Genomic DNA, 115,343 nt, shown 5'->3' on the forward strand with positions numbered 1-115,343 from the left:
AGTGCAGTAGATGGATTGACACATAATAATTCAAATGAATATTGCAATCATATTTTTTATTGCGGAGTATGTAACGTGGAAACAGAGGTTGTAGTAAAACTCGTGTAAATAGAAAACTTCCACCTTATGAATGAGGTGGAAGTTTTTGTTTTTGTATTTGTGAGTGAATCATAGGAGACGGAATATGCTCGTTGTTTGAGGAAGTCTCTGATTTTATTTGAGACATTTTTTCTTTTGTATCGCGCAAAGAATGTTCAGTTAAGTAGATGGCATATTCGTAAAATAATTGGCGCGTTAGTTCACTTTGTTCTTTTAACTTGGCATCTTGGAACACAGTTCGCCCTGGTTTAGAGTTTGCTTCAAAGAGCCATGGGTTTTCCTGCGTGTCTAAACCGATATCAAAACCGATTTCTCCAATATTTCCGGTTACTTGTTCATCGAGCGCGTAACTAATTTGTAAGGCTGTATGTTTTAATTTATTTTCAATTTGAATTTGTTTCGTTGAATCAGGAAAAAGTTCTTGTAGCAATTTTGTATCGCCACCGCTATTTACATGCGTTGTTAAGCTACCTTTGCCAGCAATTTTTGCCACGATTGCACTGACCATCCATTGGCCGAAATGATTTTTATTTGTATGAATGCGAAAATCAACAGGTTGCCCATCGAAGCGAAGTAAGGAAATACCTTGTTGGACGATAAATTTTTTTAAATCATGTCCTTTTAACACATGGTTCAGAAGCGTTTCTAATGATTGGTACTTTCTTAGTTTATTTTCTTCATTTTCGCGATAACGACAGTAGTAGCAATTCTCTGTTTGAGAATAAAATAGTTGATGAATATTTCTACCGAAGCTACCATGAATCGGTTTCATGTAAATTGATTTATACGTTCCGAGAAATCGTTCCACTTGTTCGAAGTGCTGAAATGTTTCTGTGCTTGGTAATAACGGCATAATGGATTCATCTTTCATAAGAAGTTGATGTACTTCCCATTTATTAAAAAACCCTGGGTTAAACCATGGAATAGCATAGTCATGCTCTAGCTTTCTTTTTGCTCTTACAATCGGTTTATAATTTTCGGCTTTCCGATTTGGTAATCGATCGTAAATGACATTCGGTAAAGGAACCTTTTTCTTTATCCACTTTTCCTCTTGAAAGAAATACCCTTCAATTGTTTCATCCTCCCAGTCTATATGTTGCACACCAAAAACGAATACAAATGGTCGTAAGGTGAATGGTGGCGTTAGTAATTCGCCAAGAGAAGTGGAGCGTTTCCCTAAAGGATTAGAAGTGTCATCGTTAAAACCAGTTGTGAAAATCCCGATTAATGGTCCGAAAATAATCGTTTCATTTTGTGTGAATGCATGGATAGTAGTGGAATGAGGCAGTAAAAGTTTTTCAGCAATTTGTTTTCCAATTATGATTTCGCGAGTAAAGGAATAATGAATTTTTACCTCTTCACTTGCAACATGGCGTAGACCAAAGGAAAGGGATGTAATTGGTGGTGTAATAGAAAAAATATAAGGTAAAGTAATACTATTTGGATGTTCATCTGAAATGTTTAATGTATATATATGTTCTTTCAAAATAGATTTCCCCCCTTTCATTATGGTGTAAAGCGACTGAATTTTAATGGTCCGTGATATATTTTTTCGGCTAATGAATCACTATGACGAATGTAATGTTCGTAAGGGGGAATCGTGTTGACATACATAAGCCAAATTGCCCCTTTTTGATCCATAATAGTGGAAAGCTCTAGCTCGAATAATGAAGAATAAGATGCATCTAGCGTTTGAAACACTTCAGTTATAATGTCTTGTAAAGCGTCTTGTAATAATTGTACACCAGTACTAGAAAGTACGTATTTAATTTTTGAAAATGCATGTAGCGAGGAATCTTCCGGTGCCGATAGTAAAAGTTGATTCGGAAATGAACTTTTTTGTATAAACTGACCGATAACGTCCCATTTCTGTTCTTTATTTTTTTGTAAAATGGTTCGAATATGGAGTGGGTATGTTAATTGATTTGGAGGTTGCAGCATCGTATGCGTCATGTAACGTGCTGATCGTATATTAGATTTGTACCAAAATATAAATTCATCTGTCCGTTTAATTGGAGTAGAAATATGATAGGCATCATTTATTGTATCAACATGAAACGTTTTATTTTTATAAACGACCCGGTACAAACTTTCACTGGAATGTGCGTTAGTAGGACGTATAATAATATCTTTTGTTTTTAATAACAGTTTGAAAATATTTTGTATCGTTGCTATTTCAAATTTCGGTATATAAGGAGATAATTTTTTATTCGTGAGAAATACATCATGTAGTTTGCTTAAGTCAATGAGTGTGTTATTTAAAAAGGTAGTGGAAGGACGATTGTGTAATGAGCAAATAATTGACTTTGCTTTTTCGACGTCTGTTTCCTCGTTAAAAGAAGAACGATCGTATATATAAGAAGGAATAGGGAATGTTTGCTCTTTCCATTTTCCTGTATCTGTATCATAAATCAGACCAGAAATAAGAGCTGTTTTAGGATCAATACCAAACGGCGTAAACTGGGCAACGACATTATGATAAAGCCGAGCGCGTTTAGCGATTTCGGTGTAATACGTTTGCTCATAATGAGGGTGAGAAGTTAAAATACCGAGAACCAACGAAATCACTCCTTTACTAACAAAATGTTGGCACAATAGGCGAAGCTATATATTGCAAATACGTTTTTATACCATTATACTTTTGTCCGTATGATGATATGCTATAGTTTTGGAGAAGCGAAAGGTTGATTGTAATGAATATATGGTTAAGTATGTTAACGACGACAGGGCTCGGAGCAATTATTGGAGGATTTACAAATCATTTAGCAATAAAAATGTTATTTCGTCCTCATCGCCCTATATATATTGGGAAGTTTCAAGTGCCATTTACACCAGGATTAATTCCGAAGCGCCGCGATGAGCTTGCTGTTCAATTAGGGAAAATGGTTGTAGAACATTTGTTAACGCCAGAAGGAATCGGCAAGAAGTTAACAAATGAAGAGTTTCAAAAAGGTTTAATCCACTGGGCACAAGTAGAAGTAGATAAAGTAATGGCGAATGAACAGTCACTGCGACACATGTTAGAAAAATGGGACGTAGCGCATGTAGAAAAAGAAGCAACTGAGAAAATCGAACAGGTGATTACAGAAAAGATTCAGGCATTTTTAGAAGAGTACTATACATATACATGGGAACAAGCTTTACCTCATTCTGTTCATGAAAAAATAGAGAATGCAATTCCAAATGTCTCGGCGTTTATTTTAAAGCGAGCAATTCATTTTTTTGAAAGTGAAGAAGGGAAATCTCGTCTTTCAAAAATGATTGATGATTTCTTTGCTTCTAGAGGAGCATTGCTTAACTTAGTCGGAATGTTTTTAGGGAATGTAAGTGTAGTGGATCGTGTGCAGCCAGAAGTTATTAAGTTTTTAGGGCAGGATGGCACAAAGCAGCTTTTAACTGATGTACTGCAAAAAGAGTGGGAGAAGTTAAAAGGAAGAGATGTAAAAGAAGTAGAAACGTTTGTAGAAAAAGAAATGATTGCAAGCTCCATATTGTCTGCAGTTAAAGTTGAGGAAACAGTGGGTAAATTTTTAAATCAATCTGTGCAGCAAGTATGTGAGCCGGTTCGGGAAACAATTATTGAAAAGGTAGTTCCAGGCGCAGTAACGAAAGGCTTGGAGTGGGGGGCAGAAAACGTAGAAAGTATACTAAATAATCTCCACTTAGCGGAAATTGTCCAACAAGAAGTATCTACATTTTCAACGGAGAGACTAGAAGAGTTAGTTCTGTCCATTACAAAAAATGAACTAAAAATGATTACGTATTTAGGTGCCTTATTAGGCGGTATGATTGGAATCGTGCAAGGGTTATTACTGTTGTTTCTGAAATAATAAAATACGTACATACAAATAAAAGTGAAATTTCTTCACATCTCTTGCATAGTTTGATATGGTAAGAAGAGGTGCGTATGTAAATGCACGTAAAAGGCAGTGCGTATGAAAAGCGCTAGCCTTCTAAAGGAGGAAAATAAAATGACAAAAAACATTCATGATGTAGCATATGAATTACAAAAAGCAATCGCTGAAAACGATGACTTCAAAACGTTAAAAGAGAGCTACGCAGCAGTTCAAGCTGATGCAGCTTCAAAGAACTTATTTGATGAGTTCCGCACAATGCAACTTAGCCTACAACAAAAAATGATGCAAGGCCAAGAAATCACTGAAGAAGACAACCAACAAGCACAAGAAGTTGTAGTTCGCATTCAACAAGATGCTAAAATTACAAAGTTAATGGAAACTGAGCAACGCCTAAACGTTGTAATCGGCGACGTTAACAAAATTATCATGAAGCCACTTGAAGAATTATATAGCGCGCAACAACAAGCGTAATGAGAGAAGACGCCCTAGTATAGGGGCGTCTTTTTTGTTTGTTATTTTTTGAAATACTCCGTTTCAATATTCTTCTCCTTCAAAAACTTTTCAATCTCTTTTTGCTTCCTACCATTCACTTTCTCAAAGCGTTTTGTAAAAGAAAAATCAGTCTTGAACAAGTTACCATCTTCAGCGAGTTTGTCTAATTCTTGCTCTAGTTCTACTGAAAGTGCCGTAGACGATGAAATGTAATCATGAATTTCCTTCGAAGGTTGTTTATAATCATGAGGAATCGTATTGTTACTAATAAAATGATGGAAGTTCGCATCGTTTTGTTGAGCTAAATCTATTAGTTTTTGTAATTTCTCTCGGTCGGATTCAGTAACCTTCTCGTCAGACATGGCTGATGAAAGTGGAACGATGTTTTCGTATAACTCTTCGCTATAATCTAAATAAGTTTTTATATTTTGTTTCATTTCATCTTCATTAATCGTTTCATTCTTTTTTGAGGAAGTGAATATCGTTTCTGGAATTTTAACCGTAACACCTTTAATAGATTGTACATCGTTTTCTTCCTTAGGTTGTGCATTGTTTGAACAAGCTGATAGAAATAAAAGAGTAAGTAGCATGAGTGAATATAAAGTATATTTCTTCATTTTAATCTCCTTTTACATTCATTAGTGTCTTTGTAAAATAGCTATATTCCATTTCAAATACTTTACTAAAAGTGCGTATATATGTTTGACCATTTGGTAAGATATGACGGATATGAGTAAACCGACGCAAAAAGCGATGAACACATTATAAACATCGGAATAACTAATTTGATGAAACCCTTTAAAAATTCCTAAACCTATTAATAAAATAGGTGAAATAATTAATACTGGAGTGGCAATGATCAGTGCTAGAAGAAAAGGTAATAAAAAGAGTAGTACGAAAAAGGCGACAAAGATAAAGGCAAAGTTTAAAACACTTAAGCTCATAACAGAAAATAGTGCGATTATCATATTTTTAAAGCTTCGTTTATTGTCAGCATTGCTTATTGCATAGGAAACATTAAGTTCTTTAGCGATTGTTTTAGGGTTTCCTAATTTTTTAGAAATTTCTTCTTCACATATTCCATCTTGTTTACCACTGATAAAATGAGTCTCGTACTCTGAAATAATATCTTTCTTTTCTGCATTAGGCATATTCCGCAGGGAAGAACTAAGTTGGTCTAAAAATTCACTTTTGTTCATAACAATCACTTTCCTTTATAGAATGATGAATGAAAGCTGAGAATCTTATCTTTTGAAAAGGGGATACGAATTACAAAAAGTATTCCAATTAATGGGTGTTCCAATATTTACAAATATATCATTTAGTAGTGTTCTTTGCAAGGTACTATTATTTTTTTAATACTGTGATGAGATGGAAGTTTTTTGAGCTTTTTTCGAGGAGATATAAAAATATTATTTTAGGATAAACAAAGGGTTGTAAGCGCATTCCCTAGTGTTTGTCAAAATAATGTCATATTCATATTCTTGGAAAAATAATGCATTTGTAATATAATGATGAATAATACTTCACCACATTAATTAACAAGGTGAAATTAAAAATCTTTATTACACACATTATGAAATAAAGGAATGATTAGTTTGAGTACAGATGTAAAAGCAAACGACGTGAAGACAAAAACAAAAGGAGCAGATCTTGTTGTTGATTGTTTAATTAAACAAGGTGTTACACATGTTTTCGGTATTCCAGGAGCGAAGATTGACTCTGTATTTGATGTACTGCAGGAAAGAGGACCAGAGTTAATTGTTTGTCGTCATGAACAAAATGCAGCATTTATGGCAGCTGCGATTGGTAGATTAACAGGAAAACCGGGCGTATGTCTTGTAACTTCAGGACCAGGGACATCAAATTTAGCGACAGGTCTTGTTACTGCGAATGCGGAGAGTGATCCCGTTGTTGCTTTAGCTGGTGCAGTTCCGCGTACAGATCGATTAAAACGTACGCACCAATCTATGGATAATGCTGCACTATTCGAACCAATCACAAAATATAGCGTAGAAGTAGAGCATCCTGATAATGTGCCAGAAGCATTATCAAATGCATTTCGAAGTGCGACTTCCACAAATCCAGGCGCTACTTTAGTAAGTCTTCCGCAAGACGTTATGACTGCGGAAACGAATGTAGAGTCTATCGGTGCGCTTTCTAAGCCACAACTTGGAATCGCTCCCACACATGATATTACATACGTAGTAGAAAAAATAAAAGCAGCGAAATTGCCGGTTATTTTACTTGGTATGAGAGCAAGCACAAATGAAGTGACGAAAGCTGTTCGTGAATTAATTGCGGATACAGAACTTCCTGTCGTTGAAACATATCAAGCAGCTGGTGCGATTTCACGTGAATTAGAAGATCATTTCTTCGGCCGCGTTGGATTATTCCGTAACCAACCAGGTGATATTTTACTAGAAGAAGCGGACCTTGTTATTTCTATCGGTTATGACCCAATTGAGTATGATCCAAAGTTCTGGAATAAACTTGGGGACAGAACAATTATTCATCTTGATGACCATCAAGCAGATATCGACCACGATTACCAACCAGAGCGTGAATTAATTGGTGATATCGCTCTAACTGTAAATAGCATCGCGGAGAAATTACCGAAACTTGTATTAAGTACGAAATCAGAAGCAGTGTTAGAACGATTACGCGCGAAATTATCAGAACAAGCAGAAGTTCCAAATCGTGCTTCAGAAGGTGTTACACATCCGCTTCAAGTGATTCGTACACTTCGTTCTTTAATTAGTGACGATACAACAGTTACATGTGACATCGGTTCCCATTCTATTTGGATGGCGAGATGTTTCCGTTCTTATGAACCACGTAGATTATTATTTAGTAACGGTATGCAAACGTTAGGTGTTGCACTTCCTTGGGCAATCGCTGCTACTTTAGTAGAACCAGGTAAGAAAGTAGTTTCTGTATCAGGTGACGGTGGTTTCTTATTCTCAGCGATGGAGTTAGAAACGGCGGTACGCTTAAATTCTCCAATCGTCCATCTTGTTTGGAGAGACGGCACATATGATATGGTAGCATTCCAACAAATGATGAAATACGGCAGAACATCAGCTACAGAGTTTGGTGATGTTGATCTTGTGAAATATGCGGAAAGCTTCGGGGCGTTAGGTCTTCGTGTTAACACGCCTGATGAATTAGAAGGTGTATTAAAATCCGCACTAGCAGCAGACGGCCCTGTCATTATTGATATTCCAATCGATTACCGTGATAACATTAAATTAAGTGAAAAATTATTACCAAACCAATTAAACTAATGGAGGCAGATTTGAGATGACTGTTGCGCAATTAATTGATATTGATGCAAAAAAAACGAAAACGAGTAATGAAGTATATCAAACATCTACAATGCTTGCGCTATTAGATGGTATATATGATGGTGTGATTAGCTTTGAGGAACTAAAAGAACGTGGTGATTTCGGCATCGGCACATTTGATCAATTAGATGGTGAAATGATCGCGTTTGATAACGAATTTTATCATTTACGTTCAGATGGTTCAGCAGAAAAAGTAGAGCCGGAGGAAACAACACCATTTGCGACTGTAACGTTTTTTGAAAAAGAAATGAGTTATACAGTGGAGCATCCGATGAATCGTGAAGAAGTGCAAGCTTTATTACATGAATTAATGCCGAGTAAAAACCTATTTTATGCGATTCGAATGGATGGTACGTTCCGCGAAGTAAGAACGAGAACTGTTCCAAGACAAGAAAAACCGTATACACCACTCGTTGAAGTGACGAAATCACAACCAATCTTCTCATTTGAAAATACAGAAGGTACGCTAGCTGGATTTTGGACGCCAGATTATGCGCAAGGTATTGGAGTAGCTGGTTTCCACTTACATTATATTGATGATGAAAGAAGCGGGGGCGGACATGTTTTCGACTATGTTCTTGAAAACTGTACAATCCAAATTTGCCAAAAAGCTCATATGCATTTAGCACTTCCAGAAACAGCTGACTTTATGGCGGCTGAATTATCTAGAGAAAACTTAGAGGACAATATTGCGACTGCGGAAGGTGCGGAGTAAAAAGAGAAGCCGATTCGGCTTCTCTTTTATTTTGGGTTACTCCCGATATGCGGAACAATGCTCATCAGAAATAGAATAGTTCTCTTTACCAGTTAAGGCTGATACTTCTACTAATTGATGCCCAAGCCCATCCCATACTGTAACAGTATATAAGGATGACCATTTAATATTCCCACGAGCGAGTCGGAAAGAATAATAGTCGTTATCTGTTGTTACTAAAACTTTGTTATAAGTAATATTTTTCGTTTTTATATTTTGTAAAATAAGGACAAAGTCTAGTTTATCTTCTTCTTTTGGAATTTGTAGTATTCTTGCTACAAACATTCCATTTGGATTTTTCTTCGTTTTATATACTTTTTCTGATTCTATTTTTAGTTCAGCTTTAACCCTCATAGTCTCTCCCTTTACATATGTTTATTTCTTTGAAACAAACGGATGCCCCTCATAATAAAAACGCCACGGATAATGTACAGCTTCTTCTGCATAGTCGATGTTAATACGAGGTCCTGCTGTTATTTTATATTGTGATGATATGTGTTCTTCTTTTGGAACGAGTTCAATATGCAATGTGGCACTTTGTAATGATACGCCTCGTTCTTCTAAAGTGATTTCAAGGGCACGACATAATTTTCCAGGTCCGTTCGTTAAGTTTTTATACTGCGCTTTTGTAATGTCTGTTTTGTTGTAGCGCGCTAGTTTTATTTCTTCTATTCCATCTACCGGCTCAAGGGCTCGAATGAGAACACCTTGCGGGGTGCCCACTGGTGCTGTAATGACGTTAAAACAATGGTACATACCGTAAATTAAATATACGTAAGCATGTCCTGGCGCACCAAACATGACTTCTGTACGATCAGTCCGTCTGCCGCCGTAACTATGTGCGGCCTTATCATCGGGACCTTTGTATGCTTCTACTTCAACAATGATTCCACTTCGCTTTATTCCATCTACAATATGAACAAGTTTCTGTCCGAGTAATTTTTTTGCGACTTCTAACGTATCGCCTTCATAAAAGGAAGGAGGTGCCTGCATTGTACTATCTCCTTTACTAAGTGTATATGTATATAGTAAACCAAATTTTCAGTAGAAATTCTAACTCGTTCTATTTGCTACATTTATTTCATAAATTATGGATAGAGTACAACAGCGAAGAGGGGGAGTGCGACATGATTTATCGCTTACTAGCTCTTAACATAGATGGGACACTACTATACAACAACGGAAAAATTGCAAAAGGACTAAGAGAAACAATTGAATTTGTAAAAAGAAAAGACGTATACGTTACATTATTTACGAGCCGTAATTTTCAGTCTGCTCATAAAGTAGCAAAGGCGTTAAAATTAGATTCTATATTAGTGACACACGGTGGTGCTTTCATTTCAGCAACGTTAGATAAGCCGTACGTTCAAAGAAGATTATCGGAAGAGAAGACATTTAACATTGTGCAAGTGTTAGAGCATTTTGACTGTAACGTCCGCATTTCTCATGAACGGTTTTCAATCGGAAATCGCGAGAGAAATACACCAAACTTAATTGCGCGTACTGTGTTATCGAGTGCAGATCCGTTATTTTATCCAGTTCAATTTGTAGATTCGTTAGGTGATGCGCTTCGTGATCATCCAGTAGCAGCGCCAAAAATTGATGTTCTTTTCCAAACGAAAGGTGAAAAAGAAAGAGGGCTAAATACATTAAAAAAAGCATTTCAAGATATAGAGTATGTTGAGTGTGATTCAAAACGAATAGAAATTTTGCCACAAAATGTATCAAAATTACGCGGATTACAATTACTTGGAGAGCATTTGAATATTTCGCTAAATGAAATGGTTGCGATTGGTGATAGCATGGAAGATTTAGAGGTCATTGAAAATGTAGGTCTCGGGGTAGCGATGGGGAACGCACCTGTAGAGGTAAAACAAGCGGCCGACTGGATTACACGTTCAAATAGTGAGAACGGCGTAGAGTATATGATTAAAGAACATTTCCGCAAGCAATTCCCGCTTCCGTTTTTGAAGAATCATAAAAATACACCGAAACGATAAAGGAAAAAACGTAGCTTTTTAGCTACGTTTTTTTGTTTAAGCTTCAATAACTTTAAGCATTCGATTTAAAAATGCAGCAGCTTCAGCACGTGTTGCTGTGCCTTTTGGTACGAATTCATTACGTTCGTTCCCTTTTACAATTCCGTATGCGTAAACGTTTTGCAATGCTTTTTTGTTGTAAGCTAAGTGTTGGTCAGTGAATGGTAATTTCACTTCTTTTCTATAAATCCATTTATATTCTAGTGCACGGTCAATCATAATAACAGCTTCATCACGTGTTATTGTAGCATTGGGATCAAATTTATTATTCCCACGGCCATTAATGATACCTGCGCTAGCGGCGCGGTTAATTCCATCTACTAAAGATGGATGTGCTTCGTTTAAGTCTGTAAATTTAGCGTTTCCAGCAGGTAGTTTTAAAGCTCTCGACATTAAATTTGCAAACTCAGCTCGTGTGACAAGACGGTTTGGCCAGTAAGAACCATTGCCGTCACCGAACATGATTTTTCTAGCAGCCAATTGACGAATGTCTTGTTCATACCATCCACCTGTAATGTCGTCTTTTTCATGAGGGACTTCTGGCGGCGGAATAACATCTTTATGATGTTCATTATAGTAAGCGTTCGTACCTTTTAAGAAAGCATCCCATTGTCCGCGTTGAATCATAAATGCAGGGCAGTTTTTTCCGCTCCAAAATTGATGCTTTTGCACGTGATCTAGAGATATGTTTAATTCATTCATTAAATAAGCAGCTAACTTTTTTGCGTTTTCTACCGCTTTCGTATAATTTCCATCACTATTTACAGCGATTTCAATTCCGATAGATTCATAGTTTCCAGTTTTATTTCCAGCATGCCATCCAACTTCATTTAGTGGAAGATGTTGATAAATTTCTTTGTCATCTACTGTAAAATGCCAAGATGCTGAACGATCAGTATTTCCGCGGGCTTGATTATCTAAGTACTTCGCATGATTTAAGGCGTTCGCACCTTTACTTGTATTAGCAGTTTCATGAATCGTAATGTATTTCGGTTCCATTGCGTAGCCAGGACGAATATTTTCATTCCCTTTTGGAACAATCATTTCTTTAAATGTAACACCATAAACGTTATTTGTAGGTAAATGAGATGGTGTTTTGAAAAATGCGGCGCTTCTATTTTCCATAGAAACTTTTTTTTCGAATAGTGTTGCTTTCGTACCTTCGAATGTAGCTGAAGGAGCATAAATCCATTTCTCAGTTCCGTTCATTTGAATTTTAAACCAATTCCCAGCTTGTTCAGTAGGAGCTACTGTTTGTGGCTGTAATTTCGTTTCTTCTTTAAATGATTGGAAAGGGAATGAATATACTGAAGTTTCTTCTGTTACAATTAATTTTTGATTCGAGAGTTTATAAATCTCTTGTACTTCTAAACTATTATTTTCCTTATTAACCCAGCCAGCACCAGATATAGTTTGTATATAATAGGCATTATTTTTTTTCTTTGTTGCCTTTACTACTGGTTCAGCAATTTCAATATTTGTTTTCGTTTTTAAGTCGTTTGAATCGTATAGTGGAAGTTTTGTTGATAAGTGGAGAAGATATTCACCCGAGATTTCAAGGTCGTTTTCTTCGTCATGTCTATGTTGTTTTGCATGTTCTTCAATGCTTTTTAAAGCTTGCTCATCTATAGACAATTCCGCAGTTTTTTCTATACTTTCTGCGAATGAATGGGTAGGCGCTACAAATGTTTGTAATGCCAAAGATAATGCTAAAATGTTGTAAAACTTTTTTTTCATAGTTGTTTTAACACGTGATAGTCTTTCGTGCGTGTTAAGAGTCCTCCTTTATATGTATTTAAATTAGTAGCAAGTACTAATACGTTCTAGATTGTAACAAGAGTATATTCTAATGTCTATACAACTAGGGAAAGTTCATGAAAAATCAATATTCAGTTTGTTTTAAATAGGATATTAAAATAAGGTAAAACCTTCTGTATTGACCTGCCAACGCCCTTCAAGTAAACTAAAGAGAGTTTGCAAATGAAAAGGTGATAATGTTGTTAATTTCAATTAAAACGTTACAAGATGATCGTTTTTTACGTCCGCTGCAAAATATTAGCGGCTTATTTTTTGAAGATAGTACGATTGGATTTGAACAAGAGGAAGCAAATCTTATCGTTGATATACACATTGAAGAGAATGTGAAAGCATCAGCTCGTTTAACAGATGTTGCGACTGGAAATGTGTATGAAGAAACATTCGCAAAAGATTTATCTGCTTTTACAGATGAAAAAGAGCGTATGAAGCAAGTGAAGCATGTTGTTTCTTATGTATATCTTTCTGTTCTTCAGCAGTTAACTGGTATTGAGCAAAGCTGGGGTATTTTAACGGGAGTTCGTCCGACAAAACTTCTTCATAAAATGCTTCAAAATGGTATGTCAAAAGAAGAGGCGCACCAAGAACTTCGTGAAAGTTATTTAATTCATGAAGAGAAAATTGAACTTCTTCAGCGTATTGTTGATTGCCAATTAGCGGTAGTTCCAGATTTATACCGTTTGAAAGAGGAAGTAAGTATTTATATCGGTATTCCATTCTGCCCAACAAAATGTGCATATTGTACATTCCCAGCGTATGCAATTAACGGACGCCAAGGCTCTGTTGATTCATTCTTAGGTGGTTTACATTATGAAGTTCGTGAAATTGGTAAGTTTTTAAAAGAAAAAGGTGTAACAGTTACGACGATTTATTACGGCGGCGGTACACCGACAAGTATTACAGCAGAAGAGATGGATATGCTGTATGAAGAAATGTATGAAGCGTTCCCAGATGTGAAAAATGTGCGTGAAGTAACAGTTGAGGCAGGTCGTCCAGATACAATTACGCCAGCGAAGCTAGAAGTGTTAAATAAATGGAATATTGACCGTATTAGTATTAATCCGCAGTCATACCATCAAGAAACATTAAAAGCAATTGGGCGTCACCATACTGTAGAAGAAACAATTGAGAAGTACCACTTAGCTCGTGAAATGGGAATGAACAATATTAATATGGACTTAATTATTGGTCTTCCTGGTGAAGGGTTAGATATCTTCAAGCACACATTAGATGAAACAGAAAAGTTAATGCCAGAATCGTTAACAGTTCATACGTTATCATTTAAACGCGCTTCTGAAATGACGCAAAACAAACGTAAATATAAAGTAGCAGGTCGCGAAGAAATTACAGCGATGATGCACGAAGCAGAAGAGTGGACGCAAAAGCATAATTACGTACCATATTACCTATACCGTCAAAAGAATATTTTAGGTAACTTAGAGAACGTTGGTTACGCAATGCCGACGCAAGAAAGTATTTACAACATTGTCATTATGGAAGAAGTACAATCGATTATCGGACTTGGTTGCGGTGCATCAAGTAAATTTGTTCATCCGAAGACAGGTGCAATTACGCACTTTGCCAACCCGAAAGATCCAAAATCGTATAACGATGGCTTCGTAAAATATACAGAGGACAAACTGAAAATTTTAGAAGAGCTATTTGCATAAGAAGAAGGGGGTTGTTCCGAGTCGGGGCAGCTTCTTTTTTATCTTGTCAGTTTTTGTCGGTAAGTCGATATATTCGAAAAATCGCTGATATAATTCAAGTTGCGCTGATATATTTTGAAAATCGCTGATATAATTCAAGTTGCGCCGATATATCCGGAAAATCACCGATATAATTTCACTTACCGCCAAAAGCGGAACTGTTTGTAAAACTATGTCGATAATAATCAGAAAAATTAGTCAAATCATTAAAGGACAATGTCTACTTATGGACGAAATGATAGATTTATGAAAGAGAAAAGGGGGAAATTGTTAGCATGTACATGACGGTAGGGAGAATTTTTGATTTATCTGTTGGTAAGTATCCGAATAAAGAGGCGTTAGTGGAACCAGAAAAAAATATTCGCTGGACGTATAAACAGTGGGATGAGCAAATAAATAAAACGGCGCACGCTCTATTAGAAGAAGGAGTAAGAAAGGGCGATACTGTATCTGTTTACTTATATAACTGTCGTGAATTTGTAAACGTTTACTTAGCCTGTGCGAAAATTGGAGCAATCTTTAACCCAATTAATTTCCGCTTAAAAGCAAAAGAAGTATCTTATATTCTTCAGGATGCATCCTCGAAAGTCGTTGTTTTTGAAAAAGCAGTTGAATCAACTGTCGCTATCATTGAACGAGATTTCCCAAATGCGTCTTTTTGGTATGTAGAAGATGATACACCTTCTTATGCAAGTTCTTACCATGAAAAAGTGAATGCAGCATCTTCTAAGAAAATAGATATCGAAATTAATGAAATGGATTATTGTTCGATGCTGTATACGAGCGGTACGACTGGTCATCCGAAAGGTGTATTACATCGCCATCGTGAAATGGCTGAGCATAGTATGATTTGTACGTATTTCCTAAAATATAATCGAGATAGTGTCGGACTTGTCGTTGCACCTTTATATCACTGCGGTGAGCTGAATGCTGGAATTATCCCGCGCATTCAAGTTGGCGGAAAGAATGTTATTTTACATCATTTTGATACGGAAACAGTATTACATACAATTCAAGAAGAGAAGATTACGACGTTCTTTGCAGCACCGACGATGTGGAATATGCTGTTGCAAAAAGATTTAACGCAGTATGATTTAACGTCAATGAAGATCGGTATATACGGCGGAGCTGCGATGGCGCCAGCCTTAGTAAAGGAATGTAAAGAACGTCTTTATATTGATCTTGTTCAAATATACGGAATGACAGAAATGGGACCAGTTGTTGCGTTTCTCGTAGAAGAAGATCAAATTACGAAAGCTGGTTCAGCGGGAACACCATGCTTTAGTCATGAAATTCGAATTGTAAAACCAAGCGAAGATGCACCGGCAGAACCGGATGATGTATTGCCTCCTTATGAAGTAGGAGAGATTATTTTGCGCGGCCCAACTATGATGGCTGGTTATCATAACCGAGAAGAAGCAAATGTAAAATCGATGTATAAAGGATGGTATCATTCAGGTGATTTAGGCTACTTTGATAAAGACGGTTATTTATTCGTCGCAGATCGCGTGGATGATATGGTGATTAGTGGCGGCGTTAATATTTATCCACGTGAAATTGAAGATTTCCTTCATAGTCATCCTGGTATATTAGATGTTGCTGTGCTTGGTGAGCCAGATGAATTATGGGGAGAGCGTGTTGTGGCAGTCGTTGTAAAGAAAGATAAAAATATTTCAGAGGCAGATTTAGAAACGTATTGTAAAGAAAGTGACGAATTAGCAGATTATAAACGTCCACGTCACTATTTATTTGTGGATGAATTGCCTCGTAATGCGAGTGGGAAATTACAGAAGTTTGTGCTTAGAGAGTCTTTAAAAGGGGCAAAAAAATAGAAAGTGGGGGATGCCCACTTTCTATTTTTATTTACGTGAAAACCCTTCTTCATCAAGGTATTCCGCAGCTTCTGGATAAGAGTTAAATGTACCGTCTAAGTTTACACCAGCGTACACGTTCCACATATCGTCCTCTGAGATAAGGGTAAGGATATGACCGTCTTCGTTATGCCATTCTTCTTCTTTCGCAGGTTCTGCAGGGATTACTACTTCTTCTTGTGAAAGTAATTCAATTGATTGCTCGATTACTGAGCGTAATTCATCTGCTGAAAATTCGCGGATGTTAACCATACCTTTATCATCCGTTTTGTAACCTTTAATACCACTTGCATAGACAAAGCCGTTTCCATTTGGATGTAAGTGGTAAACAACGTTCTTTTTATCTAAACGACTTTCTTCAAAGTGAAAGTTCACGCGTTTTAATGATACGTTTTTTCTTTCTAATTCTGGGAAAGATTCAATGATCGATAATTTTTCTTCAAAAGTTAGCATAGTGCCTCCAAATATATAATAAAAGATTTAATTTATCCATTATAGCATAGTTATAATGGTTTCCAAAGATGCGATAGGTACTTGTAATTGAATGCGTTTACGTCACGATACTGTAAAAAGTGGACTAACGAATGTATCTTTTTAGGTGTACAATGGAACGTGGACTTAATGTGAAGGTGGTTATTTATATGTTTCAAAAAATAGCAAAGGAATGTTTAGCTGGTTTTACTGTTGCAATTGTTGCGTTGCCACTTGCCATTGCATTTGGTATTGCTGCAACGGGAACATCTGAGGGAGCACTAGTCGGATTGTATGGTGCAATTTTTGCAGGTTTATTTGCGGCGTTATTTGGTGGTACACCTGGGCAGGTTACAGGGCCAACTGGGCCAATTACGGTTATCGCAACAGGGGTTATTGCGACGCACGGATTAGAGGCGAGTTTTATAGCATTTATGATGGCGGGACTGTTTCAAATTTTATTCGGTGTATGTAAGCTTGGCTCGTACGTTCGTTACATTCCGTATCCTGTCGTTTCAGGATTTATGAACGGTATTGCATTAATCATTATTTTAGGTGAAATGAAGCATGTGCAAAATAGTTTTCTACTCGTCGTATTAACGATTATTGTCATGATTGTTTCTGGAAAATGGATTAAAGCAATTCCATCTAGTTTAGTTGCATTAGTCGGTGTGACTGCTTTGCTTCCTTTATTTTCTTCTGCGTTAGAAGGGCTTACAGTGAAGTTACCGGTTATCGGAAATCTGACATTAAATAAAGTAATTGAAAAGATTGGGACGATTCCAGAAGCGATGCCGACGCTTCATATTCCATCTTTAGGTGGAACAGGTATAGCAGAACTTGTTTTACCAGCACTTAGTATTGCTTTATTAGGATCGATTGACTCGTTGTTAACATCGGTCGTAATGGATAATGTGACGGGTACGCGTCATAAAAGTAATAAAGAACTGGTTGGACAAGGTATCGGTAATATGGTGAGCGGATTGTTTGGCGGATTAGCAGGGGCAGGTGCGACTGTACGGTCTATCGTGAATATAAGAAGTGGCGGTAAAACGGCGCTTTCAGCATGTATGCATAGTGTTATATTATTTATTTTCATTATGGGACTTGGATCAGTCGTGCAATACATTCCGCTTGCTGTATTATCAGGTATTTTAATTTTAACCGGTATTGGCATGTTTGATTGGGAAAGCATGAAGAAAATGCATGTAGCGCCAAAAGGTGATGTCATTGTTATGCTCGTCACGATGATTGTCACAGTGAAGTTTGATTTAATGATCGCTGTTGCGTTCGGAATTCTTCTTTCGTTCCTTATATACATGGTGAAATGTAAAGAACGTAAAGCTTCTATTGTAAAAGAAAAAGAAGCGACATATAAAATTAAAGGCCCACTTTCGTTTTTAACAGTGGATCGTGTTTTTTATGCTTTACAAGACGTAAAATCTCCGGTTGTTTTGCGCATGAAAGATGCACGCTATATGGATGTATCAGGAGCTATGGCGTTATTGAATTTCATTGAGCAGTCGGATAAATCAGGATTGAGTGTGACGCTAGAGCAAGTGCCTGTTCATATTAAAAAGACGTTAGTAACGATGGCGAGTAATGAGCAGAAAGATAAATTACAGTTTGTAAAAGCTGAAGCTATATAAGGAGATGCCCTCTTATGAGGGTGTTTTCTTATATATTTAATATCACTATATAGTGATACTTTGGTATTATTGACATTTATTAATCTTAGCAGTATAGTAACATTCTAGATTAGGTATGTGATATTATAGTAATGTATATGAATTTTGAGATTCCTTTTTTTTCAGAAGGAAGAGCTTTAAGCTGGAGGGAATAATTGATGTACAAACAGTTACCACACGGAGTGAAAATTGGGATTACACGCTCAATTGTTGTTTCTTTTGAGAAGTATATGAAAGAAATTGAATGGAACGAAGAAAAGTTTGATATGCAACAATTTGTTGAACAGTGGAAACAGTATTTATACACAAAATCAACTTGGATCAATAAAGTAGATGATAAGTTGAAAGGACATCCAGATTTCCATCAAGCGTTAGCAATGAAAGTAAATGAAAAAATTAACGAGCTTATTAATGAAAAACCGAGCGAAGAGCAAGTGGAGCAATTAAAGAGAAATAAAGTGAAGCATGTAGATGAAATGTGCAAATTAGAAGCTGAATATCATATTGAACGTTTATTAGTAACGAAATAAATTTTACATAAAGAAAAAGCCTGTCCAAAGAGGTGTGATGACCATCTTTTTGAACAGGCTTTTTGTATGAAAAAAAGTAAGAGAGGCGAGCCTCTCTTTATTATTAGTCTTGTGGTACAAGTGCTTTCCAAGAAGATAGGTCCATATCTTCTTTTAATATAGATGAAGCAGGGAAGACAAATGACCAAGGTTTTGTAGTGTTCGCTTTAATTTCAAGGTTCGGTAATGTGAAAGCGCCTTTAACAACAACCGCACCCGTGGCATCTTCAATGTGAAGAGGAAGTTGCTCTAGTTGAATGTTGTCTTTACAACCGTTACGAATAAGAAGCGTTGTATGTAAATCACCATTTTCTTTTCGTGCAGCTTGTAGACCTAGGAAGTTAATTTCACCATCATTTGGAGGTGTTAAATTGTCTACGAAATTACGTAAAGCTTCTTTACTTGCTTCAGGTAATTGAGCTTCCCAAGATGGATCTAAATCTAGTGTATGCTTGCTTTCAAGTTCAAATGCTAATTCCCAATCCGTTTGCGATAATGCAGCATCCGTAATTGTTTCTTGTTCAAATGTAAAAATAAATGGCATATTTACATTTGAAGGAATATCTCCTAATGCAGAAAGGTTAAATGTTTTTCTTGCGCATAGTTTCTTCTCTTTATTTAGAAGAATTAATGTAACTTCTTCGAAAGAAATTGGTTTCGGAACAGTGCTGCGAATAAATACAGCTACGTCATAACCGTTATCACGTTTTTCAATCTCAATTCCAGATAAAGAAATTTGATATTCTTCTAAACGTGGTAGTTCTTTATGTAAAAATTGATAAATGTATTTTTGTTCTTGTGCTACTGCACCCCAGCTAGGGTGGAAGTAAAGTGTTGGTTTTACAGTTTTATTTTCAGTACTTGTTTCTTCTTGTCCGAATAATTGATTACTAGAGACAGTCGTATCTTTTCCGTTTTTCTTAGCTTTTTTTAGGAATGATAACATAATCTTTCACCTCGTTATTGTACGTTTTCAGGAACACCTAAATGTCTTGCAACATAGCGGCACATTTCTTTTTCGAAATTACCATATGTGTATAAAAAGATATCTAAAGCTTCTTTTTGATAAAGACGAGTAGGGTCTTCTTGTTGATATTGTCTTAGCCCGATGCCTTCTTTTAAGTGGGTCATTGCATCTAAGTGATTGACCCAGTTCTGATCTAGGAAATGAAGGGCAACATATCGTAGCGACTGTTGTAAATCAGTATTGCTATCTAGCTCATTTACGCGCTCTTTATAAAGAGATAATGTTTCTTTCAAAACGGATTGTAAATCTTCCGGTGAATGTACATTATTCGCTGATAGTGATGGCATGTTTTCTACTGATAAAATTTCGTTTAGACTTGCTGTTAAACTAGCAAAATCCCATTCTTCCGGAAGCATACCTTCTACAAGATATTGCTTAGAAATGGCTTCTACAGCATGATCAATCATTGGAATAATAATTTCAATCATATTTGTATCTTCTTGTAATAAGTTATTACGTAATTTATAAATAACGTTACGTTGGTCATTTATTACATCGTCTAACTTTAAATTGTACTCACGCATGGAAAAATGGCTACCTTCACAAATTAATTGTGTACGGTTTACAAAATCATGGACTTTAGAAGTTAGAATAAGTCCTGTTTCATCTGTTTTCAGTGATTTCGTTAATTTCTCGACTTCTTCTTGTGCGAAACGTTTTAGCATTTCATCTTCTAAAGAAAGGAAGAATTGAGAGCTACCTGGGTCACCTTGGCGACCAGCACGACCTTTTAGCTGATTGTCAACGCGTCGTGATTCATGGCGTTCTGTCCCAATTACATGTAATCCACCAAGTTCGTGAACACCCTCACCTAGTAAAATATCAGTACCTCGTCCGGCCATATTCGTCGCAATTGTAATTTGTCCTTTTTGTCCAGCAGTTGCGATTAAATCAGCTTCTTGCTCCGCGCTTTTTGCATTTAATAATTGATATGTAATATTTGCTTCATCTAAGTAACGAGCAACGGTTTCTGATTGTAAAATAGACATCGTTCCAATTAAAATCGGGCGTCCTTGTTTATTGTGTTTTAGAACATCTTCACGTACAGCTTTATATTTAGCGTCGGCTGTTACGTATACGACGTCCTTTTTGTCTTCACGAATGATCGGACGGTTTGTCGGAATCGGCATAACTTCCATGTTATATACACGGTTAAATTCTTTTTCTTCCGTCTTTGCTGTACCTGTCATACCGGATAATGCTGGATACATACGGAAGAAGTTTTGAATTGTAATGGACGCTTGTGTTTGGTTTTCTTCTGTGATTTCTAAGCCTTCTTTTGCTTCAAGCGCTTGGTGTAAACCGTCACTTAAAGAGCGACCATCCATAACACGGCCTGTGAAAATATCTACAAGTAGAATTTTTTCATCGTGCACAATATAGTCAACATCACATTGGAAAGCGACATGAGCTCGTAATGCTTGAATCATATAATGATATAAAGTTTGATGTTCTAAATCATATAGGTTGTCGATATCAAACAAAGCTTCTATTTTTGTAATACCGTCTTCTGTAAAACTAGCAGATTTCGATTCTGCATCGTACGTGTAATGAAGAGTATCCTGGAATGATTTAATAACTTTTGCACATAAATAGTGTAAATCAGAGCTGCTTGATTTCTTACCAGCGATAATAAGAGGCGTCTTTGCTTCATCAATTAAAACGCTATCAATCTCATCGATAATAGCAAAATGATAGGGGCGTTGTACCTGTTCATTTTTTGAAGCGGCCATATTATCACGTAAATAGTCAAAGCCAAATTCTGTTCCAATACCATATGTAATATCAGCTTCGTAAGCAAGTTTCTTTTCGGAAGGATCAATTTGAGGAATATTCAATCCAACCTTTAAACCTAGAAATTCATGAACTTGGCCAATCAATTCTTTATCTCGTTTTGCTAAATAGTCGTTTACAGTAATAACGTGAACACCTTTTCCTTCAAGAGCACGTACGTACGTTGGAAGTGAAGAAACTAATGTTTTTCCTTCGCCGGTTGGCATCTCTGCAATATTACCTTCTAATAGTACAAGGCCACCAATTAACTGCACATCGTAATGACGTAATCCAAGTACACGCTTTGCAGCTTCACGTACAACAGCGAACGCTTCAACTTTTATATCATCCACTGTTTTTCCGTCACGAAGCATGTCTTTAAATGTGATTGTTTTATGACGTAATTCTTCATCAGATAAATCAGATAGTTTTTCTTCTAAATTATTAATTTCTTGAACAAGTTGTTCATATTTTTTAAGTTTTCTCTTTTGAGAATCTCCTAACAGCTTTTTTACCGAATTCAGCATGTTGTAAACACTCCTCTTACTGACAATAGCTACATTATAGCACATGTTTATCCCGAATAAGTAGAAGTAGTAAATTGAAGAAATAACTGGATATAAATAAGGTGTTATTGTACATACTATATTTAAAACCTAGCAAGAAAGAGAGTATTCAATGTATAAGAAATTTGGTATGATAGCTAAATGAGATAAAGTGAAATTTTTCAAAAAAGAGAAGAATATAGCTATCTCGTTTTATGATGTAATATGTATAGAAATTATATATTGAAAGAAAAGAGCTAGAAGATGAATAATAAGTTTGTGAAAGGCGCTGCGATTTTAACGATTACAACATTTCTATCGAAAGTGTTGGGAAGTTTTTTTCAAATCCCATTACAAAATATAGCAGGAGATGAAGTGCTTGGGATTTTCCGCCTCGTTTTTCCTGTGTATATGATAGCTTTAACATTATCAGTAGCGGGAGTACCGCTAGCTATATCAAAGTTAATCGCTGAACTTCATGAAAAGAATGACCAGGACGGAATTGCCAAACTATTTACTTCAGCATCTATTATTGGAGTAATATTTGGAGTGCTTGGATTTTCAGTTATTATGATTGGATCGAGTATGTTTGCAAATATGCTTGGTGGACAAGATACAAGACTCCCATTAATTGTCACTTCGTTTGCGTTATTAATCGCACCATATATGGCGGTATATCGAGGGTATTTCCAAGGTTTTGGAGATATGATTCCTACCGGGGTGTCACAAGTAATTGAGCAGATCATTCGTGTTTTCTTTATGTTAGCAATTGCATTCTTATTTGTATATTGGAATAAAGAGAGTGATGTTGTAACAGGCGGCGCAATGATTGGCTCTTGCCTTGGGGTAATTACGTCACTGATCTATTTGAGATTGAAGTATGTAAAAAGTATATATCGTTATAAAAGTAATACATATTCACTACAAGATTTTAAAGATAATGCAAAAAAGATACTTCAGGTTTCGATTCCAATTGCAATTGGGGCATTATCGATGCCGGTGTTAAATTTAGTTGATTCTGTAACGATTCCACATATGTTGCATGAATCCATTACAACGATTCAAGAACAATTTGGTATATATAGTCGTGGCTTTGCGTTTACACAATTAATTGTCGTGTTTGCAAGTGCGATGGTATTTCCATTAATTCCGTTGTTAACAGCTGCATTAACAAAGAAAGATATAGCGTTAGCCAAACAAACAATTGAACAAACAAATGAGCTTGCTCATGTTTTAACAACGCCGATAACAATCTGGCTCATGGCACTTACAATCCCGTTAAATGTTGGATTGTTTACAGATGCTAAAGGGAGTGGAATGTTAGCTATTTTAATTGGTAGTTCGTATTTTACGTCACTTATGGTATTATCAATAGGGATTTTGCAAGGAATTAACCGTTCTAAGCAAGCGGCGTGGATAGTTGTTGGAGCGAGTTTTGTAAAAGTCATATTAAATATAGTACTTGTAAGTCAATTTGGCATAACTGGTGCGGCTTATAGTACACTCATCATATATATCATGATTTGTATCGTAAATTATATATACATTCGAAAAGAATTGGCTTATTCGATTCACATCGGGAGATTTTTTGCTGTAATTGGGGTATCTAGTATAGTAGGTATAGGATTATATTTCACATCTACTTTCATAAATGTGGTAGATTCTAGAATTATTACAATAATATATAGTGGTTTAGCGTTTTGTGTAGCCTTGTTCATATATGGCATATGCGCATTAAAGTTGAACTGGATATCCAAAAAGCAAATCCCATTTTTACGTAAGTAAATGAGTCCATAAATGAGTATGGCTATTTATATGTTTGTGAAAGAAATCAATTTGAAGTTATCCAACTTTTCTTATTAAAGAGTTGATAGCAATTTGTTGCATGACAAAAAGTTGATTGCGAAATGTTGGAGGAGATTAAGAGTGCGGTTAGTTTTATCAGGATATTATGGTTTTTATAATGTTGGGGACGAAGCAATTTTGCAATCAATTATTAAAGCGCTACATGAAGAGGATCCTACTCTTGAGCTTGTTGTACTTTCGAATGACCCTGACTATACAAGAAAAATGTACGGTGTAGAGGCAGTAAATCGCTGGGATATAAGAGCAATTTATAAAGAAATAAAGAGAAGTAATGGCTTAATTAGCGGAGGGGGAAGCCTCCTTCAAGATAAAACGAGTATTAAAAGTATTTTGTACTATACAGGTATTATGCGAATTGCTCGTTTTTTGAAGAAACCGTATTATATTTATGCGCAAGGAATTGGTCCAATTACGAAAAGACAAAATCGTTTATTAGTGAAATGGCAAGTATCAAAAGCAGAATATATATCAGTTCGTGATGAAGATTCATTTTTGTATTTAAAAGAAATTGGTATTAAGAAGGATATTGAATTAGTTCCAGATCCAGTATTGGCATGTCAACCAGAAGGAATGAAGTCGGAGTGGTTGCAAAAACATTCGATTCAAGGGAAAGTAATTGCAGTTAGTGTGAGGTATTGGGACGCAAAAGAAGATTATATGAAGAAGCTAGCAGATACGCTGAAACAATTAAAGCGTGATGGATACCATATTTTATTCGTACCAATGCATGGACCATTTGATCAAAATGCATCACGGGATATTATTAATTTAATGGGAGAAGAAGCTCATATGCTTCCGTATAAGCTTGATATTCATGAGAAAATTTCAATTTTGTCGGAATGTTCGCTTCTAATCGGTATGAGACTTCATGCGCTCATACTATCTGCCGTTGCTAATATCCCTATGGTCGGTATTTCATATGATCCAAAGATCGATTCATTTTTACAACAAGTAAATCAGCCGATTATCGGAAACGTAGATGGTGATTGGACGGCTGAAACTTTGTATAATGTCGCAACGAAGCAACTAGAACAAAAAGAATATGTACAAGAAACATTGGAACAAAGAGTAGAAGAATTACGAGAACAAATTTCAACAGCGTCTCGATATATCATAAGTGACTTGAATTCAAAAGAGTTCAAAAAAAGAGGAATGGGATCTTAATTTAAGAGGACATCCTCTTTTTTATTTTTTGAAAAAAAGAAAATGTCGAAAGAAAAAATATATTTGTAGAAAAATGTCGAATCTCGTAATACTTGTAAACTTATTCTCATAAAAAAGAAGTTTGATAGATAAGATGTATGTTTAAAAATCCTAACATTAATATATAAGGAATGTTAGTATTTAAGGTTTTATTTAGTAAATGATAAGAAAATAGGTATGGTAATTTTGAAAAATATAACGCTAAGAAAAATGTCGAATTGCAGAAAAATAAGTTGTCGATTAATGTCGTAATATCTATATAGTTAGATGTTGTAATTGGAAACCTTTTTCTGTTATAGTTGTAAATGGTTATAAGAAGCTTGTTAAAAATATAATTCTGACGCCTTTTTCTATTCATTTAAAATATTCTGATTTTACAATCTGAGTCTTTTAAATAAAAGTCGAAAAAACTATCGTTTAGAATTGTGAAAATTCACTTTTTTGTCGAATTTAAGGTTTTAAATTGGATAAAAAGGGTGTATGATTTCTTTATGATTCTATAATACGGGATATTCTATTATTCTGTATGTGGAATACTTTAACCACATTTATATCTACTAGTTTCCAAAAAAAATAGAACATCTATTTAAAATATTATGGAACTAGTATTACATTCCTAAGGAGGAAATATATAAAATGGCAAAGACTAACTCTTACAAAAAAGTAATCGCTGGTACAATGACAGCAGCAATGGTAGCAGGTGTTGTATCTCCAGTAGCAGCAGCAGGTAAAACATTCCCAGACGTTCCAGCTGATCACTGGGGAATTGATTCTATTAACTACTTAGTAGAAAAAGGCGCAGTTACAGGTAACGACAAAGGAATGTTCGAGCCTGGAAAAGAATTAACTCGTGCAGAAGCAGCTACAATGATGGCTCAAATCTTAAACTTACCAATCGATAAAGATGCTAAACCATCTTTCGCTGACTCTCAAGGCCAATGGTACACTCCATTCATCGCAGCTGTAGAAAAAGCTGGCGTTATTAAAGGTACAGGCAACGGCTTTGAGCCAAACGGAAAAATCGACCGCGTTTCTATGGCATCTCTTCTTGTAGAAGCTTACAAATTAGATACTAAAGTAAACGGTACTCCAGCAACTAAATTCAAAGATTTAGAAACATTAAACTGGGGTAAAGAAAAAGCTAACATCCTAGTTGAATTAGGAATCTCTGTTGGTACTGGTGATCAATGGGAGCCTAAGAAATCTGTAACTAAAGCAGAAGCTGCTCAATTTATTGCTAAGACTGACAAGCAGTTCGGTACAACAGCAACAACAGTTGAATCTGCAAAAGCAGTTACAACTCAAAAAGTAGAAGTTAAATTCAGCAAAGCTGTTGAAAAATTAACTAAAGAAGATATCAAAGTAACTAACAAAGCTAACAACGATAAAGTACTAGTTAAAGAAGTAACTTTATCAGAAGATAAAAAATCTGCTACAGTTGAATTATATAGTAACTTAGCAGCTAAACAAACTTACACTGTAGATGTAAACAAAGTTGGTAAAACAGAAATAACTGTAGGTTCTTTAGAAGCAAAAACAATCGAAATGGCTGACCAAACAGTTGTAGCTGATGTGGCAACTAAATTACAATTCAAAGTTACAGATGAAAATGGTACTGAAGTTGTTTCACCAACAGGTATTGAGTTCGTAACTCCAGCTGCTGAAAAAATTAATGCACAAGGTGAAATCACTTTAGCAAAAGGTACTTCAACTACTGTAAAAGCTGTTTACAAAAAAGACGGTAAAGTAGTAGCTGAAAGTAAAGAAGTAAAAGTTTCTGCTGAAGGTGCTGCAGTAGCTTCAATCTCTAACTGGACAGTTGCAGAACAAAATAAAGCTGACTTTACTTCTAAAGATTTCAAACAAAACAATAAAGTTTACGAAGGCGACAACGCTTACGTTCAAGTAGAATTGAAAGATCAATTTAATGCAGTAACAACTGGAAAAGTTGAATATGAGTCATTAAACACAGAAGTTGCTGTAGTAGATAAAGCTACTGGTAAAGTAACTGTATTATCTGCAGGAAAAGCACCAGTAAAAGTAACTGTAAAAGATTCAAAAGGTAAAGAACTTGTTTCAAAAACAGTTGAAATTGAAGCTTTCGCTCAAAAAGCAATGAAAGAAATTAAATTAGAAAAAACTAACGTAGCGCTTTCTACAAAAGATGTAACAGATTTAAAAGTAAAAGCTCCAGTATTAGATCAATACGGTAAAGAGTTTACAGCTCCTGTAACAGTGAAAGTACTTGATAAAGATGGTAAAGAATTAAAAGAGAAAAAATTAGAAGCTAAATATGTGAACAAAGAATTAGTTCTGAATGCAGCAGGTCAAGAAGCTGGTAACTATACAGTTGTATTAACTGCAAAATCTGGTGAAAAAGAAGCAAAAGCTACATTAGCTCTAGAATTAAAAGCTCCAGGTGCATTTTCTAAATTTGAAGTTCGTGGTTTAGAAAAAGAATTAGATAAATATGTTACTGAGGAAAACAAAAAGGATGCAATGACTGTTTCAGTTCTTCCTGTAGATGCAAATGGATTAGTATTAAAAGGTGCAGAAGCAGCTGAACTAAAAGTAACAACAACAAACAAAGATGGTAAAGAAGTAGACGCAACTGATGCACAAGTTACTGTACAAAATAACAGTGTAATTACTGTTGGTCAAGGTGCAAAAGCTGGTGAAACTTATAAAGTAACAGTTGTACTAGATGGTAAATTAATCACAACTCACTCATTCAAAGTTGTTGATACAGCACCAACTGCTAAAGGATTAGCAGTAGAATTTACAAGCACATCTCTTAAAGAAGTAGCTCCAAATGCTGATTTAAAAGCTGCACTTTTAAATATCTTATCTGTTGATGGTGTACCTGCAACTACAGCAAAAGCAACAGTTTCTAATGTAGAATTTGTTTCTGCTGACACAAATGTTGTAGCTGAAAATGGTACAGTTGGTGCAAAAGGTGCAACATCTATCTATGTGAAAAACCTGACAGTTGTAAAAGATGGAAAAGAGCAAAAAGTAGAATTTGATAAAGCTGTACAAGTTGCAGTTTCTATTAAAGAAGCAAAACCTGCAACAAAATAATTAAAAATCATTTAATAAATGATTAATATAAGCCTATGAGAAAATAGACAAAAGTCTATGAGTATCATAGGCTTTTTATTTTGCTCTTATTTCATATACATTTGAGATTGAAAGGAGTAGCCTTATTGAGAAACAAATAAAAAGCGCTTTCAAAAATAGAAGAATACCTCATTAATATGTAAATTATTTGTAAATTCACACCTTTTTTTGTTAAAAAAACATTCGAAAAGAAGAATAAAATGTCGAAATATAATAATTTAAGTCGAATGTAGTCTGAAAATTGTATTTATTGTAAAAAATATTTAGGTGAAGAAGTGGAAATATGTGCTATAATTCCAATTGTGTATTCGATATGAAAAATATACGAAGCGCAGTGAGAGTGGTTTATAGGAAAACGGTTTGTTCATTTCTATATTTGAGTATTATTAATATACTAATAATACGATTAATAGACTGAATTATCAGAATATGTCGAATCTTCTTTTGATAAAGTTCTTGATAACGAATGGTTTTGTATAGTATGATGAACTTGTTTCAGAAAATGGTATTTAAACCTTATATTTACATCTAACGGTTTGTATCATTTTTTTATATGAACTACTTTTCATTATAGTATTTTTGTTTATGTTTTTATTGTTTTATGGCTTTTCTAACTAGCTAGTTTTCAAATTTAATATGATGTGAAACTAGTAGCATATTCCTGAAGGAGGAAATTTATAAAATGGCAAAGACTAACTCTTACAAAAAAGTAATCGCAGGTACAATGACAGCAGCAATGGTAGCAGGTGTTGTATCTCCAGTAGCAGCAGCAGGTAAATCATTCCCAGACGTTCCAGCAGGACATTGGGCAGAAGGTTCTATTAACTACTTAGTAGATAAAGGTGCAATTACAGGTAAACCAGATGGTACATATGGTCCAACTGAAACAATTGATCGTTCTTCGGCAGCTGTTATTTTCACTAAAATTTTAAATTTACCAGTTGATGACAATGCTCAACCTTCTTTCAAAGATGCTAAAAATACATGGGCTGCTAAATATATCGCAGCAGTAGAAAAAGCTGGAATCGTTAAAGGTGACGGCAAAGAAAACTTCTATCCAGAAGGAAAGATTGACCGTGCTTCATTTGCTTCTATGTTAGTAAGTGCTTATAACTTAAAAGATAAAGTTAACGGCGAGTTAGTTACGACATTTGAAGATTTATTAGATCATTGGGGTGAAGAGAAAGCAAACATCCTAATTAACCTTGGAATCTCTGTAGGTACTGGTGGTAAATGGGAGCCAAATAAAACTGTAACTCGTGCAGAAGCAGCTCAATTTATCGCATTAACAGATAAAAAATATGGCAAAAAAGATAATGAACAAGCGTATGTAACTGATGTGAAAGTTTCTGAACCAACGAAATTAACATTAACAGGTACTGGCTTAGACAAACTTTCTGCTGATGATGTAACTCTTGAAGGAGACAAAGCAGTTGCAATCGAAGCAAGTGCTGATGGTACTTCTGCAACTGTAACACTTGGTGGTAAAGTTGCTCCAAATAAAAATCTTACTGTAAAAGTGAAAAACCAATCATTCGTAACGAAATTCGTATACGAAGTGAAAAAATTAGCAGTAGAAAAACTTACATTTGACGATGATCGTGCTGGTCAAGCAATTGCTTTCAAATTAAATGACGAAAAAGGTAATGCTGATGTTGAATACTTAAACTTAGCAAACCATGACGTCAAATTTGTGGCAAATAACTTAGACGGCTCATCAGCAAACATCTTTGAAGGTGGAGAAGCTACTTCTACTACAGGTAAATTAGCTGTTGGCATTAAGCCAGGTGACTACAAAGTAGAAGTACAAGTTACAAAACGCGGTGGTTTAACAGTTTCTAACACTGGTATTATTACAGTGAAAAACCTTGATACACCAGCTTCTGCAATTAAAAATGTTGTATTTGCATTAGATGCTGATAATGATGGTGTTGTAAACTATGGCAGCAAGCTTTCTGGTAAAGACTTTGCTTTAAATAGCCAAAACTTAGTTGTTGGTGAAAAAGCATCTCTTAATAAATTAGTTGCTACAATTGCTGGAGAAGATAAAGTAGTTGATCCAGGATCAATTAGCATTAAATCTTCAAACCACGGTATTATTTCTGTAGTAAATAACTACATTACTGCTGAGGCTGCTGGTGAAGCTACACTTACTATTAAAGTAGGTGACGTAACGAAAGATGTTAAATTTAAAGTAACGACTGATTCTCGTAAATTAGCATCAGTAAAAGCTAACCCAGACAAATTACAAGTTGTTCAAAATAAAGCATTACCTGTTACTTTCGTAACAACTGACCAATATGGCGATCCATTTGGTGCTAACTCAGTTGCAATTAAAGAAGTTCTTCCAAAGACAGGTGTAGTTGCTGAAGGTGGATTAGATGTAGTAACAACGGATGCTGGTTCAATTGGTACAAAAACTGTTGGTATTACAGGTAACGAAGTAGGCGAAGGTACAGTTCACTTCCAAAATGGTAATGGTGCTACTTTAGGTTCATTATATGTGAACGTAACAGAGGGTAACGTTGCATTTAAAAACTTTGAACTTGTATCTAAAGTAGGTCAATATGGCCAATCACCTGATACAAAACTTGACTTAAATGTTTCAACTACTGTTGAATATCAATTATCTAAGTACACTTCAGATCGCGTATACTCTGATCCTGAAAACTTAGAAGGTTATGAAGTTGAATCTAAAAATCTAGCTGTAGCTGACGCTAAAATTGTTGGAAATAAAGTTGTTGTTACAGGTAAAACTCCAGGTAAAGTTGATATCCACTTAACGAAAAATGGTGCAACTGCTGGTAAAGCGACAATCGAAATCGTTCAAGAGACAATTGCTATTAAATCTGTAAACTTCAAACCAGTTCAAACAGAAAACTTTGTTGAGAAGAAAATCAACATCGGTACTGTATTAGAGCTTGAGAAGAGTAACCTTGATGATATTGTAAAAGGTATTAACTTAACGAAAGAAACACAACATAAAGTACGTGTTGTGAAATCTGGTGCAGAGCAAGGTAAACTTTACTTAGATAGAAACGGCGATGCTGTATTTAACGCTGGCGATGTAAAACTTGGTGATGTAACAGTATCTCAAACAAGTGATTCTGCACTTCCAAACTTCAAGGCAGATCTTTATGATACTTTAACTACTAAGTACACTGACAAAGGTACATTAGTATTCAAAGTATTAAAAGATAAAGATGTTATTACAAGCGAAATCGGTTCACAAGCTGTACACGTGAACGTTCTTAATAACCCAAATCTATAAGTCGATTATAGATAAAGTGAAAAATCAGTGGGGATTCATCCCCGCTGATTTTTTAATAGAAAGAAGGCTCTTGTACATGTACAAGAGCCTTCTTTTTAGTTCTTAAACTTAAACATATCCCCACTCAAATTCGAATCACTATACACGAACAATACCATGTTAATGTTATTGTCTTTCATGTATTGATATACATCTTTTTCGTGATAGTGACGCAGGTCGAGGATGGATGTGTGTTTGAAACTTTGTGCTAAGTGCGGCACGATTGCGTTTGCGAATGAGTCTTTTAGGACTAAGGCGCGTACTTCATTTTGTGCGTTGTTATTTTCGATGACGATTTCTGGATAGTCATCTGTGTAATAACCTGCGTATGATGTTGTATCTTTTTGTTTTTCTACGCCATATATTTCATCTAAGTTTTGATGAATAGTGCCTTTCACATCTTTTGCGGTTACGCTTGTGAAGTTAAAACCGTCTTTCGGTGTGTAGTAGCACAATTTTTCACCAGTTGCATCGATGAGTTGGTATAGTTGGTTGTTGAAGCTTCCGACTAAATGTTTATTTTGCGCGCATGTACGAGTGTAATCTTCTTTTTTTATTTCTTTTCCTTTATATATAGAAGATTGTTGCCCGATTGTGTTCATTATATATTGGTAACCTAAGAAGGCACCGTCCATATTCCAATGATGATCTGTTTTGAAATACATGTCTTGTATTTCTTCATTCGTATAGTTCTTTTTCAAGTGTTCCATAAGTTTTATTGGCTTTACGTCAGCTGGTAGTTTCGTTAGAAAGTAATTTAAATTTTCCTGTGCATATGTGTGAACATGAGAAGGTAATTTAAATGATAATGCATTCGTTTTTGACGGTGGTAAAGTAAAGTAAAACTCAACGTTTTGTTCTTTTGAAAACTGAGATAAGTCGTTTATAGCAGGCATGGATTGATCAATTTCATTATATTTTGTTGTCCACGCCGGGTTTTTCAGGAGCCATTTATCATCAGTTAAAATAATGTCGTTAATGAGAGATTTACCCATATTAATTTGAGCAATCGTATAGTTTTTAATAAGCTCATCTCGTCCGATTAGTTGATCATTTGTGTATGTTTCAAAATCTTTAAAGAAGCTACCAGTTAGGAGAGCTTCTTTCGTAAGTGCTGGTTTTTGAGCGAGCGGCCGATTTTCAACTGGTGAAATGTCTCGGTCTGTTTTGAGTAACGATAATATGCCAAATGAAAAGATAATGGTGAGAAAACCGATAAACAGGATGAGGTTCCCCAATTTTTTCATAATAACTTTTCCTTCCTACATGTGTTAAAACCTGAAATAAATAAATGGATTATATGTTGAGTTAATCAAGTACATAACCGAAATCATAAATAATGTTAGTAATAATATAGGACGTACAAATTGTGTTGTGAACATATACGTTTTTGGCGCAAGTTCTAGTATGTTTTTCATTCGTTTTAAAATTGGTGTCGCTGCGATAAAGGCAATGAGAAATACGATAATGTATTCATGTACGTATAACATTGTATTGTCATCGATGAAAGATTGACCATCTATGCCGAACATCGCTTTTAAATATTGGAACGAGTAAGCGAAGTTGTCAGCTCGGAAGAAGACCCAACCGATCATAACGATTAGTAATACGTATGCATGTTGCAGCGGTTTCCATAGTTTGTTTAATATTTTTTCGAATCCAGCTTTTTCAATTGAAATAATAAAGCCGTAATATAAGCCCCAGGCGATAAATGTCCAGCTCGCCCCGTGCCATAAACCAGTTAACCCCCATACGATGAAGAGGTTACGATAATTCGCTAGTTTTGAAACGCGGTTTCCGCCGAGCGGGATATATATGTAATCGCGGAACCAAGAGCCGAGTGTAATATGCCATCTTCTCCAAAACTCTGAAATAGATTTAGAGATGTATGGGTAGTTGAAGTTTTTCGGGAAATCAAAGCCGAACATTTTTCCAATTCCAATTGCCATATCAGAGTACCCTGAGAAATCGAAATAAATTTGCAGGGTGTAGGCGATAATACCGATCCATGCCGTTCCAACACTCATTTCAGATGGTGGTAAGGCAAAGATTTTATCAGCGACAAACCCAACTTGGTTAGCAATTAATATCTTTTTTGCTAGTCCGAGAACGAAAATTTGAATACCTTCTGTGAATCGTTCAAAAGAGTGGATGCGCGTTTTAATTTGCTCAGCGACGATATTGTAACGAACAATTGGCCCGGCAATAAGCTGAGGGAAAATAGATATATATAGCGCTAAGTTAAGTGGATTTTTTTGAACATCCCCATCTTTACGGTATATATCGATGACATAGGACATCGCTTGGAATGTATAAAATGAAATTCCAATTGGTAGTGGAATAGGTTCCACATGAATAGATAAGTGCAATACGTTGTTTAAAATGTCTGTGAAAAATGAAATATACTTAAAATAAGAAAGCAATAGTATATTCCCGACCACAGCCATAATTAAAAATGTGACTTTCATATTTTTTCGTTTATCATAATGATGCACGAGTAGGCCGAAGCAGTAGTTTAATAAGATGGAAAAGAGCATTAAAAGAACGAAACGCGGTTCGCCCCATGCATAGAAAATTAAACTAAATGCAAGTAATACGAAATTACGTAGCTCGGCACGCACTATAAAATAGAAAAATAATACGAGAGGTAAAAAGATAAATAAGAAAATCGAACTACTAAATACCAAAGGACTCTCCTCACTTTTTCAAAATACATTTCGTGCAAAAAAAACGACATATCTATTATATATTCTTTTATATAATAGTGCCTTTAATATTTTAGCATGTTAATAATTCGATTAAAATAATTATTCTATATAATAGAAGGAAAGCGGTATGGAATCCTTTTGACACCCACTATCTGGATAAGATAAGATGAATAAGGTGTGATTTGTTTAGAAGGGAAGAGATGGTGTGTTATTTAACTCGTTTGAGTTTATTTTTTTATTTTTACCGATAGCATTTCTTTTATATTTTCTATTAAATAAATTTGGACAAACTACTTTAGCGAAAGCTTGGCTTGTAGCAGCATCTTTATTTTTCTATAGTTATTGGAACATAAAATATTTGCCGCTTATGTTAGTATCGCTCATTGTGAACTACTTTATCGGAATGAAGCTCGTGAAGCATAAGAGCAAGCTTCTTTTAACAGTAGGCTTAATATTTAATATAGGAATGCTTAGTTATTTCAAGTATTATGATTTCTTTTTACAAAATGTAAATTCGTTATTTGGAACTCATTTTACATTATTATCATTAACGTTACCGCTTGCGATTAGTTTCTATACATTCCAAAAGATTGCATTTTTAGTAGATACATATCGCGGAGAAACGGAGGCATGTCATTTTCTTGATTACGCTCTGTTTGTAACATTTTTCCCGCAACTTATTGCAGGGCCAATTGTACACCATGCGCAAATTATGCCACAGTTTGCTGATCGTAGTAAAAAGCGTTGGCAATCAAATTATATCGTTCTCGGTATTTTTGTATTTGCCATCGGTATTTTCAAGAAAGTAGGGATTGCAGACGTTTTATCTCCTGTCGTACGAGAAGGATTTGATGTACAGCAATCGCTAACCTTTGTTGAAGCGTGGCTTTCATCATTAGCGTTTACATTCCAGTTATACTTTGATTTCAGTGGATATAGCGATATGGCAATTGGGATTGCGTTAATGTTTAATATTAAATTGCCTCAAAACTTTAATTCTCCTTATAAAGCGGTGAGTATACAAGATTTTTGGCATCGTTGGCATATGACATTAAGCCAGTTTTTAACGAAATATGTGTATATTTCTCTTGGAGGAAATCGAAAAGGAATTACGCGTACATACGTCAATATTATGATTGTTTTCTTAATAAGTGGACTTTGGCATGGTGCTGGCTGGACATTTATTTTCTGGGGATTTCTGCACGGATTAGCTTCTGTCGTCCATCGCTTGTGGAATAAAGCAGGAGGTCGCATGCCGGCCTGGGCAGGATGGCTCGTGACGTTTTTCTTCATTAATATAACGTGGGTATTCTTTAGAGCAACATCGATGCATGATGCGGTGAAGGTGTTAAAAGGAATGTTTGGATTTAATGGGTTCGAACTCGCAAATAGTGTGTTCCCGGTATTTATTATTGAGAAACTACAATTTTTAAAAGAGTACGGTGTTTCATTTACTGAAGCATACCATGTTTCATTATTAAATACGGAAATAGTAGCGTATATTTTCGGAGCATTATGTATTAGTTTCTTCTTAAAAAATTCAATTCAGTTAAAAGACTCATTCCGTCCGACAGTATGGACGGCGTTATTTACTGCAATATTACTTGTGTATAGTGTGTTACATTTAACGAGTATTAGTGAGTTTTTATACTTTAATTTCTAGGTGGAGAATATGAAAAACAAACAGTGGCTTATTTTCGTTTTTGTATGTGTTTTTGTTCCACTTGCAGGTGTTGGAATATTTAATGGCTATGCAGATTCACTTTGGTTGTTCTCGCATAAAAATAAGTGGAATGATGTTCAGTTTGGGTTTAATGAGAGACAACAAAAAACAAATTATATAACATATCGTCCGTTTACTTATGATGGCGTTATACTGGGCAGTAGTAGAACGACGTTTATCAATGAAAATGATTTTACCGGATTAAACGCATTTAATTATGCGGTAAGTAGTACAGATCCGCGTGAATACGATGCGTACATTGAATATGCAAAAGAGCGAAAAGGTAGTGAATTATCTTCTATTGTGATTGGTTTAGATTTCCTTGGAACGAACAAAAATAGAGAAATCGGTTTTGAAAAACCAGAAGTATATATTAATGAGGCGCAAAGCTTACTATATCCAATTAAATCGTATGTGAGTATGGATGGAATCACATATTCCCGAAATACAATCCAAAACTCCATTCATCACAATAAGACTATTGATGTATATAATCGCGATAACATAAAGTCGATGCGTGAGTATACGAAAGAAGAGCGTGATACACAAATTGCCGCGCAAGTAGATAAATTTAGTAGAGAGATTTATGGCGGGAATTATGAGTATCAAAATATGAAGGAAATATTAGGTACTGTAAAATCCCATAATCCGAATACGAAGTTTTATATTTTTACAACGCCTGTTTCAGAGCCATTGTTTCGTACGATGATTCAATCAGGACGTTGGGAGGATTATAAAAGATGGCTCCATGATGCTGTCGATGTATTTGGAGAAGTACATCATTTTATGTATTTAAATTCAGTAACAAAGAACTTAGATAATTATATGGATGGACATCATTTCAGGCCAGAAGTCGGAAAAATAATTGCACATAAAGTTGTAAATGAAGAAGATCGTAATGTGCCGAAAGATTTCGGTATCGTTATTACGAAGGATAATATTGATGAGGTGCTGGAGCAGATTCATGCATCGTTTCAATAGAAAGAAATAGTTTTGTTTCAAAGGTCGAATCGTAATGTGATTCGATCTTTTTTTGCAGTCTACAAAAAATTTAATTAAGCGAGTAAAACCAATTGTGACTGAAGCAGAAAGAAGCAGCATCCAAATAGATGCTGCTTCTTTCTATTCTATTTCTAAATCAACAATTAAGTAAGCAAGTATCACAACAAAGAAAATACTAACGGCTGGTGCTGTTAAGACGTGCCCAGACATAAAGCCGATACCGAGCGATAAGACGAGTGTGCTAGCTAGTAGCATATGTTTTACGCTAAATAGTTTTTTGAAGTTTGTGATCAAGCGAATGAATATTTTTATACCGAAATAAAGAAGCGGCAGTAAATACATAAGGAAGCCGACAATACCGAACGCAAAGAATAGGTCGTGGAAATCCATTTCGACTAACTTCATTTTCGTTGTATAGTTACCAGCGTATCCCATTCCAAATAGTTTTTGGGATAGTGGTGCTTCTTTATAGTATTGTTTGTATACTTTTAAAAACTTGTCGCGATCACTGTAAATTAAACTTTTCATTTCAGAGTCTGTTAGTTCGCCTTGTTTATGTTCTTCTTCTTTAACTACTTTTCCTTCTTTTCGGTCTTTTTCGTCTTGTACTGATTTTTTGTATTCATATATTTGTAAGTGGATGCTCATGTTTTTTGCGATAGGGGTTTGCGGTGTAAGAACGAGTAAACCACCTAATACGACAGCAGCAACGATTGTATTTACAAGATATGTGAATCCTTTTCCTTCTTTTTTACGATGCATCATATACTCAATGAATAAGAAGAAAAGAGCGATGCCAAGTGTAATAACGATAGCACCATAGCCTACTTTCGTTCCGATCATAATGCTTGCATACATCGCAAGTACAGTTGGAATCCAGTAATACACTTTTGAGAAAGAAGTTGTTTTATGGACCGAGTATAAGACAACGATTGGGAACATAATTGCGAAAATGGAACTTAAATCATTTCCAGCAAAGAACCATCCTCTTGAACCAATTTTTGAGTTCGGGTAGCTTGGAAAATCTGTGCCAGTTGCCATTGCTGCGATAATCGAAACACTTAAAATTAACGTTGCGTATAAGAAATACGTAATGATTTTATGAAACGAAAATTCGTTATTTTTTAATTCTTTTAGTGCGATAATATATCCAAACAGTAGTACAATTGGATATACACTTTTCATAATGAACTTCACTTCTTCTCCAAATGAAACTGGAGATTTGATCATTAAATTATTCACAAGGCCGATTGCGAGTACGATGCCAAATAGACATAAATAAAGAATATATTTTTTTGCGCCTTGTTGTTTATGATGAAGAAGTAGATAACCCAATGCAAGAAGCATAAAGGCGAAACGGACTACGATTCCGACTGTTGCGCTCATGTGTAATACATAGATTGAAAAAGACGTTAATAAATCTAAAATTGGTTGAAACACGATGAATAGCAGTAGGAAATGCGGGAAGTAGTTAGCCGTCTGTTTTAACTTAGTAACCATATGTTCCTCCATTTCTTCATTCCTTTATTTCAGTACCTCTCTATATAATAGGAAGGAAAATGAATTTCTATATTTAATTTTTTATATCAAACTTAAGAATACACCATTTCATTGTAATGGTAAATAGATGAAGAGCGGGGATAAACCGACTTTAATTTCTATATTTTTCAACGAAATTGTATGTTTTATACGAGGTTATATACAAATTTCGTGATTATTAGACAGAAAATTAAGAAAAAAAGAAGGGTTTTTCACCTCCTTTCTATAATTATATAAGTATAATCTTTGTGTAGAAAAGAGGGGTATATAATGGAAGTAACAAGTAAAACAGAATCTGTCATTGTGAAATATGAAGGGCACGTTGCAACGGTTATGGTCAATCGCCCAGAGGTGTTAAATGCATTAGATGAGCCAACGTTAAAAGAGCTATTACAAAAACTGAAAGAAGTAGCGGAGAGTTCTGCGCACATTGTTGTGTTATGCGGGAACGGCCGTGGTTTTTCTGCGGGTGGAGATATTAAATCGATGCTTTCAAGTAATGATGAAAGCAAGTTTGATGGTATTATGAATACTATTTCTGAAGTCGTTGTGACTTTATATACGATGCCAAAGCTCGTTATTAGTGCGATTCATGGACCAACTGCTGGCCTTGGATTAAGCATTGCGCTAACAGCTGACTATGTGATGGCAGATATATCATCCATTATTGCGATGAACTTTATTGGAATCGCTTTAATTCCAGATGGCGGCGGACATTTCTTCCTTCAAAAGCGCGTTGGTGAAAATATGACGAAGCAAATTATTTGGGAAGGAAAGAAATTATCAGCGACAGAAGCGCTTGATATCGGCTTAATTGATGAAGTAATCGGTGAGGATTTCCAAACGGCTGTGAAGCAAAAAATTAGTGAGTGGTCACAAAAGCCGATTAAAGCGATGATTCAAACGAAACAAATTTTATGTGAAGTAAATCGCTCTAATTTAGAACAAACATTGCAGCTTGAAAAACGCGGTCAATATGCGATGAGACAAACAGCGGATCATAAGGAAGGTATTGCTGCATTTTTAGAAAAACGTTTGCCGGCATTTAAAGGAGAATAAAGTGTAATGATAGTTTTACTACCGGTTAATTTAAGGTAAAGGGGAGAAAGTGCTAACACATTTTAGTATAATTGTGTTAGCACTTTTTTTAGGAGTAATATATGAAGAAAATTATTGGTGTTATCGTTATTATTTTACTTACATATTATGCTTTGCATAGTACACCATCTCTTGCGGTACGAACTGCACTATTCTTTGAAGGGCATCCAATTGTTGCTTTCTCAGGTGAAGTGGAGAAAGAACGGGATGTGAAAAAAGAGGCGATTCCTGATGAGTACCAAACCTTATATGGCGATAAGAAAGAAGAACCAGAGCACTATTTCTTTCCGCACGTAAGAGCAAAAGGATCAGGAATTGATATGATTAGTGCATGTGTGACGAAGAAATGGTTTTTCTATAAAGCAGAGCTCGGATGTTATTAAATATAGGAGGTTGGATGATGTCAGCATATAACAAGTTAGTACGAGATCGTGTTCCAGAGAAGATTTTAATGTCTGGAAAAACATATACAGCACAAAAATTAACAGGACAAGCATACATACAAGCTTTAGCGAAAATTGGAACGGAAGAAATTCGTGAATTTGCTTCTATGAAAGAGCGTGAACATGCGCTTGATTCTCTGGCGGATGCACTGGAAGTAATCATCTCATTAGCGCGTGCAGAAGGTGCGACAATTGAAGATGTAGAACGTCTTCGCAAGCAAAAAGAAATAGAGCGCGGTGGGTTTGAAAGAGGTATTTATTTATTAGATGTTTCAGAAGAATAGATTTGTAGGGAAAGCATAGCGTTACGCATTAACGCTATGCTTTTTTGTTACAATTAAGCTAATAATGAAGAAGATAGCTGTTAATACCCAGCCAATTGTAATAGAAGTAGTAGTATGAACGGCATAAGAAACTTGTAAACAAAGTAATGATGCTAAAAACCAAATGAGTGCAATGTGTACATATTTTTTTGATATATTCATATTGTATAACTCCTTTTATATACTAAAGTGAATTTTACTATAATTTAGAAAATTGAGCTATATGAGTAGAGGTTTTCTAGCAAATTTTGTATACTAAATAATAGAGAAAATGAGGAGGAAACGACAATGGCACATCATGCGAAAGAAACGATGGAACTGATTAAGGAGCTTGTCTCTATTCCGAGTCCGTCTGGAAATACAGAGAAAATCATTCGTTTTATTGAAAACTATGTAAGTGAGTGGAATGTAGAAACGAAGCGTAACAATAAAGGCGCTCTTATTTTAACGGTAAAAGGGAAAAATGATGCACAGCACCGCTTATTAACAGCACACGTTGATACGTTAGGTGCGATGGTAAAAGAAATTAAGCCTGACGGTCGTCTGAGTCTTTCTATGATTGGCGGATTTCGCTGGAACTCTGTAGAAGGGGAATATTGTGAAATTGAAACATCAAGTGGTAAGACGTATACAGGAACGATTTTAATGCATCAAACGTCTGTACATGTATATAAAGATGCAGGTGAAGCGAAACGCGATGAGAAAAATATTGAGGTTCGCATTGATGAGCGCGTATTTTCAGCTGATGAAGTACGTGAATTAGGAATTGAAGTAGGAGATTTCGTTTCATTTGATCCACGCGTTCAAATTACAGAGAGTGGATACATAAAATCACGTCATTTAGATGACAAAGTAAGTGTTGCGATTCTATTAAAATTAATTAAGAGATTACAAGATGAAAACGTAACATTACCATATACAACTCATTTCTTAATCTCTAACAATGAAGAGATTGGGTACGGCGGAAACTCTAATATTCCAGAAGAAACGGTTGAATATTTAGCAGTAGATATGGGAGCGTTAGGTGATGGACAAGCATCTGACGAGTATACAGTATCTATTTGTGCAAAAGACTCTAGCGGTCCATATCATTATGCACTGCGTAAACATTTAGTAGAGCTTGCGAAAACGAACAATATTGAATATAAAGTAGATATTTATCCGTACTATGGATCGGATGCATCAGCTGCAATTCGCGCTGGATTTGATGTGAAACATGCATTAATTGGAGCAGGTATTGATTCTTCTCATGCATTTGAGCGTACACATGAAAGATCGATTGCTCATACAGAAGCACTTGTTTATGCATATGTATTATCAGAGATGATTGCAGAATAAGAAAAGAAATAGGCTACTTCTAGTAGCCTATTTTTTGTTTGCAGAGAAATCGACTTTATTTAACAAAAAGTAAATTAATTGTAATTTATTTTACAATATTAAGAAAGTAGGTTTACTACATAATTCGAGTATTATAAAATAATAGAGGCGCACTAATTTTTTTTGTTTGGATTTGTCGAAATTTATATATTAAGATTACGCGTTATTAAAAGATGATTGTCGAGAGGAGTATTATTTTTTATGAAGTATCGTGCAGTCGCGGCAGGTATTTTAGCCGCAAGTTTATTATCGTCTCCAGTAAGTAGTTTCGCAGCAGCGAAGAAGTTTTCGGATGTTCCTACATGGGCGCAAGAATCAGTTGATTATTTAGTAGGAAAAAAGGCGCTTGATGGAAAGCCAGATGGAACGTTTTCTCCATCTGAAGCAGTAGATAGAGGATCAGCTGCAAAAATTTTAGCAGTCGTTCTTGGTTTACCAATTGATCCAAAAGCAAAGCCATCATTTAAAGATGCACAAAATCATTGGGCAGCTCCGTACATTGCTGCAGTGGAAAAAGCAGGTGTAATTAATGGGGATGGTACTGGTAAATTCAATCCATCAAGCAAAATTAACCGTGCATCTATGGCATCTATGTTAGTACAAGCATACTCATTAGATAAGAAAATTATTGGAGAACTTCCAACACAGTTTGAAGATTTGGGACCTCATTGGGGTAAGAAACAAGCTAATATTTTAGTAGCTTTAGAGATTTCTAAGGGTACGGGAGATGGCTGGAATCCTGAAGGAATTGTAACTCGTGCAGAAGCAGCTCAGTTTATAGCGATGGCTGATAAAGATAAAACAGATACATCAAAAAGAATGTATATGAACAGAAACTTTATTACATATCATCAACCATCGTTATCATCTGGTATTACTGATGTTCAGCACAAGCCACAAATGGTTGTAGTGAAAGAACAAAGAGCAGACGGCTGGTTGAAAATTGTAACAAGTAAAGGTGAGAAGTGGACACCTCTAACAGAAAAAACAGAAACGATTCATGAAGGATTTACTACTTATGAAAAAGCTTCACATAGTTCTAAAGTGCTAGGTACATATAATGCACAAACAGTAACGGTTATGGAAGAGAGTGGTAGCTGGATTCGTATCCGTGTAGGCGCTGGTTTCCAGTGGGTTGATAAAAACCAATTAAACCCAGTGAAGCAAGGTAACTTCTTAGAAGGTAAAGCGATTATTATTGATCCAGGTCACGGTGGAATGGACTCGGGTAATCCTGGTTATTATGAGAAAGAAAGTCAAACTGTATTAGACGTATCATTACGATTAAAGAAAATATTTGAGCAAAAGGCACCATTTACTGTTATGTTCACTCGTACAGATGATACACGCCCGGGAACAAGTGGTCCTGATTCATTAAAGAAACGTGTAGAATTTGCACAGGAACATAATGGAGATATTTTTGTAAGTATTCATGCTAATGGCTCTCAATATAAAAATGGACAAGGTACAGAAACATTATATTATCAGTCAGCAAGAGCAAAAGTAACGAATCCGCATGTAGAAGACAGTAAGTTATTAGCACAAAAAATTCAAGACCGTCTTGTAGCAGCACTTGGAACAAAAGATCGTGGTGTGAAACATCAGGACTTATACGTAACTAGAGAAAATACAATGCCAGCTGTATTAACAGAATTAGCATTTGTAGATAATAAAAGTGATGCAGATAAAATTGCTACACCAAAACAGAGACAAGCTGCAGCGGAAGCGATTTATCAAGGTATTTTAGATTATTACGAAGCAAAGGGTAATAATGTATCTTCTTTCCGTTAATACATCAAAAGAGATTGCCAATGGGCAGTCTCTTTTATTTATTAACGTTTCTCTTTATTTCCGGCATGTGATATCATTTAATTTTATATGAAAAAGTATTGTAATTATAACGATATAGAGGATGATAATAGATTGAATAATCATAGTAAAACACCTGCATGTATATATACGTATGCATTTCGTGAGGAGGAGCGTGCTTTATGTTACTTGGAAATGCGCTCGTTCTTTGGAATGGAGTCTCACGTTAATATTTTGAAAAGTGATGTCAAAATTGATCCAAGTAGAAGTGCGTTTATAAAAGAGCGCGTTGAGGTTATGTACGAAGGAGACGACTTAGAAAGCATTTTAAAACAAGTAGAACAAATTGATTTGGCGGGGGCGTCATTTAAAGTGATCTTCGTTAAAATTAATGACCTCGTTGGGGAGAATAAAATTGAATATGGAGAAAGACGTCTAATAGAGCGAGACCTCGGCATGCATATTGAAGGAGAAGCGGATGTTCGTAATCCAGAGCGTGTATTCGGGATTGTTCCTCTTGGAGGACGCTGGTACTTCGGGCACTATGTAGAAAGTGAGCCAGTTTGGTATCATCACATAAAAAAACCACATAGTTATTCGACATCCCTTAGCACACGTGTTGCGAGATCAGTTGCCAATATCGCTGTACCAAATCCAGAGGGAGTACGAGCAATTGACCCATGCTGTGGTATTGGAACAGTAGTAGTAGAAGCACTTTCTATGGGGGTAAATATCGTTGGTAGAGATATAAATCCACTTGTAGTTCTTGGAACGAGAAAAAATATCGCGCATTTCGGATTGGAAGGAACAGTAACAAAAGGTCCAATCGAGGAGATTACTGAGAACTACGACGTTGCAATTATCGATATGCCGTACGATTTATTCACTCACGCAACACCAGAAGACCAGCTCTCCATTCTTTCAAGCGCGCGCCGCATCGCTAAAAAAGTAGTCGTTGTCACGATGGAAACGATGGACGACATGATCCATGAAGCAGGATTCGAAATTACAGATCGCTGCACTACAAAAAAAGGATCATTTTCTAGACAAATTCTTGTTTGCGAATAAGAAAGGAAGGTCACCCGTTTGAGGTGCATAGCCATCAACTTAAAAAAAGTGTCTCCGATGCCAAAGGCATCGGAGACACTTTTTTTTACAATTATTTTGACACAGCTAAATCCATTCTTTCTGGGATAGAAGTCATGCATGTGATTAAAAAGAACAGCTTGATTTCCGGGACCAGTCTGTCCAAAGTCAGAAAGAATTCATTCATCAATTTTTTGGACTTGCACCATAAGGTACAATGCAGTTAGGGATATGGGATTTATTCTCTTTTATTTTTAACCGTTTTTAGCGTATACATAATAAGTTTTAATACTAGTATCATTATGAATAAATCCGTTTATTTATATTATCCTCTGACTATTTCCCCATTATTCATTATAAACACTTCATCACATAAGAGTTTAATATCTTCTTGTATATGACTGGCTAATAATATAGTTACACCTTTATTCTTCAATTCTAAAAGTAAATCCCTAATTGAAGAAACACCTTGAGAATCTAATCCATTCATTGGTTCATCCAGTATAAGAATATCTGGATTTTCCATAATAGCTTGGGCAATTCCTAACCTTTGTTTCATACCCAATGAATATTTTTTTACAGCTCTTTTATCATTCGGATCTAACCCGACTAGCTGAATTGCATTAATAATTTGTTCGTTACTAATTTTATTTTGAATACTTGCTAACCATTTTAAATTAGTAAAACCACTTAATTGTTGTAAAAAACCAGGATGTTCAATTAAAGCGCCTGTTCGATCAGGAAAATCAGTTTTTTCACCTAAGATGTTCCCATTTACTGTTATTGTTCCTGTTTCTCCTTTTGTTAATCCACATATGGCTTTGAATAACATACTCTTTCCCGATCCATTATGCCCCACAAACCCGTATATTTTCCCTTGGTATAAATCCAAATTAATATTGGTCAATATGTTGTTTCCTTTTATTTTTTTACTAAATCCCTCTACTTGTACTACTACTGTATTATCATTCATGATAACCCCCCTTTAAACATATTACATAATTTTATAAAGTAATTTTTCCTTGCGATTATAAAAAAACCAACCAATCCCTATAACTAGACATTCTAAAATAAACATATACATAAATGACCAAGATGGAGAAATAGTATTAACAAAATCTGAAGAAACACTATTGTTTTTCACTATAAGTTGGATACCTGGAATCCACTTTAAAGCTCCTACATTTAAAGTGTTCGTAAAAAATACCATTACATAAGAAAATATTGCAAATAAAAACCCATAAATTGGATTGGAAGTAAGTAACGTTATTACCAGTTGTAATATCTGAAAAAAAAGCATACTAATAATTTGTATACTTATCACAGTTACTAGTGTAGTTATTTGGTTAGTGATAACAGGTAATAATTCATTATCCGAATTTAAAACATGTTTTGGCAAATCTAATGAAACTATAAATATACAAATATGCTCTATAACTACATATGCAAAACAAGTAATTATTAAAGTAATAATATGACTAACATACCATTTGAATAATGATTTCACCCTAGGAATGGTCATATAAGATTTTAAAATACCTTCTTCCAAAGAATAAATAGCCGTAAGATAACTAAATAATATATAAGGAAGTATCATTACCATTGTTTCAAGTAATCTATAGTGAATTGGATTATATTTACTGCCCAGCATGAAAAATACAAAATCAAAATACGAGTATGTCTTATCATAAGAATACATCATACTATTCATTTCCTGTTTATTATATATGCAAATTAAAAAAAATAAAGCTACACAAAGTATGATTTGCCAAGCTCTACAAAAAGACTTTAAATTCATCCAAGTAATTCTAAATAATATACTTTGAAACATTAAATCTCCCCTTCATAAAACGGACCATCTTCGAGCTAACAAACGTCCTAAAATAAAAAGTAACATGTAAATAATATATAGCATAATAAAAGTTGTTAAAAAATCTAATTGATGTGGTTTGTAATAAAAGAATTCTAATATCATAAAATTATATATTGAAATGAAATTAAAAAAACCTAAATCTATATAATGATAACAAATGTAGCAAAAAATCAAATATACAATATTAATTACAATAACCATTGTTTTTTCCTTATTAAACATCATAAATAATACAATATTGAAGAGTCCAATAATATTCAATACCATCATAGCTAACACAAAAGATAAAATAAAAGCAAATATCGGTGAAAAAGCTTTTGAAAAATCCATATGTGGTAAAGAAATTAATGGGGATTTTCCTGCAAGTACATTTGCCACTTCTTGACTCCAAGATACATCATATGGAAGTAAAATCAGATTTACTGCAAGAGGGATAAGATAAAATAAAAGTACTGCAACCAAGCTATGTATACAAATAGTTATTATTTTAGAGAATAACCATTGTTCTTTACTAATAAGTCTTATAAAAATATTTACTTCATCATTGTCGTATAAAACTTTAATAATAGAATATAAAAAATATAAAACAAGTAAAAACAAATTGATTTGATAATTACTTATAAAAGAAAATACACCGTCCCAAAAATTAAGTGTAGAAATGTCTGGCAGTTCATTAGACATTAATTTGCTAGACATAAAAGCAAGAAAAATTGAAATGCTAATAAATACATACAATTTTGTTTGGAATAATGTTTGATTTAAATTGTAATACGCTAATCGCCAAAGAATCGATTTTTTCATTAAATTTTTTCAAGCTCCTTTCTGGAAGAAATAAAAAACACGCTGAAGCTAATAATTAACATTCCAAATAAATGTAGTGTAATGTCTAGTAAAGTAACAGTTTTCATTTGATAAAATGAATTAACAACCCCAGGTGAAAATCTAGGTAAGCCAATTGTATGAAATGTAATAGTACCTACATACAAAAATATTAGAGGAGTAATTAACGCAATTAATCGATTATTAATAACAGAAGAAAGGGCTAAAGAAAATATAGAATACACCGCTCCAAAAATAAAGTGTACAACTATAAAAAATAATATGTATTGATTAGGGTTATAATTATAAATCTCACTTAATACTCCAAAAGGATAAATCTTTAAAGGTTTCGTAATATCACCTTGAAGAAAAATACTAATAATAATAAAAAACAATATTAACGGAAAACTAACAGAAAGTGCTCCCGAAAGGGCAGTTGCTGAAATTTTTGCTATTTGATAATATTTTTTCTTCGTTCTAACAAGAATACAGTTGATAAAATTTGTTTCAATATCCAATCGATATGATGTCGAATATGCTAAGCATGCTAATAAAGGTGAAATAAGCACATAAAAATCTGTACCATACACCCAAACTTCATATCTATTAAACGCCAATTCCTTTAATAAATTAACTTGAGATTCAGTGATATCAGATGCGCTAGATAGAAACAAATAAGGTTTTAAACTAGTATAAGCACTATAACAAATCATAATTATTCCCAAGAGGATAGATAATAAAAACATTTTATTACATATACCTTTTTTTATTTCAGCAACTATAATTCCCATACATAATCTCCTTTTACAAAGATAAATAGTTAAATTCAATAATCTTATATATTAAATATATAAGATTATTGAAGTAGTTATTTCGGATTTAATCAACCTAACATATTATTAATATTCGTCAGGGCTAAAGCTACCTGATGTTTTAAAACGATCCCATGTAGTTGGAGGAGTCATATTTAGTCTGTAAGTATAACCACCTTTTCCAGTATTATTAGTTAAATGTTCACGATTCCCACTATATACAGTAATCTTATCACTTCTGGCTTCGCCATCACTGTTAAGAATTACAGAGCGTTGAGAACCAGTAGAAATATGATCATTGTTATCAATTCCGTCTACATTATCTCTAAATTTTTTCGCCGCGACTTGAGCATGCCATCCACCATAAGTCACTTCGCTATAAGGTGTAATGTCCCTTGCGAATGCATCTGCTCCAAAACCAATCCCGCTTGCTAATACTAAACCACCCGTTAATAACATTAATGATTTTTTCATAAATAAACCTCCATTTATTTTTCTATAAAACAATCGCGATTAATTAATACTTTACAACTTTTTCATAATTTTACCATATAATTTCCATCGGTATTTTATTTCTCAATAATGATCAGAATAATCAGATTCAAGAAACTGAGCTGGTTGCCATTGCTATTTACAAAAGAAATATTTTATAAAATATCAAAAATAAAACTTTCTCAACGTCATAAAAATATAGAATAAGAGATATTTCATTAACAGTTAATCTAGGCGATTCGACAGGTATAATTGTTAATCCAAGTCGTACTACCTAAATCTTTATTTTTGATATATTCGGCTAGGCAACATCTTCACACTGTCAAAAAAATTTTACAAAGAAGAAGCAAAGCAGCCAAGGTGAATATTTTCAAGTGTGCTGTTGGTGCTATCCTATCACTATCAAACTAACACTGGTGTTTATCTAATTCTGAAAGAATTCAATCAGTGTTTTATTCTCAATCTGGACAGTAGTTACAACGAAAATTAACCTTATACACTTAATTTTCAATTAATTGTAATGGATGGATTAATTGTTAAATATATACATTTATAATTAATTGTAATAGTATATTTACAAATACAGGGAATGGAGGAGCGTGAATGTAAAAAATTTTAGATAAGACATAAAGCTTCATATTACAGGTTTATAGTTTAGGGAGAAATAAAAAAATTGGGGGAATTAATTCACTATGTTAAAGAAACTGATATTTATGTTAATGGCTTTTACTTTAGTTTTTGTCCCAACTCTCGCTTCAGCTGCAACTATAGACGATGGAAAGAAATATAATGCAAAACATGAGGAGCTAGAAGCTCAAGTTAAAGAATTAGAATATATATTTTCGGTTATTATGGTAAAAGATAAAAAAACAGGCAAGTATGTTCTTAATAAAGAAGAGTTGGCGAAATCTTCATATAATAATGAAGAAAAAGCAGCTATTATTGCTGGTGTTTATCTAATGAATGATGAAGAAATACCAACTAATCTGTACACAAGTAATGTTTGGGAAAGATGTTGGCAGGATGCATTAGGTATTGGTACATCATATTTTAACAAAATAAAGACGTATCTCAAAGAAGAAGATTATTGGGGAGCATTGGGAGTGCTTTCATTACTTGGTTTGTCTATCAATCCTGTAGTGTTATTTGGTTTTGCAGTAACTTGCGGACCAGCTCCAGCTTCTGTTGCGCCAAATCCTCATGAATAATTTGTATAATACCTTATAAGAAAATTTACTAAAAAAGAATCTCTTTTGCGAATCTATTAATGCATAAGAGGTTCTTTTATTTTTTAATAAGTATAGTTGAGAAATACTATATGAATTTTGTTGATAAAAGGTGGAATTGAAGTAAATTAAACTTTCATATGATATGCTTATTCTATATTAATTTTTAAGAGAGGAGTTGATTAGTTATTACAATTGTAGAGAATATATTTAATGCCTCTGTATTATTAATGTTTATATCGACTTTTAGTTTTTATCTGTATTTACGAAAAATAAAAAGAGAAAGAAAGCTCACTGGTTTCGAATTTACAATGTTTATCTTAACACAAGTTGGTTACATTCTTTGGGGAATCTATATTATTTATATAAATTTTGCTTGATGTGTACCTGGAAATAATATATTTATAAATGAAGGATATTAGAAAAGGGCACTCGTACAGGCATAGCCATCAACTTTAAAAAAATGCCTCAGATGCTATCTCTATTAAGCCTAGAATTTCAGACGGCGTTGTTTTTCGACACCACCAATCTTTTTTCTATTCTTTTCAATATCTTGAAAGAGGCTACTAAGCACTGAACCAGATGTTGGAAAGTACAAAAAAAGTGTGGTGTGTATTTTTTTAGTTAGATTTGTACCATATAAGCGCATTTTAGCTCACTCATTTCTTTTTTATATTTCTCCCACAAAAGTCTTCGTATTTGATAAGCAAGTTCTTGTAAAGGAGGAATAGAAAATTTTTCGGGATTTTTCATCCGGTAGGCGAAATTCTGCAACTAATATGTTATCGTTTGTAGATATAAATTAGGCCCCACTTTCATGCAGTACTGCATGAAAGTGGGGCCTAATTTTATTATTTTATTCATTTCCTTAAGTTGATGGCTATGCCCGTTTGGGTGCTTTTTTGTGTTGTAGTATGATGTGGGATTGATTGGTAGAATGGAGGAGGTTTGTCGATAAATCTATATCGTTTAGTTAGTAGATTATTTTTCGTGTAACTTCTCTTGTTGTGCAAGTAATAAATTGCGTAAGACGTGCCCGCGGTAGCTTTCTAGCTTTCGTCCTTCATGATAACGCACACCTAATTTTTTTAATTCAGCTACGTACCAGCCTTTTGTTCCGTAATACATGGGATCACTTCCTTTTGCTTTTGAACAGTATATGTGGCGGGGTGAATTAACTTTCCATTGAAAATAATAAGCCTGGCTGTATCAAGGGGCTCCATACCATAGCCTCCGGACAGTGTATAAAAAAATAGACAACAGTGTATGCTTTTTTACACAATGTATACAAATTTATACCTTATGCGTTGGCATGATATTTGCAATAAAAAGAGTATCAACATATAGGGGAGAGATAGAAATGAAGGTTAGTAAAGTGTATACGACAATTGATGCCCACGTAGCTGGAGAGCCGCTTCGAATTATTACAGGAGGCGTGCCGGAAATAAAAGGAGATACGCAGCTAGAAAGACGCGCGTACTGTATGGGAAATTTGGATTATCTTCGCGAAGTTCTTATGTATGAACCGAGAGGACATCACGGCATGTACGGTTGTATCATTACACCGCCTGCAAGTACTCACGCTGATTTTGGTGTATTATTTATGCACAACGAAGGCTGGAGTACGATGTGTGGTCACGGCATTATCGCTGTTATTACAGTCGGAATTGAAACTGGTATGTTTGAAACAAAACAAAAGTTTATTATTGATAGCCCTGCTGGGGAAGTCATTGCGTACGCAAAATATAACGGGAGCGAAGTAGAGTCTGTATCATTTGAAAATATTCCTTCATTTGTATACAAAAAAGACGTTCCTATTAAAATAGATAACTATGAATTTCAAGTAGATATCGCGTTTGGTGGAGCATTTTATGCGGTAGTAGATAGTAAAGAATTTGGCTTGAAAGTTGATTTCAAAGACTTATCTGCTATTCAACAGTGGGGCGGTAAAATTAAACATTATATCGAGAGCAAAATGGAAGTAAAGCACCCGCTTGAAGAAGGTTTAAAAGGAATATACGGCGTTATTTTTTCAGATGAGCCGAAAGAGACAAACGCAACTTTACGAAATGTAACGATCTTCGCTGACGGGCAAGTAGATCGTTCTCCTTGCGGCACAGGAACTTCCGCGAGAATCGCAACCATTTTTGAAAAAGGTATTTTACAAAAGGGAGAAATATTCATCCACGAATGCATTACTGACGGGAAATTTGAGGGGGAAGTATTGTCGGTAACAGCGGTACATACATATGAAGCTGTCGTTCCGAAAGTAACAGGGAATGCATTTATTACAGGATTTCATCAGTTCGTTGTAGACCCGAGAGATGATTTGAATCGGGGATTTTTGTTAGGATAGAAGGAGGAGGTGGAAAGATATGCTAGTCATAAGCGCGAACGAACAACGAAAATTAGTAAATATGAACGAAGTCATTGCATACGCGGCGCTTGCTTTACAAGAGTTTTCCGCAGAAAGAACGATCACACCAATACGTACTTCATTACCATTTGCGAATGAGAAAAATACGGCATTAATTATGCCTTCCGTAGCGGAAGGACTTGAAGCACTTGGTTTAAAGGTAGTAACAGTAGTCCCGCAGAACAAAAAGATAGGAAAGAAAACGATAAATGGGATTGTAATGCTATCAGACTTTCAAACGGGAGAACCGCTCGCGCTTTTAGAAGGATCGTACTTAACGATGATTCGAACAGGCGCCTTATCGGGAGTAGCGACAAAACATTTAGCTCGTCATAATGCAAAAACTTTATGTATTATCGGGACAGGCGAACAAGCGAGGGGAATTGCCGAAGCTATATTTGCGGTTAGAGATATCGAAAAAGTTATGTTATACAATCGAACAGAAGAAAAAGCGTATGCATTTGCGCAATATATACAAAAGAAATTTGGTAAACCTGCTTATGTTCACACAAATGCAAATGAAGCAATAAGCGAAGCAGACATCATCGTCGCAACTACGAACGCATCCACACCAGTCTTCTCAGAAATCTTGCAAAAAGGCGTCCACGTAAACGCCGTCGGCTCATTTAGGCCGAACATGCAAGAACTACCATCTCACGCCATCGCTAATGCAAACAAAGTAGTAGTTGAATCAAAAGAAGCATCATTAGAAGAGACAGGGGACCTTCAAGTTCCGATACAGGAAGGTTTATTCAAAGCTAGCGACATCCATGCCGAACTTGGTCAAATCATAAGCGGGGAAAGGGCTGGTAGGGAGAACGATGAGGAGATTACTATTTTCAAATCGGTTGGTTTGGCGGTAGTGGATATTATCGTTGCGAAGTATTTGTATGAGAAAGCGGTGGAGCATGGGATAGGGAATAAGATTGAGTTTTGAGGGGGCTGCCTTTTGGTGGTCTTTTTTGTTTGGTGTGGTTAGTGCGGTTGTGGGATTGGTTGTTGGTTTTTGCGCTGGTTTTTGCGAAATTTGTCGGTAAGTCGATATATTCGGAGTTGCGGTCGATATAATTGGATAATCGCTGATATATTTTGGGTGTCTGTGGCATTCATTGGTAGAAAGAACCGTCCGAGCGTATGATACAATGGAAGTAGCTCGTAAGTAAGGACGTGAAAGTATGAATGGTATACAATTTGTTCAATTGTATGTAATGAAAAGTGCTGAAAAGATTGATGAATTATATATACGTGAAGAACAAGGTATCACAACTCTCCCCATTATAAAGCAAACCCCGCGTAAGATTATAAAAACAGCAGAACTTCTTTTTAGTGAAGAAGAAGTTTCAGATGTTTCTACTACTATTATAAAAAACTTTTATTCACCTAATGTAAGGAAAAGAGAAAGTGATGTTTTAAAGTGGTTAACAATGCATGAAATGATCGATTGTATAGAACGAGGGATTTTAATTAAGGAAGTGCGTTTTGAGAAAGATGGGAAAACGGTTCATTCCATTTTTTATCGAATGGGGTACGGTTTGTTTACATATATGGAAAAGAAACAGCAGCTAGAAAAGGCAAGAGAGGAAGAGGTTTTACAGCAATGGATGAAGCGCAAGCAGTCTATGCCGAAGTACATAAATGAGTATACGGAAAGATTGTGGCATGTTTTGTGCAATATTGAAAGTGATTTCTCTTTTATAGATGAAAAACGTTGGTCGTTTCAGAAGACATTTCTATTTTTAGAGTTTCTACTTGCTACATATAAAATGAGTTGTGAGAAACGTACATTTGACTGGAAAGAGATTGGCGCGGCGTATTATGAAGTGATTGGTGGTTCTAAAAAGTTTGATCAACATAAAAAAGAGTTTCTTAATAAGCTGGAAGATCTGTTAGATGCTCCGCCGCATTGTTTAGGTTTAGTGAGCTTAGGGACAGTGACGCCTATCTTTTTTTGTGGGAATTTATATGAAGGTAATACGCGTTATGAGTGTGACACAGTGCGCTCCTTAACGGATTTGGTTGTATTTCGTCATGCGTATAAAACGGATGCGAAGGTGTTATGGCTCGTTGAAAATAGGGCGGTATTAACGAGGATGGCCGCAGAGGATGACTTTATTGCAAGTACAGGTAGTCTCGTTATCGGAGTGGATGGGCAATTACGTAGTGGGCATAAAAAGTTGATTCAAAGCGTATTGGATCGATCAAAATCAATTACGAAAATTATAATTTGGACGGATTATGACGGTGCGGGGGAAATTATTAGTGGTAAGCTATTCGAACTAGTTTCTCCGTATGAACAGTATACGAGATGGATTTCTTCAGAAGGAAAGGTATTAAATAAGGAAGAATTTGAGCAATCTGTTCGTTTACGCGAAAGTGAACAAGAAGAGAGTTTAGGAGGCGTGGATAATTGGAAGAAATGGATCAGTCAGTAATTTCGATTTTACAAACAGATCCGTCGCATGTGTCAGTACGAAATGCGATGAAGGATTTAAATAAGTTATCAGGTGTTATTTCAGAGCTTGGGCAGAGTGAATATTTTAATGATCCATTGAAAACGTACGAGTTTCTACTATTATTAAACATTTTAAACGAAGAAGCGCTTGGATTGACGTCTTCTATTGAAGATGTGCGTACGTTGAAATTTCGTTACCGGAATATGTACGGTGGAGATCAGTCAATTCGCTTAGAGCACTTCATTAATATTTTAGATAAATATGGATGGATTGCGAAAGGGAAGAGCAAGATTACGATGATGGACGTTGGGAAGCGAATGATTGATGTGTTAATTCGCCTAGCAAACGATTCGTTAGCGTATTACATGCAAGATGAAATAACGAGATCTTTATATCAAGCAAATCGCGATGCGGATTTAAGTGAAGCGTATGATGATAAAGGTGTATCGGGTGGAAATAAGTTAGCGAGTATGATTAAAAATGTAGAAGAAGCGGTTGAAAGACTGAAAGAGAGAGAACTGGAATATTTAGCGGACCGCTATGCGTTGCCGCAAGTACAAATTATTCATCGTTTAATGAACGAGCTAAATGTTCGTTTTGAAGAAAGGTTCCAAAAGTTTCAAACGTTTGAAGAAAGTCTTGTGTTAGAACCTCTTGTAAAAAGAGGAACGAGCGTTATGTTTGAAGGGTCACAAGTGAGTCTTGGAACGATTAAGAAGATTTTACATTTTACACATATTCAGCAGTCTACAGTTGGAGCGAATATTCGTCATGATGCGCTGCGTCGTTTTATTGAAAATTGTTTTACGAAGCAAAATATGGAATTGCCAGATGCGCATGAAATTTTAAGTTTTATGGAACAAGACCGTAGAGAAGGCGAGAGACAAGATGGATTATGGATGCCAGTACAGTTTGCGGCGCCGCTATCAAGTGCTGCGATTTCTAGTGGCATTCAGTTTTTGGAAGAGTACGAGCCATATACGGATCATATAGAAGAAGTTGTTCAGGAAGAATATGAAGATATAGAAGAAATGTCAGAAGCAGAAGTGAAGAAGCTAATGGCAGATCAGCAGTGGAGTATGACGAAAGAGCAAATTCAAACGGAACGATTAGAAGAGTTTCTTCTGGAACAAGAAGAAGTTGATATGGAAGAACTAGTGCTGGAAGCCGGTTCTAATACGTGGGGAGATGCGGTAAATGCATTAATCGCACTGTCAGCTTTAACCGCTAATAATAAGGCGGATATTATGGATGATCAAAATGTAAAAGAAAGAAATATAGAAAAAGAATGGGAATGGGGCAGTGACGATGATAAACGAAAACGAGTTCGAAGCCGAGAAAGGAATTAATCCGCTCGCAAAATTAGGAGAGCTTCGGTACATATTGTCTCGTGATGAAGAGCATACGTTTATGCAACTTTTATTTTCATCTTCAGCGCGTATGAGAGCGACAAATTTTGGATTGCGTCGTAAAGAAGTAATGAAAATGCTTGGGTTACATAGTGAAGATATAGAAGGCTTTGAGTCATTTGTAAAGCGCATAAATGGTGCGCTAAGTGGCTATTTTCAGTGTGTATATGATGAACGACGTGATCAAGTTATTGTGCTGATGCGAGTGCCAGCAAAACAAGCGAGAGAAGTATTATCTTCGGAAAGTTTAGGTTTGCTTATGTTTATTTTTTATCATCAAGAAGTGTTGCAAAATGAATTTACGCTATTTAACCAATTACTGAGTGCGCTTGGACACGAGACGTTGCAAGCGCGTAGAAAAGTACAAACGAATTTAGATCCACTTTTAAAAATTGGGGCGATTACGAAATATGATTCCCCGTCTCAAGAAGAGGCATATGCGTTAACGGCAATTGGAAGTAGAATGTTCTCGGACTCGTTCTTGCATAGAGCGGCGGAATTCAGTCAGTCACAACAACTTCATATGGATGATGTTTTGAAATTCTTTAAACGTTATAACGTAGGAGGTGGAGAAACGATATGATTCCATACCGTATTTCTTTTTCTGGTATACGTGATTATAAGCCGAGAACGATTTCTTTAATGGGAAAACGTGACCACATTTTAATCTCAGGTGCAAATGGTGCCGGGAAATCAACGCTAACGTTTTGCTGGGGCGCTGTTATGGCATCTACGAAAGTAAATGTGGAAGGACTGCGCTCAAAAAACCTTCCGGACAATAGAGTATGGCGAGCAAAAATTGAGCTCGTATATGAGAATGACGGATTCGTAGATGCGGCAAAATATGTAAGATTTACGCTTGTGCTTGAGCAAGAGCCAGGTCATCCATTAAAGAAAGAATATTATATTGCAGAAGGTGATCAAGTAGATGAGTGGGAGCAAGAAACGCGATTCTCATCTTCAGATAAGCATTTTAACTTTAGAGAGTATAAAAGAATGCTTCTTCAAAAATATAAAATTGATCCAGATGCATTCTATTTAATTTGGTATCAGCAAGATGTAAATCAATTTGCTGTTATGAAACCAGAAGAACGCTTCCGTATTTTTAGCGAAATGACAGGAATCGAAAGTATTCAAAAGTCTTGGGAGTCTTTCAAAGAACAAGAACGTGATAAGGAAGCGATTTTGCAAACGGCTCGTAATAATCAAATTCAATATAAGTTCGAGCTTGAGCGCTGGGAGAAAGAGAAAAATCGTTATGAAGATCAACAAAATCGTATAAAAAAAGGGATTCTGCAATATAAAACAGCGTTATGTACGCTAGAAGATCATTATTATACAGAGCGTATGAAGTATAAGGATGAGCTAGAAGATGTGAAAGAGAATCTTGATGAGAAGTATGAAGAAGCTCAGCAAGGAGAAAAACATTTTACGCAATTGGAAACGGAGCTATTAGCGAAACAAGTTGAGTTTCAAAGTGTAGAAAAAGAGCGTGCAATTGCCGAGGAACGACAATTACAATGTAAAAAAGAAAGTAAAGATAAAGAGCGAGAATGGAATGCGGTTAAAGAAGAGATAAAAGATGTAACAGATCGCGTGAAAAATATAGGGATTAGCGAAGAAGTTGTTAGAGCCGAAAAGAGTAGTAAAGAGCAGCAATTGCAAGAAGCTGAAAAGGAAAAAGTATACACAGAACAGCTTATTAATGAGACAAGTCATAATGTAAATGAATTAAGGTCAGAAGTTGCGAAGCTAGAAGTACAAGTAGATAACGATGAAGCGGCGGTCATTTCTGCGAAGAACTACATTGAGCAATATAAGTCTAGTTTCTATATGGAAGAAAAGCATACAAAAGTAGAAAGTATGATGAGACAGACGAAAGATCTTGTTGAAACGGTGAAGAAAGATCTTCAGCAAAAATACGAAGAGAAAAAGCAGCTAGAGCTAAATCGTTACGTCAGTCCGAGACAAGAAGAAGGACTACGATATTTTAGAAGACAAGGGTTACAAGCGTATCCGCTTCGAGACTTAATAGAATTAGAAGGCGACGCAGAATTTCGTCATGAAGATATTTTAAATACAATTAAATATGCGATTTTCGTAGAATCAAAAGAATTCACACCACCGAATGATTTGTATTACGTACCGTTGCCACTCATTGTTCCAACTGAAAGTGTCATTTCATTACCGCAGTACCAGTTAAGAATTAAAGAAGGGGACAATGAAAAACTTGTTTCTGTAGCGATGAAAGCTTTATGGTGGGTAAAACAATTTTTCACAGGTGAACAGCCGTGTATTCAAAAAGGTAGTCTAATGGATATAAGAGGATTACGTGGTGAACAAGAGAAACCAGAATACATTTTAAGTGAAAAAGCAATTATGCAACGTCTAGAAGAGGCAGGAAAATGGATTGAAGAAAACGAAAAGCAGCTCATCCAATATGAACGCGATATTCATACGCTAAAAGAACAGGAAAGAAAACTTCACGATATTGTATACAAAGTACGAGATGCAGAGGCAGTTTTACAAAAAGCAGCCGAACGTACATTTAGAATCGAACAGTTAGGACGAAAAACAGAAGAGAAACAAAGATTAGAACAAGAAATACAAAGACTATATGCAATTAACCAAGAATTGCATACGCGTATATCTCGCTTAAGAGAACGTCTCGAAATGTTAGAACAGTACGAAATGATATATGATGAACTGCATAAGGAAAAAGAAAAAATCGCGTATATGCAAAAGCTGGAACAAATGCATAGAGAGTTATTGGATGAGCTCAAGAGAGTAATAGAGCAAAGAGATATACTGGATGAGACTTGTAATAGATTAGAAATTGAATGTAATAAAGCGAGTCAAAAAACGAAACAACAAAAACAAGAAGTAGAAGAATTACGCGCGTATATTCAGCGTTTAGAAAAGAAAAAACAAGATATCCAAGAGCATTTCATAACGACAGAAGAAAAATTAATTAGCATACAAAGAGAAAATCAGGATGCGAATGACACGTACGGAAAATTGTTAGAGCAACTAGGTTGGGAAAAACAAATAGAAGAGTGGTCTGAAGTAAAAGCGATGGATCAAAAACAAACAGCAGAAGTTATGTTAAAAGGAGCACTCGGTGAAACGGTGGATCCACTCGCACCGGAAAATTACGCGAAGATGAAAGAAGAAAACGAAAAAAGTAATGCCGAACTGCATAACGCAGAACAAATATTGAACGAACTTCGTGAAAATATAGCACTTATGAAAGAACGCCTAGAAACAACAATTCAAATGAACGCTCACAAAATCCATAAGAAATTTGAACAGTACATGGAACAATTCCACTTCGAAGGGAAAGTAGAATGGAATATGGATACAAATAAACACGGCGACATGCGCTACTATTTATACATAAAAGCGCGTAAAAAAGGTCACCGCGGCAAAATGGAAGACATTAGCGCCAAAGGACGCGGAGGAAAAGTAGGAAGCGGCGTATCAGGAGGAGAAGAATCCCTTTCATCTCTACTATTCGCACTAGCCTTACTACAAACAATCGAAGCATCCCCAGGCTACATCATCCTAGACGAATACGATAGCGCCCTAGACGACAGCCGAAAAGAAAAAGTCTTCACCTTATTCGAAGAAGAACTAAACCGAAAAATGATCATCGTCTCACCAAAAAGTCACGATCCAAACTACTTACAACACTTCTCGCAAGCACTTACAGTAATGCATGATGCTAGTGTGCCGGTTAGTCGGATTTTGCAGATTAAGAGGGCGATAGAAGAAACTGAAACCGTAATCAAGGATAACTAATGATAAAACTCCCATATCAAATTTTGACATGGGAGTTTTATTACTGGTTAATATGGAGATAAAGAAAATAAGGATGTGATTGTAAATGATGATTGATAAATTTATATTAGATTGTATTAAAGAGTTTCAAAGAAATTCTTTTTGGAAAGAGATGCCACCTGCAGAAAAAGAACGCTTAGCAGAAATAATTGAGTTTCTTGGTGGAAGTAATGATAAAGAAGTAAGAGAACGAAACATTGTAGAACCTGCAATCTATCAATTCAAAATTACACTAAAAGGAATACGCCCACCAATTTGGAGAAGATTCCTTATTCATAGCGAAGTAACCTTCAAAGAATTTCATAACATTATTCAAGTTGTAATGGGCTGGGAAAATTGTCACTTATATAACTTCTATGCGAATGATTCCTATATAGAAGAACAAGGTGATGCTATAAACATGTTCGCATCATCCCGTGCAAAATATGATGCAGCGGACATACAAATTGGTGAATTCATAACAGAAGAAAAACAAAAATGTTTATACACATACGACTTCGGTGACGGCTGGGAACATGAAATCGTATTAGAAAAAATATTACCACCAGATGAAAATACAATAGTCCCGAGATGCAAAAAAGGAAAACGCGCCTGCCCACCAGAAGACTGCGGCGGCCCTTACATGTACAACGAAATTCAAAAGGCATTGCGCGGAGAAGGCGAAATAGACGAAGGTTTGCGAGAATGGCTTGGGGAGTTTGATTCTGAGGAATTTGATGTGGATGAAGTGAATGAGATGTTGGAGGAGTAGGAGCATTTCATTTTTATGAAACTATAAAGGAGAGAGGATATGATGGGGAAGAGTTTGTCGTTACAAGAGTTATGTGCGGAATTGAAGAAAGAACAATTGCTGGACTTAGTGATGCATCTGTCGAATCAGTACAAGGGTGTAGATATAACTGTGATGGAATGGTATACATCGCAAAAAAGAGTGGAGATGAAAGAGGCTGTAAGTAATCATTTACTTTGGGAATATTGGGAAAAAGCTAAGGCAATAATCCAGAGATTTAATGAGTATGGGGGTGGTCCGGAACACCTTACGTATGACGTATATGAGTATGTAAGGCACATTATAGATATATTATCTGAATACCCTATTTCATCTAAAGAAAGACGATTATTAATCAAGAAGCTATATGTGCAATATGAAATTGGGAACTCCGGACTAAACGATATCATAATGGATACAATTTATGAAATATGTAAATCGGATTCTGATTGGAAATATGTCATTACATTGCTTGAAAAATCTCCTAATGAGTATGATCAGAAATTGATTATGCAAATTTATAAAGAGAAATTGCAAGATGGTGAAGCATACTTGCAGTTTCGGTTGAAAATTATGGAATATGGAATGGATTATTGGGACTTGGCGGAATATTACATTTCGATCGATCAAGTGGATAAGGCGGCTGAAATTGCTGAAAGTGGTTTAGAGAATGGAAAAGGGCGACAAACAGAACTATTTGCGTTTTTATTTGATTATTATGTGTCACGAGAAGATACGAATAAAATACACGGTTTAATAGATAAAGCTTTTTCTACAGAGTCAGACATCGATTTAATAAGTGAACGGGCTTTTCTATATTTTAAAATGAATAATGATTATGAAGAAGTCAAAAATATTTTAGTAAGAACGTTTCGAACAAGCTCCTATCGTAAGCAGTATTACGAGGATTTTAATTTCCTGAAAGAGCAATTAACAGCTAAAGATTGGGAAGAACTACAAGAAGAAATGATAGGAATTGTAAAAAGAAAAAGTATCGTGGATTACTTGAAAATTTGTTATGAAAATGAAAGATATAGTGAAATGTTAGAGATTCTTCAGAAGGCTCAAGGGGTGATGAATCCATATAATATGTATGACCAACTAGATCATTTTGCTGATCAACTTATAGATGAATATCCGCAAGAAATTGTTGAATACTATTGGAATAAAGGCTGTATTCTTGTACCAGAAGGAAATCGTAAGCGTTATAAAGAAGCTGTAAAATACTTTGTAAAAGTAAGAGATATTCTTAAAAATAAATTAGATGATGAAGGGTCATGGCAATATAATTTAACGACATTGAGACTGCAACATAAAAAGAAAAAGGCATTTTTAGATGAGATGAGAGTTTTTGGGTGAGGAAAAGGGAAGCACTGGGGGGACCTGGTGCTTTTTCTTTGTAGAGGGGCGTATTGCTGTTTAGTATTATAAGAATATTTAGGATTGACTATATTGTTTTATTGAGAAAGATAGTATAATCATATTGTTGGAATGATTATACAAATTTTGTCATGGATTATCCAAAAAAATAGTAGAAACGGACAAAAGCTGTCCACTCTCTTATGGTATAGTAATCGTGTAACTAAGTGGAAGAATAAGGATAAATACTATAGTTAAGATATTTAGTTCTAAAAAGCGATATATTATGTTATTTATAAAGGTTGGTGTGGGATTTGAATGAACGTGAGAAAAAAACAATAAGGCTTTTATCTTTATATGATCGTCTATGTAAGGGAAACGTGTTACTAAAGAAAGAAGAGATAGACAATTTTGGAGTTCATCCAAAAACAATTAAAAGAGATTTAGAAGAAATAGAGTTGTATTTAGAAATGAATTCGGGTAATTCATTGCAATTGGAACAGGACGTTAAAAAGCAACAAGTTCATTTGTCGCGAAGTAGTGATTTATGGCTTAGCAAAGAAGAAATCCTATCGTTAGGAAAAGTTTTACTAGAAACAAGGGCTTTTTCAAAGGATGAAATGAATACGTTACTTGATAAAATTATGAATCAGTCGGCGCCGAAAGATCGCGATTTTATTAAAGACGTTATGAGGAATGAGCGCTATCATTATGAACCTTTGCAACATCAGCGTTCTTTACAACAAATGATATGGGATATTAGTGAAGCTGTTAGAACGAAGAAGGTACTGGAAATTGAGTATAAAAAAGAAACAGCAGCAGAAGGAACGAAAAGACAAGTAAAACCAGTAGGTATCCTATTTTCAGAGTATTATTTTTACTTAGCTGCTTTCCCTGTAGAATATGATTTTGAGTTTCCAACGATTTATCGAATGGACCGAATTACAAACTATGAAATGCAAGAAGAACGTTTCAAAGTTAACTATACAGAGCGCTTTGAAGAAGGTGAATTCCGAAAGAAAATTCAATTTATGCAATCGGGGCCACTGATGGATATTACATTTCGTTTTTCAGGTTCATCACTACAAGCAGTATTAGATCGTCTTCCAACTGCACGCGTCGTATCCCAAGATGAAGACGGTGCCATCATTGAAGCAAAAGTATTTGGTAAGGGAATAAAAATGTGGTTACTCAGCCAAGGATCTTTTGTTGAGGTGTTGAAGCCAGCAGAATTTCGGGATGAGATGAGGGAGAGTTTGGGGGAGATGCTGGGGAAGTATGAGCAAAATTAGTCCATTAGATTTTACATTTTATAATTTGAATTACTGTATAAATATAATCAAATGATAGATTTATATAGTACAGTAGGAGGCGATTTAGATGTCAAATGTTGTTGGTTTTCCGCTGGAACAAGCAAGAGAAAATGATTTGTTCGCATTTTTCCAAGAGCGATTTGATACACATTATGAACAACATGAAATAGATGTCAATGAGTATGAGAAAACAGTGCAAGAAATGGAAAAACGTATGAATTCCGAAGGACCAAAAATGTTTGATGTACTTGTTGAAGAGTACGGTGAAGTTATTACAACCACTGTTATAACAAGTTTTCAATTAGGAAAGTTTTTTCATAATGGCGATCAAATAGGCGGGGATGTTTCAACAATTCATAATGCGAGCCAAGGAATATACAGTCGTGAGAAGGATAAATATAATCGTTCAGATTATGATTATTCTAAGGCCCGTGAGTTCGTGCAGAAACAAAATTTGCAAGAGAATGGTTATTATAAAGATGGATATACAGGTAAAAGAACGAAGGATCCTAATGTTGATCACATTATCCCACTGAATGTTTTTCATAAGAAAGGTGCTTTTATGTTGACTCAGGAGGCGAAAAAAAAGCTTTCTAGCGATCAACGAAATTTAATTGTTACAGATGGATCCTTAAATAAGTCTAAAAGTGACCAAGAATTGGGCGAATTCATGAATAAGACTGTTAAGGGACAAGAGGAAAATAATCATAGTCGTTTTGAAATGGACAAACGTCGTACAAATGCAGCTGCAAATAAAGCAAATCGTGCTTATGATGATCATTTGCCGTCAAACCTGGAAAGAGCCCAATACTATGTGAAAAATGGTACGGTTGCAGCTTCCAAAGAAGCTTTTCGAGTGGGCGTACGTCAGGCATGGGGAATGATTATGTACGTATTTTCAAAAGAGATGTTTGCAGAATTAAAAATTCATGGGAAACAATTTAAACAATATGCCAAGGAAGGGCGTTTGATTTCGGAATTCAAGGAACTTTTAGTAAGAGTGACAAAGAAAGTCTCTTCGCAATTAAAGGGTATTGTGACGGCATTTAAAGATGGAGCTGTTAGTGGTTTTCTTAGTAATATTATGACGACTATTATGAACTGCTTTAAAACGACATCTAAGCGTTTAGTTAAAATTATTCGTGAAGGTTTTTTATCGATTTTTAGAGCTATAAAATTACTTGTTTTTACACCTAAAGAGCTTACAAAACAGGAAGCGTGCCGAGAAGCAATAAAATTGCTAGTTAGCGGCCTGTTTGTGGCAGGGGGAATAGTAATTGAAGAAGTATTAGAAAAAAAGTTAATGGCATTAGGTATCCCAGAAAGTATTGCTAATGCTATTTCGTCGACAGTAACAGGAATCATAACAGGTATTGGTATTGTAACTGTTGTTTATATGATTGATAAGTTGATTTCTAATTTACCTTCTACTAAAGAACTGATAGAAAAATCAAATGAACTTATTCAAAATCAAATAGTTTTAGAGGCTAGTTATGAAATGGTTACTGCTAATATTCAATATGGTGTGGAAGATGATTTTTTATCTAGAATAAGAAAAACGGAAAAAAATATAAACGATTTAGTAGACTTTTTTGAGGAGTGATTTTATATGCCAATTCCTTTATTAGCTTGGGGTATTGCTGCAGTAGCTGGTGCTGCTTTTGGTGCTGGTAGATATTCGAGACAAGGTGAGATTAATGAGTTAAAGCAACATATAGCCCACTTACAAAGTAAAATTGAACAATTAGAAAAATTAGTATCCAATCAAAATAAAACTATTAGTAATTTAAAGGCAGAAAATAAAAGTTTAAATGCATTACATTTTATGGAGAAGAGAAAATTATTTGGTAGGACAAAGGGGATGATTATTTTTCAATATGCTCTTCGAGAATATTTGCAATTTGTTAGGTTGGAAGTTGAAGGAGAATTGAGTGGAGATAAACAGGTATTGGTAATTTATGGTATATTGGACCGAATGTTTTATGGAAAAGAAGTTAAGTTAGAGGAGAAAGGGTTAATAAAGTTGTATATTGAGGGGAAATACCCATATGAGATTAAAAATTTAATTGAGCTTGAAGAAAAGGAACTTAACAGTGCATTGGAGGGGAAGAAAATTGGGTAGATTATTAGGTTTTCTATGGGGATTTATTCTTTCTTTCTTTAAACTACTTTTTGGTTCAATACTACTTTGTGTAATTGTAGGTTTCTTTTTCATGCCGGCTTTATATGTACTCGTTCCACTTTCGGCCATTGCAATTGTTGTAGAGTCTTTTAAAGAGGGAGTCGAGCGAGCTAAAGGTTATCAGTTTGATGACAAACAGCAAGGACAAGATGTTCAAAAACATATGAGACAATTACAAAGAGCATTTAAAGAAGATGAATTGTATGAGTTTGACAAAGCATGGAAACAAATGTCTAGAAATTAAAAAATGTACATAATACGAGAAAATATAAGAATATCGCATGTGTAATATATTTTCTTCGGTAAGTCAGTCTTCGATATTAGTTATTTAAAGGATTATCCCAAGGTCGTATTTGGGGGATAATCCTTTTTTATTTGGATATGTAATTAGTTAGGGCTAACGATGGGAAAGAGTCGTGGATGAAAAAGCGGAGTATAGTTTTCTTTTATTATGAGAAAGGACAAAATCTGTCCATACGGGTTCGCTATAATTTTATATATAACATTTTGAGGATTATAAGCTGATTTTAGGTTGATTGGGTAATTCAAATTCAATAGTTATGGAGGAAATAAAATGAAAAAAATTATGGGAAGTATATTACTAAGTGTTATTTTACTAGCAGCAGGTTGTAGTAAAGATGATGTGGACGAAGCTGTAAATAAAGCAGATGAAAAAGTAAAAGAAGAAGTTGCAGTAGCTACTACAAAAGATCATGAACATGTACAGCAAATAAAAACCGCTAAATTACCAGGTTATGAAAAGATGCCGATAGAAGAAGCTTTTCATAAATTTTTCAAGAATCCGAAATGGAAATACTTTGTTTCGGAAGATCATGAAGAAATCGTCGAGTTTACAGGGAATTGTGTATATCAAGAACAAGAAGTAAAAGCTAAAATTCAATTTGTTTTAAATAAAGAGGATCAAACATTTAAATTAAAGGCAATGGCTTTAAATGATATAGCGTAAAACGAGCTTACAACAGCCGCTATGTTGCAGTCTATTTATGATGGAGATAATCAAGAAGAGGAAAATCAAAATGATAAAAATGAGGTAAAAGAAGAAAAACCAGAAGGATCGGTAAAGGCGGATTCGTACTTTGAAGAAGATAAAAATGTAGAAGAAAAACCAGAAGGATCGGTAAAGGCAGATTCTTACTTTGAAGAATAGTGAGAGTGTAAAGAATTTGTTAATATGACACACATACTACCATATTACAAGTTATAATTTATTTATAACAATACATTAAAATGATTATTAAAGAGAAGTGTTCACAAATTTATAAACGGTGGTGTAGGGAATGGATTATAACTTTGAGATTTTATCACTTTTAGATAATTCAATGGAGTTTGAGAAGTTACATAGTAAGTTTAATCGTTTTAATCCTTTTAAAATATTGAAGGTAGATAAGTTTGAGATTAGGCATTCTAATATGATTGCTTGGTTACTTGATCCTACGGAGAATCATCATTTAAGTTCTATGTTTGTCAATAAGTTGCTTTCTAAAACGTTTGTAAAAGCGGAGAATGAGGAGTTAATTGGTCAATATAACTTTATTAAATTACATAAGCAGTCTCTTCAAGATTTGGAGGTTTTCCGTGAAGTACAGACGGAAAATAATAAAAGAATTGATATTTTGGCGATATCAGAGTCGCAAAAGGTTGCTATTTTGATTGAAAATAAATATAAGTCATCTGAATCAGATGGACAATTACAAAATTATATCAATTTTGTTAGTGAGAAATATGAAGGGTATACGATCATTCCAATCTTTTTAAGTTTAGATGGTAGTGCGCCAAGCCATACGTCGTATCTTACGTTAGATTATGGGGATATTTTAAATATCTTGAAAGCACAATTGGAGATTTATAGTGAGTACACGTCTAATACGATTAAAGATTTCATTTCCTACTATATTGATATATTAGAGGGAGAACTAGTTCGTGATGAGGAAGACATTGAACTAGCGTTAACAGTGTATAAAAACCATAAATCTGCTGTTGATTTTCTATGTTTAAATGGTAACGGAAAAGTGGTTGGAAAGTTTGTTAGTAAAGAGTTGCAAAGAGCTGTGAAGAAATTGGATGATGAAGTGAAAGAGGATCTTCGCAAAATTTATAAGAAGTATTCCGAAACACTTTGTTTTATACATAAAGCTGGTAATAGTGTAATGAGAGAGGCGTTCTTACAGTTTGTAGAACAAAATCAAATCCCACCTGGTTGTTATAAGGAACATATTCGTATTCCATCATTCATTTTTGAAGAGTGGAGACAACTTGATGAGATTGTTGGCGTTCCAAAAGGTGAATGGTGGTTACGTAATGCTCTTATTACTTGGTTTGAACGAGAACCAAATGGCCGTATGAAGCTTACGATTGAAGTAGGTCCGTTAGAACAATATGAGAACCGATTAAAGTTATTATGTAAGTTAGAAGAGAATGGTGTAATGATTAAAGAGAAAGCGAAAGAAAATGGAGCAAAGTTTACGAGAATTTACACAATATATATGGATGTTAAAGATTGGGCGGATCAAGATGAGATTCTTCAAGTGATGAATAACATTTATAACAATGCAGATTTTAATCAAGTCGTTTCCGCAATAGATGATACGATAGCTAGCTTTATAAATGGAGAAGAAGATGATGATACGGCTGAAGAACGTAATCAAACAGAAGAAAATGTTTTATCTAATGCATTCCAAGTATTTACTAAACAACATCAGCTTCAAGAAGGTCTCTATAAAATGAGTAGTAAAAAACCGTCATTTATTATGCCAGAGTTCCGCTTACTGGAAGAACAATTTGGCATACCGAAACGGAAGTGGTGGTTAAACAACTGTGCGATTATGTGGTTTGAACGTTTGACAGGCAATAGATTGAAACTGACCCTAGAAATTGGTCCACTCGAGTCACAAAAGAGAGTTTCGCTATTAACAACACTTGAAAGTAAAGGCAAAAAAATAAGCGCAGCAGCGAAGAAACCCGGAACATTATATTCAAAAATTTATACAAATACATATAATATTAGCAATTGGTCAGATGAAGACATAGTGATACATGCTATGAATGAGTTATTCAATGATAAGAAATGTCAAAATGTGATTCAAATGTTAACGGAAATCGCTGAAGAGGGCGTTCATATTTAAAAAGGATTGCCAAGTGCAGAGGGATGTACTTGGCATTTGTTTTCATGTAATAAAGGAGAGTATTCACTAATGAAATTAGCAAAAACACAGTTGCAACAATTTATATCAAAACAATTTGAGCTTTTTGAGTTGAAAGAATTAGATGTCGAGTTCGCAGTTCGAGGGCTGGATTTTGATCCGAACATGTTTATCCGTGCGGGAGAGATGGGATTAGAAATAGGATTTTATAGATTGGAATGGAATAGTCCTGTCATGCCAGATATGATAGGGGTTCCGCATCACATATTATTATGGGAACACCTAGATGAGCTAAGTAACAGTGAGAAATCGGTGGAAATTAAAGAGAGTATTATTATGGTTACTGATTTTAGAAAGAGGCAGTATCAGCAGTGTAAGTTTTGTGGTGAAAAGATTTTACCGGAATATCTTTTTGAAGATGATTTATGTCAGAGGTGTGCTAGTGTGCATTTTGGGGTGGTGTATTAATATTATAAGGGAATATATAGAAAGAATGTAAAATATGCTTCTATTCTTTTATACTTGAATGAGGATGGATGAATAGAAACGAGGAATTTATATGAGTAAATTAAGTAATTGTCTATATATGATTGAGCTTTTACATGCGAGAGGGAAAATGAGAATTAGTGAATTGGCAGAGATATTAGAAGTAAAAGAGCGGATGGTCCGCATTTATCGTGATGATATTGAAATGGCTGGTATTAAAATTGAAACAACGAAAGGCAGATACGGTGGCTACTCCCTTTCAAATACATCGTTATTTCCTATTAAAAATATGTCTCAACAAGAGCTAGATGCGTTAACATTCTCTATTCAAAAACTAGTTTCAAAAGGTAATGACATTTATTCACGGGACGCACAAGTAGCATTAGATAAATTGAATGCTGTTCAGAAAGTGGAAACGAATAAAGACCGTCATATTTATTTTGTGCAAAGATCGAAGCCGAATTATGCGTTTTCGAATGAAAACCAAAAATATGTACAACTACAAGAAGCGTTATTTACAAGAAGTAAGGTGAAAATACAGTATGAGAAACGATCTGGTGAAAGATCAGAACGAATTATTGATCCATACGGATTTGTACACTACAATGAATTCTTTTATTGCCTAGCCCTATGTAATGATAAAAAGGAAAAACGTATGTTTAAACTATCTCGAATAAAAGATATTAGAACTTTGTATGATATATATGAAATACCTGCTAATTTCGATATTAGGGAAGAATTTCCGAAATTCGGCATTATGAAAGAATCATTAGAAGTAGAGTTACTCATCTATCCACCATTCGCCGTATCCGTACCAGAATCCATTTGGGGAGAGAATCAAAAGATAGAACATAATGATGATGGCAGCATTCTTTTCCGGGCGACGATGAGCGGGAAAGAATCGATTAAGAAGTGGATTTTGGGGATGGGTGCTTCGGTTAGGGTGTTGGAGCCTAAGGACTTGAGGGAAGAGGTTGTTGAGGAGGGTAGGAAGTTGTTGGAGATGTATGGATTTGTTGGTTTGTAAACTATTAGAAGTTTAGATAGTGATACTTAAATAGATAGCAGTTATTTAGAGTATTGGATATACATAGAGAATGTTTTTACCAAAAAATTCAGAAATGAACAAGGTGGGGAATAGTATGGAAAGAGCTATAAAATATGATGCAACTAATCCATTGAGTATTGAAAAATATGCTCAACAGCTTATAGGAAAGAGCTTTTTAGATGTTGTAAAAGAAGCAGAGATAAATGAAGATATTAAAGTTAATATTATTGATAAATATGGTAAATCAAAAAATAAAGGCAGCTTGGGGCAACTTCTTGAAGAGCACTATTTTGGGTATAAACTTAATAGCAATCAACAAGCTGATTTTTATGAAGCGGGTGTTGAGCTTAAGGTTTCTCCATATCAAAAGTTAAAAAGAGGTAAGCTTAGCGCTGGTGAACGATTAGTTATTACAATGATAGGTTATGATAAGCCAATTGAACTGGATTTTGAGACATCCCATGTGTTTGAGAAAATTAAAATACTTTTGTTAGTATATTATTTGCGTGATAAGGACATTAAAAATAAACTTTTATATCCAATCGATTTTATTAAATTATTTTCTCCACCAGAAGAAGATATGAAAATAATTAAAGATGATTACGAGAAGATAGTTCGTAAAATTCAAGATGGAAGAGCGCATGAACTTTCTGAGGGGGACACAATGTACCTAGGTGCCTGTACGAAGGGAGCTACAGCTAAAAAAAGTACTGTTTCACAGTACTATGGGGAAAATATTCCTGCGCGCAAAAGGGCTTTTTGTTTTAAAAATTCATATATGACATATATTTTGAATAAGTATATTGCGAAAAATTTAGATACTTATGAACCTATTGTTCAGGATGCAGGAGAATTACAGCATATTACATTTGATAAACTGGTTATATCGAAGATTAATTCTTATGTAGGATACATGGATAAAGAGCTATGTGACTTATTTGGTCGAGAATATAATGGTAATAAATCTCAATGGATTGACTTAGCATACCGAATGCTAGGAATAAAATCTAATAGAGCAGCAGAATTTTTAAAGGCTAATATTGTTGTGAAAGCAATAAGGTTAGAAGAGAATTGTTCTATAAAAGAAAGTAGTTCTCTGCCACAAATGAAATTAAAGGAATTTATTAATGAAGAATGGGAAGAGTCGAAACTACGATCTTATTTTGAAGAAACAAAGTTTTTATTTGTTGTTTTTAAAAAAAATGGACAATTTTACGAGTTAAGAGGGTGTCAAATGTGGAATATGCCCTATACAGATTTAGAGTGCATTGTAAAATCCGGATGGGAGAATGTGAAATCTATTGTTACTAATGGTGTTAAATTGATTAAAACGGAGCGGTTAAATGGTAGGATAGTTATTGAGAATAATTTACCTGGTAAGAAGGACAACGCTATTATTCATATGAAAGCACATTGTGGTCAATCTTTTTATGTATTGGAAGATGGGGAAGAAGTAGGTAAAGGGAATTATTCTCATGCAGAGGAATTACCTGATGGTAGATGGATGGTAAAACAAAGCTTTTGGATTAATAATACTTATATTTTAAAACAACTTAATGAGAATTTGAAATAGATAGGGATAAAGGAAATAAGCTGTGAGATTAATTTTGTTGAAAAAATAACAACGTGGGTGCTTTTTACAGCCACGTTGTTATTTTTCTAATGAAAATAAACGAATTTTCATTGGTTATTTCGAATTGATAACATCAGCTATGTACGAATTATTCAACCAATAACACTGCTTTGTAATATGTTGACCATCGGGTAAAGTTACTTTATCTGCACCGTTGCGAGCTTTTGGTCTAATATGCGCGACGCCGTTGAAGTTTATTTTTGGTAGGTTATTTGCTTCGACGACTTTATCGCCACGTTTTTTATATTCAATTTGAATACCTTCATTTATAACTTTATTAACATCTTCCCATAGCTCACGTATTTCTTTTTCTATTGTAGGGACAGGCATATTCCAAAGTTTAATACCTTTAAAGTAGAGTTTACGATTTGGATTTTCTTTTTTTGTTTGGTTAAATTCAAAAATTACGAATAAAAACTTGGTTTGATAGAAGCGTTCTCTAATTTCGCTTTCTTCCCATGATTCGTTTGTCCATTGATGAAAATCGATTGTTTCAAATGACATGCTTTGTTCGGGTTTACCGTTGGGCTCTAAACGAACTGTTTTAAATTCTATATTAGCTTTCGCAAATTCTTCAATTTTATCGAGTCGAGTTCCTTTGATACCAAGTAAAGAGCTTACTAATAGTGGAACAAAGCTTTTGGTTGTAGGTTTGTAATCAATAGATAATTTTTGAGCGATTTCTTGATCAGTTAAGCCTATGTAATTTTCAAATTTTGAATAAAGGATTTCTTCTAAAGATTTTCCTTTTAGTTCATTTGTTGTTGTAAAACTTACTAGTTCTTCGTTTAGGTGATACCTGCGAACTAGTGCTGTCATATAAGAAGGCTTTAACGAAAAAGCTCTTTGCATTGCTGGAATTTCAGAATACGGTTGTGAGCGAAGTGAATTTTTATTGGAACCTTTAGTGCAAGCTCCTAAATAGTTTGTATCACCTTCAGATAATTCATGTGCTTTGCCGGCACGAATTTTATTTACGATGGTTTCCCAGTCCTGTCTAATTATTTCTAAATCAGCTTCGGGATAGGTGAATAAAAGGCTTTTTGTAATGTGAAAATCTTTACGGTCTACACCAGGTACCCATTCATAGAACATTAATAGTAGTTTTTCGTTTTTCTTCCAAAAGCTTGAGGTTTCAAAGTGTGTATGAACTTCTTCCATATAGTTGATAATATTTAAGACTAGTCGTTCTTTGGCTGACAATGAACCGTTTTTATTTTGTTTAAATGCAGTTACTTTAAGTTCAATACCAAGGTGTTTAAAGTCAGCTTCTGCGTTTGAATTGACTTCATATCCAAAAAAGCTTTCCTCGATTACTTGCCCTAGTCCACCTTTTGATTTAGCATTTGCAAGTCGGTTAGTGGAATCAATTTCACCAAATGTTTTTCCCTCAGCTTCATGTGCTTTTTTCATTAGTTCTTCTATTGTAGTATAGTCCATAATAAACTCCTTTCTGTATCCAGTGCTGCGTTGTATGATTTTAAACAATACATATTAAATCTATGCTATAATAAAAAGCTGTTTCGATTTTATACAAGTAAAATTTATAAGAAGGAAAAGTCAGTTTGTTCTATTAAATAACAGCTATATTGGATCTATTCAAGGCGGTTTGTTTCGTTTATACTATTGATATAGTAATGAATTGTTTTTTACGATTGCAAGTGAAAAAGTATGATTCCTAAAAGGTTATAGTTGATCTTTTCCTTACTTTTTATTATAATGAAGCATAGATAAATAAAATACCGAAAGGATGTTCGTGTATTTATGGTGAAAGTAGTAGAACTTTTCGCGGGAGTAGGAGGTTTTAGATTAGGACTAGAAGCAAACGAAAACTTTGAAGTTCTTTGGGGGAACCAGTGGGAGCCCTCAACTAAAGCACAACACGCATTTAATTGTTATGCAACTCGCTTTGAAAATAAAGGAATACATGTAAATAGAGATATAGCAGAAGCTTGGTCGGAAATACCTGAGCATGATTTATTAGTAGGTGGATTCCCTTGCCAAGACTATTCTGTAGCACGTACTTTATCAAATGAAAAAGGAATACAAGGGAAAAAAGGTGTTCTTTTTTGGGAGATAATGAACATAGTTAATTCTCGCAAGCCAAGATTTGTTTTGTTAGAGAATGTAGATAGATTATTGAAGTCACCAGCAAAACAAAGAGGTCGTGACTTTTCTATTATGCTGGCGAGCTTTAGAGATGCAGGATATGTAGTGGAATGGAGAGTTATTAACGCTGCGGATTATGGATATTCACAAAGAAGACGGAGAGTATTTATATTTGCATATCTAGATGAGTCTGGTTTTGCTAATATTCAAAGTAAAGTGGAGCCATTAGAGGTGCTGTGTGAGAATGGGTTTTTTGCCCCGGTATTTAAAGTGCTTGAGGCACCTAAAGAAAACAAAAAAAGAGGTCAGTTTAGGTTGCCAAATGATATCGTGGAGGTTTCTGATACATTTAAAGCAGAATATTATAATTCTGGTGTGATGATAAAAGGACAAGTATATACTGAGGAAGTAGTGCCAGTAACTGAGAATCCCAAGACGTTAGGTGAGATAGTTAAGAAAGTATACGATAACTTTGGACCTGCGGATGAATCTTATTATTTGAAAATGGATAAAATTAATAAAAAGGGAAGAACGGAATTCGAGGAACTTAAGTACCTCAAAGGCCCTAAGAAAGAAGAAAGAGTATCGAAGGCGACAGGGCATAAATATTTCTACTCTGAGGGAGGAATGGCTTTCCCGGATGATTTAGATAAGCCTGGACGTACAATGTTAACTAGTGAAGGAACATGTAATAGAAGTTCTCATGTAATTGAAGATCCTTACACAAAAAGGTTAAGATATTTAACACCTGTTGAATGTGAACTATTAAATGGTTTTCCAATGAACTGGACAAATACAGGGATGCCACAAAGAAATAGGTATTTTTGTATGGGAAATGCTTTAGTGGTTGATTTAGTGAAACGAATGGGTGAAAGAATTGTGGAGATTATGACACAAGAAGAAGAGATGGAAAGTTCTGTACAGCTGAGCTTGGGACTCAAAGGATAATGTATAAAAGAATATAACTTATATTAAAGCAACCTACTTTCTATATATAGAAAGTAGGTTGCTTTAAATTTATTGGAAAGGGAGACAAAGGATTATCGAAGAGGCTATAAAAGGAAATACTTTAGAATTGGTGACATTTGATGATACGGAAGATATAAAAAATATTTAGTATTTAAGTTTTAAAGAAGCCTAATGGAAACAAAGTTAGGCTTCTTTTGGTTATTTGGAATTAAGGTGCTCAATAAAACTCATATTATGGATTTTATAGATGATGAGTCAAAAAGGAATTTGCTACTTTTATAAAATAGGATTAAATTTAAGAAATTATTGTCATTATGTTATAGCACCTTAATACCAACAATTCTTCTATAGATATTGTATAATATGGAATATATTCGAAACGTATTTTTAGATTAAGAGGTGTTACATCATTGGAGAAATATACATTTGATTTTCTACAAGAGGTATTCCCCGAGTTAGCGGAGATGGGGAGAGATATTGAAAATGTTTTTTATCAAGATCCCCAATCGGTTTTAATTAAGGGAAGAATATTTGCAGAGCTATTATCAAAACGCATTGCGGAAGAACATGAACTGCACGACGTACAATACTTAAAGCAAGTAGAGCGTATTCAAAAATTAGAAAGAGAAGATATCTTATCAAAGGAAATTTCACGTTCATTTGATACTGTTCGCTATTTAGGAAATAAAGCGGCACATGAACATATTGAAAGTGGGGTAGAGAGTGCTTTTAAAATGCATAAAAATCTATTCCAAATTGCAGTGTGGTTTATGGAGGTATACGGGAGTTATGAGTTTGTTGTCCCGAAATACAAACATCCACAGCCGAAGAGTAGTGTACATATTGTGGAGAAATTAGAAGAAAAGATATCTGCTAGTTTAGAAGAAAAGTTAAAAATGCTAATTGAGATTGCAAGTAAACAAAATACATCAAATCAAACTGAGGAATTAACAGAAATAAATAATGCTGAGATTGCGGTAGGATTAGAAATTGAAGATAAACAGTCTGTGGATAATGAAGAAGAAGCAGATAACAATTTTGTGTATGATGATTTTATTTTAGGAGAAGGAGAGAGTTATTTACTAGCAGAACTCTCGAAGCTGAAAGAATCATCTCAAGAGGCTATCGAAAATCCTAATGAATTTAGTTCGTTTAAGGATTATTTACATGTAGAAAGAACGATACAGAACGATATGATGTCTGCTCTAACAGCAGCAGCTGGGCAAAATACGAGTCAATTAATTTTCTTGTGTGGTAGCGTTGGAGATGGGAAATCACATTTATTATCGTATGTGAAAAATAAATATCCTGAATTGATGGAAGAGTTTTCGGTGCATAATGATGCTACGGAAAGTTTTGATCCACAAAAGAGTTCCCTTGATACATTAGCGGAAGTATTAAAGCCATATAGTGATAGTGAGATTGATGGTTCCAGATTCAAGCTAATTTTAGCTATTAACCTAGGAGTTCTGCATAACTTTATTGAATCAGATTATGCAAAAGAGCACTATCAAATTTTAACAAAATTCATTGAGGAATCAGGAATATTCGAGGCAAATGAAATTGCTACTAATCAACAAAGCGGTAATTTCCACTTGATTAGTTTTAGTGATTATCAACCTTTTGAATTAACCAGTGAAGGGCCAAAATCAGATTATTTTTCATCTATTTTAAAGCGAATTGTGGTTGAGTCAGAAAAAAATCCATTCTATCAAGCTTATTTGAAGGATAAGCAACGTGGTATAAATGGATTCTTTATGGTGAATTATGAGTTATTGCAACAACAACAAATACGAGATGGTGTTTTAAGTATATTAATTGAAGCAATAGTTAAGCATAAGATGATTATTTCGACACGTTCCATGCTTAATTTTATTTATGATATTTTAGTGCCTTCTCATGGGAATGAAGATTTTCTTGGGGCAGGTATGATGGAAAAAACCGAAGCCTTATTACCGAATTTATTATTTGATGGTCAAGAAAAATCAAATTTACTAGCAGTTATTTCTAAAATGGATCCTATTCATCTACGATCAAATAGTGTAGACCAAATGCTAATTGAGCTAAACAATTCAGTAAATATGAAGAATACTTTCCAAAAGCATTTGAATTTACGTGGACTTGATGGATGGATAGAAGGGCTAGAAGAGATGGGTTCTTTCTTTGAGCTAAGTGATTCATCTAGACAGGTATTCAATAAAACATTAATACGTATGTCATTATTTTTATCTCCGGTTTTAAATGAAATATTTGGGGATGAAAATTATAAAAAATATATGGAATATTTATATGCTTTTAATAAAGGAAATCGATCTGATTTAAAAGATATGTATAATTTAGCGAGAAAATCAATTTTCTTATGGAACGGAAGTCCGAAGTCAGATTATGTATTCATGGATTACTCAAATGATACTACTCAGGTTGCACAGTCTCTTAAAATTAAGCCGTTTGTAGGACATTTGAAAGGGGTAGAACCGGAGGTTTTAAATCGATTTAAATTAAATATATTACTTGCTTTTTCCAATGAAGATAAAGTAGCTCCTGTATATTTAGAAATTGATTATCCATTATATGAAATGATGGTCAAACTTTCAAAAGGTTATCGCCCGAATAAAAAGGATAAAGAAGATTGTATTCAGTTCGTTGAATTTGTGGATAAGATAATGAAATTAGGAAATAGAGAAAAAGAATTATTGTTTGTTCAATCTAATGAAAATGGAATGTTTAGACTAACATACGACGAAGATTTTGAAGAATTTACGTTTAGAAGGGATTAGAAAATGATTGTAAGAGAGAATTTAGAGGATTTGAAAAACTCACTGAGTATTAAACCAGAAAAGTTAGGATTAAAACATACAATAAATAAAAAAGCTCCTCTGTTACCTTTCTCTACCCGAGGAACAGAGCGGGCAAAATTCGCAAAAGGGTTTCAGGGAGTATTAGGAGAGTTTACGCGTCTAGTCAGCGGAAATAAGTTAAAAATGGAAGTTAATCTAGAAGAACTTATTGGAGAGATTAGTAAATCTGTTGATGTATCAAAGCAAGATAAGTCGCAATTTGAACAAATACTACGTACCTTTCTGCAGGATAGTGACAATACAATTAAAATTTTTCATTTGCATTTGTTTCAATATTTACCATTAAGTGATAAGGCTGATAAAAAAGGAGAACAAGATATTGCTAGATTCCTTTTAGACGTCTTATTAGGTGAAAAAGAAACAGTAGAAGAGATTTTTGGGAAAAGCGATTCAACAGATTTAATGTCACGTCTTGTGTTAAAACAATTAAATCATTTGGAGAGCGACGAAAAAGAACGCCGTCCTTATATTAATCAAATTCCATTTATCTCAAAGCTATTCAAAGAAGATTTTCAATTTTTAGCAGAACATAAAGATTATTTTAGAACTCATTATCATTTGTTTCTTAGTTATTATTACTTTTTATATATTACTCAATTGACTTTAAAGCTTTCACAAGTTGGGAAAGCGAACTTTAGTGAGAACAACGAAGTTTATTTTACACTTGACTGGGAGTCTACGAGTAAGAATAGAAAAGGTTATACTCATGGTTATCAAATGATTAAAGATACAGGTAGACATTTACTACTACATATTAATTGCTTAGAACATTTAAATTTCCTAATGGGAGTAGAAAAAGCGGGTGGCTATCCTGAGTTAAAGGAAACATATCAGCAATTATCCGATGAGGATAAAAAAGTATTTTTAGAGATGCTTTGTGATTGGGTTATGGAATATAGAAGACATTTAGGTCTTGGGGCTTATGAAGGAAATTTAGAAATAGAATATGATACGCTTGTACAATCCTTATTCCGTAGTATAGAAGAAGCCTATGAAAAAGATACGATGCAAGGCCCTCGACATAGATACTCTTTATCAATAGAAGAGGTTGGGAAAAAATATTTCTTAAAAACTCGAGGTTCACTTGGTTATATGCTTAATCTTAGTCAAGATATGTTATTGCTACTAACAGCATTGAGTTTAAAAAAGGAAAGAAAACCTTTGAAGCAAGTATTTATAGATTTAGAGACTAGAGGTTTATTCTTCGATCGTTACTCAAAAGAAGAAATTGTACAGTTATTTGATAAGCTGAATTTAATAGACAAAAAAAGTGATAGCGGTGATGCACAGTATGTTAAACCAATTTTATAATTATCTTTCAGATAAACTAACAAATTATTTACAAGCGGAAAATCTTAGAGGTGGAGAGCGATTTTACCTTCAATTTGATAATCATGAACAAGTACAAGCATTTTATGACACATTAAAAGAACAAGATTTATCGCAGGCGTTTTATTATCAGCATAAGCAGGGAACTCCATATGAAACGATTGCTATTAAGGTTTCAGAGGAGATGAAAGTAGTTGTTGCGACTACATCGGCAAATGTTACTCCGGACTTTTTAGTAACACTTCGTAATGAAGTCGGTGAACAAAAGGATGTTTGGGAGAAAACAGCTTTACTTAGTATATGCCATGAGACACTGGACAGTATTAAGGGTGGTAGCAGTGATTTGCAAAAAGAAGGTATGCCATTTAATGTAAAATCGATTTTGAAAACATTAAAAGAAGAAATTGAAACTTCTTCTTTAAATAAAGAAGAGAAGGAAGTACTTTCATTTTATTTACGTAAAAAATTAGATGATACAATTGTGAGACCATCTCTTTGGGATTATGAAGAAATTCTTGGGTTTTTATCAAAACAAGAGATTGCGAGAGAAGATTATTCTAATCTAGGTATTTTCTATGATGAAAATTTAAATCAATTTACTTCAGCTCAAATGAAAAAAAGGCTAGAAGAAAATGCTTCATTCTTTGAGAAAGTTCAACAGATGCACGAGTATGAACATTTAGAGAGTCAATTAGAAAAATTATTTGATGAGAAAGGTGTTTCTCGCCTGAAGAAAGATGATTGGCAGCAAGCGGATTATGTTCTTGTTAAAGATTCTTACGACAAAATGACTGAGATAGATCGCCCATTAGAATATATCGAATCACCAAAGAAATATTCAAAAGAAGGTATGCTATATTGGGAGAAAGCACAAGCCGAGACAAAGGCTGGGAGACGTAAACGCCATATTATCGTTTTTAATCCTACACAGATAGAAGATATCAACTTGAACTTTGAATTTGAAGAAAAGTTGAAGAAGGAATACATTCATAAAAATTCACAAGGTTTCTGTGGGATATCTGGGAAAAAACTAACTGTTAGTTTAGCGCATAAGCAAAATGTGACTTCATTCCATAAAGTTGTATATACGCATAAAATGCAATCTAAGTCGAAATATGAGTTTCATATTGCTGTTGTAGAGTGTGAAGCCGCGTTTTTACAATCGCTTCAAACGATTTATGAAGTGAATGTAAATAAGAAAAACGTAGTTATGAATAAAGCTGAAGAACGTATTATTTTTGGAGATATTTCTAATGAGCCAGAAGAAGTATTTATTGAGGAAGATGCACAGATTATAAATTGGCAAGGTGGAAGTTTTGAAGTCTCTGAATCTTCCCCTGCATGGAATGACGATAGCTTATCATTTTCTGTTCAAATTGAAACATCTTTAATTCCTATTCTTATTAGAGAGCAAGTTGCAAAGACTGTTCCAGTATCAGGAGAAAGGGTATGGAAATTAAAAAGGGAACATCAAGAAAGCTTTGAATATAACCTTGATACAAATAAATTAAAACAAGGTGCAAGGGAATTTTCAGCACGAGAAGGATTTCGAAATTATTTACAAGACGAGAGAGTATGGATTGAAAATGAAATCGCTTTTGCAGTTAGAGGGGTATCAGGCCTAAATAAGGTTGAATTATTAGTGAACCCATCATTGAGAGATGCGTATCAACAATTATTAAATTACTATAAGTTTAATAATACGGTTCCTAGTCTTTGTTTTGTGGATGATGAATTAAGAGACCTATCTATAAGATATTTGAAGACTTTTAACGAAAGCATTGCTCATATACAAGACAATGTAATGTTAAAAGAAGAAGAAAAGAATCTGTTTAAATTGGGAGTTATTGAAGAAGAACAAAGGGTCATACTAACACCGTTGCATCCGCTTAATGTTGCCTATCAATTAAGTATTAATGATGAAATTAAAAACGAAGTAGTTGAGATGCATATTTTAAATCGTCTGCACCCTAACAATCTATTGCCATATATATATGGACAGAATGATGAATTGTATAGACCAGTTTCTCAAAATGAAGCGCCTGAATGGACTGTTTATGAAACACTTCATAAGGTTGCGATTGGAGAATCTAATGCATTTTTAGCTAATGTAGTTGAAGAAAAGCTTCAACAATTTGTGGAACATTTCCAATACTTATTTTTACAAGAATCTAAATCTCCGATACGAATCAATGTGATTAATATAAATAATGATAAAGAAGTTGTAAGAGGTTTAGTACAGTTTATTAAGAAGCAGATAGATAAAAAAGGGCCGTCCAAAATTATACCAGTAGAGGTTGCTTTATATCATGAGAGTAATATACTAAGCGCCTTTGAAAAATTTTCTATATATGATGATGTTCAAAAATTCGAGGAGTTCTTTGAGTTATCGTTAGCATCAAAGAATCTCGATGCTGTAGACGTATTAAGGTTAATTCGAGAAAATGTTTTCTATTATAAACTTATTGGTACGAAAGAATATGGTTACGCTCATATTTCATTCTATAAAATGATTTCAAATGAGAAGCATGCGAAAAGTACAATGGAAGATATTGAAACAGGATTATCTTTAAATGGAATGTTATCATCTCTATCATCTATTAGTACAGAAGTAGATTATCGTACAGGATTTGGATTGAAAAATGTATTGAATAATGAACATTTGTTAATTCAAACTGCTAGAGGAATGAATGAATTAGGAAGTAATTTAAATAACGATGGTACAAACCCTTATCGTAAGAACGAAACAATTGTTACGAGAACATCTACCTATGATGAACAAGTTTTAGAACATTTATATGAATCTTCTTATTGGGTAACATTTATTGAACCTAATGTAGGTTTAGATTTCTTCCAAGATTCATCACGTAATTTATTAGTTATTCATTATAGTGATCAATATTCTTCATCAAGCCAGTATGATGCAATTACAGTAACGGATAAAGCAAGACAATACCGAGCGGTTATTGAACAGTATTTAGCGGAAAAAGAAATTGTATCGACACCTGAAAAAATTAATACAGCTATTAGAGCTTTCAATAGTTTAAATGGTGAGTGGTTACTACGAATTATAGGAAGTAAGGGACAATTCTCAAGAGAAAAGTTAAGTATTATTTCTGCTGTGAAGTATATATTAAGTGCTTTAGATCATGAGAATATTTTATGGGTTCCTATCTCATTAGAAGAAATATTGCGTGTTGCTGGAGCGGTGAAATTAACGAAAAGTGAAGGTGTATTTTCTGCGAAAAATCTAGGCGGAAAAGGTGCACATAGTGACGATTTACTGTTAATCGGAGTAGAAATGCAAGATGATAAATTATCAGTGCATTATTATCCAGTGGAAGTGAAAATCGGCTTAAATCAAGAAAGTGCTATTGCAAAAGCAAAAGAGCAAATTAATGCTACTAAGCAACTATTTGATACGCAACTTTCTAAAACAAGTGAAGATGGTTTTCATGTATTTAAACATAAGTTTTTCCGAAACTTCTTTGTACAGTTATTGCTAGCAAATGCGGAGAAATTTATTGCAAACAACATTTGGCCAGAAAAATCTTATGAGAAAATTGAAGAACTAAAGAAAAGATTATTAAATGATGATTACGAAATGAGTGGACATTTGGATGATAAAATCGGAAAAGGAGCAATTTTATCATTCAAAAAGGAACAATCATGGAGATCCATCAAAATAGAAGAAGATATTTTATTAGTGGAATTAACCGAAGAGGATGGATATGAAGGAGTAATCGAAGAAATTGAAGCACTCAAAATGAAAATCCATTCGGGTGGAACTGATATTAATCCAGATAGATTATTGAATCAGAATCATGATTCTAATCAAGTGTTAAAAAAAACTAGCAATAAAGTCGTTCCAACTGTACCTCATTCTGAAGAAGAAAAGGAAGAAAAAGGAACGGGAGGAACAAAAGAATTAAAAGACATCCGCGTTTTGTTAGGAACAGTAGAGGGGTCGACTCAAGAAATATATTGGGAATTCGGAAATCCAGAGCTAGCAAATAGACATATTTTAATTTCGGGTAAATCAGGACAAGGTAAGAGTTACTTCATTCAATGTTTACTACTTGAGCTGGCGCAAAATGGAATTTCTAGTATGATATTTGACTATACAGATGGATTCAAGAATTCTAAGTTAGAACCGGAATTCAAAGAGAGACTCCAAGATAATATTGAACAATTCCTAGTAGCAAAAGATAAATTCCCAGTAAATCCATTTAAGCGAAATCAAAAAGAATTGGATGAAGGAATTTATATCGATGAAGATAATACAGATGTTGCTGAAAGAATTAAAAGTGTATTTTCAGCTGTATATAAAGATTTAGGCATTCAGCAACAAAACGCTATATATGAGGCGGTAATGCGCGGTTTAGATAAATATGGCGAAGGTATGAATTTAAATTATTTATTAGCAGAATTAGAAGAGGATACTTCTGGGCCGGCTAAAACAGCAAGATCACAAATTAAGCCGTTTATTGATAAGAATCCATTTAATCATAATGCTGTATATGATTGGGGAGACATACTGAACCAAAAAGGTAAAGTGTTTATTGTACAATTAACGGGCTTTAATAGAGATGTACAGCTCATGATTACAGAGTTTATCTTATGGGATATTTGGAACTATCAATTACACCATGGCGACAAAAATAAACCATTCCCAGTTATATTAGATGAAGCGCAAAATCTTGATCATAGAGAAAAATCACCTAGTGCCAAAGTTTTAACTGAAGGAAGAAAATTTGGTTGGTCAGGTTGGTATGCAACACAATCATTAAAAGGGCAATTTACAATGGATGAAATTTCACGACTACAGAATTCAAGTCAAAAAGTGTATTTCATGCCACCAGAAAATGAAATAAGTGCTATTGCATCGAACCTTGCTCAAGATTCAGCTGTGCGAAAAGAGTGGGAAAAACGACTTGCAACATTGAAGAAAGGTCAATGTATCACTTCGGGACCAATGTTACAGAAAGATGATACGTTGAAGTCGGGGAGTCCTGTAATTATTAATATTAGTGCGTTGCAGGATAGATTGAAGTAATAATTTAATAGTGATATGAAAGTTTTAGAAAACCACCTTGAACTGAAGTGAACCCAGAAAACGAGACACATATCAAAACACCTAATAAACCACCTGTTCCCTAAATTCTTTAGGGAACAGGTGGTTTAATTTTTCTTGAATTCGCACACAATTTTAGTAATGAATGTATTCTAGCACAATCTTTCGCACAGTTGTGTTGGATACTTTTGTTATCTCTTCTGGGGTAATGAACGCTTCCACCTTTAGAGAATAATTCTTTTACGATCTCGGTTCCCTCAACAATGTTTCTTGCTAATCTATCTAGTTTAGTGATAACTAATGTATCACCTTCTTGTAATCGTGGTCTATTTAACCTAGATCCAGTAAACTTCTCGGAATAAATTTTATCACAGTCTTCAGTTTCTAATGTTGTTAATTGTACTTCTAATCAAAAAAATATTTTTCTATTATTTCTCATTTGTAGTGATATGACAAAAAATGTTATGTTTTTCAAAAAATATATTTACATATATTGTGAGGTGGTGTAATATGAGGTTATAACATTTGAGGTTAACAACCTCACGGATTCAACCTCGTGTGTGAGGTGTCAAAATGAACATATCTAAAATTTACATCAAGGTATTTATTATGAAAATTCGCATCAAGTAAATTAACAACAAGAATCTAAATCTATTTAATGGAAGACCTTTTTAAAAATTTCAATGTAATAGGGGGAATAGTATTGGAAGGGCTAAATCCACTGGTTTCTTTTTTGGGGAAATTTAATATCGATCAAGAAAAGTTAATGATAGATATTTTCCCAATACTACAAGATCGGATAATTGAGGAAATTAAACCAACAGAAGAGCAATTATTAAATTGGAAAAATACTGAGGATGGTCGAAAAAAGTTTGAACAATACATTTTAACAAAATTCACAGTAATTCCAACACAATCAATTGTTAGAGTTTTGTGGAATAATTTTACTGGTAAAAAGGTGAAAATTAGAGATCGTAAGATAGTTGATAAGTACCTGCAAATGCATATGCACTGTAAAAGGTGTGAACATTGTGGAACAACTAAGGGGCGATTTCATGTAGATCATATAGTACCTTTAAACCAAGGTGGTTTAGATGAAATCTCTAATCTGCAGTTTTTATGTCAGAGTTGTAACTTGCGAAAATCTAGTAGCTTCGACTCGTTTAAGGTAATCATTTAATAGGGAGGAATGAATGTGGACAAGTCTTTCTTATTCAAAAACTAAAATACAATTTTTGAATATTATTGAGGAGATTTATTCAATGAGTATGTATTTCCGATGTTAAGACTCCTATTTAATGTATGATGTATCTTATGCATTACATAACAGGTTATCTAGGGACAATTATTATTAAGATGAATTAAAAATATGCCGAGAGAAACATAGGTTAAGAATAGATAGACTGGCCAACGAAGATTTCAATAAGTTTTGGCTTCCTAAAAACATAAAATTATTTATTGGTATTAAGACTGATATATTTGAGGAGGAAAAAGAATGTCAAAATCATATTCAGTAAAAAAAATGGAATTACTTATGATTATGGATGGTCTAATGCAAAGAGTTGGACCAGAATTAGTTATAAAAATGGTGAAACTTGAACAACAAAATTCATATATGATGTTTTCTAGTAAAATATCAATTGATGCAACATATTGTTTACTAAGAAAAATACCTAGAGATTATGATAATCCTGAGGGAATTCAACGTGCTTTAAAAGAATCAAAGGTTAACAATATAATTAAAATAGCATTAGAAGACCCTCAACGCTATTCATCACCAAATGCGGTTGTTTTGGCTTTATTCAATTCAAGTGATTTTGTTTCTTTTGAATTTCACCCTAATGATAGCGATATTGCTTATTATAAAGTTGATTTAGAGGCTTTAAGAGAGAAAATTGAAAAATCAGAAGTAGATAGTGAAGGATATTTAAAAGATGAAAGTGATATTTTCCCAGGGATATTGATCGATGGGCATCATCGAACAACAGGTTTATTTGAAGCTAGTAAATTATCATTTGAGTGTCCAACGACTGTTTATATTGATATACCATATAAAGATACAGCAAAAGTGTTTTCGGATATTAATATATATCAAGAAAAACCAAGTGCAGTTCATTCTATGGCTATGAAAGCTATAGCGGGTACCTTAAGTAATACAGAAGAAATGGCTCATAGTATTATTACCTTATTAAATGGTGAGAATTGGTCAATCCTATATCAACGAGTTAAGGACACTGATGGTAAACGTCCAAAAAATTTACCGAAACCTTATGTTACGAACAGCACGTTTATTAAATTAATTGAATCATACGTTTTAGATTATTTACCACAGACTTTCTCTATCCCTCAAAAAGCAAGAATTTTAAATGACTATTTTAAAGCTTGGGCTGAAGTATATCCTGAGGCTTGGGCTGATGAAAAAACTCATGTATTGGTAAAGTCTATGGGATTTCAAATCATGCTGCGCTTATTTAGAGAAATATTTACTCGTACTTCTCTATCACAGACACCTACGACACACGAATTTAAGGAGTTTCTTATTCAAAATTTAAATCCAAATGAATTGATAAGTGTCCATGGGAAGGATTTGCCTTTAAATTGGAATAGCCCTGATTATGGTGGGTTTTCAAGTGGGAAAGGTATTAATGATATAACAACGGCGTTAACGCGACATATCGCAACTATGAATTTTGCTTTACAAGGCAATTAAAACGAAAAATAATTTATGATGAGAGTAATTTGGATGGAGTGGTAACTAACTTGGAAATTTATAAAAGAAAAGTTTGATTGGTGCTTCATGGATGTGATAGGGAAGTTGAAAAAGTATCAGGAAGAAGAGAAGGATCCGAGTCATCATGAAGTTCAAGCTACTTTGAAGGAATTTTTCAATGTAATAGAAGAGGTAACGAACTATCTTGATATACCTCAAAGTGATATAGAGGATATAATCGAAAAATCAAACCTCCCACTATCCGAATTCCCAACCATCTTCACAACCGAAGAAGAAAACTATATAAAAGAAGCATTGCAGCAGTTTAACACCTAGTTAAACTGCTTTTCCATTATAATAGAAGAAAAACCAAACGGAGGGAAACCCCCCATGCCAACCTATAACAAACTAATCCGAAACAAAATCCCACAAATCATAAAAGCTAACGGAAAAACACCAACAACAAGAATCCTAAACGAAGATGAATACATAGAGGAACTCTGCAGGAAAACACAAGAAGAACTAACCGAATACCTAGAAGCAACAACAAAAGAACATAAACTCGAAGAACTATCCGACCTACTAGAACTAATCAACGCCCTAGCCGAACACGAAGGCACAACACTAGAAGAAATCAACAACATCCGTAAAAAGAAAGCAGAAGAAAGAGGCGGCTTCTCAGATCGAGTTTTTTTAATTGAAGTAACCGATAAATAGCCTCCTACTAAATAATAAATTAATAAGAAAAAACAAGACAAAAACAACTACAAGTAGTAGTAGCTAAAAATCGATATTTCTGTTTGGTGAGAATATCAGTTTTTCTTAATATAGATGCTAGAAAAGAAGATGAGATACGATACCATCTTCATACATAATTTGAAAGAAGGACAGCAACGCTTAAATAAGTGTTGCTGTTTTATTAACTGATAAAATTTAAATAATATATCAATTTTTTTCAAAAAAACATAATTTCAGTATCGAGTAGAAATTTAGGACTTTTTATTGATATTAACTAATATAGTATGTTCTTGATACTTTTTAAGAGAAGTGGAAAATGTTTTTGGGGGAGGAGTGGGTGAAATAAGCGATAATCCAAGTTTATTAGAAATTATTTTTATTTTTTTTTGTAAATCTTTCTTTTGTACGGGAGTAAGGTGATTAACAAAGTTATGACAGCAACTATCTATTACTTTATCTAATAGACGGAGAACTTTATCAAATATATATTGATGTACTAAGAGAGTGTATTTTTGTTTTAATGATCTTGTAAAAACAATATCTTTAAGTCTTTCGTTATTTAAACTATCATCGCCGATCATATCGTTAATACAGTCTCTTTGAAAATCTTTTGAGGATTTATTAAATTCATCTAACTTGGTAAATGTTTTTATACTTTCTACATTGTTAGCATTTATTTTGCGTTTAATATAAATATCAGCTACGTATTCTTTATTGTCGGGGTGTATATTAGTTAAATGGTGAATCTCAGTTAATCCATGTCTTCCAGCTCCAGATTGTTCCGCCCTAATTTTCCAGTGAGTGTTAACATCTTTTCCATTAATGTATTTTTTTACAGTCTTTTTTTGTATGTTACATTGCTTAGCGATATCCTCTTCTGTAAAACCATTATCAAGTAAAAAACTAATCATTCGTTCTACCTCATAACCTGTTTTTTTCTTGGATTTTAATTCAACACGAAGACGTTTTAGAACCCTTGAGTCTTTTGAGGTGAGTTTTTCCACTTTGCATGTTACAAATGGAATGTTTAAATGTTTTAAAGCCCAAAAACGACGATAGCCCTCAACTAATATAAAACAATTCGAATTTTTTTCTTCTACAATAAGTGGTTCTATTAATCCATTTTGTTTAATGCTTGTAGCAAGACTAAAATCCTCTAAATTCTTCCGGAATTCCTCTTCTAGTTTAATATGTTTTAAGGGGATGCTTTTAAATTTCAATATAAACCACCTACTTGTTTTAGGGTTTATTAATGAATATTCAATAAGTAATTTGTACGATTACTTAACTTATAAATTTAATGTTACAGGTATTACAAAGAGAGCAAATGGTTTTAATATACTAAAAAGAAGACAGAGTTATCTTCCAAAATGAGATTCTCTAATTAAAATACCCCCTCCTAAGCCCCTTACAAGCCCCTACCAAGTAATAAATCACTAAGAAAAAACATAACAAAAACAAAAACACCAACAAACACCGTAGTAGGAGTCGAAAAAAATTTTGAAATAACACGCCAAAAACCCGACCAACCTCCCATATATATTATGAAGAGGTTTTTATTTTGAACGGAGACGGGAGGAATTAGGATGGCGGTGTATCGTACTGTGCAGGTGAATTTTTGGCAGGATGATTTTGTTTTGGATTTGACGCCGGAGGAGCGGTATTTTTATGTGTACTTGTTGACTTGTTCGAAGACGACACAGTGTGGGATTTTTCCTTTTCCGAAGCGGTTAGCGGAGATGGAGACGGGTTATAATCGGGAGACTGTTGATAAGCTTGTGCAGCGCTTCATTGATTATGGGAAGATTCTTTATGATGCAGATACGCGGGAGTTATTCGTTTTAAATTGGCTTCGTTATAATCCAGTGACGAATACGAATGTGGAGAAGTGCGTGCTTCGTGAGCTTAAGGGTGTGAAGAATAAGGAGTTTGTACATATGTTTCTTCAGAAGTGCGTCGAGGAGGAGCTGAATGTTCCGATGCTTTTAGCGCATTTCGGTATGCCTGGTGATTTGGCTATGGATGATGTTGAACCGATTTGTGAGGAGCCAGCGGAAGAAGAGGCTATAGAGGAAGAAACGGGAAGTCGCGTGTTTTCTTTTTATGAGCAACATTTCGGTAGTTTGTCTCCGCATACTGTGGAGGAACTGAGTGCATGGATGGAAGATTTATCAGAGGAGCTTGTGCTGAAGGCTCTTCAAATTGCGTTTGAGAATAATAAGCGGACGATTGCTTATGTGAAGGGGATTTTGAGAGGTTGGCACGGGAAAGGATTTACGAAAGTGTGTGAGGTTGAGGCGGATACGGCTAAGTTTCGGAAGAAGGAGTCGTCTGTTAGTACGGGGGAGACGGAGGAGTTTTTGGCGAGGTGTGAGGAGTGGGAGAAGAATACGCCATCAGAGGAAGAGTTGCAGCGCTTTTTAGCGGAGCGCGGGTGGCGTCCATGAGTATTCAAAATGTGGAGGCGGAAAAGACGGTGTTAGGTTCTCTATTACTTGATGGAGAGCTTATTAAGGAGTGCCGTTTGACGGAGCAGTATTTTTCGATGCCGGTACATAAGTCTATATTTCAGTTAATGCGAAAGATGGAAGGCGAGGGGCAACCGATTGACCTTGTGACGTTCACTTCTAGAGTGGACCCGAATTTTTTGAAGGGCATCGGGGGAATGGAGTATTTTATAGGATTAATGGATGGTGTGCCTACTACTAGCAACTTCTCATACTATGAGGGGCTTGTTCGAGGTGCCTGGAAAATGTATCAGGCGGGTGTTCTTGGGCACAAGATGGGAGAGCGTCTTATTGCGGAGAAGAGTGAGAAGATTATTGGTGAGACGATTACGGCACTTTGTGAGTTAGAGGAGAAGGACTGTGTATGTGAGTTTGATTTGAAGGATGCGCTAGTTGATTTATATGAAGAGCTTCATCAAGATGCGAAAGAGATTACTGGTATTGAGACTGGTTATACATCGTTAAATAAAATGACGTGCGGATTGCAGGAAGGTGATTTTGTCGTTCTTGGTGCGCGGCCTTCTATGGGGAAGACTGCGTTTGCGCTAAATGTTGGACTGCATGCGGCGAAGTCTGGAGCGGCGGTTGGATTGTTTTCGTTAGAGATGAGTAGTAAGCAATTGTTAAAAAGGATGGCTTCTTGTGTAGGTGAAGTGTCAGGGGGCAGACTGAAAAATCCGAAGCATCGTTTTGCGATGGAAGACTGGGAAAGGGTGAGTAAGGCGTTTGCGGAGATTGGTGAACTGCCGCTTGAGATTTACGACAGTGCAGGTGTTACGGTGCAAGATATTTGGATGCAAACTCGTAAGTTAAAGAGGAAGCATGGTGACAAAAAGATTTTAATTATTGTAGATTACTTGCAGCTTATTACAGGCGATTCGAAGCATAAGGGCAATCGATTTCAAGAGATTAGTGAGATTTCTCGTAAGCTTAAGTTATTAGCACGTGAATTAAATGTTTGTGTAGTAGCGTTGTCGCAATTGTCTCGTTCTGTAGAGTCACGCCAAGATAAGCGACCTCTTTTATCTGATTTAAGAGAGACAGGACAAATTGAGCAAGATGCGGATGTCATTATGCTTATGTATCGCGAAGATTATTATGATAAGGAAACGATGCAGAAAGAGATGACGGAGATTCATGTGGCGAAGCATCGGAATGGGCCTGTGGGGAGTTTTAAGCTGAGATTTTTGAAGGAGTTTGGGCGGTTTGTGGAGGGGGGATGATAAAATAGAAAAAGGTAAAGGAGTGGTTAAGGATGACAAAAGTGTGCCGTTTATATGAACAGGAGAAGCAAGAAGAAATTGATAAAGCACTTTCGGCAGCTGGAATGCTTTTTAAGGGAATGAGTATAGAGGAAGTGGCTAAGAAATTAGATGTAACAATTGAAAAGGTGAAAGAGTGGGAGAAGCGTTTATCTCATTAATCGCTGGATTAATGGGAATGTTGCGCAAAGGGAAAATGGCAGTGTCTGTATAAATTTATATAAAAATAGCCGACTATTATATAATAGTCGGCTATTTTTATAAGGAGAAGTTGTTAGGTTTAATACACAAATTTTTTGATTTGCTCTTGAATATCCTTTTTATTTCCCCATAAAGAAAGATCGTCTCTCTGCCGTAATCCATTGCTCCAAGTCATCTTTGCTACGTCGGACAAGTCGATTCACTAAAACATCATGCCATACATAATCCTCTAAAAGGTATATATGAACGGGGTCATCTGTATAAAAAGCAACATTACGCTCCTCAAGTGATGGTCCATAAATCATTTCTTTAGAATCTATTGATAAAATAAACCAATGTTCTGTAGAGAGGGTTTCTGTATAAGTTGTTATACGATGGGCTTCTAGATTTTTAATAGGATTTTCAACATGCAAGGTAATGCCTTGTACTGTGACTGTATCAGCTACCTCAGCTAGATCCTCTTTTAACGCTTCATACATTTCATCCCACATTGAAATGACAATACGTTGTTCTGCTTTTTTTATTAATGTCTGACAATAGCTAATGATTGTTTGATTGTCTTTTAAAGTAATGACTCGATTATCCGTTTTTTCCTCGGAATTTTCTAGTTTTTTTAATGAATCACTAATTCCTTCATAAGTAGACTGCCATTCTGATTGAGCCTTCTGTAAAAAGATTTCAACAGGTAGAGGTGAATAGCGAGTGGTGTCATTTATTTCTTCCTTCATGACAATTCCTTTTTCTACAAGGTTACCTAAAATCTCATAAATTCGTGCTCTTGGGACACCCGAATCTTTACTCACTTGATAGGCTGTGACAGGCCCTTGTTTAACAAGAGATACATAAGATTTAGCTTCATATTCATTAAAACCAATTTTTTTAAGCTGTTGCACTATGTAGTCCACTTTTTTTGTCCTCCGATGTTTGCTTTTATCCCGCTTTAACGGGCAGTAAGACCCCCCACCTCAAAATTCAGCGGAAGCAAAGAAGTTAGGTGGGGGGCGGGCTGCCCGTAAAAGCCCGATTGGTAAGGGCTGATAATCATCAGTGGGGATGAACAAAACCCCCCACTGATTAAAGTTTCACTTTATATTTCAACGTTACAATAACTCTTTACATTTAGCAAATTGGTAGTTACTATTACAATAGTGACTAAAGGGGAGGCTACTAGTATGGATTTTTATTTAGACCCATCTGTATTAATGATTTTGATTGTTTTTGGATTTGTAGCTGCATTTATTGATTCAGTTGTAGGTGGTGGTGGATTAATCGCGTTACCAGCTTTATTATTTACAGGATTGAATCCAGCAAGTGCAGTAGCCACAAATAAGCTAGCATCAACAATGGGGAGTGCAACTAGTAATATTGTATTTTATCGTTCTGGTAATCTTGATTTGAAATCGGCGTTTAAATTATTTCCAATCACTTTCATAGGTTCCATAATAGGGGCATGGACCGTTCATTTAATGAACCCAGAAGTACTGAAGCCATTAATGCTGATCATGCTCGGTGTGGTCGCTATTTATACGATATTCAAAAAGGATTGGGGAAGTATTTCCACTCATAAAAAATTGTCTGGTCGACACGTCATTATTTTTACCTTTTTTATTTTTACTATTGGTTTTTATGATGGATTTCTAGGTCCTGGTACAGGTTCATTTTTAATGTTTTCTCTTTTATTTATTGGGTATGATTTTTTAAAAGCAGCAGGTACTGCGAAGTTTCTTAATTTAGGAAGTAACGTTGGTGCATTGTTCATGTTTATGTATGTAGGGCAAGTAAACTATGCGTATGGCTTCATAATGGGGATTGCTCAAATTGCTGGAGGAATCGCCGGCTCCAAATTTGCTATAAAAAAAGGAAGCGGGTATGTTCGCGCCCTTTTCATTACCGTAACTTGTTTGTTGTTAGCGAAAAATCTGTATGACTATGTGCAGTAAGTAATTAAAGGACGTAGAAAAGGTCAAATATGTAGATTACATAAAATATAAGAAGATATTAGGAGGAAATTCCTTTTAACATTTTTCATTTGAACGTTGTAGCCATCATATAGCTATAACGTTTCATGTTTTTAAAACAAGTAATATTTAATTGTTACAATTACTGGTGTTGTTGTTTCACCATTCAAACTACATTTGTTCTTTATAATGAAAGATCTTGCCATCTTTTTCACCTCCTTTTATTTTGTTCACATAATATCTTTACAATTATTTGATAAAATAAAATCAACTGCATATTGTGAGGGTGGGTGGTTATCCCTTCTTTCCATTTGGAAGGAAAGGGGGTGATAATATGGAGTTTTCGTTTGACCTTGTAAAAGAATTTGTAAAAGCGACTGTACGTGAAGTTTCAGCGTATTTTTTGCGGAAGCAACTTCTGGATAAGGACAACAAAAAACCCACTCCGCGCCGTAGGAAGCAAAAGGGTGGGTTTCGCAAAAAATAATAACGTATAATAACCACCACCCTATACGGTAGCAGTTAAGGAAGAGATGTTAGCGCATCTCTTCTTTTATTATATGCCATTTTATTTGATGTCATACTTATATAGCACTCTACAGAAAATATATCATATTCCTATTTTATGGTCAATTTGATTACATTTCCTCCGTAACATCATACCGAAGCAACTCACCCTGATCATAAAACCTCTCAAAAATAATCCCCATTACATAGAAAAATACTAGCCCGAAACCAATATGAATGAGTGTAAAAGTAGCTCCAAATGAAGAGAATTCATACACGAGAATTGGCAATTTCGCAGTTGTCCAAACGCCTAAGAAAAATATGATGTACCGAATGCTTGCACCTTTTTTTAATAATAGTGCTGCGATTGGAAAGGCGACATAGAGGGGACCAGCTGCAATGCCTCCTAATAATAGAGAAAATAAGATTCCGTATATACCTGATTTTTCCCCCATATATTTCATGAGTGTTTCTTTTTTCACCCACTGATCAAGTAACCCTACAAATAGTAAGACAGGGGGGAGGAGAAACAACATATCTAAAATGCTATTTCCTGTTAGTTGTAATGCAGTCCATCCTAAAGAGTGATTTATAAACGTTAAGACAAAGAGCACGAGTAGTAAGATGAAAAAGAAGCGATATCTTTTTAGTTCTTTCATACCATCACCATCCAAATGATATAGGAAAATAGAAGTGACATGAGTAATGCGGCTGCATTACGTGCATAAGCAAAGCTTCGGCCGAATATCTTTTGTTCCATTGGTAATGTTGTAAGTCCTACTGACATGAGTGTAGACATAAGTGCCGCAACTTGAGGTAGGCCTGCACCGTGTTGTACTAACGTATGACCAAGAGGAAATACGACGAAGCTTGGAATAAGTGCAACGGAGCCGAGTATTGCTGAATAAACAATACCGATAAAACCTGATTGCTCCCCAATAATAGAAGAGATAAAGGACGGCGTTAATATAGAAAGCGACAAGCCAACGAAAAGCATGATGGAGAGCATCGCAGGGAGAAGGTTGCGAAACATTTTCCATGACTTCATTAAAGCATCTTTCGTTTTCCTGCGGTCCTTCATAAAAGAAATCCCAGTAAGGGTAATGGCTAAAGTGTAAAGAATCACGCCGTTAATCATGGTCGGATTCCTGTAAGTCTTTATATTTGCCTAGGAAAAAGGATAAGTTCTTCATTTTTTCTTCAATATCCATTTGAAAATCTGCCAGTTGTTCTTTTCCAGCAGGCGTAATTTTGTACATTTTTCTCGGTTTGTCTTGATACTCTGTACTTACATAAGATTCAATCGCGCCTTCGTTTTCTAATTTTTTTAGCGTACGATATAAAATGGCACTATCGATTGGATTGACTGGAAGTTCTTCCTCACACTTTTGCAGTAATTGCCCGCCATAGTTATCTCCTTCAGCTAGAAATAACAAAAGAAATGCACCTGTATGTCTTCCTGTATGTTTCATGGATCTTCCTCCTAGAATGAATTAGGTTTTATACTGTTAATGACAGTATACTGTTGTTAACAGTATATGGTGCGTGAAGTGTTATGTCAATTTTTAAAAGTTTAATTTGTCATAGTGGTTTTTAGCACTTGTAAACTATTAATATGTATAGGGCCTGTACATCCAAAAACACAAAAAAAGACACTCTCAAGAGTGCCTCCCTTTAGCAGCCGAATCCGCCGCCCCAACAGCTAGCGCCAACGATGATTAATAAGATAAAGAGTACAACAAGTAAAGCGAATCCGCCGCCGAAACCGCAGCCTCCACCACAACTACCGCCATAGCCCATATTAACTCCTCCTTCCATAAAGACCATTAATTAATGGATTTAATTTACTTTATGTTTTTATGGATAATCTTGAGCAGGTCCTTTTGAAAAATAAAGGTGCTTAGATTTTAAGGGAGTTGACGATCTTAATTTTGTCACCGCTATTCTGCTGATGACATATTGTATCTTATTCTGTGTATTGGGGGAAGGAGGATCTTTATGGCCAATTCTGAAATGATTTTACGATTACTTACAGATTTAAAGATTGAACAGCAAGCTTTAAAGGAGCAGTTGGAAAAGATACAGACAGCCGTGAATACTCTTGAAGAAAAATCAGCGATTGTGGAAGAAAAACCAAAGATTATTAAGGAAAAACCAAAGACTATTGAAGAAAAACCAGCTGTTGCTGCTGCAAAGCAAAGAGCTCATTCTGGACGCCCAACATCTTTTCGTGCTTGGAGAGCAGCTGCTCAAAAAAATTCATAAACCTATAAGAAAAGAAGACATCAATTAAGATGTCTTCTTTTGCTTGTACAATCCAAATGAAGTTAAGAAGATATATCCATATTGCTTTAAAAATAAGAAGAAAATAACGATTGTCGACTCCTTTTTTAGTATAGCATGTAATAATAAATATTTTAATGAAATAATGCATATATAATAATTATAAGATTTTAATTATATATATTTTAGTTGTCTGTTATTACTCTATACGTATTACATGTAAAGGGTTTTTATGAAAAGATACCTATTATATAAAGAATGAGAAATGTATATTCAGGACTATAAAAACAGTGGGTTATCAAAGGGTTTTTGGTGCTAAAGCAAAACTTATCGGTTCATCGGCTTTATTACTGGCTGAAAAAATTATCATCTGAAATGAAAGAGTAAAATCCAAATCTAAATGTGCGTGTGGAATCAGTGTTATTTGATGTTTTACTTAAATTGGGATAAAAAAGTTAGTTAGCTTAGAGGAAAAGATTAATATATATACAGCAATAATATTGCTAATTATAATTAAGATGAAAGCATTCATAATATATGGGGGAATAACAAGTAATGAATAAAAAGGCAACATTTAAAATAGGGGCAATGTTTACCATTTTATTAATGGCATGTTTGTTTTATGGATATAGGAGTTTAAATAGTTTTTTAGTCTGGAATGAACTCGGTGATATACAGATGATTTCAAGTGAAAAAGAGGTTGCAAATGGTATATATTTTGTAAGGGGAGAGATATATTCTGAACGTGTAACAGGCGATGAAACGCTACTTGCTGATGGGTATGCGGTAGTGAATCGAATTCAAAAGAAAAAAACAACATACTATACACAGACTTCTGCACCAAATCGTTCGTTATGGAGTAACGGCCAAGTAACAGCTTTTTATAATGAACCAATACATATCGGAAATAAAGAATTAAAATTAATAAATAAAGAAAATGTGTCTTTGGAAACTCCCTTTATGGAATTAAATGATCAGAATGTAATTTCAACAAGAATAAACGATATTCAGGCGAATGCTACAAAGTTAGCAGATGGAAAAAAACGGTTTTATTCATTTAGAGCAGTAAAAAATAAAGAAAATGTAGTTGTACTTGGAACAGTAGATGGAAAAGTAATAAAAGAATTACCTAGTAGGTACGGGAAATTTGTTCATATTGGACATACGAAGGAGCAAATTATAGATAGCTTAAAGAATGGTAATAACAAAAATTGGATATATTTCGCTGTGCTTATTATACTAACTAATATTAGTGGATTCGTATTTTATATGTATGGGAAAGGAAAATGGACAAAAGATGTTTTTGTTTTTACATTTTTCGGACGGAAGATAAATTAAAGAGGATGCATCTTTGCATCCTCTTTAAAAATTCATATGAGTTCTTTTCGTAAGGAAAGTTCTTCTTCATTTTCGTATCCAGTAAATAAAATTTCTTCAATTTGTATATGATCAAAAAAAACATTATAATCTTTTGAAAGGTTACCATAAGGATAAAGACAACCAACATAATCCCAAATTTTTTTTTCGTTAGATTGTTGTTGTTTTCTTCCATAAATCATAACTTTTTGTTCTAGTCCATAAATTGTAATAACAGTTCCAATTGGAAGGAATTCTTTTGTATTCTCCATGATATATCTCCCTTAGTATTTTTTACGAATTTCATATTTTTTATAAATAAATGCAATTACTTTATAAAGGATAAACCAAATGATAAGGAATAAAATTAATACAAAAGCTATATTTTTAATTTTCGAACCAATATCTAAATCGGATAAAAATGAAATAGAAATAATATTGATTATACAAATTAATGTTCCAAAACCGATAAAAATTTTTTTTATAGTTTCAAATGAAATCATGAAAGTACCCCTTTTTTACATTAATTGTGTTTATTTACGCCTAACTTAAGTCCTAATCCAAAAGGACCTACTCCCAGGCTTCCGTGTGCTTCTCCGCCAGAATTACTTACTTTGCCTCCAGCTGCGATACCTAAACTACCGTAAGAGGCATCTCCACCAACAGTGATTTCCCAATTCCCCCATATAGGTATTTTGAATTCACCTTCTACTTTAGCTCCATCTATTTTTGCTGCTATTTCTCCTCCACCAGCACCTAATTCTGCTTTGGCTTCACCATGTAAAAATTCTGTACTTACACGCCCTTGTTCGCCATCATATGAAAAATCAATGAGGGATGCATCGGCAGATGCTTCAAATTTCCCCTGTTCCATAGCTAATTTAGCTTCGCCACTTACCAATTGTTCATGAAGTGTACTTTCCTCCGAAAATTTATATCCAGCATCTACTACAGCCCCTTTAGCTTCACCACCAATTTGTTCACCTGCTAGGATTTTAGAGGGTATTGAATCAAAATTTTTCGGGATTTCTCCAGTTACTTCATATGTTAAGGTGTCCCCATACAGTCCACTTTCTATATAATCTTTACTAGTTTTTAATAGATTAGAACTCTCTTCAAATATATAACTTTCATCTGTATCCCTAAATTTTTCGGCAATTTGCGCAAGTTTTTTTTCAATATATTCTAGCTTGTCTACGTATGTATCAAGTATGCCTTTTGAAAGATTGAAAGATATAAAAAAGTTTTGCGATGATAAACCATACCAACAGTTATATAGCATATCAATATCTTTTTTGAGATTTTCATGTTTCATTTTTGCTTCTATGCCTGCATGGTGAAAATTTTTTGAAATTCTTTCAAGTTCTTCAGGCGGAACTTTTATTTCATTTAGTAACATGTTTAATCCTCCCTTAATAGAAAAATAATAACATAATAAATTTTCGGAATCTATATATTGTTATGATAATTATTTTTGAATAGCAATAGATGAAAAATAAGGGAGTAGTGTAGTGTGAAGTATATACGAACTAGTGAATTTATGTTTTAGATCTTGAAAATTATGTGTTAAAAGGTTAAAAATGGTAGGGTTATTCAAAAAAACCTCTCCCCTCAATCATATTATTGAGGGGAGAGGTTTTTTTGAGAACGTTTCTAATGATGCGATTCATCTTCGTTTTAAACCGTCCCCCATAAATGATAAACCATACCAAAAACAAAAAATGCGAGTCCTACAAATAAAACGATTAAAGCAAGCATTCCATTTTTATTATGTTCCATACATTCAGCTCCTTTTTAGTCATATACAAAAAAGCCTTTAGTCGTAATTATGGCTAAAGGCTTTGATCTTCATACTGTGTATTTTATAAAAAAGTTGTACTTCTGTATTAATTTGGAATATGATTATTTAAAGAGTAGGTGATGAGTACATGCAGGAAACAAAACAATTCCCGCTTATATCTGGAAATCTCTCATTAGATTTAGTAAATACAGAGCTAGTTAGGCGTGGACAACGTTATGATTTATTAATAACAGATGAAGATGTATTAGAATGGCTACATGTAATAAAGGTTAATCTGCCTTTTTGGAATGAAAAAACACTTATAGGAATTCAAGAACGAATGGATCAAGTTACATCTAGCATATTAGAGGCAAGAGAAGTACTGAGAAAACAGTTTGAGGCAATTGCTGATCAGCACGAAATTTCGAATGATTTTGTTACGTATTTGGAAAAACAAATTGAGAAGGCACCATTTACATATAAAGTCATTGAACAGCGTCTAGTATCTGTCCCAGTTGGAGAAATTGAGGATGTACTTGTATCGATAATTGCATTGGATGCTTTAACGTTAATAGCAGAAAATAAACTTATTTTCCTTAAAAGGTGTTCAAATCCCGACTGTGTTTTATTATTTATAGATAAAAGTGGGAAACGAAAATGGTGTTCTATGAAAATATGTGGGAACCGAAAAAAGGTAGCAAAATTCCAGGATCGAAAATGTGAAGAAGTTTAGGGAATCAACTTATAGAAGTTGATTCTTTTTTTGTATTTTTTAACTAACCTTTAAAAATATAATTTACAGGTTAGTTTATTTAGATTATAATGATTGGTAAATAAAGGAGGAGAACGATGGATAATATAACAGCAGCTAAGCAGAAAGAGGCTCCACCAATAAGTGTACGATATTTTGCAAAAATGAAAGGGAAAGGAAGAAGTCCATTACAAGTAAACATAAAGGACTCTTTGACGGGACTATTAGGAGGATTTTTAACAATTCTCACCTTAACATATTTAACGAGTATAACTTCTACAGAATTGTTAATGGCTCCATTTGGGGCGAGTTGTGTATTAGCGTTTGGAGTTTGGAATGCACCGTTATCACAGCCGCGTAATATTATTGGAGGACATTTGATTTCAACTTTCATTGGTCTATCAATATATCATTTGTTTGGGAATGAATATTGGACGATAGCTTTAGCGGTGGGGATGGCAATAGCCGTTATGATGTTAACGAGAACAACGCATCCTCCGGCAGGGGCTGATCCAATTGTCGTTATTTTAGGAGCATACAGTTGGAATTATTTAGTAACACCAGTTTTAGTTGGTTCTCTTGTTATTGTAGTTATTGCTTTATTTATTAATAATATGAGTAGTAAAAGGAGCTATCCAACTTTTTGGATATAGTTTGTGAAGTGAAAAACAATTTGAGTAAGTATGCCGTTTTTTACTGTGTTTTAATTTTTTTATAGAAAAAAGCCTTTAGTCGTAATTATGACTAAAGACTCCATTTCTCAAACTTTTTAATTTAAAGAGAAAAGACACCTTAAGGTGCCTTCCTCCTACTTGAACCATCTTAATTTTAATAATATGTATTGAACTCCCATCTGAATATTATTTTACCCCTAGAACGAAAAATTGTGCTTACTTGTAATGGAAAATGAGCTGACTTCTCAAAATAACTAACTGTAGAGAAAGAGAGTTTTAATTTAGGGGGTACTTTTATGCTAGAAAAAAGGCTTATAAAGTTGGTAGCTCAAAAATTAAATTAAGATACGCCGTAAGTATATGCTAGACTTGGTTTACCATTTGATTTACTATTTTCATGTCCTTTACGAGCCGGGGGTTCTTTGTTTCACAGAAAAAAAGCAGACTCTTATAAAAGAGCCTGCCTTCCCTGGTTTGTAAAATTAAGAAGCTTTACGTACGTTTGAAGCTTGAGGTCCACGTTGACCTTGCTCCAAATCAAAAGTCACTGCTTGACCTTCTTCTAAAGTTTTGTAACCTTCGCCTTGAATCGCTGAGAAATGAACGAATACATCGTCTCCACCTTCACGTTCGATGAATCCGAAGCCTTTTTCGCCATTAAACCATTTCACATTACCTTTTTCCATTTGTATTGCCTCCTAGTGTGTAAACACACAATGTAATACTATCCTTGCTCTCAGTGATCATAAAGGTGAAAAGTTACAAATCCTTTACACCGAACAAAAATAATTCATTTTAATAATAACATTTTTTGTAATAAATGTAAAGGTGAAGAAAAGACAGCCACTATGTTTATGCAAATGTTAGAGCTAAAGAAAAACACGTTTCATAAAATAATGACGGAATATGAGGAAATAAAGTGGAATCTCTCTTATTAGAAATCCTACCTTTTCTTTGGTTGTAAGAATCTTGATGTTTTTGTATCAGAATAGTATTGTGCATATCGAAAAAAATAAAAGACAACTCCAATGAAGAATTGTCTTTTTGTGTAATAAAATCCCCAAAATATGAAAATATACAAACGAATATAATACGCTATGGTTGATATTGTAACAAAACCGAAGAGTATTGAAAATAAAAAGAATGTTGTAATGATTTTTTAAGGTTTTAGTTAAAAAAGCCTCGAAAATAAACCTTTTATAATGGTTTCCTTTAAATATGATTATTGTATTTCGAGGGGTTCCTATAAATCTTAGCTATATATTTTACAAAATCAATGATGGGATAGTGTATGAGTGAACGGTGCTGCGTAAAACGAACCCCTGCTTTTTCCATTTTCGAAATAAGTTGTTCAACTTCCATCTCTTTTTGTTGTATTCTATCATAATTTTGATATACAATGTTTTTCCATTGATAGGAAGAGCCGTGAAAATAACTCTCCCCTTTTACCCTGTGACTAAATATAATTTCTATTTTTTCTCTACGTTGTTTTTCCTTCATATGTGCTTCTGTTGACTGCATGTTTATCGCCTCTTCCCTATAACAAAATTTGGTCTAACTCACCATACATAGCCAATGTACATTGTTCTAGTTGGGATTTGTCGTTTAAGGCTATCTCATCTACTGTATTTGGTTTTCGAGTGCTTAATCTAATATATTATTGGATTTACAAATAAGTTGTTAATGTGTATAAAACACTATCTATCTTTATTATAAAATGATTCTTTATAAGCATGCACCTTTTTACACTCACGAAGATTTATAACATGACGAGTATCTTCATTATTGCCAATGTGATTAAGAATTTTAAAATGCCAGGTGCCGTCATGCCTGATTTTGAAAATAGAATGGCTGTAATTGCAAAAGAAGCGAATTATGGTCCACTACAATATTTTGATCAAGTACTTGATCAAAATATTGTAGTGGTTGAGTATTGGGGGAAAAGACTTATGACCAATTGCACCTCTAGCTGAAAAAGCAAGAATTGAGATTTTGGAGTACCACACAAGATTGAAAAAAATAAGGGATCGATTTGGTCGTTTTCAAGGGGAAAACTGATCTACGTTAATGAGTAGAGGTTTCAGAATATGCGAGGGGAAATTCCCCTTCCCTTTATGGAGAATCTGACACACTCCCTATGTTTTTTATACTATTTTTATTCGATTTGATTTTTAAAGAAAAAGTGATTGACAGAAAAATAATTTTATGATATTATAAAATATTTTATAAAAAAACACATATATGTTAAGGTTAAGAAGGTTACCATATATGGAGGTGGATTATATGTTTCAAATTGGCGATAACATTGTTTATCCAATGCACGGAGCAGGTATAATTGAAGCCATAGAAGAAAAAGAATTCTCAGGAAAAAAACAACAGTATTTTGTCATAAAAATGTCGATCAGTAATATGCAAGTCATGATTCCTACGGGTAAAATATTGAATTCGAATATACGCCCAGTTATTGATATACTTGCATTAAAGCACATTATACACATTTTTCACCATGAAGAATCCTGTAAATTACTGCCGTGGAAACAAAGGCATAAAGTGAACACGGACAAAGTAAAAACGGGTGAAATACAAGAAGGTGCTGAAGTTGTACGGGATTTAATGCGTATGAAGAAAGAAAAAGCACTCAATACAAGCGAAAAAAAATTGCTGGATGATGCATATAGATTTTTGGTCAGTGAACTAGAATTAATTAAAGGAATCACTGAAAATCAAATAAAAAGTTTCTGTTAAGGTTCATTATAAATAATGTGTTATATCCTCTAAAAACATTCTAAATCTTTCGGGAATATGATGAGTATTAAAAGCAAATCATTTCAAAGACATTCAATTTCTTCAACTCACTTTTAGAGTAGGAACCTCTTTTGTTATTACTTCAATCTAATCCATTTTTATTTTTAAATTTCTTTTATGAACGTTCGAAGTTTCATTAAATAACTCGATCAAATAGTCACTTGAATTTTTGCAATCCTGATTCACACTGGCACGGACAAGGAGCCGTAAGGATGAAAGAGAGGTAGGGCTTTCATTGTTTTAGGTATATATATCTAAGTCATTATTTCTAGAAGAAAAAACAATCAATCTCATCTGTATCTTTAAGGATTTTTACATTCACTGAGACAGTGAATAGTAATTGTTTATCTTCTTTTCATAAGAGAGATACGCGAGTTGGTAACATCTAAATATATGGTCAACGATACAAATTGATGGGATTTCTAGAACTAGAACCCATTTTTACAATTTATTTAACATAATAAGATTAAATGAAACAATAAGAAGGAGTGAAGATATGAAACGCATGCCAACGCAAGAATTAAGTAACGAGTTAAAGAAGCGGAAAGGGATTACATCTATTAAGATTGAGCCTTATGAAAAAATTGAAGTTGGTGGAATTGTTGTAGATGGACCAGCTGTTATTTTAATTAATCAAGAATACCTGAAAATTGTTGAATGAAGAAAAGGATGATCCTTTACGAAAAGGGATGATCCTTTTTGTTTGCTGCAACTTTCATTTGATGTGTTGGGATTAAAAGGAAGGAGAGGGGCGAGATTATCATGGTGGAAAGCTTAATATTGGTAGGATTTCTTTTTACGTTATATAAATTAGTTGATAAAAAAACAAACTAATTTACATAACGATATATTATTTCCTTTTTAAGGGTGAGATTTATTTGATAGTGAAATGAATAATTTAAAGGAGGAATTTAGATGAATGCAAGGAAGGAACGCATAAAATACGAAAAAATGTCAAAGAATTATGTCCGTATTTATTCAGTTTCGTTTATCCTATTAATTATACTTGTTTGTAGTAGTGTGATTATCATAGGAGCTACAGGAGGAAAATATGGAGTGTTTTTATTGTTAGCAATTTTACTTAACGCACGTATTACGAAAGAATCTCAAAAAAAGTATGAGCACTATTCTAATAAAGGGCGTATTTAAAATGATACATATCCAGAAAGGAACAACCTAGATGTATATTCAAAATATCCCTTTATCATCTCCTATTAACTAGTAAAAGTAACTTTATATAAATCATTTTTTTAACAACGTAGAAATAGAAACCGTACTCTATTAAAATGTTATTTCCGTTCTTATAATGAATTATCCTTCTAGCATATTTATAAGATTTATATCATATATTAGTAGAAAGAATGCAAGTTAGAAAGGAGTCTTATAGAATGAGTTATTCGAAAGGAAATGATTTGAGTGAACAACATATGGTAAGTGTGCCTAATCCCTATGTATATCAGACATTACAATCAGTAATTGGTAAACATGTGGTTATTGAAACTGTAAGAGGCAATATAAGAGGTAAATTAAAGGATGTGAAACCAGATCATTTGCTCATTGAAGATACGGCGCCATATATTGTACGCATTCAACAAATTGTATGGATTATGCCAAAGCAATAATCAAATTTATAAAAAATTAATGTCATAGTCCACCAAGTAAAAACACAGGGTTTTATCTCTGTGTTTCTTCAAATTTCCGTTTTTGAATATATGCTTGAGCATGAATAAGTTCTTCCTGAAGCTCTTTTAATTCTTTTGTAGATTCGGATTCAATAGCCATGTAAGTAGTAACTAAACTAATCATCATATCCATCTTCTCTACTATATTTTGAATGACTTGTTCAGATTGCTCTTTTTGAGGATGTTGTATTGCTATTAATACATTTTCTATATAATTGTTCTTTCTTTGCTGGATATCATAAATAAACTGTTTTGTGTTTGAGTTCATTTGTTTTCCCTCCGTTTTGGATATATCTTCATTCTATCATATTTGAATAGAAAATATTGAATGGGCCGTTCTTACTTACAACATTCATCGGTTAAAGGGATTGTCACAAATGTTTTTGGTGAAGAACTCAATTATAAAATGGTATCAAGTTAAGAGGTAGGTGAAAAGAGTATCTTAAACCATTTCCCTCTTTTGTTGTATGATTTTTAAATCTTAATAAGTTAAATGTATTGTAAAGAAGAACAAAGTGATAGTGAACGCAATAATTTTTTACCATTTGTATCTGTATTAAACTTAAATATTTTAGGATGTTCCATTTGATAGACGTTGTGTATACAAGAGAGAATTCTTATGAATATAAATAAAAAAGACACTTTCAAGTGTCTTTTTTATTTGAGTTATGCGCATTGCTTAATAAGACGCTAGTTCCTCAATTGGAATATGAGTAACTATGTAGGGTGATTTCATTATAACATTTTAACCAGTAATGGGTCTATGTGGGATTTTTGTAATGATTATGTTTATTTATTCAGAATAACAGATGTATTATGCCGGAGAAATCGGAATTTGATCAATGAAAAGCAGTGGGAAAGGAAAAAGGTATACTTTATTCCGTGTTATAGGAATGGATAGAGATCGATTTCCCTTTACACAAACATAACGGTATAATATAGTTAAGTTAAGTGAACTTAACTATTAAACAGAATAAAATAACAGCATGGAGGAAGAGTGCTATGACGAGAACGTATAAAGAAATAATTAATGAAATGAACCGGGCTTATAATGAATTCTACATTTTACTATTTCAGGAGTTGAAAGATGAGTATGGTCTTACAGGACAGCAAGAGAGTATGTTATTTCATATTCATTTAAATGAAAACACGACAGCGAATCACATTGCGACTACTTTTAATATATCGAAAAGCGCTGTTAGCCAAGTTTTATCCAAATTGGAAAAGCAGAAGATGATTTCAAAACAAGTAAATCCTAATAATAAAAGGGAGTATTTCCTTACACTTGGTCCAAACGGTAGTAAGTATATGGAGGAGTTGTCTGAGTTAGATGATGTATTAATTGAGAAGTATTTTTCTAAAATCGATATCGGTGCTTTAGAACAAATGACGGATACGTTAAAGAAAATAAATAAAGTTATATTGGAAGAAAAACAGAAGGATCTTGATTGTAATGAGTAAGAACTTGAATGAGGTAATGAGTAGAAAGGAGGAGAAGCGTGTGATGAGTTACATACCAAATATGATGACGATAGCGAATTTTATTTGTGGGATATTGGCCATTTATTCTGTTTTCTTTCAAGATATGTATGGTGCAGTCATGTTCATTATTACAGGTATGGTATTTGATCTGTTTGATGGCATGGTTGCTCGGAAGCTAGATGCTGTTTCGGAAATTGGCGGAGAGTTAGACTCATTTGCGGATTTAGTTACCTTTGGTGTGGCGCCGTCTATTCTTGCCTATAGTGTCGCTTTAAAAGATTTGCAATCTATCGGGATGTTATGTGCGCTTGCATATAGTGTGTGCGGAATGCTTCGGCTTGCAAGATTTAACACGCAGCAAAGTAAACTCCCGACCTTTATCGGCATGCCCATTCCATTCGCAGCAATTTGTCTTCTTATTTTATGTCTCCTGAATAATCCAGTTTCCGTGGCGTTTGGTACATGCATACTCGCGTATTTAATGGTGAGTAAAATTAAATTCCCTCATTTTAAAAAAGATATATCGGAAAGCTTGAAGTCCGAAAGATGGAATTAAAGAGAAAGGTAAGGAGCAGAATATGATTCGTATGGCATTAAGATCATTTAACATACAAATATATTGTTTGCTAGGCGTAATGTTATTGGGATGGTGGATGACACCTTTTTCAGCCCAGTTCGTAGGAATAAGCATTGGCCTTTTGGTGAGTATGTACTGCGCCTGGATTTTAGGAAGACGTATTGAAAAGTTCGGAGATAGCATTGTAAAAAAAGAAAAAGCACCGATGCTCGGGATGATGAATCGGTTCGCAGCCGCAATTCTCGGCGCAATTATTATGTATGAAATTGAACACCATGAATTCATGTGGACATTTGCAGCTGGAATTATGGGTGGGTATTTCTTGGTTATTATTAATTTGGGGTATTATAGTATGAGGGATGAGAAGGAATAAAGTGAACCTTTAATCAGCGTTTTTTAAAATAGGGAAAGTAGCAATTTTGATAGTTTTTGTGTTGTATGAAAAAAATAGGGGATTGCCATATGGCAATCCCTTATTTAACATAATTCCTTAATAGTTTCTTTAGCAATTTCATTAGAAGCATCTAATTCTAAAATTTTATTGCAAATTTCAATTGCCTTTGTATCAGAAATTAATTTATCTGGTACGGAATGAAGAAATAGTAATTGTAATAAACTATCCACATTTTCTTCTTTTGTTAACTCCACTGTTAACTCCACGGATTTTTTAGCATGATATAAAGCAGAATGATATGCTCCTTCTATATGACATAAAGGATTTACTAGTAAATCAAATGCAAGATCATGTAAATCACTTGATTCTTTTTTCATTAATAAATAATTTATAAAACTATATTTGGTAATACTACTATTTTCATAAGTAACATATAGTATTTCTTCTGAAAATTCCTCGAAGTTATTGTTTTTAAATAATTTTTCAGCCTCTTCGAAATCGGCCGAAGTGATAAGATTTTCTAACATTATTTATTCACCCACGCATCACTGATTCTTATGTCGCCATTTATCCTCTTAAAAGTAACTGTTACTGTGTTCTTATTCATATCTAATGACTTAATAGCTATACAGTTTATATATTGAATTACAGTCATTATAATTAATATTTATTTTTCTTATTATTTACATATAGCTAATTATAAACTTTATTAAGTTTCCTTTTTATTACAAGGTAATTTTATCAAAAAAAACCATCTATAACTAGACTTGTAATAAAAATGTATTAAACGTAATATTTAGTTGTAAAATGAAGAATTATCATAGGAGTGATGAAAAATGGGGAAAATTGTTAAACCTATAGCTTTAATGCTGATAGTGGCGTTTATGTTTAACGTAGTATTACCAGTTGGAAAAGCTACAGCAGAAGTAGTAAATAACAAATCAGTCATATCATTAGAGGCTGATTGTGATGAAACAAGTTTCTGTGAAAAAGAGGCTAATAGATTAGCAGATAATTTCTTAAGAGAAAATGGTATATTTGATATTGATTACAATCAACTTTCTGAAGGAGAAATAGAAACTCTTTTTGAAGAACTAGTATCTAAACCCGAATATCAAGAGTTAGAAGCAACCCTTAATAACATGTATTTAGAACAAAATGATGGTACAAACCAAGAGGTATTGAGAGCTGGGCCGCTTTTACCAGCCGTATTTGTTGGGATTGGTATCATAGCTTTACGTATGGTTATCGTAAGTGGTGGGAAAGTTGCCCAAAATTATTTAAAGAAGGCAGTAAAAAATTATATTGGTCAATATAAGATTAGTTTTCCTAACACTACAAATCAATTAATTTTAGTTCAAAATAAGAAAAATAATACTCGATTATTCTCGGTAGATAAACATAGCGTTAAATTAGTTCATAAAACAACTGGAAAAGGTTACAATGGTGCATTTAATGTATGGCATTTCCATAAAGATACGGGGCATCATTATGTGTTGTGTTCATCTCTACCTCAAGGATATAAAGTTCAATTCGGAGCTTGCTTCTAAAAGATATTAAGGTAGGCAGGTGTAAATGTGTTACATGTTCAATTATCTCAATACTTACTAAAAGAATCTAAACCAGCTCTTCATACAGATGAAAAACGAGTGTATATGTTAAAAGATGAAGGATTATCGCCGTATCCTATTTATTTAAATCACCCTATTATGATAGGAGTGGGGACGAATTGGAATCAGCATACAGGATTCGAAGAAATCGTTAAAGGATTTATGAGTACACATAACAAATTTCCTATGTATATGCTATTTGAAACTTATTTATGTAGAGACTTTATTGAAGGATTTTTAGAAGAGAATAAACTTCATTTTGAGCTAGTTTTTACTAATAAGAAAAAGGATACGAACTTTTTTAAAGTGTGCATTACCAATAGTGATGATATAACCACACTTATGAAGTATTTCTTCCAATCAGCACAAGATTCTCTCTATACGTTATTAAGCTATTCGGTAGACTGTAAGATTATCAGTAATCGTATTGGTGAGATTGAAATAAAGGCTGACAGTTTCTATCCAAGCTTTTCATTTATGTATGATGCGCAAGAATTATTTATTATTGGTGGAGAAGAAAAATGGTCTGATATCCATTATATAAAAAGATTTTTCCATCTTGAGCAGATTACAGATGAGCTAATTATTGATTTAAGAAAATGAGAGACGAGAGAGAATAAATGAAAAAATCCTCAAGTATAGAACGACATACTTGAGGGTTTTTATGTATGAAGAAGGGCCTTGTATCATATATTTTATTCGTCGCTGCATGTAAGTCATTCGGTTTATAAAAACAATGTGTTGAATAAATCAGTAAAGAAGGCTTTTCTATTTTTCCCTAGAATGAACAGTAATGTATAATCTAATTCCTTCATGTAATAAGGAGGCAGTAAAATTTGAACAGGAAAATTTGGTTTGTATTTACTTGTTTTGCTCTTTTAGTATCTGGTTATATTGTTGTCCAATATTTTATTATGGATGGATTTCAAACAGGGCTTGTAAAAGCGAAGCTTATGTATGGATCTAAATTAAGTGAGTTCTGGTATAGTATGTTATTTACGCATATTACAACGAGTATAGTAGCATTAGTAATTGGTCCTTTTACATTATCCACTAAATTTAGAGAAAGGAATATCAACCGTCATCGAATAGCTGGGAGAATCTATATGGTTGGTATATTATTAGGAGGCATTTCTGGACTGTACCTGTCCTTTTATGCTACGGGAGGATTGGTAGCAAAGCTAGGTTTCGGTTTGTTATCCGTATTTTGGCTAACATCAGCATATGAAGCATTACATAGAGTTAAGAATAAAAAAATGAAAGACCATCGAAATTGGATGATCAGAAATTACTCTTTAACCTTTGCGGCAGTTACATTAAGAATTTGGCTACCGTTGTTTATCGTTCTATTTGGAATAGAGCAGTTTGAACTTAGTTACGCGGTTATTGCTTGGTTAGCGTGGGTACCTAATTTAATTATCGCAGAATTATTTATAAGACAGAGACTGAATAAAGGAAAATACGAGGAAAATGAAGATTTACATTTTTGATGTGAATTTGCTGTCATATTGAGGGCAGAATTTTTCAGTAGTTCAATGTTTTTATAGGTGTAAGCATGTTGCTATCTAACAACGAATAGCGGATTCCTAACGAGAGTAATAATAAAACCCAACATAAAATTTAAGAAAAATTTTATATTTACCCCACTTTTTATTTTAAAAGTTTTTCTTATCCTATAAACAAGTTACATCAAGGAGGAGACTGAAAATGAAGAAGTGGGGATTTTTTATTTTTCATATATTCCCGATATTTGAAGCGAAAGTACTATTTTTTAAACTATGTTCTAAAATAATAGATGAAAATGTAAAGTTAGGGGATTCTACATGCATACAGAAGTTTTGATTAGTTATTTGTATACGTATTTTTTTACTATAATTTTTTGTATTGTATTTCAAATTGGATTTTATTTTAAAGCGAAAAACAATATATCTATTAGGCACTTTCTATGGGTATATGTTTTTCTATTCTACCTTTCGCTAGTGTATAAGGTGACGCAAATCGCGACTGTATGGGATATAAGTAGATATGAAACGTGGATTCGTGTCAATCAAATTAATTTGACTTTATTTGATACGGCGGGTAGTACTACGTATCTTTTGAACATTGTACTGTTTATGCCGTTCGGTTTTTTATTGCCGACTATTTGGCCGCAGTTTAGAAAAATGAAAAACACCGTATGTGCAGGATTCTTTTTTTCATTGGCAATTGAGTTAAATCAATTGTTAAATAATAGAATTACAGATGTTGATGATTTATTTACGAACACCCTCGGGGCGATTATTGGATATTTCTTATATAGCGTTTTATTTAAATTGATATGTAAAAGAGAGGAAAAAAAGTTGGATACGAACTCTTCTCTAGTTATAAAATACGAAGCTGTTTTGTGTTTAGTGTGTTCATTTGTAGGTGCGATGTTAATTTATTATCCAGCTTTATTTGGAAGGCCTGTCATCATTCAGTGAGGTAATTACGAATTTCTATTTAACGCTCGTACGATATTTCAATTTACAAAAAGCCTTTAACTCGTTATAGTTAAAGGCTTTTATCATCATAATTTTTACTTACCAACTACCCACTCGAGCATCCGCCTTCAACCACTTCAGCCAATCCCAATCTTCTACCTTAAGCAAACTAAGCGAAACACCTTTCATATCTAAAGAAGTGAGCAGGGTACCGATTTTTACGAATGTAATCTGTAAGCCTTCCAGCTCACATAAACGGCGAATATCATTTGCGAAAATGTATTGTTCCATTAATGGCGTCGCGCCGAGTCCATTAATGAGAATAGCAAAGTTGTCGCCTTTTTTCCAGCGATAAATGCTTTTAAGTTTGTTCATTAGTTCGATCGCTAATATTTCAGAGGAGGATAGCGCTTCTTTACGATATCCTTTTTCTCCGTGAATGCCGACGCCGTAAAAGACTTCATCTTCGTTTAATGTGAACGAAGCTTTTCCTTTCACTGGATCGTTTGCAGGTGAAAGAGCGACTCCTAATGTGTGTAAGTTTTTAATGACAGCTTGCCCAAGTACTGTTAGTTCTTCTAAAGAGTGACCTTCAAGAGCGGCCGCACCAAGTATTTTTTGAACGAAAACAGTACCAGCAACGCCGCGTCTTCTTTTATTAAAAGAAGCATCATCTTCAATTGAAACGTCGTCATTTACGATGATGTGGTCAATTTCTCTTCCTTCTTCTTTTGCGATTTGCTTTGCCGCTAAAAAGTTTTCTACGTCATCTTTAAAGTTTTTAATGATGAATAAAATACTCTTATTTTTTGGCATGAGGCGAGTTGCTGCGACAATTTGTTCCACTGTTGGCGGAGTGAAGATGCTTCCGTTTACTGCCGCCGTAAGCATTCCTTTTCCTACATAACCAATATCAGCAGGCTCATGTCCGCTACCACCACCGCTTATGATAACAACGTTTTGCTTCAGTTTTTCGATATCTTTTACATAAATGATGTTATTTGTTTCGTCGTAATTTACTTTGTCGTTATGTTCAAAATGAAAGCCGTGCATCATATCTTGAACGATATTTTGTACATCATTCATAATCTTTTTCATTGCTTTTTCCACCCTTTAATTACTTTGCAGATTGCTCCAGTAATAGTAGTAATTGATTGTTTATCATATTTTTCATGAGAGAAGACATAATGGACGGATCTACTTCGCATTTGCTTTCAATCCAATCTTTTATCGTCCCAACAAAGCCGTGACTATAAAAGGAGGCAATCGTATTTTTTGTCTCATCAGAAAGGCTGAATCCACAGCTCACAGATAGTTCATCAATAATCTTCATATATAAGTTTTTCGTATGCTCAAATAAATAGTGATTAAACGAGTTTTGCTCAATGACTTTAAAAGCATTTCGGTAAAATTTTTGATTTTCATAAAAGTAATCAAATAATAAATCGAAAATGTTTTCCCATGTTTCATAGTCGAGAAAATCGATAATGTTTTCTTTCGTTTCTTCTCTATAAATCCAGCTTAATAGTTCAAATTTATCTTTAAAATGATAGTAAAAAGTTTGCCTACGCATTTGACAGTGTAACATAATATCGCTCACTGATATTTTATGAAACGACTCTGTTTCCATTAAATACTTCAATGAGTTCGCAATTATCTTTTTAGAAATTATAGAAGAGGTCATCTGAATCATCCCTAGAATGTTAGTAATATAAAAATCCTATCTATAAATGAGAGCGGTGTCTTTAGACAGATTGTCCATTTTGTCCGTTTACTATAAAACGCTTTCATTTTAACATGAGTAGTAAGAAGAAGATTTCAAATATATCACAATATATTAAAGGAATTGAGGGAGAAGCACAATGAAAAAGATTATAAACAAACCAGAAACATTAGTAATGGAAATGTGTAACGGAATGGTTATGGCTCATCCAGAGCTTGAGCTTTTGAAAAAATATAAAGTCATTAAGAAGAAAGAAATGAACGAAAATAAAGTAACGTTAATTAGTGGCGGCGGTAGTGGGCATGAGCCGGCACATGCAGGACTAGTCGGAAAAGGAATGTTAGATGCGGCAGTGTGCGGAGATGTGTTTGCTTCGCCTTCACAAATTCAGGTGTATCAAGCAATTAAAGAAACAGCGAGTAAAAAAGGTACGTTATTAATTATTAAAAATTACAGCGGCGATATTATGAATTTCAAAAACGGAGCTCATTTAGCGACGGAAGATGGAATTGAAGTTGACTACGTAAAAGTGGACGATGATATTGCGGTAGAAGATAGTTTATATACAGTAGGACGCCGCGGCGTTGCGGGCGTTATTTTAGTCCATAAAATTGCCGGTGCAGCAGCGGAAGCAGGTATGGATTTAGGAGCGGTGAGAGCTGTCGCGGAAAAAGCAGCGGCTAACGTGCGCACAATCGGTTTAGCGTTAACGTCTTGTACAGTTCCAGCGAGCGGATCACCTACTTTCACACTTGCGGAAGATGAAATGGAATACGGCGTAGGTATTCACGGCGAGCCAGGAATTAAGCGTGAAAAAATGTTGTCAGCAGATGAACTAGCGAACCGTATGACAAATGATCTTGTAAAAGATTTAGGAGTAAAAGATGGCGAAGAAATTGCGCTTCTAGTTAACGGTTTTGGCGGAACACCACTGCAAGAACTTTACTTATTTAACAACGCTGTTACGAGAGAACTAGCAGCTAGAAACATTAAAATTAATAGAGTATTTGTCGGCAACTATATGACGAGTATCGATATGGCTGGTATGTCTTTAACTGTAATGAAGTTAGATGATGAGTTAAAAACGTTATTATCTAAAGAATGTAATACACCAGCGTTTAAAGTAGATGGACCAGTTGAAAGTGTAGAGTATGTAAATGTACTTGAAGAAACCGAAGAGAAAGAAGTTTCATTTGAACTAGAAACAGCGGAAGAGCACGCTGTTATTAAAAATAATGTCATCACATTAAACAACATGATTTATCTCGTGGATAAAATGAGCGATATTATTATTCAAAATGAAGTACCGTTCTGTGAGTTAGATACACATGCAGGTGACGGCGACTTCGGAATGAGTGTGGCAAAAGGATTTAAGCAATTAAAACGTGAGTGGCATTCTATCGTGGAGCAAGAGAACGTAACAATCGGATCATTCCTTGACGGTTGCTCCATGATTATTATGGAACATTGCGGCGGAGCTTCAGGTCCAATCTGGGGCGGAGCATTCCGCGCAGCTAGTAAAGCAGCAGGCGAGAAGCGTGAGTTAACAGTGAAAGAATTCGCTAAAATGTTACAAGCAGCACTGCAA

Annotated in this window: 102 protein-coding genes and 8 pseudogenes (2 of these 110 running past the window's edge); 71 read left to right on the forward strand and 39 right to left on the reverse strand. The window is 34.4% G+C overall.

Translation table 11 applies throughout. From position 1 onward, the window contains the following. A protein-coding gene (locus ACVWY7_RS04130) for a hypothetical protein (protein WP_000510456.1) crosses the window boundary here: on the forward strand, window positions 1-108 show its final stretch. Its footprint begins 138 nt before the window's first position; only the last 108 of its 246 coding nucleotides appear in the window; its start codon lies off the left edge, out of view; it ends in the stop codon at window positions 106-108. A 16-nt stretch (window positions 109-124) separates the two neighbouring features. Here the strand turns inward: ACVWY7_RS04130 and ACVWY7_RS04135 are convergent, their stop codons facing one another. Then, window positions 125-1,585 (reverse strand): YheC/YheD family endospore coat-associated protein, encoded by a 1,461-nt coding sequence (locus ACVWY7_RS04135; protein ID WP_105989973.1) that lies wholly within the window; start codon window positions 1,583-1,585, stop codon window positions 125-127. 20 nt (window positions 1,586-1,605) lie between these two features. Continuing rightward, window positions 1,606-2,658: a YheC/YheD family protein gene (locus tag ACVWY7_RS04140; RefSeq protein WP_073524714.1), complete on the reverse strand. Its 1,053-nt coding sequence runs from the start codon at window positions 2,656-2,658 to the stop codon at window positions 1,606-1,608. A 134-nt stretch (window positions 2,659-2,792) separates the two neighbouring features. On the opposite strand from ACVWY7_RS04140, the gene ACVWY7_RS04145 reads away from it, so the two are divergent. Both ACVWY7_RS04145 and ACVWY7_RS04150 read left to right on the forward strand, forming a co-directional pair. After that, window positions 2,793-3,929, forward strand: a complete 1,137-nt coding sequence (locus ACVWY7_RS04145; protein ID WP_139242306.1) for a DUF445 domain-containing protein — start codon at window positions 2,793-2,795, stop codon at window positions 3,927-3,929. A 141-nt stretch (window positions 3,930-4,070) separates the two neighbouring features. Beyond that, window positions 4,071-4,427, forward strand: coding sequence for a YlbF/YmcA family competence regulator (locus ACVWY7_RS04150; protein WP_000164606.1), 357 nt, complete (start codon window positions 4,071-4,073; stop codon window positions 4,425-4,427). 41 nt (window positions 4,428-4,468) lie between these two features. On the opposite strand, the gene ACVWY7_RS04155 is transcribed toward ACVWY7_RS04150, so the two are convergent. Next, window positions 4,469-5,065 carry an NDxxF motif lipoprotein gene (locus ACVWY7_RS04155; protein WP_000760963.1) on the reverse strand — a complete coding sequence of 199 codons (597 nt, stop codon included), beginning with the start codon at window positions 5,063-5,065 and terminating at the stop codon, window positions 4,469-4,471. Window positions 5,066-5,086: 21 nt separating this feature from the next. Next, the gene (locus ACVWY7_RS04160) at window positions 5,087-5,647 is read right to left on the reverse strand and encodes an HAAS signaling domain-containing protein (protein WP_073524718.1); all 561 of its coding nucleotides are present in this window, start codon (window positions 5,645-5,647) and stop codon (window positions 5,087-5,089) included. 399 nt (window positions 5,648-6,046) lie between these two features. Between ACVWY7_RS04160 and alsS the strand changes: the two genes are divergently transcribed. Together alsS and alsD are read left to right on the forward strand one after the other, a co-directional pair. Then, complete coding sequence (gene alsS / locus ACVWY7_RS04165) at window positions 6,047-7,735, forward strand: acetolactate synthase AlsS (RefSeq protein ID WP_456523675.1); 1,689 nt, start codon at window positions 6,047-6,049, stop codon at window positions 7,733-7,735. 16 nt (window positions 7,736-7,751) lie between these two features. Then, window positions 7,752-8,510 (forward strand): alpha-acetolactate decarboxylase, encoded by a 759-nt coding sequence (gene alsD, locus ACVWY7_RS04170; protein ID WP_456523676.1) that lies wholly within the window; start codon window positions 7,752-7,754, stop codon window positions 8,508-8,510. Window positions 8,511-8,546: 36 nt separating this feature from the next. Here alsD and ACVWY7_RS04175 read toward each other — a convergent pair whose 3' ends face one another. Both ACVWY7_RS04175 and ACVWY7_RS04180 read right to left on the reverse strand, forming a co-directional pair. After that, window positions 8,547-8,903: a hypothetical protein gene (locus tag ACVWY7_RS04175; RefSeq protein ID WP_001263984.1), complete on the reverse strand. Its 357-nt coding sequence runs from the start codon at window positions 8,901-8,903 to the stop codon at window positions 8,547-8,549. Between the two features lie 21 nt (window positions 8,904-8,924). Next, window positions 8,925-9,542, reverse strand: a complete 618-nt coding sequence (locus ACVWY7_RS04180; protein WP_001148785.1) for a DNA-3-methyladenine glycosylase — start codon at window positions 9,540-9,542, stop codon at window positions 8,925-8,927. A 134-nt stretch (window positions 9,543-9,676) separates the two neighbouring features. Here ACVWY7_RS04180 and ACVWY7_RS04185 point away from each other — a divergent pair, with 134 nt between their 5' ends. Beyond that, a complete protein-coding gene (locus ACVWY7_RS04185) occupies window positions 9,677-10,549 on the forward strand; it encodes a Cof-type HAD-IIB family hydrolase (RefSeq protein WP_000640402.1) in 873 nt (290 codons plus the stop codon). 36 nt (window positions 10,550-10,585) lie between these two features. On the opposite strand, the gene ACVWY7_RS04190 is transcribed toward ACVWY7_RS04185, so the two are convergent. Further along, window positions 10,586-12,325, reverse strand: coding sequence for an S-layer homology domain-containing protein (locus tag ACVWY7_RS04190; RefSeq protein ID WP_142395595.1), 1,740 nt, complete (start codon window positions 12,323-12,325; stop codon window positions 10,586-10,588). A gap of 257 nt (window positions 12,326-12,582) precedes the next feature. On the opposite strand from ACVWY7_RS04190, the gene ACVWY7_RS04195 reads away from it, so the two are divergent. Both ACVWY7_RS04195 and ACVWY7_RS04200 read left to right on the forward strand, forming a co-directional pair. After that, entirely contained in the window at window positions 12,583-14,073 is a 1,491-nt protein-coding gene (locus ACVWY7_RS04195; protein ID WP_000924633.1) for a coproporphyrinogen III oxidase, read from the forward strand. Window positions 14,074-14,387: 314 nt separating this feature from the next. After that, entirely contained in the window at window positions 14,388-15,944 is a 1,557-nt protein-coding gene (locus tag ACVWY7_RS04200; protein WP_000282027.1) for a fatty acid--CoA ligase, read from the forward strand. Between the two features lie 27 nt (window positions 15,945-15,971). Here the strand turns inward: ACVWY7_RS04200 and ACVWY7_RS04205 are convergent, their stop codons facing one another. Then, window positions 15,972-16,436: a hypothetical protein gene (locus ACVWY7_RS04205; RefSeq protein WP_000955014.1), complete on the reverse strand. Its 465-nt coding sequence runs from the start codon at window positions 16,434-16,436 to the stop codon at window positions 15,972-15,974. 188 nt (window positions 16,437-16,624) lie between these two features. Between ACVWY7_RS04205 and ACVWY7_RS04210 the strand changes: the two genes are divergently transcribed. Beyond that, window positions 16,625-18,103 carry a SulP family inorganic anion transporter gene (locus tag ACVWY7_RS04210; RefSeq protein ID WP_073524727.1) on the forward strand — a complete coding sequence of 493 codons (1,479 nt, stop codon included), beginning with the start codon at window positions 16,625-16,627 and terminating at the stop codon, window positions 18,101-18,103. A gap of 197 nt (window positions 18,104-18,300) precedes the next feature. Then, window positions 18,301-18,672, forward strand: coding sequence for a hypothetical protein (locus ACVWY7_RS04215; RefSeq protein WP_456523677.1), 372 nt, complete (start codon window positions 18,301-18,303; stop codon window positions 18,670-18,672). Between the two features lie 103 nt (window positions 18,673-18,775). On the opposite strand, the gene ACVWY7_RS04220 is transcribed toward ACVWY7_RS04215, so the two are convergent. Together ACVWY7_RS04220 and secA2 are read right to left on the reverse strand one after the other, a co-directional pair. Continuing rightward, entirely contained in the window at window positions 18,776-19,657 is an 882-nt protein-coding gene (locus ACVWY7_RS04220) for an accessory Sec system S-layer assembly protein (RefSeq protein WP_456523678.1), read from the reverse strand. Window positions 19,658-19,671: 14 nt separating this feature from the next. After that, window positions 19,672-22,038 carry an accessory Sec system translocase SecA2 gene (gene secA2, locus ACVWY7_RS04225; RefSeq protein ID WP_000935173.1) on the reverse strand — a complete coding sequence of 789 codons (2,367 nt, stop codon included), beginning with the start codon at window positions 22,036-22,038 and terminating at the stop codon, window positions 19,672-19,674. A 282-nt stretch (window positions 22,039-22,320) separates the two neighbouring features. Between secA2 and ACVWY7_RS04230 the strand changes: the two genes are divergently transcribed. The 4 genes from ACVWY7_RS04230 (at window position 22,321) to ea1 (ending at window position 31,516) form a co-directional block, all read left to right on the forward strand. Next, window positions 22,321-23,841, forward strand: a complete 1,521-nt coding sequence (locus ACVWY7_RS04230; RefSeq protein WP_001060199.1) for a putative polysaccharide biosynthesis protein — start codon at window positions 22,321-22,323, stop codon at window positions 23,839-23,841. Window positions 23,842-23,982: 141 nt separating this feature from the next. After that, on the forward strand, window positions 23,983-25,086 hold the full coding sequence (gene csaB, locus ACVWY7_RS04235) for a polysaccharide pyruvyl transferase CsaB (RefSeq protein WP_001241611.1): 1,104 nt from the start codon (window positions 23,983-23,985) through the stop codon (window positions 25,084-25,086). A 675-nt stretch (window positions 25,087-25,761) separates the two neighbouring features. After that, the gene (sap, locus tag ACVWY7_RS04240; protein ID WP_277493307.1) at window positions 25,762-28,206 is read left to right on the forward strand and encodes an S-layer protein Sap; all 2,445 of its coding nucleotides are present in this window, start codon (window positions 25,762-25,764) and stop codon (window positions 28,204-28,206) included. A 721-nt stretch (window positions 28,207-28,927) separates the two neighbouring features. Next, on the forward strand, window positions 28,928-31,516 hold the full coding sequence (ea1, locus tag ACVWY7_RS04245) for an S-layer protein EA1 (protein ID WP_456523679.1): 2,589 nt from the start codon (window positions 28,928-28,930) through the stop codon (window positions 31,514-31,516). Window positions 31,517-31,611: 95 nt separating this feature from the next. On the opposite strand, the gene patB1 is transcribed toward ea1, so the two are convergent. Both patB1 and ACVWY7_RS04255 read right to left on the reverse strand, forming a co-directional pair. Next, entirely contained in the window at window positions 31,612-32,802 is a 1,191-nt protein-coding gene (patB1, locus tag ACVWY7_RS04250) for a secondary cell wall polysaccharide O-acetyltransferase PatB1 (RefSeq protein WP_456523680.1), read from the reverse strand. Between the two features lie 24 nt (window positions 32,803-32,826). Then, entirely contained in the window at window positions 32,827-34,242 is a 1,416-nt protein-coding gene (locus ACVWY7_RS04255) for an MBOAT family O-acyltransferase (RefSeq protein WP_000232129.1), read from the reverse strand. A 226-nt stretch (window positions 34,243-34,468) separates the two neighbouring features. Here ACVWY7_RS04255 and ACVWY7_RS04260 point away from each other — a divergent pair, with 226 nt between their 5' ends. Then, entirely contained in the window at window positions 34,469-35,926 is a 1,458-nt protein-coding gene (locus ACVWY7_RS04260) for an MBOAT family O-acyltransferase (RefSeq protein ID WP_456523681.1), read from the forward strand. 9 nt (window positions 35,927-35,935) lie between these two features. Next, complete coding sequence (locus tag ACVWY7_RS04265; RefSeq protein ID WP_000792073.1) at window positions 35,936-36,967, forward strand: hypothetical protein; 1,032 nt, start codon at window positions 35,936-35,938, stop codon at window positions 36,965-36,967. 141 nt (window positions 36,968-37,108) lie between these two features. Here the strand turns inward: ACVWY7_RS04265 and ACVWY7_RS04270 are convergent, their stop codons facing one another. Further along, window positions 37,109-38,488, reverse strand: coding sequence for an O-antigen ligase family protein (locus ACVWY7_RS04270; RefSeq protein WP_168392566.1), 1,380 nt, complete (start codon window positions 38,486-38,488; stop codon window positions 37,109-37,111). A gap of 309 nt (window positions 38,489-38,797) precedes the next feature. On the opposite strand from ACVWY7_RS04270, the gene ACVWY7_RS04275 reads away from it, so the two are divergent. The 3 genes from ACVWY7_RS04275 (at window position 38,798) to ACVWY7_RS04285 (ending at window position 40,352) form a co-directional block, all read left to right on the forward strand. Further along, a complete protein-coding gene (locus ACVWY7_RS04275; RefSeq protein ID WP_000454174.1) occupies window positions 38,798-39,586 on the forward strand; it encodes an enoyl-CoA hydratase in 789 nt (262 codons plus the stop codon). 101 nt (window positions 39,587-39,687) lie between these two features. Next, entirely contained in the window at window positions 39,688-40,008 is a 321-nt protein-coding gene (locus ACVWY7_RS04280; protein WP_073524746.1) for a hypothetical protein, read from the forward strand. A gap of 17 nt (window positions 40,009-40,025) precedes the next feature. Continuing rightward, window positions 40,026-40,352: a nucleoside triphosphate pyrophosphohydrolase gene (locus ACVWY7_RS04285; RefSeq protein ID WP_001277353.1), complete on the forward strand. Its 327-nt coding sequence runs from the start codon at window positions 40,026-40,028 to the stop codon at window positions 40,350-40,352. A gap of 21 nt (window positions 40,353-40,373) precedes the next feature. On the opposite strand, the gene ACVWY7_RS04290 is transcribed toward ACVWY7_RS04285, so the two are convergent. Beyond that, window positions 40,374-40,553 carry a hypothetical protein gene (locus tag ACVWY7_RS04290; protein ID WP_105989963.1) on the reverse strand — a complete coding sequence of 60 codons (180 nt, stop codon included), beginning with the start codon at window positions 40,551-40,553 and terminating at the stop codon, window positions 40,374-40,376. 126 nt (window positions 40,554-40,679) lie between these two features. Between ACVWY7_RS04290 and ACVWY7_RS04295 the strand changes: the two genes are divergently transcribed. From ACVWY7_RS04295 to ACVWY7_RS04310, 4 genes and pseudogenes are all read left to right on the forward strand, one after another. After that, complete coding sequence (locus ACVWY7_RS04295; RefSeq protein WP_072192336.1) at window positions 40,680-41,729, forward strand: M42 family metallopeptidase; 1,050 nt, start codon at window positions 40,680-40,682, stop codon at window positions 41,727-41,729. A gap of 240 nt (window positions 41,730-41,969) precedes the next feature. Further along, a complete protein-coding gene (locus ACVWY7_RS04300) occupies window positions 41,970-43,559 on the forward strand; it encodes an N-acetylmuramoyl-L-alanine amidase (protein ID WP_456523682.1) in 1,590 nt (529 codons plus the stop codon). A 132-nt stretch (window positions 43,560-43,691) separates the two neighbouring features. Then, entirely contained in the window at window positions 43,692-44,645 is a 954-nt protein-coding gene (locus ACVWY7_RS04305) for a TRM11 family SAM-dependent methyltransferase (protein WP_071737360.1), read from the forward strand. A gap of 92 nt (window positions 44,646-44,737) precedes the next feature. Next, window positions 44,738-44,874: pseudogene (locus tag ACVWY7_RS04310) on the forward strand (IS6 family transposase); the annotation flags it as partial. 114 nt (window positions 44,875-44,988) lie between these two features. Here the strand turns inward: ACVWY7_RS04310 and ACVWY7_RS04315 are convergent. The 5 genes from ACVWY7_RS04315 to ACVWY7_RS04335 all read right to left on the reverse strand — a co-directional run bounded on the left by ACVWY7_RS04315 (window position 44,989) and on the right by ACVWY7_RS04335 (window position 48,641). Next, the gene (locus tag ACVWY7_RS04315; RefSeq protein WP_073524751.1) at window positions 44,989-45,636 is read right to left on the reverse strand and encodes an ATP-binding cassette domain-containing protein; all 648 of its coding nucleotides are present in this window, start codon (window positions 45,634-45,636) and stop codon (window positions 44,989-44,991) included. Window positions 45,637-45,657: 21 nt separating this feature from the next. After that, the gene (locus ACVWY7_RS04320; protein WP_073524752.1) at window positions 45,658-46,494 is read right to left on the reverse strand and encodes a hypothetical protein; all 837 of its coding nucleotides are present in this window, start codon (window positions 46,492-46,494) and stop codon (window positions 45,658-45,660) included. Window positions 46,495-46,506: 12 nt separating this feature from the next. Continuing rightward, entirely contained in the window at window positions 46,507-47,337 is an 831-nt protein-coding gene (locus tag ACVWY7_RS04325) for a hypothetical protein (RefSeq protein WP_073524754.1), read from the reverse strand. Beyond that, window positions 47,337-48,146, reverse strand: a complete 810-nt coding sequence (locus tag ACVWY7_RS04330; protein ID WP_073524755.1) for a hypothetical protein — start codon at window positions 48,144-48,146, stop codon at window positions 47,337-47,339. The genes ACVWY7_RS04325 and ACVWY7_RS04330 overlap by 1 nt, the downstream gene beginning before the upstream one ends. A gap of 108 nt (window positions 48,147-48,254) precedes the next feature. After that, window positions 48,255-48,641 carry a hypothetical protein gene (locus ACVWY7_RS04335; protein ID WP_073524757.1) on the reverse strand — a complete coding sequence of 129 codons (387 nt, stop codon included), beginning with the start codon at window positions 48,639-48,641 and terminating at the stop codon, window positions 48,255-48,257. Window positions 48,642-49,351: 710 nt separating this feature from the next. On the opposite strand from ACVWY7_RS04335, the gene ACVWY7_RS04340 reads away from it, so the two are divergent. Next, complete coding sequence (locus ACVWY7_RS04340; protein WP_073524759.1) at window positions 49,352-49,867, forward strand: hypothetical protein; 516 nt, start codon at window positions 49,352-49,354, stop codon at window positions 49,865-49,867. Window positions 49,868-50,866: 999 nt separating this feature from the next. Here the strand turns inward: ACVWY7_RS04340 and ACVWY7_RS04345 are convergent. Beyond that, window positions 50,867-51,108: pseudogene (locus tag ACVWY7_RS04345) on the reverse strand (YflJ family protein). 137 nt (window positions 51,109-51,245) lie between these two features. Here ACVWY7_RS04345 and ACVWY7_RS04350 point away from each other — a divergent pair. From ACVWY7_RS04350 to ACVWY7_RS04430, 17 genes and pseudogenes are all read left to right on the forward strand, one after another. Beyond that, window positions 51,246-52,241, forward strand: a complete 996-nt coding sequence (locus tag ACVWY7_RS04350) for a proline racemase family protein (protein WP_307853464.1) — start codon at window positions 51,246-51,248, stop codon at window positions 52,239-52,241. A gap of 19 nt (window positions 52,242-52,260) precedes the next feature. Beyond that, the gene (locus tag ACVWY7_RS04355) at window positions 52,261-53,238 is read left to right on the forward strand and encodes an ornithine cyclodeaminase family protein (protein ID WP_212114624.1); all 978 of its coding nucleotides are present in this window, start codon (window positions 52,261-52,263) and stop codon (window positions 53,236-53,238) included. Window positions 53,239-53,476: 238 nt separating this feature from the next. After that, on the forward strand, window positions 53,477-54,733 hold the full coding sequence (locus tag ACVWY7_RS04360) for a toprim domain-containing protein (protein ID WP_212114626.1): 1,257 nt from the start codon (window positions 53,477-53,479) through the stop codon (window positions 54,731-54,733). Further along, window positions 54,709-56,103 carry a hypothetical protein gene (locus ACVWY7_RS04365; RefSeq protein WP_212114628.1) on the forward strand — a complete coding sequence of 465 codons (1,395 nt, stop codon included), beginning with the start codon at window positions 54,709-54,711 and terminating at the stop codon, window positions 56,101-56,103. The genes ACVWY7_RS04360 and ACVWY7_RS04365 overlap by 25 nt, the downstream gene beginning before the upstream one ends. Further along, window positions 56,063-56,746 carry a nuclear hormone receptor family protein gene (locus ACVWY7_RS04370; protein ID WP_212114630.1) on the forward strand — a complete coding sequence of 228 codons (684 nt, stop codon included), beginning with the start codon at window positions 56,063-56,065 and terminating at the stop codon, window positions 56,744-56,746. The genes ACVWY7_RS04365 and ACVWY7_RS04370 overlap by 41 nt, the downstream gene beginning before the upstream one ends. Next, window positions 56,743-59,964 (forward strand): AAA family ATPase, encoded by a 3,222-nt coding sequence (locus ACVWY7_RS04375; protein WP_212114644.1) that lies wholly within the window; start codon window positions 56,743-56,745, stop codon window positions 59,962-59,964. Before ACVWY7_RS04370 ends, ACVWY7_RS04375 begins: the two co-directional genes overlap by 4 nt. 85 nt (window positions 59,965-60,049) lie before the next feature. Further along, window positions 60,050-60,754, forward strand: a complete 705-nt coding sequence (locus ACVWY7_RS04380) for a plasmid pRiA4b ORF-3 family protein (RefSeq protein WP_212114646.1) — start codon at window positions 60,050-60,052, stop codon at window positions 60,752-60,754. A 42-nt stretch (window positions 60,755-60,796) separates the two neighbouring features. Continuing rightward, on the forward strand, window positions 60,797-62,131 hold the full coding sequence (locus tag ACVWY7_RS04385) for a hypothetical protein (protein ID WP_212114648.1): 1,335 nt from the start codon (window positions 60,797-60,799) through the stop codon (window positions 62,129-62,131). Window positions 62,132-62,445: 314 nt separating this feature from the next. Continuing rightward, the gene (locus ACVWY7_RS04390) at window positions 62,446-63,423 is read left to right on the forward strand and encodes a helix-turn-helix transcriptional regulator (protein WP_139242308.1); all 978 of its coding nucleotides are present in this window, start codon (window positions 62,446-62,448) and stop codon (window positions 63,421-63,423) included. An 88-nt stretch (window positions 63,424-63,511) separates the two neighbouring features. After that, complete coding sequence (locus ACVWY7_RS04395) at window positions 63,512-65,047, forward strand: GmrSD restriction endonuclease domain-containing protein (protein ID WP_073524800.1); 1,536 nt, start codon at window positions 63,512-63,514, stop codon at window positions 65,045-65,047. A 6-nt stretch (window positions 65,048-65,053) separates the two neighbouring features. Beyond that, entirely contained in the window at window positions 65,054-65,566 is a 513-nt protein-coding gene (locus ACVWY7_RS04400; RefSeq protein ID WP_073524802.1) for a hypothetical protein, read from the forward strand. Beyond that, window positions 65,559-65,870, forward strand: coding sequence for a hypothetical protein (locus ACVWY7_RS04405; RefSeq protein ID WP_000533099.1), 312 nt, complete (start codon window positions 65,559-65,561; stop codon window positions 65,868-65,870). The genes ACVWY7_RS04400 and ACVWY7_RS04405 overlap by 8 nt, the downstream gene beginning before the upstream one ends. 330 nt (window positions 65,871-66,200) lie before the next feature. After that, window positions 66,201-66,791, forward strand: a pseudogene (locus tag ACVWY7_RS04410) (hypothetical protein); the annotation flags it as partial. 133 nt (window positions 66,792-66,924) lie between these two features. Continuing rightward, the gene (locus tag ACVWY7_RS04415) at window positions 66,925-68,769 is read left to right on the forward strand and encodes a PDDEXK-like family protein (RefSeq protein WP_212114651.1); all 1,845 of its coding nucleotides are present in this window, start codon (window positions 66,925-66,927) and stop codon (window positions 68,767-68,769) included. A gap of 69 nt (window positions 68,770-68,838) precedes the next feature. Continuing rightward, complete coding sequence (locus tag ACVWY7_RS04420) at window positions 68,839-69,255, forward strand: hypothetical protein (protein ID WP_212114653.1); 417 nt, start codon at window positions 68,839-68,841, stop codon at window positions 69,253-69,255. Between the two features lie 91 nt (window positions 69,256-69,346). Continuing rightward, a complete protein-coding gene (locus ACVWY7_RS04425) occupies window positions 69,347-70,300 on the forward strand; it encodes a helix-turn-helix transcriptional regulator (protein ID WP_212114656.1) in 954 nt (317 codons plus the stop codon). Between the two features lie 115 nt (window positions 70,301-70,415). Next, entirely contained in the window at window positions 70,416-71,894 is a 1,479-nt protein-coding gene (locus ACVWY7_RS04430; RefSeq protein ID WP_212114658.1) for a Sau3AI family type II restriction endonuclease, read from the forward strand. A 114-nt stretch (window positions 71,895-72,008) separates the two neighbouring features. Here ACVWY7_RS04430 and ACVWY7_RS04435 read toward each other — a convergent pair whose 3' ends face one another. Next, complete coding sequence (locus ACVWY7_RS04435; protein WP_212114660.1) at window positions 72,009-73,394, reverse strand: Sau3AI family type II restriction endonuclease; 1,386 nt, start codon at window positions 73,392-73,394, stop codon at window positions 72,009-72,011. Between the two features lie 324 nt (window positions 73,395-73,718). Here ACVWY7_RS04435 and dcm point away from each other — a divergent pair, with 324 nt between their 5' ends. The 4 genes from dcm to dptH all read left to right on the forward strand — a co-directional run bounded on the left by dcm (window position 73,719) and on the right by dptH (window position 84,275). Next, window positions 73,719-75,011, forward strand: a complete 1,293-nt coding sequence (gene dcm, locus ACVWY7_RS04440) for a DNA (cytosine-5-)-methyltransferase (protein ID WP_212114662.1) — start codon at window positions 73,719-73,721, stop codon at window positions 75,009-75,011. A gap of 431 nt (window positions 75,012-75,442) precedes the next feature. Continuing rightward, on the forward strand, window positions 75,443-77,809 hold the full coding sequence (gene dptF, locus ACVWY7_RS04445; RefSeq protein WP_212114664.1) for a DNA phosphorothioation-dependent restriction protein DptF: 2,367 nt from the start codon (window positions 75,443-75,445) through the stop codon (window positions 77,807-77,809). 3 nt (window positions 77,810-77,812) lie between these two features. After that, complete coding sequence (gene dptG / locus ACVWY7_RS04450; protein WP_212114666.1) at window positions 77,813-79,201, forward strand: DNA phosphorothioation-dependent restriction protein DptG; 1,389 nt, start codon at window positions 77,813-77,815, stop codon at window positions 79,199-79,201. Next, complete coding sequence (gene dptH / locus ACVWY7_RS04455; protein ID WP_212114668.1) at window positions 79,182-84,275, forward strand: DNA phosphorothioation-dependent restriction protein DptH; 5,094 nt, start codon at window positions 79,182-79,184, stop codon at window positions 84,273-84,275. The genes dptG and dptH overlap by 20 nt, the downstream gene beginning before the upstream one ends. 81 nt (window positions 84,276-84,356) lie before the next feature. On the opposite strand, the pseudogene ACVWY7_RS04460 reads toward dptH, so the two are convergent. Beyond that, window positions 84,357-84,521: pseudogene (locus ACVWY7_RS04460) on the reverse strand (IS3 family transposase); the annotation flags it as partial. Then, window positions 84,502-84,702: pseudogene (locus tag ACVWY7_RS04465) on the reverse strand (recombinase family protein); the annotation flags it as partial. The pseudogenes ACVWY7_RS04460 and ACVWY7_RS04465, both read right to left, overlap by 20 nt. 294 nt (window positions 84,703-84,996) lie before the next feature. On the opposite strand from ACVWY7_RS04465, the gene ACVWY7_RS04470 reads away from it, so the two are divergent. From ACVWY7_RS04470 to ACVWY7_RS04485, 4 genes and pseudogenes are all read left to right on the forward strand, one after another. After that, complete coding sequence (locus tag ACVWY7_RS04470; protein ID WP_103574502.1) at window positions 84,997-85,473, forward strand: HNH endonuclease; 477 nt, start codon at window positions 84,997-84,999, stop codon at window positions 85,471-85,473. A 315-nt stretch (window positions 85,474-85,788) separates the two neighbouring features. Beyond that, window positions 85,789-87,003, forward strand: coding sequence for a DGQHR domain-containing protein (locus tag ACVWY7_RS04475; protein WP_098639298.1), 1,215 nt, complete (start codon window positions 85,789-85,791; stop codon window positions 87,001-87,003). Window positions 87,004-87,057: 54 nt separating this feature from the next. After that, window positions 87,058-87,339, forward strand: a pseudogene (locus tag ACVWY7_RS04480) (MerR family transcriptional regulator); the annotation flags it as partial. A gap of 54 nt (window positions 87,340-87,393) precedes the next feature. Beyond that, window positions 87,394-87,720, forward strand: coding sequence for a nucleoside triphosphate pyrophosphohydrolase (locus ACVWY7_RS04485; protein WP_212114676.1), 327 nt, complete (start codon window positions 87,394-87,396; stop codon window positions 87,718-87,720). A gap of 272 nt (window positions 87,721-87,992) precedes the next feature. On the opposite strand, the gene ACVWY7_RS04490 is transcribed toward ACVWY7_RS04485, so the two are convergent. Continuing rightward, window positions 87,993-88,961, reverse strand: coding sequence for a ParB/RepB/Spo0J family partition protein (locus ACVWY7_RS04490; RefSeq protein ID WP_212114678.1), 969 nt, complete (start codon window positions 88,959-88,961; stop codon window positions 87,993-87,995). 366 nt (window positions 88,962-89,327) lie between these two features. On the opposite strand from ACVWY7_RS04490, the gene ACVWY7_RS04495 reads away from it, so the two are divergent. From ACVWY7_RS04495 to ACVWY7_RS04505, 3 genes are read left to right on the forward strand one after another with little or no spacing between them, the layout of a single operon-like run. Then, entirely contained in the window at window positions 89,328-90,188 is an 861-nt protein-coding gene (locus ACVWY7_RS04495) for a DnaD domain-containing protein (RefSeq protein ID WP_212114680.1), read from the forward strand. Then, on the forward strand, window positions 90,185-91,471 hold the full coding sequence (gene dnaB, locus ACVWY7_RS04500; protein WP_212114682.1) for a replicative DNA helicase: 1,287 nt from the start codon (window positions 90,185-90,187) through the stop codon (window positions 91,469-91,471). Before ACVWY7_RS04495 ends, dnaB begins: the two co-directional genes overlap by 4 nt. Window positions 91,472-91,503: 32 nt before the next feature. After that, window positions 91,504-91,671: a hypothetical protein gene (locus ACVWY7_RS04505; RefSeq protein ID WP_212114684.1), complete on the forward strand. Its 168-nt coding sequence runs from the start codon at window positions 91,504-91,506 to the stop codon at window positions 91,669-91,671. 159 nt (window positions 91,672-91,830) lie between these two features. Here ACVWY7_RS04505 and ACVWY7_RS04510 read toward each other — a convergent pair whose 3' ends face one another. Continuing rightward, window positions 91,831-92,616: a TrmB family transcriptional regulator gene (locus ACVWY7_RS04510; RefSeq protein ID WP_105989996.1), complete on the reverse strand. Its 786-nt coding sequence runs from the start codon at window positions 92,614-92,616 to the stop codon at window positions 91,831-91,833. Between the two features lie 267 nt (window positions 92,617-92,883). Between ACVWY7_RS04510 and ACVWY7_RS04515 the strand changes: the two genes are divergently transcribed. Together ACVWY7_RS04515 and ACVWY7_RS04520 are read left to right on the forward strand one after the other, a co-directional pair. Continuing rightward, on the forward strand, window positions 92,884-93,651 hold the full coding sequence (locus ACVWY7_RS04515) for a TSUP family transporter (RefSeq protein WP_212114686.1): 768 nt from the start codon (window positions 92,884-92,886) through the stop codon (window positions 93,649-93,651). A 352-nt stretch (window positions 93,652-94,003) separates the two neighbouring features. Next, the gene (locus tag ACVWY7_RS04520) at window positions 94,004-94,156 is read left to right on the forward strand and encodes a hypothetical protein (protein WP_062923198.1); all 153 of its coding nucleotides are present in this window, start codon (window positions 94,004-94,006) and stop codon (window positions 94,154-94,156) included. A 151-nt stretch (window positions 94,157-94,307) separates the two neighbouring features. Here ACVWY7_RS04520 and ACVWY7_RS04525 read toward each other — a convergent pair whose 3' ends face one another. The 4 genes from ACVWY7_RS04525 to ACVWY7_RS04540 form a co-directional block, all read right to left on the reverse strand. Further along, window positions 94,308-94,835: a permease gene (locus ACVWY7_RS04525; RefSeq protein WP_212114688.1), complete on the reverse strand. Its 528-nt coding sequence runs from the start codon at window positions 94,833-94,835 to the stop codon at window positions 94,308-94,310. Then, window positions 94,832-95,314 (reverse strand): hypothetical protein, encoded by a 483-nt coding sequence (locus tag ACVWY7_RS04530; RefSeq protein ID WP_456523683.1) that lies wholly within the window; start codon window positions 95,312-95,314, stop codon window positions 94,832-94,834. The genes ACVWY7_RS04525 and ACVWY7_RS04530 overlap by 4 nt, the downstream gene beginning before the upstream one ends. Then, window positions 95,307-95,648, reverse strand: coding sequence for a PadR family transcriptional regulator (locus tag ACVWY7_RS04535; protein WP_212114690.1), 342 nt, complete (start codon window positions 95,646-95,648; stop codon window positions 95,307-95,309). Before ACVWY7_RS04535 ends, ACVWY7_RS04530 begins: the two co-directional genes overlap by 8 nt. A 202-nt stretch (window positions 95,649-95,850) precedes the next feature. After that, entirely contained in the window at window positions 95,851-95,976 is a 126-nt protein-coding gene (locus ACVWY7_RS04540) for a YjcZ family sporulation protein (protein ID WP_000540377.1), read from the reverse strand. Between the two features lie 198 nt (window positions 95,977-96,174). Here ACVWY7_RS04540 and ACVWY7_RS04545 point away from each other — a divergent pair, with 198 nt between their 5' ends. Beyond that, entirely contained in the window at window positions 96,175-96,441 is a 267-nt protein-coding gene (locus tag ACVWY7_RS04545) for a hypothetical protein (RefSeq protein WP_142395601.1), read from the forward strand. Window positions 96,442-97,014: 573 nt separating this feature from the next. Next, entirely contained in the window at window positions 97,015-97,797 is a 783-nt protein-coding gene (locus ACVWY7_RS04550) for a hypothetical protein (RefSeq protein ID WP_212114692.1), read from the forward strand. A 32-nt stretch (window positions 97,798-97,829) separates the two neighbouring features. Here ACVWY7_RS04550 and ACVWY7_RS04555 read toward each other — a convergent pair whose 3' ends face one another. The 3 genes from ACVWY7_RS04555 to ACVWY7_RS04565 are packed head-to-tail and all read right to left on the reverse strand — an operon-like array spanning window position 97,830 to window position 99,214. Continuing rightward, the gene (locus ACVWY7_RS04555; protein ID WP_000432147.1) at window positions 97,830-98,087 is read right to left on the reverse strand and encodes a DUF4176 domain-containing protein; all 258 of its coding nucleotides are present in this window, start codon (window positions 98,085-98,087) and stop codon (window positions 97,830-97,832) included. A 12-nt stretch (window positions 98,088-98,099) separates the two neighbouring features. Next, window positions 98,100-98,318: a hypothetical protein gene (locus ACVWY7_RS04560; protein ID WP_000622725.1), complete on the reverse strand. Its 219-nt coding sequence runs from the start codon at window positions 98,316-98,318 to the stop codon at window positions 98,100-98,102. A gap of 20 nt (window positions 98,319-98,338) precedes the next feature. Continuing rightward, window positions 98,339-99,214 (reverse strand): WXG100 family type VII secretion target, encoded by an 876-nt coding sequence (locus ACVWY7_RS04565; protein WP_000925808.1) that lies wholly within the window; start codon window positions 99,212-99,214, stop codon window positions 98,339-98,341. 529 nt (window positions 99,215-99,743) lie between these two features. On the opposite strand from ACVWY7_RS04565, the gene ACVWY7_RS04570 reads away from it, so the two are divergent. Together ACVWY7_RS04570 and ACVWY7_RS04575 are read left to right on the forward strand one after the other, a co-directional pair. Then, window positions 99,744-100,328, forward strand: a complete 585-nt coding sequence (locus ACVWY7_RS04570; RefSeq protein ID WP_212114694.1) for a CGNR zinc finger domain-containing protein — start codon at window positions 99,744-99,746, stop codon at window positions 100,326-100,328. Between the two features lie 116 nt (window positions 100,329-100,444). After that, window positions 100,445-100,999 (forward strand): HPP family protein, encoded by a 555-nt coding sequence (locus ACVWY7_RS04575; protein WP_212114698.1) that lies wholly within the window; start codon window positions 100,445-100,447, stop codon window positions 100,997-100,999. A 503-nt stretch (window positions 101,000-101,502) separates the two neighbouring features. On the opposite strand, the gene ACVWY7_RS04580 is transcribed toward ACVWY7_RS04575, so the two are convergent. Together ACVWY7_RS04580 and ACVWY7_RS04585 are read right to left on the reverse strand one after the other, a co-directional pair. Next, entirely contained in the window at window positions 101,503-101,706 is a 204-nt protein-coding gene (locus ACVWY7_RS04580) for a cold-shock protein (protein WP_000410775.1), read from the reverse strand. A 526-nt stretch (window positions 101,707-102,232) separates the two neighbouring features. Further along, the gene (locus tag ACVWY7_RS04585; RefSeq protein WP_105989991.1) at window positions 102,233-102,541 is read right to left on the reverse strand and encodes a hypothetical protein; all 309 of its coding nucleotides are present in this window, start codon (window positions 102,539-102,541) and stop codon (window positions 102,233-102,235) included. Window positions 102,542-102,804: 263 nt separating this feature from the next. Between ACVWY7_RS04585 and ACVWY7_RS04590 the strand changes: the two are divergent. The 5 genes and pseudogenes from ACVWY7_RS04590 to ACVWY7_RS04610 form a co-directional block, all read left to right on the forward strand. Beyond that, window positions 102,805-103,088: pseudogene (locus ACVWY7_RS04590) on the forward strand (acyl-ACP desaturase); the annotation flags it as partial. A gap of 215 nt (window positions 103,089-103,303) precedes the next feature. After that, complete coding sequence (locus tag ACVWY7_RS04595) at window positions 103,304-103,765, forward strand: CarD family transcriptional regulator (protein WP_000486306.1); 462 nt, start codon at window positions 103,304-103,306, stop codon at window positions 103,763-103,765. A gap of 556 nt (window positions 103,766-104,321) precedes the next feature. Continuing rightward, the gene (locus tag ACVWY7_RS04600; RefSeq protein ID WP_000827566.1) at window positions 104,322-104,486 is read left to right on the forward strand and encodes a BC1881 family protein; all 165 of its coding nucleotides are present in this window, start codon (window positions 104,322-104,324) and stop codon (window positions 104,484-104,486) included. 254 nt (window positions 104,487-104,740) lie between these two features. Further along, a complete protein-coding gene (locus tag ACVWY7_RS04605; protein WP_073524868.1) occupies window positions 104,741-104,974 on the forward strand; it encodes a hypothetical protein in 234 nt (77 codons plus the stop codon). A gap of 239 nt (window positions 104,975-105,213) precedes the next feature. Beyond that, complete coding sequence (locus ACVWY7_RS04610) at window positions 105,214-105,447, forward strand: YuzF family protein (protein ID WP_000122390.1); 234 nt, start codon at window positions 105,214-105,216, stop codon at window positions 105,445-105,447. 52 nt (window positions 105,448-105,499) lie between these two features. Here the strand turns inward: ACVWY7_RS04610 and ACVWY7_RS04615 are convergent, their stop codons facing one another. Next, on the reverse strand, window positions 105,500-105,775 hold the full coding sequence (locus ACVWY7_RS04615) for a hypothetical protein (RefSeq protein ID WP_001087724.1): 276 nt from the start codon (window positions 105,773-105,775) through the stop codon (window positions 105,500-105,502). Window positions 105,776-106,509: 734 nt separating this feature from the next. Here ACVWY7_RS04615 and ACVWY7_RS04620 point away from each other — a divergent pair. The 3 genes from ACVWY7_RS04620 to ACVWY7_RS04630 are packed head-to-tail and all read left to right on the forward strand — an operon-like array spanning window position 106,510 to window position 107,939. Continuing rightward, the gene (locus ACVWY7_RS04620; RefSeq protein WP_000198926.1) at window positions 106,510-106,968 is read left to right on the forward strand and encodes a MarR family winged helix-turn-helix transcriptional regulator; all 459 of its coding nucleotides are present in this window, start codon (window positions 106,510-106,512) and stop codon (window positions 106,966-106,968) included. Further along, window positions 106,961-107,545 (forward strand): CDP-diacylglycerol--serine O-phosphatidyltransferase, encoded by a 585-nt coding sequence (gene pssA, locus ACVWY7_RS04625; protein WP_212114700.1) that lies wholly within the window; start codon window positions 106,961-106,963, stop codon window positions 107,543-107,545. Before ACVWY7_RS04620 ends, pssA begins: the two co-directional genes overlap by 8 nt. Window positions 107,546-107,567: 22 nt before the next feature. Beyond that, window positions 107,568-107,939, forward strand: a complete 372-nt coding sequence (locus tag ACVWY7_RS04630) for an ATP synthase subunit I (protein WP_073524879.1) — start codon at window positions 107,568-107,570, stop codon at window positions 107,937-107,939. A 104-nt stretch (window positions 107,940-108,043) separates the two neighbouring features. Here ACVWY7_RS04630 and ACVWY7_RS04635 read toward each other — a convergent pair whose 3' ends face one another. Together ACVWY7_RS04635 and ACVWY7_RS04640 are read right to left on the reverse strand one after the other, a co-directional pair. Next, window positions 108,044-108,487, reverse strand: a complete 444-nt coding sequence (locus tag ACVWY7_RS04635) for a hypothetical protein (protein WP_073524881.1) — start codon at window positions 108,485-108,487, stop codon at window positions 108,044-108,046. Continuing rightward, window positions 108,487-108,579, reverse strand: a pseudogene (locus ACVWY7_RS04640) (SAR2788 family putative toxin); the annotation flags it as partial. The gene ACVWY7_RS04635 and the pseudogene ACVWY7_RS04640, both read right to left, overlap by 1 nt. Window positions 108,580-108,796: 217 nt before the next feature. Here ACVWY7_RS04640 and ACVWY7_RS04645 point away from each other — a divergent pair. The 4 genes from ACVWY7_RS04645 to ACVWY7_RS04660 all read left to right on the forward strand — a co-directional run bounded on the left by ACVWY7_RS04645 (window position 108,797) and on the right by ACVWY7_RS04660 (window position 112,032). Next, entirely contained in the window at window positions 108,797-109,510 is a 714-nt protein-coding gene (locus ACVWY7_RS04645) for a hypothetical protein (RefSeq protein ID WP_073524882.1), read from the forward strand. Between the two features lie 27 nt (window positions 109,511-109,537). Continuing rightward, the gene (locus tag ACVWY7_RS04650) at window positions 109,538-110,173 is read left to right on the forward strand and encodes a hypothetical protein (RefSeq protein WP_073524890.1); all 636 of its coding nucleotides are present in this window, start codon (window positions 109,538-109,540) and stop codon (window positions 110,171-110,173) included. A gap of 233 nt (window positions 110,174-110,406) precedes the next feature. Continuing rightward, window positions 110,407-111,060, forward strand: coding sequence for a DUF2306 domain-containing protein (locus tag ACVWY7_RS04655; RefSeq protein ID WP_073524892.1), 654 nt, complete (start codon window positions 110,407-110,409; stop codon window positions 111,058-111,060). 333 nt (window positions 111,061-111,393) lie between these two features. Further along, window positions 111,394-112,032, forward strand: a complete 639-nt coding sequence (locus ACVWY7_RS04660; RefSeq protein WP_212114708.1) for a VanZ family protein — start codon at window positions 111,394-111,396, stop codon at window positions 112,030-112,032. Between the two features lie 99 nt (window positions 112,033-112,131). On the opposite strand, the gene dhaQ is transcribed toward ACVWY7_RS04660, so the two are convergent. Beyond that, window positions 112,132-113,130, reverse strand: a complete 999-nt coding sequence (dhaQ, locus tag ACVWY7_RS04665) for a DhaKLM operon coactivator DhaQ (RefSeq protein ID WP_212114710.1) — start codon at window positions 113,128-113,130, stop codon at window positions 112,132-112,134. A gap of 19 nt (window positions 113,131-113,149) precedes the next feature. Beyond that, complete coding sequence (gene dhaS, locus ACVWY7_RS04670; RefSeq protein WP_000204220.1) at window positions 113,150-113,716, reverse strand: dihydroxyacetone kinase transcriptional activator DhaS; 567 nt, start codon at window positions 113,714-113,716, stop codon at window positions 113,150-113,152. A 178-nt stretch (window positions 113,717-113,894) separates the two neighbouring features. On the opposite strand from dhaS, the gene dhaK reads away from it, so the two are divergent. Further along, window positions 113,895-115,343, forward strand: the 5' portion of a protein-coding gene (gene dhaK, locus ACVWY7_RS04675) for a dihydroxyacetone kinase subunit DhaK (protein ID WP_105990139.1). It continues 303 nt past the right edge of the window; only the first 1,449 of its 1,752 coding nucleotides appear in the window; it begins with the start codon at window positions 113,895-113,897; its stop codon lies off the right edge, out of view.

The organism is Bacillus sp. TE9106W (genome assembly GCF_054062215.1).

Excerpts from the sequence above, each read along its gene's own strand:
- ACVWY7_RS04145 (WP_139242306.1), top strand. The coding sequence starts at position 2,793 with ATGAATATATGGTTAAGTATGTTAACGACGACAGGGCTCGGAGCAATT.
- ACVWY7_RS04150 (WP_000164606.1), top strand. The coding sequence starts at position 4,071 with ATGACAAAAAACATTCATGATGTAGCATATGAATTACAAAAAGCAATC.
- ACVWY7_RS04155 (WP_000760963.1), bottom strand. The coding sequence starts at position 5,065 with ATGAAGAAATATACTTTATATTCACTCATGCTACTTACTCTTTTATTT.
- ACVWY7_RS04160 (WP_073524718.1), bottom strand. The coding sequence starts at position 5,647 with ATGAACAAAAGTGAATTTTTAGACCAACTTAGTTCTTCCCTGCGGAAT.
- alsD (WP_456523676.1), top strand. The coding sequence starts at position 7,752 with ATGACTGTTGCGCAATTAATTGATATTGATGCAAAAAAAACGAAAACG.
- ACVWY7_RS04175 (WP_001263984.1), bottom strand. The coding sequence starts at position 8,903 with ATGAGGGTTAAAGCTGAACTAAAAATAGAATCAGAAAAAGTATATAAA.
- ACVWY7_RS04180 (WP_001148785.1), bottom strand. The coding sequence starts at position 9,542 with ATGCAGGCACCTCCTTCCTTTTATGAAGGCGATACGTTAGAAGTCGCA.
- ACVWY7_RS04185 (WP_000640402.1), top strand. The coding sequence starts at position 9,677 with ATGATTTATCGCTTACTAGCTCTTAACATAGATGGGACACTACTATAC.
- ACVWY7_RS04190 (WP_142395595.1), bottom strand. The coding sequence starts at position 12,325 with ATGAAAAAAAAGTTTTACAACATTTTAGCATTATCTTTGGCATTACAA.
- ACVWY7_RS04195 (WP_000924633.1), top strand. The coding sequence starts at position 12,583 with ATGTTGTTAATTTCAATTAAAACGTTACAAGATGATCGTTTTTTACGT.
- ACVWY7_RS04200 (WP_000282027.1), top strand. The coding sequence starts at position 14,388 with ATGTACATGACGGTAGGGAGAATTTTTGATTTATCTGTTGGTAAGTAT.
- ACVWY7_RS04205 (WP_000955014.1), bottom strand. The coding sequence starts at position 16,436 with ATGCTAACTTTTGAAGAAAAATTATCGATCATTGAATCTTTCCCAGAA.
- ACVWY7_RS04210 (WP_073524727.1), top strand. The coding sequence starts at position 16,625 with ATGTTTCAAAAAATAGCAAAGGAATGTTTAGCTGGTTTTACTGTTGCA.
- ACVWY7_RS04215 (WP_456523677.1), top strand. The coding sequence starts at position 18,301 with ATGTACAAACAGTTACCACACGGAGTGAAAATTGGGATTACACGCTCA.
- ACVWY7_RS04220 (WP_456523678.1), bottom strand. The coding sequence starts at position 19,657 with ATGTTATCATTCCTAAAAAAAGCTAAGAAAAACGGAAAAGATACGACT.
- secA2 (WP_000935173.1), bottom strand. The coding sequence starts at position 22,038 with ATGCTGAATTCGGTAAAAAAGCTGTTAGGAGATTCTCAAAAGAGAAAA.
- ACVWY7_RS04230 (WP_001060199.1), top strand. The coding sequence starts at position 22,321 with ATGAATAATAAGTTTGTGAAAGGCGCTGCGATTTTAACGATTACAACA.
- sap (WP_277493307.1), top strand. The coding sequence starts at position 25,762 with ATGGCAAAGACTAACTCTTACAAAAAAGTAATCGCTGGTACAATGACA.
- ea1 (WP_456523679.1), top strand. The coding sequence starts at position 28,928 with ATGGCAAAGACTAACTCTTACAAAAAAGTAATCGCAGGTACAATGACA.
- patB1 (WP_456523680.1), bottom strand. The coding sequence starts at position 32,802 with ATGAAAAAATTGGGGAACCTCATCCTGTTTATCGGTTTTCTCACCATT.
- ACVWY7_RS04265 (WP_000792073.1), top strand. The coding sequence starts at position 35,936 with ATGAAAAACAAACAGTGGCTTATTTTCGTTTTTGTATGTGTTTTTGTT.
- ACVWY7_RS04270 (WP_168392566.1), bottom strand. The coding sequence starts at position 38,488 with ATGGTTACTAAGTTAAAACAGACGGCTAACTACTTCCCGCATTTCCTA.
- ACVWY7_RS04275 (WP_000454174.1), top strand. The coding sequence starts at position 38,798 with ATGGAAGTAACAAGTAAAACAGAATCTGTCATTGTGAAATATGAAGGG.
- ACVWY7_RS04280 (WP_073524746.1), top strand. The coding sequence starts at position 39,688 with ATGAAGAAAATTATTGGTGTTATCGTTATTATTTTACTTACATATTAT.
- ACVWY7_RS04285 (WP_001277353.1), top strand. The coding sequence starts at position 40,026 with ATGTCAGCATATAACAAGTTAGTACGAGATCGTGTTCCAGAGAAGATT.
- ACVWY7_RS04290 (WP_105989963.1), bottom strand. The coding sequence starts at position 40,553 with ATGAATATATCAAAAAAATATGTACACATTGCACTCATTTGGTTTTTA.
- ACVWY7_RS04295 (WP_072192336.1), top strand. The coding sequence starts at position 40,680 with ATGGCACATCATGCGAAAGAAACGATGGAACTGATTAAGGAGCTTGTC.
- ACVWY7_RS04300 (WP_456523682.1), top strand. The coding sequence starts at position 41,970 with ATGAAGTATCGTGCAGTCGCGGCAGGTATTTTAGCCGCAAGTTTATTA.
- ACVWY7_RS04315 (WP_073524751.1), bottom strand. The coding sequence starts at position 45,636 with ATGAATGATAATACAGTAGTAGTACAAGTAGAGGGATTTAGTAAAAAA.
- ACVWY7_RS04320 (WP_073524752.1), bottom strand. The coding sequence starts at position 46,494 with ATGTTTCAAAGTATATTATTTAGAATTACTTGGATGAATTTAAAGTCT.
- ACVWY7_RS04325 (WP_073524754.1), bottom strand. The coding sequence starts at position 47,337 with ATGAAAAAATCGATTCTTTGGCGATTAGCGTATTACAATTTAAATCAA.
- ACVWY7_RS04330 (WP_073524755.1), bottom strand. The coding sequence starts at position 48,146 with ATGGGAATTATAGTTGCTGAAATAAAAAAAGGTATATGTAATAAAATG.
- ACVWY7_RS04335 (WP_073524757.1), bottom strand. The coding sequence starts at position 48,641 with ATGAAAAAATCATTAATGTTATTAACGGGTGGTTTAGTATTAGCAAGC.
- ACVWY7_RS04340 (WP_073524759.1), top strand. The coding sequence starts at position 49,352 with ATGTTAAAGAAACTGATATTTATGTTAATGGCTTTTACTTTAGTTTTT.
- ACVWY7_RS04350 (WP_307853464.1), top strand. The coding sequence starts at position 51,246 with ATGAAGGTTAGTAAAGTGTATACGACAATTGATGCCCACGTAGCTGGA.
- ACVWY7_RS04355 (WP_212114624.1), top strand. The coding sequence starts at position 52,261 with ATGCTAGTCATAAGCGCGAACGAACAACGAAAATTAGTAAATATGAAC.
- ACVWY7_RS04360 (WP_212114626.1), top strand. The coding sequence starts at position 53,477 with ATGAATGGTATACAATTTGTTCAATTGTATGTAATGAAAAGTGCTGAA.
- ACVWY7_RS04370 (WP_212114630.1), top strand. The coding sequence starts at position 56,063 with ATGATAAACGAAAACGAGTTCGAAGCCGAGAAAGGAATTAATCCGCTC.
- ACVWY7_RS04375 (WP_212114644.1), top strand. The coding sequence starts at position 56,743 with ATGATTCCATACCGTATTTCTTTTTCTGGTATACGTGATTATAAGCCG.
- ACVWY7_RS04380 (WP_212114646.1), top strand. The coding sequence starts at position 60,050 with ATGATGATTGATAAATTTATATTAGATTGTATTAAAGAGTTTCAAAGA.
- ACVWY7_RS04385 (WP_212114648.1), top strand. The coding sequence starts at position 60,797 with ATGGGGAAGAGTTTGTCGTTACAAGAGTTATGTGCGGAATTGAAGAAA.
- ACVWY7_RS04395 (WP_073524800.1), top strand. The coding sequence starts at position 63,512 with ATGTCAAATGTTGTTGGTTTTCCGCTGGAACAAGCAAGAGAAAATGAT.
- ACVWY7_RS04400 (WP_073524802.1), top strand. The coding sequence starts at position 65,054 with ATGCCAATTCCTTTATTAGCTTGGGGTATTGCTGCAGTAGCTGGTGCT.
- ACVWY7_RS04415 (WP_212114651.1), top strand. The coding sequence starts at position 66,925 with ATGGATTATAACTTTGAGATTTTATCACTTTTAGATAATTCAATGGAG.
- ACVWY7_RS04420 (WP_212114653.1), top strand. The coding sequence starts at position 68,839 with ATGAAATTAGCAAAAACACAGTTGCAACAATTTATATCAAAACAATTT.
- ACVWY7_RS04425 (WP_212114656.1), top strand. The coding sequence starts at position 69,347 with ATGAGTAAATTAAGTAATTGTCTATATATGATTGAGCTTTTACATGCG.
- ACVWY7_RS04430 (WP_212114658.1), top strand. The coding sequence starts at position 70,416 with ATGGAAAGAGCTATAAAATATGATGCAACTAATCCATTGAGTATTGAA.
- ACVWY7_RS04435 (WP_212114660.1), bottom strand. The coding sequence starts at position 73,394 with ATGGACTATACTACAATAGAAGAACTAATGAAAAAAGCACATGAAGCT.
- dcm (WP_212114662.1), top strand. The coding sequence starts at position 73,719 with ATGGTGAAAGTAGTAGAACTTTTCGCGGGAGTAGGAGGTTTTAGATTA.
- dptG (WP_212114666.1), top strand. The coding sequence starts at position 77,813 with ATGATTGTAAGAGAGAATTTAGAGGATTTGAAAAACTCACTGAGTATT.
- dptH (WP_212114668.1), top strand. The coding sequence starts at position 79,182 with ATGTTAAACCAATTTTATAATTATCTTTCAGATAAACTAACAAATTAT.
- ACVWY7_RS04475 (WP_098639298.1), top strand. The coding sequence starts at position 85,789 with ATGTCAAAATCATATTCAGTAAAAAAAATGGAATTACTTATGATTATG.
- ACVWY7_RS04485 (WP_212114676.1), top strand. The coding sequence starts at position 87,394 with ATGCCAACCTATAACAAACTAATCCGAAACAAAATCCCACAAATCATA.
- ACVWY7_RS04495 (WP_212114680.1), top strand. The coding sequence starts at position 89,328 with ATGGCGGTGTATCGTACTGTGCAGGTGAATTTTTGGCAGGATGATTTT.
- dnaB (WP_212114682.1), top strand. The coding sequence starts at position 90,185 with ATGAGTATTCAAAATGTGGAGGCGGAAAAGACGGTGTTAGGTTCTCTA.
- ACVWY7_RS04505 (WP_212114684.1), top strand. The coding sequence starts at position 91,504 with ATGACAAAAGTGTGCCGTTTATATGAACAGGAGAAGCAAGAAGAAATT.
- ACVWY7_RS04515 (WP_212114686.1), top strand. The coding sequence starts at position 92,884 with ATGGATTTTTATTTAGACCCATCTGTATTAATGATTTTGATTGTTTTT.
- ACVWY7_RS04520 (WP_062923198.1), top strand. The coding sequence starts at position 94,004 with ATGGAGTTTTCGTTTGACCTTGTAAAAGAATTTGTAAAAGCGACTGTA.
- ACVWY7_RS04525 (WP_212114688.1), bottom strand. The coding sequence starts at position 94,835 with ATGAAAGAACTAAAAAGATATCGCTTCTTTTTCATCTTACTACTCGTG.
- ACVWY7_RS04530 (WP_456523683.1), bottom strand. The coding sequence starts at position 95,314 with ATGATTAACGGCGTGATTCTTTACACTTTAGCCATTACCCTTACTGGG.
- ACVWY7_RS04535 (WP_212114690.1), bottom strand. The coding sequence starts at position 95,648 with ATGAAACATACAGGAAGACATACAGGTGCATTTCTTTTGTTATTTCTA.
- ACVWY7_RS04540 (WP_000540377.1), bottom strand. The coding sequence starts at position 95,976 with ATGGGCTATGGCGGTAGTTGTGGTGGAGGCTGCGGTTTCGGCGGCGGA.
- ACVWY7_RS04545 (WP_142395601.1), top strand. The coding sequence starts at position 96,175 with ATGGCCAATTCTGAAATGATTTTACGATTACTTACAGATTTAAAGATT.
- ACVWY7_RS04550 (WP_212114692.1), top strand. The coding sequence starts at position 97,015 with ATGAATAAAAAGGCAACATTTAAAATAGGGGCAATGTTTACCATTTTA.
- ACVWY7_RS04555 (WP_000432147.1), bottom strand. The coding sequence starts at position 98,087 with ATGGAGAATACAAAAGAATTCCTTCCAATTGGAACTGTTATTACAATT.
- ACVWY7_RS04560 (WP_000622725.1), bottom strand. The coding sequence starts at position 98,318 with ATGATTTCATTTGAAACTATAAAAAAAATTTTTATCGGTTTTGGAACA.
- ACVWY7_RS04565 (WP_000925808.1), bottom strand. The coding sequence starts at position 99,214 with ATGTTACTAAATGAAATAAAAGTTCCGCCTGAAGAACTTGAAAGAATT.
- ACVWY7_RS04570 (WP_212114694.1), top strand. The coding sequence starts at position 99,744 with ATGCAGGAAACAAAACAATTCCCGCTTATATCTGGAAATCTCTCATTA.
- ACVWY7_RS04575 (WP_212114698.1), top strand. The coding sequence starts at position 100,445 with ATGGATAATATAACAGCAGCTAAGCAGAAAGAGGCTCCACCAATAAGT.
- ACVWY7_RS04580 (WP_000410775.1), bottom strand. The coding sequence starts at position 101,706 with ATGGAAAAAGGTAATGTGAAATGGTTTAATGGCGAAAAAGGCTTCGGA.
- ACVWY7_RS04585 (WP_105989991.1), bottom strand. The coding sequence starts at position 102,541 with ATGCAGTCAACAGAAGCACATATGAAGGAAAAACAACGTAGAGAAAAA.
- ACVWY7_RS04595 (WP_000486306.1), top strand. The coding sequence starts at position 103,304 with ATGTTTCAAATTGGCGATAACATTGTTTATCCAATGCACGGAGCAGGT.
- ACVWY7_RS04600 (WP_000827566.1), top strand. The coding sequence starts at position 104,322 with ATGAAACGCATGCCAACGCAAGAATTAAGTAACGAGTTAAAGAAGCGG.
- ACVWY7_RS04605 (WP_073524868.1), top strand. The coding sequence starts at position 104,741 with ATGAATGCAAGGAAGGAACGCATAAAATACGAAAAAATGTCAAAGAAT.
- ACVWY7_RS04610 (WP_000122390.1), top strand. The coding sequence starts at position 105,214 with ATGAGTTATTCGAAAGGAAATGATTTGAGTGAACAACATATGGTAAGT.
- ACVWY7_RS04615 (WP_001087724.1), bottom strand. The coding sequence starts at position 105,775 with ATGAACTCAAACACAAAACAGTTTATTTATGATATCCAGCAAAGAAAG.
- ACVWY7_RS04620 (WP_000198926.1), top strand. The coding sequence starts at position 106,510 with ATGACGAGAACGTATAAAGAAATAATTAATGAAATGAACCGGGCTTAT.
- pssA (WP_212114700.1), top strand. The coding sequence starts at position 106,961 with ATGAGTAAGAACTTGAATGAGGTAATGAGTAGAAAGGAGGAGAAGCGT.
- ACVWY7_RS04630 (WP_073524879.1), top strand. The coding sequence starts at position 107,568 with ATGATTCGTATGGCATTAAGATCATTTAACATACAAATATATTGTTTG.
- ACVWY7_RS04635 (WP_073524881.1), bottom strand. The coding sequence starts at position 108,487 with ATGTTAGAAAATCTTATCACTTCGGCCGATTTCGAAGAGGCTGAAAAA.
- ACVWY7_RS04645 (WP_073524882.1), top strand. The coding sequence starts at position 108,797 with ATGGGGAAAATTGTTAAACCTATAGCTTTAATGCTGATAGTGGCGTTT.
- ACVWY7_RS04660 (WP_212114708.1), top strand. The coding sequence starts at position 111,394 with ATGCATACAGAAGTTTTGATTAGTTATTTGTATACGTATTTTTTTACT.
- dhaQ (WP_212114710.1), bottom strand. The coding sequence starts at position 113,130 with ATGAAAAAGATTATGAATGATGTACAAAATATCGTTCAAGATATGATG.
- dhaS (WP_000204220.1), bottom strand. The coding sequence starts at position 113,716 with ATGACCTCTTCTATAATTTCTAAAAAGATAATTGCGAACTCATTGAAG.